At 53.2% G+C, this 115,343-nt stretch carries 100 protein-coding genes and 1 tRNA gene (2 of these 101 cut by a window edge); 45 read left to right on the top strand and 56 right to left on the bottom strand.

Annotated elements, in window-relative coordinates; all coding sequences use genetic code 11:
* Positions 1-558, top strand: partial view of a valine--tRNA ligase gene (locus tag ACVL1J_RS10535; protein WP_341236333.1) — the final stretch only. The gene continues 2,292 nt to the left of window position 1, outside the view; the window shows 558 of its 2,850 coding nt (coding positions 2,293-2,850); the start codon falls outside the window, past its left edge; the stop codon is at positions 556-558.
* An 80-nt stretch (positions 559-638) separates the two neighbouring features.
* Here the strand turns inward: ACVL1J_RS10535 and ACVL1J_RS10530 are convergent, their stop codons facing one another.
* The 7 genes from ACVL1J_RS10530 to ACVL1J_RS10500 all read right to left on the bottom strand — a co-directional run bounded on the left by ACVL1J_RS10530 (position 639) and on the right by ACVL1J_RS10500 (position 7,037).
* Positions 639-1,562 (bottom strand): MBL fold metallo-hydrolase, encoded by a 924-nt coding sequence (locus ACVL1J_RS10530; RefSeq protein ID WP_491665336.1) that lies wholly within the window; start codon positions 1,560-1,562, stop codon positions 639-641.
* A 65-nt stretch (positions 1,563-1,627) separates the two neighbouring features.
* On the bottom strand, positions 1,628-2,101 hold the full coding sequence (locus tag ACVL1J_RS10525; RefSeq protein ID WP_341236334.1) for a BLUF domain-containing protein: 474 nt from the start codon (positions 2,099-2,101) through the stop codon (positions 1,628-1,630).
* Between the two features lie 72 nt (positions 2,102-2,173).
* Positions 2,174-2,827: a PIN domain-containing protein gene (locus ACVL1J_RS10520; RefSeq protein ID WP_341236335.1), complete on the bottom strand. Its 654-nt coding sequence runs from the start codon at positions 2,825-2,827 to the stop codon at positions 2,174-2,176.
* 15 nt (positions 2,828-2,842) lie between these two features.
* Positions 2,843-3,070 (bottom strand): sulfurtransferase TusA family protein, encoded by a 228-nt coding sequence (locus tag ACVL1J_RS10515; RefSeq protein WP_138518800.1) that lies wholly within the window; start codon positions 3,068-3,070, stop codon positions 2,843-2,845.
* Positions 3,071-3,097: 27 nt separating this feature from the next.
* Positions 3,098-3,610, bottom strand: coding sequence for an NUDIX domain-containing protein (locus ACVL1J_RS10510; RefSeq protein WP_341236336.1), 513 nt, complete (start codon positions 3,608-3,610; stop codon positions 3,098-3,100).
* Positions 3,611-3,632: 22 nt separating this feature from the next.
* Entirely contained in the window at positions 3,633-6,269 is a 2,637-nt protein-coding gene (gene alaS / locus ACVL1J_RS10505) for an alanine--tRNA ligase (RefSeq protein ID WP_341236337.1), read from the bottom strand.
* Positions 6,270-6,323: 54 nt separating this feature from the next.
* The gene (locus ACVL1J_RS10500; RefSeq protein ID WP_341236338.1) at positions 6,324-7,037 is read right to left on the bottom strand and encodes a glycerophosphodiester phosphodiesterase family protein; all 714 of its coding nucleotides are present in this window, start codon (positions 7,035-7,037) and stop codon (positions 6,324-6,326) included.
* A 158-nt stretch (positions 7,038-7,195) separates the two neighbouring features.
* On the opposite strand from ACVL1J_RS10500, the gene doeB2 reads away from it, so the two are divergent.
* Genes doeB2 through ACVL1J_RS10475 form a run of 5 tightly spaced genes read left to right on the top strand, consistent with a single transcriptional unit; the run spans position 7,196 to position 12,626 of the window.
* Complete coding sequence (gene doeB2, locus ACVL1J_RS10495; RefSeq protein ID WP_491665335.1) at positions 7,196-8,383, top strand: N(2)-acetyl-L-2,4-diaminobutanoate deacetylase DoeB2; 1,188 nt, start codon at positions 7,196-7,198, stop codon at positions 8,381-8,383.
* Complete coding sequence (locus ACVL1J_RS10490; RefSeq protein ID WP_341236340.1) at positions 8,384-9,661, top strand: aspartate aminotransferase family protein; 1,278 nt, start codon at positions 8,384-8,386, stop codon at positions 9,659-9,661.
* A complete protein-coding gene (doeA, locus tag ACVL1J_RS10485; protein ID WP_159572797.1) occupies positions 9,658-10,914 on the top strand; it encodes an ectoine hydrolase in 1,257 nt (418 codons plus the stop codon). The genes ACVL1J_RS10490 and doeA overlap by 4 nt, the downstream gene beginning before the upstream one ends.
* Positions 10,911-12,284 (top strand): NAD-dependent succinate-semialdehyde dehydrogenase, encoded by a 1,374-nt coding sequence (locus ACVL1J_RS10480; protein WP_159572795.1) that lies wholly within the window; start codon positions 10,911-10,913, stop codon positions 12,282-12,284. The genes doeA and ACVL1J_RS10480 overlap by 4 nt, the downstream gene beginning before the upstream one ends.
* 24 nt (positions 12,285-12,308) lie before the next feature.
* Positions 12,309-12,626 carry an EthD family reductase gene (locus tag ACVL1J_RS10475; RefSeq protein WP_341236341.1) on the top strand — a complete coding sequence of 106 codons (318 nt, stop codon included), beginning with the start codon at positions 12,309-12,311 and terminating at the stop codon, positions 12,624-12,626.
* Here the strand turns inward: ACVL1J_RS10475 and ACVL1J_RS10470 are convergent.
* A complete protein-coding gene (locus ACVL1J_RS10470; protein ID WP_159572791.1) occupies positions 12,623-13,078 on the bottom strand; it encodes a YaiI/YqxD family protein in 456 nt (151 codons plus the stop codon). The genes ACVL1J_RS10475 and ACVL1J_RS10470 overlap by 4 nt on opposite strands.
* Positions 13,079-13,209: 131 nt before the next feature.
* Between ACVL1J_RS10470 and ACVL1J_RS10465 the strand changes: the two genes are divergently transcribed.
* The 4 genes from ACVL1J_RS10465 to ACVL1J_RS10450 all read left to right on the top strand — a co-directional run bounded on the left by ACVL1J_RS10465 (position 13,210) and on the right by ACVL1J_RS10450 (position 16,260).
* A complete protein-coding gene (locus tag ACVL1J_RS10465; RefSeq protein ID WP_159572789.1) occupies positions 13,210-14,073 on the top strand; it encodes an NAD(P)-dependent oxidoreductase in 864 nt (287 codons plus the stop codon).
* A gap of 36 nt (positions 14,074-14,109) precedes the next feature.
* A complete protein-coding gene (locus ACVL1J_RS10460) occupies positions 14,110-15,030 on the top strand; it encodes a DMT family transporter (RefSeq protein WP_159572787.1) in 921 nt (306 codons plus the stop codon).
* On the top strand, positions 15,027-16,013 hold the full coding sequence (locus tag ACVL1J_RS10455) for a quinone oxidoreductase family protein (protein ID WP_394673567.1): 987 nt from the start codon (positions 15,027-15,029) through the stop codon (positions 16,011-16,013). Before ACVL1J_RS10460 ends, ACVL1J_RS10455 begins: the two co-directional genes overlap by 4 nt.
* Before the next feature lie 88 nt (positions 16,014-16,101).
* The gene (locus ACVL1J_RS10450; RefSeq protein WP_491665334.1) at positions 16,102-16,260 is read left to right on the top strand and encodes a hypothetical protein; all 159 of its coding nucleotides are present in this window, start codon (positions 16,102-16,104) and stop codon (positions 16,258-16,260) included.
* 291 nt (positions 16,261-16,551) lie between these two features.
* Here the strand turns inward: ACVL1J_RS10450 and ACVL1J_RS10445 are convergent, their stop codons facing one another.
* Positions 16,552-17,598 carry an HD domain-containing phosphohydrolase gene (locus tag ACVL1J_RS10445; RefSeq protein WP_341237486.1) on the bottom strand — a complete coding sequence of 349 codons (1,047 nt, stop codon included), beginning with the start codon at positions 17,596-17,598 and terminating at the stop codon, positions 16,552-16,554.
* Between the two features lie 182 nt (positions 17,599-17,780).
* Between ACVL1J_RS10445 and ACVL1J_RS10440 the strand changes: the two genes are divergently transcribed.
* The 4 genes from ACVL1J_RS10440 (at position 17,781) to ACVL1J_RS10425 (ending at position 23,149) form a co-directional block, all read left to right on the top strand.
* Positions 17,781-19,976 carry a peptidase M19 gene (locus ACVL1J_RS10440; RefSeq protein ID WP_341237487.1) on the top strand — a complete coding sequence of 732 codons (2,196 nt, stop codon included), beginning with the start codon at positions 17,781-17,783 and terminating at the stop codon, positions 19,974-19,976.
* Positions 19,973-20,365, top strand: coding sequence for a hypothetical protein (locus ACVL1J_RS10435; protein WP_341237488.1), 393 nt, complete (start codon positions 19,973-19,975; stop codon positions 20,363-20,365). Before ACVL1J_RS10440 ends, ACVL1J_RS10435 begins: the two co-directional genes overlap by 4 nt.
* Positions 20,362-21,099, top strand: a complete 738-nt coding sequence (locus ACVL1J_RS10430) for a sulfite exporter TauE/SafE family protein (RefSeq protein WP_159572777.1) — start codon at positions 20,362-20,364, stop codon at positions 21,097-21,099. The genes ACVL1J_RS10435 and ACVL1J_RS10430 overlap by 4 nt, the downstream gene beginning before the upstream one ends.
* A 94-nt stretch (positions 21,100-21,193) precedes the next feature.
* A complete protein-coding gene (locus ACVL1J_RS10425; RefSeq protein WP_341237489.1) occupies positions 21,194-23,149 on the top strand; it encodes a methyl-accepting chemotaxis protein in 1,956 nt (651 codons plus the stop codon).
* A gap of 3 nt (positions 23,150-23,152) precedes the next feature.
* Here the strand turns inward: ACVL1J_RS10425 and ACVL1J_RS10420 are convergent, their stop codons facing one another.
* Positions 23,153-23,515 carry a phage holin family protein gene (locus tag ACVL1J_RS10420; RefSeq protein ID WP_201301518.1) on the bottom strand — a complete coding sequence of 121 codons (363 nt, stop codon included), beginning with the start codon at positions 23,513-23,515 and terminating at the stop codon, positions 23,153-23,155.
* Positions 23,516-23,634: 119 nt separating this feature from the next.
* Here ACVL1J_RS10420 and ACVL1J_RS10415 point away from each other — a divergent pair, with 119 nt between their 5' ends.
* Positions 23,635-24,453, top strand: a complete 819-nt coding sequence (locus tag ACVL1J_RS10415; protein WP_159572771.1) for a class I SAM-dependent methyltransferase — start codon at positions 23,635-23,637, stop codon at positions 24,451-24,453.
* Positions 24,454-24,462: 9 nt separating this feature from the next.
* Here the strand turns inward: ACVL1J_RS10415 and ACVL1J_RS10410 are convergent, their stop codons facing one another.
* From ACVL1J_RS10410 to ACVL1J_RS10390, 5 genes are all read right to left on the bottom strand, one after another.
* On the bottom strand, positions 24,463-26,736 hold the full coding sequence (locus tag ACVL1J_RS10410) for an ATP-binding protein (RefSeq protein ID WP_341237490.1): 2,274 nt from the start codon (positions 26,734-26,736) through the stop codon (positions 24,463-24,465).
* Positions 26,737-26,748: 12 nt separating this feature from the next.
* Positions 26,749-27,708 (bottom strand): ABC transporter substrate-binding protein, encoded by a 960-nt coding sequence (locus tag ACVL1J_RS10405; protein WP_341237491.1) that lies wholly within the window; start codon positions 27,706-27,708, stop codon positions 26,749-26,751.
* Positions 27,709-27,891: 183 nt separating this feature from the next.
* On the bottom strand, positions 27,892-28,407 hold the full coding sequence (locus tag ACVL1J_RS10400; RefSeq protein ID WP_159572765.1) for a porin family protein: 516 nt from the start codon (positions 28,405-28,407) through the stop codon (positions 27,892-27,894).
* Positions 28,408-28,516: 109 nt separating this feature from the next.
* Positions 28,517-29,608, bottom strand: a complete 1,092-nt coding sequence (locus tag ACVL1J_RS10395) for a fatty acid desaturase family protein (protein ID WP_341237492.1) — start codon at positions 29,606-29,608, stop codon at positions 28,517-28,519.
* Between the two features lie 30 nt (positions 29,609-29,638).
* On the bottom strand, positions 29,639-30,751 hold the full coding sequence (locus ACVL1J_RS10390; RefSeq protein ID WP_341237493.1) for a ferredoxin reductase: 1,113 nt from the start codon (positions 30,749-30,751) through the stop codon (positions 29,639-29,641).
* A 402-nt stretch (positions 30,752-31,153) separates the two neighbouring features.
* Here ACVL1J_RS10390 and ACVL1J_RS10385 point away from each other — a divergent pair, with 402 nt between their 5' ends.
* Entirely contained in the window at positions 31,154-32,275 is a 1,122-nt protein-coding gene (locus tag ACVL1J_RS10385; protein ID WP_341237494.1) for a Fic family protein, read from the top strand.
* 19 nt (positions 32,276-32,294) lie between these two features.
* Here ACVL1J_RS10385 and ACVL1J_RS10380 read toward each other — a convergent pair whose 3' ends face one another.
* Positions 32,295-32,600 (bottom strand): flagellar biosynthesis anti-sigma factor FlgM, encoded by a 306-nt coding sequence (locus ACVL1J_RS10380; protein ID WP_394673556.1) that lies wholly within the window; start codon positions 32,598-32,600, stop codon positions 32,295-32,297.
* Positions 32,601-32,853: 253 nt separating this feature from the next.
* Here ACVL1J_RS10380 and ACVL1J_RS10375 point away from each other — a divergent pair, with 253 nt between their 5' ends.
* Positions 32,854-33,258 (top strand): BLUF domain-containing protein, encoded by a 405-nt coding sequence (locus ACVL1J_RS10375; RefSeq protein ID WP_341237496.1) that lies wholly within the window; start codon positions 32,854-32,856, stop codon positions 33,256-33,258.
* An 80-nt stretch (positions 33,259-33,338) separates the two neighbouring features.
* Positions 33,339-34,301, top strand: coding sequence for a magnesium/cobalt transporter CorA (gene corA / locus ACVL1J_RS10370; RefSeq protein ID WP_341237497.1), 963 nt, complete (start codon positions 33,339-33,341; stop codon positions 34,299-34,301).
* 124 nt (positions 34,302-34,425) lie between these two features.
* Here the strand turns inward: corA and ACVL1J_RS10365 are convergent.
* The 11 genes from ACVL1J_RS10365 to ACVL1J_RS10315 all read right to left on the bottom strand — a co-directional run bounded on the left by ACVL1J_RS10365 (position 34,426) and on the right by ACVL1J_RS10315 (position 50,173).
* Positions 34,426-34,501 (bottom strand) — tRNA-Ile (locus ACVL1J_RS10365).
* Between the two features lie 20 nt (positions 34,502-34,521).
* Complete coding sequence (gene rpoD / locus ACVL1J_RS10360; protein ID WP_236550919.1) at positions 34,522-36,951, bottom strand: RNA polymerase sigma factor RpoD; 2,430 nt, start codon at positions 36,949-36,951, stop codon at positions 34,522-34,524.
* Positions 36,952-37,225: 274 nt separating this feature from the next.
* Positions 37,226-39,106 (bottom strand): DNA primase, encoded by a 1,881-nt coding sequence (gene dnaG / locus ACVL1J_RS10355; RefSeq protein ID WP_341237498.1) that lies wholly within the window; start codon positions 39,104-39,106, stop codon positions 37,226-37,228.
* A gap of 133 nt (positions 39,107-39,239) precedes the next feature.
* Positions 39,240-39,686, bottom strand: coding sequence for a GatB/YqeY domain-containing protein (locus ACVL1J_RS10350; protein ID WP_159572723.1), 447 nt, complete (start codon positions 39,684-39,686; stop codon positions 39,240-39,242).
* 10 nt (positions 39,687-39,696) lie between these two features.
* Positions 39,697-39,909, bottom strand: a complete 213-nt coding sequence (gene rpsU, locus ACVL1J_RS10345; protein ID WP_105027193.1) for a 30S ribosomal protein S21 — start codon at positions 39,907-39,909, stop codon at positions 39,697-39,699.
* A gap of 165 nt (positions 39,910-40,074) precedes the next feature.
* Positions 40,075-41,304, bottom strand: coding sequence for a BaiN/RdsA family NAD(P)/FAD-dependent oxidoreductase (locus tag ACVL1J_RS10340; protein ID WP_341237503.1), 1,230 nt, complete (start codon positions 41,302-41,304; stop codon positions 40,075-40,077).
* On the bottom strand, positions 41,291-42,277 hold the full coding sequence (gene ybiB / locus ACVL1J_RS10335; protein WP_159572721.1) for a DNA-binding protein YbiB: 987 nt from the start codon (positions 42,275-42,277) through the stop codon (positions 41,291-41,293). The genes ACVL1J_RS10340 and ybiB overlap by 14 nt, the downstream gene beginning before the upstream one ends.
* Positions 42,278-42,304: 27 nt before the next feature.
* Positions 42,305-45,142 (bottom strand): nitrate reductase, encoded by a 2,838-nt coding sequence (locus tag ACVL1J_RS10330; protein ID WP_341237499.1) that lies wholly within the window; start codon positions 45,140-45,142, stop codon positions 42,305-42,307.
* Between the two features lie 14 nt (positions 45,143-45,156).
* Complete coding sequence (nirD, locus tag ACVL1J_RS10325; protein WP_159572719.1) at positions 45,157-45,528, bottom strand: nitrite reductase small subunit NirD; 372 nt, start codon at positions 45,526-45,528, stop codon at positions 45,157-45,159.
* Positions 45,528-47,984, bottom strand: a complete 2,457-nt coding sequence (gene nirB / locus ACVL1J_RS10320) for a nitrite reductase large subunit NirB (RefSeq protein ID WP_341237500.1) — start codon at positions 47,982-47,984, stop codon at positions 45,528-45,530. The genes nirD and nirB overlap by 1 nt, the downstream gene beginning before the upstream one ends.
* 296 nt (positions 47,985-48,280) lie before the next feature.
* Positions 48,281-50,173: an alpha/beta hydrolase gene (locus ACVL1J_RS10315; protein WP_341237501.1), complete on the bottom strand. Its 1,893-nt coding sequence runs from the start codon at positions 50,171-50,173 to the stop codon at positions 48,281-48,283.
* Between the two features lie 116 nt (positions 50,174-50,289).
* Here ACVL1J_RS10315 and tsaD point away from each other — a divergent pair, with 116 nt between their 5' ends.
* The 5 genes from tsaD (at position 50,290) to ACVL1J_RS10290 (ending at position 56,411) form a co-directional block, all read left to right on the top strand.
* Positions 50,290-51,366 carry a tRNA (adenosine(37)-N6)-threonylcarbamoyltransferase complex transferase subunit TsaD gene (gene tsaD, locus ACVL1J_RS10310; RefSeq protein WP_341237502.1) on the top strand — a complete coding sequence of 359 codons (1,077 nt, stop codon included), beginning with the start codon at positions 50,290-50,292 and terminating at the stop codon, positions 51,364-51,366.
* Between the two features lie 675 nt (positions 51,367-52,041).
* Positions 52,042-53,532 carry an FAD-linked oxidase C-terminal domain-containing protein gene (locus tag ACVL1J_RS10305; RefSeq protein ID WP_341236516.1) on the top strand — a complete coding sequence of 497 codons (1,491 nt, stop codon included), beginning with the start codon at positions 52,042-52,044 and terminating at the stop codon, positions 53,530-53,532.
* A 12-nt stretch (positions 53,533-53,544) separates the two neighbouring features.
* A complete protein-coding gene (gene glcE, locus ACVL1J_RS10300) occupies positions 53,545-54,621 on the top strand; it encodes a glycolate oxidase subunit GlcE (RefSeq protein ID WP_341236517.1) in 1,077 nt (358 codons plus the stop codon).
* A gap of 9 nt (positions 54,622-54,630) precedes the next feature.
* A complete protein-coding gene (gene glcF, locus ACVL1J_RS10295; RefSeq protein ID WP_341236518.1) occupies positions 54,631-55,881 on the top strand; it encodes a glycolate oxidase subunit GlcF in 1,251 nt (416 codons plus the stop codon).
* A 77-nt stretch (positions 55,882-55,958) separates the two neighbouring features.
* Positions 55,959-56,411, top strand: coding sequence for a hypothetical protein (locus ACVL1J_RS10290; RefSeq protein WP_341236519.1), 453 nt, complete (start codon positions 55,959-55,961; stop codon positions 56,409-56,411).
* Positions 56,412-56,425: 14 nt separating this feature from the next.
* On the opposite strand, the gene ACVL1J_RS10285 is transcribed toward ACVL1J_RS10290, so the two are convergent.
* Genes ACVL1J_RS10285 through pdxH form a run of 4 tightly spaced genes read right to left on the bottom strand, consistent with a single transcriptional unit; the run spans position 56,426 to position 59,296 of the window.
* Complete coding sequence (locus tag ACVL1J_RS10285) at positions 56,426-57,004, bottom strand: M48 family metalloprotease (protein WP_491665333.1); 579 nt, start codon at positions 57,002-57,004, stop codon at positions 56,426-56,428.
* A 28-nt stretch (positions 57,005-57,032) separates the two neighbouring features.
* A complete protein-coding gene (locus tag ACVL1J_RS10280; RefSeq protein ID WP_341236521.1) occupies positions 57,033-58,019 on the bottom strand; it encodes a CmpA/NrtA family ABC transporter substrate-binding protein in 987 nt (328 codons plus the stop codon).
* Positions 58,019-58,642: an ANTAR domain-containing response regulator gene (locus ACVL1J_RS10275; protein WP_159572703.1), complete on the bottom strand. Its 624-nt coding sequence runs from the start codon at positions 58,640-58,642 to the stop codon at positions 58,019-58,021. The genes ACVL1J_RS10280 and ACVL1J_RS10275 overlap by 1 nt, the downstream gene beginning before the upstream one ends.
* A gap of 18 nt (positions 58,643-58,660) precedes the next feature.
* Positions 58,661-59,296, bottom strand: coding sequence for a pyridoxamine 5'-phosphate oxidase (pdxH, locus tag ACVL1J_RS10270; RefSeq protein ID WP_341236522.1), 636 nt, complete (start codon positions 59,294-59,296; stop codon positions 58,661-58,663).
* Positions 59,297-59,363: 67 nt separating this feature from the next.
* On the opposite strand from pdxH, the gene xerD reads away from it, so the two are divergent.
* Positions 59,364-60,263, top strand: a complete 900-nt coding sequence (gene xerD, locus ACVL1J_RS10265) for a site-specific tyrosine recombinase XerD (protein ID WP_159572699.1) — start codon at positions 59,364-59,366, stop codon at positions 60,261-60,263.
* Positions 60,264-60,298: 35 nt separating this feature from the next.
* Positions 60,299-60,907, top strand: coding sequence for a glycerol-3-phosphate 1-O-acyltransferase PlsY (plsY, locus tag ACVL1J_RS10260; RefSeq protein WP_159572697.1), 609 nt, complete (start codon positions 60,299-60,301; stop codon positions 60,905-60,907).
* Positions 60,908-60,937: 30 nt separating this feature from the next.
* On the opposite strand, the gene ACVL1J_RS10255 is transcribed toward plsY, so the two are convergent.
* The 7 genes from ACVL1J_RS10255 to ACVL1J_RS10225 all read right to left on the bottom strand — a co-directional run bounded on the left by ACVL1J_RS10255 (position 60,938) and on the right by ACVL1J_RS10225 (position 78,681).
* Entirely contained in the window at positions 60,938-64,618 is a 3,681-nt protein-coding gene (locus ACVL1J_RS10255) for a hypothetical protein (protein WP_341236523.1), read from the bottom strand.
* Between the two features lie 24 nt (positions 64,619-64,642).
* Positions 64,643-65,146: a hypothetical protein gene (locus ACVL1J_RS10250; protein WP_341236524.1), complete on the bottom strand. Its 504-nt coding sequence runs from the start codon at positions 65,144-65,146 to the stop codon at positions 64,643-64,645.
* 47 nt (positions 65,147-65,193) lie between these two features.
* The gene (gene uvrA / locus ACVL1J_RS10245) at positions 65,194-70,824 is read right to left on the bottom strand and encodes an excinuclease ABC subunit UvrA (RefSeq protein ID WP_341236525.1); all 5,631 of its coding nucleotides are present in this window, start codon (positions 70,822-70,824) and stop codon (positions 65,194-65,196) included.
* Positions 70,825-71,003: 179 nt separating this feature from the next.
* Positions 71,004-72,068, bottom strand: a complete 1,065-nt coding sequence (gene aroG / locus ACVL1J_RS10240) for a 3-deoxy-7-phosphoheptulonate synthase AroG (RefSeq protein WP_341236526.1) — start codon at positions 72,066-72,068, stop codon at positions 71,004-71,006.
* A gap of 305 nt (positions 72,069-72,373) precedes the next feature.
* Positions 72,374-73,843, bottom strand: coding sequence for a metalloprotease TldD (gene tldD / locus ACVL1J_RS10235; protein ID WP_341236527.1), 1,470 nt, complete (start codon positions 73,841-73,843; stop codon positions 72,374-72,376).
* A 10-nt stretch (positions 73,844-73,853) separates the two neighbouring features.
* Positions 73,854-74,660, bottom strand: coding sequence for a carbon-nitrogen hydrolase family protein (locus ACVL1J_RS10230; RefSeq protein ID WP_371717406.1), 807 nt, complete (start codon positions 74,658-74,660; stop codon positions 73,854-73,856).
* A 1-nt stretch (position 74,661) separates the two neighbouring features.
* Positions 74,662-78,681, bottom strand: coding sequence for a YhdP family protein (locus ACVL1J_RS10225; RefSeq protein ID WP_491665332.1), 4,020 nt, complete (start codon positions 78,679-78,681; stop codon positions 74,662-74,664).
* Positions 78,682-78,783: 102 nt separating this feature from the next.
* Between ACVL1J_RS10225 and glnE the strand changes: the two genes are divergently transcribed.
* On the top strand, positions 78,784-81,498 hold the full coding sequence (gene glnE, locus ACVL1J_RS10220; RefSeq protein WP_341236529.1) for a bifunctional [glutamate--ammonia ligase]-adenylyl-L-tyrosine phosphorylase/[glutamate--ammonia-ligase] adenylyltransferase: 2,715 nt from the start codon (positions 78,784-78,786) through the stop codon (positions 81,496-81,498).
* A 12-nt stretch (positions 81,499-81,510) separates the two neighbouring features.
* Here glnE and mtgA read toward each other — a convergent pair whose 3' ends face one another.
* The 7 genes from mtgA to mpl are packed head-to-tail and all read right to left on the bottom strand — an operon-like array spanning position 81,511 to position 88,617.
* Positions 81,511-82,260 carry a monofunctional biosynthetic peptidoglycan transglycosylase gene (mtgA, locus tag ACVL1J_RS10215; RefSeq protein ID WP_159572671.1) on the bottom strand — a complete coding sequence of 250 codons (750 nt, stop codon included), beginning with the start codon at positions 82,258-82,260 and terminating at the stop codon, positions 81,511-81,513.
* Positions 82,257-83,153 carry a shikimate dehydrogenase gene (gene aroE / locus ACVL1J_RS10210; RefSeq protein WP_341236530.1) on the bottom strand — a complete coding sequence of 299 codons (897 nt, stop codon included), beginning with the start codon at positions 83,151-83,153 and terminating at the stop codon, positions 82,257-82,259. Before aroE ends, mtgA begins: the two co-directional genes overlap by 4 nt.
* Positions 83,154-83,170: 17 nt before the next feature.
* On the bottom strand, positions 83,171-84,004 hold the full coding sequence (locus ACVL1J_RS10205) for an energy transducer TonB (RefSeq protein ID WP_159572669.1): 834 nt from the start codon (positions 84,002-84,004) through the stop codon (positions 83,171-83,173).
* Positions 84,001-86,016 carry a ribonuclease catalytic domain-containing protein gene (locus tag ACVL1J_RS10200; protein WP_159572667.1) on the bottom strand — a complete coding sequence of 672 codons (2,016 nt, stop codon included), beginning with the start codon at positions 86,014-86,016 and terminating at the stop codon, positions 84,001-84,003. Before ACVL1J_RS10200 ends, ACVL1J_RS10205 begins: the two co-directional genes overlap by 4 nt.
* Positions 86,017-86,024: 8 nt before the next feature.
* On the bottom strand, positions 86,025-86,588 hold the full coding sequence (locus tag ACVL1J_RS10195) for a chorismate--pyruvate lyase family protein (RefSeq protein WP_159572665.1): 564 nt from the start codon (positions 86,586-86,588) through the stop codon (positions 86,025-86,027).
* Complete coding sequence (locus ACVL1J_RS10190; protein ID WP_341236531.1) at positions 86,585-87,229, bottom strand: YqiA/YcfP family alpha/beta fold hydrolase; 645 nt, start codon at positions 87,227-87,229, stop codon at positions 86,585-86,587. Before ACVL1J_RS10190 ends, ACVL1J_RS10195 begins: the two co-directional genes overlap by 4 nt.
* Positions 87,226-88,617: a UDP-N-acetylmuramate:L-alanyl-gamma-D-glutamyl-meso-diaminopimelate ligase gene (mpl, locus tag ACVL1J_RS10185; RefSeq protein WP_341236532.1), complete on the bottom strand. Its 1,392-nt coding sequence runs from the start codon at positions 88,615-88,617 to the stop codon at positions 87,226-87,228. Before mpl ends, ACVL1J_RS10190 begins: the two co-directional genes overlap by 4 nt.
* 62 nt (positions 88,618-88,679) lie before the next feature.
* On the opposite strand from mpl, the gene ACVL1J_RS10180 reads away from it, so the two are divergent.
* From ACVL1J_RS10180 to ACVL1J_RS10145, 8 genes are all read left to right on the top strand, one after another.
* Positions 88,680-89,282, top strand: a complete 603-nt coding sequence (locus tag ACVL1J_RS10180) for a hypothetical protein (protein ID WP_159572661.1) — start codon at positions 88,680-88,682, stop codon at positions 89,280-89,282.
* Positions 89,279-89,776, top strand: a complete 498-nt coding sequence (locus ACVL1J_RS10175) for a TlpA disulfide reductase family protein (protein ID WP_159572659.1) — start codon at positions 89,279-89,281, stop codon at positions 89,774-89,776. The genes ACVL1J_RS10180 and ACVL1J_RS10175 overlap by 4 nt, the downstream gene beginning before the upstream one ends.
* A gap of 179 nt (positions 89,777-89,955) precedes the next feature.
* Entirely contained in the window at positions 89,956-90,411 is a 456-nt protein-coding gene (accB, locus tag ACVL1J_RS10170) for an acetyl-CoA carboxylase biotin carboxyl carrier protein (RefSeq protein WP_159572657.1), read from the top strand.
* 16 nt (positions 90,412-90,427) lie between these two features.
* Positions 90,428-91,777, top strand: coding sequence for an acetyl-CoA carboxylase biotin carboxylase subunit (gene accC / locus ACVL1J_RS10165; protein WP_159572655.1), 1,350 nt, complete (start codon positions 90,428-90,430; stop codon positions 91,775-91,777).
* A gap of 6 nt (positions 91,778-91,783) precedes the next feature.
* On the top strand, positions 91,784-92,698 hold the full coding sequence (prmA, locus tag ACVL1J_RS10160; RefSeq protein WP_341236533.1) for a 50S ribosomal protein L11 methyltransferase: 915 nt from the start codon (positions 91,784-91,786) through the stop codon (positions 92,696-92,698).
* A 37-nt stretch (positions 92,699-92,735) separates the two neighbouring features.
* Entirely contained in the window at positions 92,736-93,536 is an 801-nt protein-coding gene (locus ACVL1J_RS10155) for a zinc-ribbon and DUF3426 domain-containing protein (RefSeq protein WP_341236534.1), read from the top strand.
* Positions 93,537-93,572: 36 nt separating this feature from the next.
* Positions 93,573-94,529, top strand: a complete 957-nt coding sequence (locus ACVL1J_RS10150) for a carbohydrate kinase family protein (RefSeq protein WP_159572649.1) — start codon at positions 93,573-93,575, stop codon at positions 94,527-94,529.
* A 20-nt stretch (positions 94,530-94,549) separates the two neighbouring features.
* Entirely contained in the window at positions 94,550-95,029 is a 480-nt protein-coding gene (locus tag ACVL1J_RS10145) for an outer membrane lipoprotein (protein WP_105027234.1), read from the top strand.
* 69 nt (positions 95,030-95,098) lie between these two features.
* On the opposite strand, the gene ACVL1J_RS10140 is transcribed toward ACVL1J_RS10145, so the two are convergent.
* Together ACVL1J_RS10140 and ACVL1J_RS10135 are read right to left on the bottom strand one after the other, a co-directional pair.
* Complete coding sequence (locus tag ACVL1J_RS10140; protein WP_159572645.1) at positions 95,099-95,668, bottom strand: YggT family protein; 570 nt, start codon at positions 95,666-95,668, stop codon at positions 95,099-95,101.
* Positions 95,669-95,686: 18 nt separating this feature from the next.
* Complete coding sequence (locus ACVL1J_RS10135) at positions 95,687-95,968, bottom strand: hypothetical protein (protein WP_159572643.1); 282 nt, start codon at positions 95,966-95,968, stop codon at positions 95,687-95,689.
* 99 nt (positions 95,969-96,067) lie between these two features.
* Between ACVL1J_RS10135 and ACVL1J_RS10130 the strand changes: the two genes are divergently transcribed.
* On the top strand, positions 96,068-96,316 hold the full coding sequence (locus ACVL1J_RS10130) for a DUF1653 domain-containing protein (RefSeq protein WP_159572641.1): 249 nt from the start codon (positions 96,068-96,070) through the stop codon (positions 96,314-96,316).
* A 2-nt stretch (positions 96,317-96,318) separates the two neighbouring features.
* Here ACVL1J_RS10130 and ACVL1J_RS10125 read toward each other — a convergent pair whose 3' ends face one another.
* Positions 96,319-97,821, bottom strand: coding sequence for a flavin-containing monooxygenase (locus tag ACVL1J_RS10125; RefSeq protein ID WP_341236535.1), 1,503 nt, complete (start codon positions 97,819-97,821; stop codon positions 96,319-96,321).
* Between the two features lie 178 nt (positions 97,822-97,999).
* On the opposite strand from ACVL1J_RS10125, the gene ACVL1J_RS10120 reads away from it, so the two are divergent.
* Positions 98,000-98,899 carry an alpha/beta hydrolase gene (locus ACVL1J_RS10120; protein ID WP_341236536.1) on the top strand — a complete coding sequence of 300 codons (900 nt, stop codon included), beginning with the start codon at positions 98,000-98,002 and terminating at the stop codon, positions 98,897-98,899.
* Between the two features lie 53 nt (positions 98,900-98,952).
* Positions 98,953-100,176 (top strand): MBL fold metallo-hydrolase, encoded by a 1,224-nt coding sequence (locus ACVL1J_RS10115; RefSeq protein ID WP_159572635.1) that lies wholly within the window; start codon positions 98,953-98,955, stop codon positions 100,174-100,176.
* 21 nt (positions 100,177-100,197) lie between these two features.
* On the opposite strand, the gene ACVL1J_RS10110 is transcribed toward ACVL1J_RS10115, so the two are convergent.
* The 3 genes from ACVL1J_RS10110 to ACVL1J_RS10100 are packed head-to-tail and all read right to left on the bottom strand — an operon-like array spanning position 100,198 to position 102,138.
* On the bottom strand, positions 100,198-101,016 hold the full coding sequence (locus ACVL1J_RS10110) for an Lnb N-terminal periplasmic domain-containing protein (RefSeq protein WP_341236537.1): 819 nt from the start codon (positions 101,014-101,016) through the stop codon (positions 100,198-100,200).
* A 22-nt stretch (positions 101,017-101,038) separates the two neighbouring features.
* Positions 101,039-101,368, bottom strand: coding sequence for a YnfA family protein (locus ACVL1J_RS10105; RefSeq protein ID WP_159572631.1), 330 nt, complete (start codon positions 101,366-101,368; stop codon positions 101,039-101,041).
* Positions 101,365-102,138: an MmyB family transcriptional regulator gene (locus ACVL1J_RS10100; RefSeq protein WP_341236538.1), complete on the bottom strand. Its 774-nt coding sequence runs from the start codon at positions 102,136-102,138 to the stop codon at positions 101,365-101,367. Before ACVL1J_RS10100 ends, ACVL1J_RS10105 begins: the two co-directional genes overlap by 4 nt.
* 122 nt (positions 102,139-102,260) lie before the next feature.
* On the opposite strand from ACVL1J_RS10100, the gene ACVL1J_RS10095 reads away from it, so the two are divergent.
* From ACVL1J_RS10095 to ACVL1J_RS10085, 3 genes are all read left to right on the top strand, one after another.
* On the top strand, positions 102,261-102,716 hold the full coding sequence (locus ACVL1J_RS10095) for a hypothetical protein (RefSeq protein WP_341236539.1): 456 nt from the start codon (positions 102,261-102,263) through the stop codon (positions 102,714-102,716).
* 97 nt (positions 102,717-102,813) lie between these two features.
* Positions 102,814-103,389 (top strand): nucleotidyltransferase domain-containing protein, encoded by a 576-nt coding sequence (locus ACVL1J_RS10090; RefSeq protein ID WP_341236540.1) that lies wholly within the window; start codon positions 102,814-102,816, stop codon positions 103,387-103,389.
* Positions 103,373-103,684: a hypothetical protein gene (locus tag ACVL1J_RS10085; RefSeq protein ID WP_341236541.1), complete on the top strand. Its 312-nt coding sequence runs from the start codon at positions 103,373-103,375 to the stop codon at positions 103,682-103,684. The genes ACVL1J_RS10090 and ACVL1J_RS10085 overlap by 17 nt, the downstream gene beginning before the upstream one ends.
* Here the strand turns inward: ACVL1J_RS10085 and ACVL1J_RS10080 are convergent.
* Both ACVL1J_RS10080 and ACVL1J_RS10075 read right to left on the bottom strand, forming a co-directional pair.
* Positions 103,658-104,458, bottom strand: coding sequence for an alpha/beta fold hydrolase (locus ACVL1J_RS10080; RefSeq protein ID WP_341236542.1), 801 nt, complete (start codon positions 104,456-104,458; stop codon positions 103,658-103,660). The two genes, ACVL1J_RS10085 and ACVL1J_RS10080, sit on opposite strands and share 27 nt — an antisense overlap.
* Positions 104,459-104,492: 34 nt before the next feature.
* The gene (locus ACVL1J_RS10075; protein WP_159572619.1) at positions 104,493-105,020 is read right to left on the bottom strand and encodes an OsmC family protein; all 528 of its coding nucleotides are present in this window, start codon (positions 105,018-105,020) and stop codon (positions 104,493-104,495) included.
* Positions 105,021-105,151: 131 nt separating this feature from the next.
* On the opposite strand from ACVL1J_RS10075, the gene ACVL1J_RS10070 reads away from it, so the two are divergent.
* Together ACVL1J_RS10070 and ACVL1J_RS10065 are read left to right on the top strand one after the other, a co-directional pair.
* A complete protein-coding gene (locus tag ACVL1J_RS10070; RefSeq protein ID WP_341236543.1) occupies positions 105,152-106,657 on the top strand; it encodes a winged helix-turn-helix domain-containing protein in 1,506 nt (501 codons plus the stop codon).
* Positions 106,658-106,702: 45 nt separating this feature from the next.
* Complete coding sequence (locus tag ACVL1J_RS10065; protein WP_341236576.1) at positions 106,703-108,325, top strand: NAD(P)/FAD-dependent oxidoreductase; 1,623 nt, start codon at positions 106,703-106,705, stop codon at positions 108,323-108,325.
* Here the strand turns inward: ACVL1J_RS10065 and ACVL1J_RS10060 are convergent.
* Together ACVL1J_RS10060 and ACVL1J_RS10055 are read right to left on the bottom strand one after the other, a co-directional pair.
* Positions 108,322-108,624 (bottom strand): helix-turn-helix domain-containing protein, encoded by a 303-nt coding sequence (locus tag ACVL1J_RS10060; RefSeq protein WP_341236544.1) that lies wholly within the window; start codon positions 108,622-108,624, stop codon positions 108,322-108,324. The genes ACVL1J_RS10065 and ACVL1J_RS10060 overlap by 4 nt on opposite strands.
* On the bottom strand, positions 108,621-109,046 hold the full coding sequence (locus ACVL1J_RS10055; protein WP_491665331.1) for a type II toxin-antitoxin system RelE/ParE family toxin: 426 nt from the start codon (positions 109,044-109,046) through the stop codon (positions 108,621-108,623). Before ACVL1J_RS10055 ends, ACVL1J_RS10060 begins: the two co-directional genes overlap by 4 nt.
* A gap of 177 nt (positions 109,047-109,223) precedes the next feature.
* On the opposite strand from ACVL1J_RS10055, the gene ACVL1J_RS10050 reads away from it, so the two are divergent.
* Both ACVL1J_RS10050 and ACVL1J_RS10045 read left to right on the top strand, forming a co-directional pair.
* On the top strand, positions 109,224-111,602 hold the full coding sequence (locus tag ACVL1J_RS10050; RefSeq protein ID WP_341236546.1) for a DNA/RNA helicase domain-containing protein: 2,379 nt from the start codon (positions 109,224-109,226) through the stop codon (positions 111,600-111,602).
* Between the two features lie 315 nt (positions 111,603-111,917).
* Entirely contained in the window at positions 111,918-112,532 is a 615-nt protein-coding gene (locus ACVL1J_RS10045; protein ID WP_341236547.1) for a DsbA family protein, read from the top strand.
* A gap of 180 nt (positions 112,533-112,712) precedes the next feature.
* Here ACVL1J_RS10045 and ACVL1J_RS10040 read toward each other — a convergent pair whose 3' ends face one another.
* Positions 112,713-114,386 (bottom strand): class I SAM-dependent methyltransferase, encoded by a 1,674-nt coding sequence (locus ACVL1J_RS10040; RefSeq protein WP_341236548.1) that lies wholly within the window; start codon positions 114,384-114,386, stop codon positions 112,713-112,715.
* Between the two features lie 165 nt (positions 114,387-114,551).
* Between ACVL1J_RS10040 and ACVL1J_RS10035 the strand changes: the two genes are divergently transcribed.
* A protein-coding gene (locus ACVL1J_RS10035; RefSeq protein ID WP_341236549.1) for a hypothetical protein crosses the window boundary here: on the top strand, positions 114,552-115,343 show its 5' portion. It continues 252 nt past the right edge of the window; 792 of the gene's 1,044 nt are visible here — the first part of the coding sequence; the start codon lies at positions 114,552-114,554; its stop codon lies off the right edge, out of view.

Below are 115,343 nucleotides of genomic sequence, written 5' to 3'. Positions count from 1 at the left end.
GTGGCAGGCCGTCGCGAAGAAGGGCAAGCCGCCAACCTGATGACCCAGGATTACCCGGTCAGCGTACCCAGTCGTATTGACGACAAGGCCGAGGCCTATGTGGCCCAGCTAAAAACCACCGTAGACGCCATTCGTGCCCTGCGCGGTGAAATGGGTTTAAGCCCGGCTGAAAAAGCCCCGCTGATTGCCAGTTGCGAGGGCAATGCCGAGCAACGCGCCTTCCTGGAAAAAACAGGCCCGGTGCTGGCCGCTTTGGCCAAACTCAGCAAAGTGGATGTTGTTGATTCACTGCCTGCTGATTCCATGGCACCCGTGCAAATTGTGGGTGAACTGAAGCTGATGCTGCACATTGAAATTGATGTGGAAGCGGAGAAAATTCGGATTGGCAAAGAAGCGGAAAAAATTCGAATTGAAATAGCGAAGTGCAACGGCAAACTGGGCAATGCCAGCTTTGTAGACCGCGCGCCAGCGGCTGTGGTTGATCAGGAAAAAGCGCGCTTGGCCGAGTTCAGTGCCTTGCTTGAAAAGCTGGAAAGTCAGCTTGGTAAGTTGAAATAAATAAGCGAAGTTGATTAAGTTCTTGAGCTAAAAAAAGAGCACCAATCGGTGCTCTTTTTTTATTCATCACCACGGTAGGATTAGCAACCCGCCGTGCACTTTCCTTTGCCGTCAAAGCTCATGGTTTTTCCACTCAAAGGCACATGCACTGGCACCTTGCTGGCTTTCATGAATTGCTCGGTTTTGGTACCTGCAATTACCTTGCCGTTTTCAGTGGCCACTTCGTTGGCATGTGAAGCAATCACGGCCTTGGGTTCTACCAGTTTGTTCACCACATAGGCCGCTTCACGCGGGCCAGTGGTAAAGGTGTCGCCAATGTTCACCACCGCCAACTGGGGTTTGTAGTACTCGCCCACCACTTCTTTTTGCTCACCTGTAATGCCGGTATCGCCGCTCAGGTACACCGACAAACCGTTGCTGAATTTCACCACATAACCTGTGGGTGGCCCTGCGTAGGCGGTAATGCCGGTTTCTTTCAGCAACTCACCCAAACGTTGCCCGACAAAATCGCCGGCAATGCCATTGCTGTGTGCAGCAGGTACCGTGGTAATGCCGACACCATTGATGGTTTGCATGGCACCGAAACGAACCAGCACCGAGTTCTTCTCGTCACCACCGGCCTGTTTCAGCTTCGCGGCAAAGAAGGATGGCATTTCACTGCCGGTCACAATTTTTGCACCTGTTTTTACTGCGATGTTCACACTGTTGGAATTGGGCACGGCACTGACTGAAATGTCGGGCTTGTCGCAACTGCCGGCGTTGGGCGCCGGGTTGTGCCGATCGCCCAAGTGGTCACCGTGCATGTGGCTGACCAACACCACATCAATTTTGCCCAAACGCGGGTCTTCGGCACCGGCAACGGTGCGGCCCGCATCGTACAAAATTCGGGTGCCATTGGGGTCCTCGAAAATCATGGCGCGGTCAAACCGGCAAAATTCGCCCTCTTGACCGCCCAAAGGGGTCACTTTAACCAAGCCTTGGGCCTGAACTGCAAGGGGGAACATTAACGCGAGGGGAATTGTGTGAAGAAAAGAACGAATTGTCATACTGCGACCTGTTTGCTTCTGGGTTAATACACATCAAATACTTTGCCCAGCAGACCCATTTCACCTGCTTTCTCGAGCTCGGCTTTGACTTTGGCGTATTCATAAATCAAATCGGCCGCACCCAAACCCAAAGAACGCCAAGGCCGGTACAGGCGATGATCAAGCAGTGTATACGCGATAGACTCTCCGCTCAACTCGGATTGTGGCTTGGTGCCCAGGCCCACCATGGACCATTTTTCAAACATCAACTCGTTCGTAACCTCGGAAACCAGTAAGCGAATGTCGGAATGTCTGGGGTCTTTCACTATTTTTGTATAGACTGCCGCCACCGACTCCCGTGGACCTTCCAGGCACTGCATAAATTCCACCCCGTTGCACAGCAGCAGGCCTTCAATACCCAGTCGCCTGTTGTTTCGGGCGGCTTGATCACACAAGTGCTCAAAGGCCTGACGGTCAAAACCAGGCACCTGAACAGACGTGTAAATTAGTCGCAGCATACAATTCCAAGGATATGTGTCAGACAATCATATGACGCCCGTGGCTTAATCTAACTAACCAGAACGGGGTAGTCAATGTGGACGGGAAAGGCGCCTGGCAGTTTTGTGCATGCGGTTTCGGGCAAGGAAAGCAAACCATTCATTGTCGTTTTGCGGCAATGGCATGGCTTTTGTTTGATAGTTTGTCGGGTTTTGAGGTGGACGAAGTGCAAAACTGTTTTGCATCAACTCCAGGGCATGCAGCAGGATTGCTTGAGTTTCTGCCTTGGTTTTTACGAGTTCAATGCACAATTCATCTGGACAAAGGCGAACCAAACCCAGCTTTAACAAGGGCTTTCTCGGGAAGTCTCTCAAGTTCCAGGTCAGAAGGCCCACCGGTTGCTGAACTTTGTGGCGCAGGGCCAGGGCTGAAGCGGCCACATGCCGGTCTTTTTCGTCCACCTGCCGAACATCTGCCAAGTACGGTTCATGCGCCTGCGGCAACAATGTCGCGTTCAAGCGAGCCGGCAATTCTGCCCGCTCAATGTCAGCATCTTGCGGGTGTAAGCGACCCAGGCGCACCAGGTTTCGGTAACACTCACTTTCGATGTGGGGGGTCCAATACAGCGTCGCGTTGTGATGTTCAGCCAGGGCCACCAAAAGCCAGCGCGTCCATTCGGAGAAAATAACATTGGCATCCAGTAGCCAATGCTTGGGCACCTCGGGCTTGCCGAGAAGGACGCTCACGAGGTACCAACCAATTTAACGACGTTTCATGTAAAAGATGAATGAGCCTGACTGGTCGGCCTGCTCCACCAGCTCATTGCCGGTTTGCTTGGCGAACATCGCGAAATCGCGCACAGAACCTGGGTCGGTGGAAGTCACTTTGAGCACTTGCCCGCTTTGCATTTCTGCCAGGGCTTTTTTGGTTCTCAAGATGGGCAGGGGGCAGTTCAAGCCGCTTGCATCCACTTCACGGTCAAAATTCATGTCTCTTCACTCCTTGGTTTACTACGCTTATTTTAATTCAATCCAGTTGACAGGCAGCTGACGTGCACTTAACCAATCTGCCATGGCCAGCCCTGTGCCCATGCGCCAAGGGCGCAGCTCGGCAGGCTCGACCAGTTTGTAATCGGCCAGTTCTTCCGACAAATTGATTTGCCCCACCGCCTTGATGTGATAACAAATGATCACTTCATTTTTCATGGGAAAAGGGTAAACGCCAATCAAGCTGCTTTCCACGGCGTCCAGATTGGTTTCCTCCTTCAATTCACGAATGGCACCTTGCTCTGGTGTTTCATCGCGTTCCAAAAAGCCGGTAATCAGCGCGTAAAAATGCGTGGGCCAGGCCACATTGCGGGCCAACAGCACTTTGTCTTCGTATTCCACCAAAGCGGCCACCACAGGCACCGGGTTGCCCCACTGCACAAAACCACACGCACCACAGGCCATTCTCGATTGGCCGGAATGCTGCAATTCGTGCAGCTTGGTGGCGCACATGGGGCAGTACTGATAAATGGCTTTGCTCATTGATTCGCTTCTTATTTGCCTCTTATTTGCCCTTCACCCATTCAACAACGCTGGCCAGCGCGGAATCGAGGTGCTCAGGCTGTGTTCCACCTGCTTGTGCCATGTCGGGGCGCCCACCGCCTTTGCCGCCCACCTGCTGGGCCACAAAGTTGACCAAGTCACCCGCCTTCACTTTCGCGGTGGCGTCTTTGCTGACCGAGGCGATCAAGCTGACCTTACCGTCCAGCACAGTGGCCAGCACCAATGCAGCATTGCCCAGTTTGTCGCGCAGTTTGTCGGCCGCTTCACGCAGCTGTTTGACATCTGCGCCTTCCAGCTTGGCAGCCAGCACTTTCACGCCGTCTACATCCACGGCCTGCCCGGCCAGGTCGTCGCCCTGGCTGGCTGCCAGCTTGCTTTTCAAACGGTCCAGTTCTTTTTCCAGGTTTTTCACCTGGTCCATGATCTGGCCAATTTTTGCGGTGGCTTCAGTTGCAGGCACGCGCAGGCTTTGCGCAATGGCATCCACCTGAGCCTGTGCTTTCTGGGCAAATTCCATGGCACCCAAACCGGTGGTGGCTTCCACGCGGCGAATGCCCGCTGCCACGCCGCTTTCGCTGGTAATTTTAAACAGGCCAATGTCACCCGTGCGCTGCACGTGGGTTCCGCCGCACAATTCGCGCGAGGAACCAATGTCGAGCACACGCACGGTGTCGCCGTACTTCTCGCCAAACAACATCATGGCACCCGCGCTTTTTGCGCTTTCAATGTCCATGACGCGGGCCTGCGTTTGGGCATTGGCCAGAATTTCTTCGTTCACAATGCGCTCTACCTGCGCAATTTGCTCGGGGGTCATGGCGCTGTGGTGCGCAAAGTCAAAGCGGGTTTTGTCGGCGTCCACCAGCGAGCCTTTCTGGCTAACGTGTTCACCCAATACCTCGCGCAAGGCTTTGTGCATAAGGTGTGTGGCGCTGTGGTTGCGAATGGTGCGGTTGCGCTGGTAGTGATCAACCTGCGCGCCCACGGCGTCGCCCACTTTCAGTTCGCCGGTCACCAATTCACCGTGGTGGCCAAACACGCTGGCTTGAATTTTTTGGGTGTCCGCAACGCGGAACAAATTCAGGCAGGCTGAACCACTGGAAATTTCGCCCTGATCGCCCACCTGGCCACCGCTTTCTGCATAGAAAGGTGTTTGGTCCAGCACGATGATGCCTTGCTGACCAGCGGCAATGCTGCTCACCGAAGTGCCATTCACATAAATTGCGGTGATACGGGCATTGGCCACTTCAAGCTGCTCATAACCTTTGAATTCGGTGGACACACCGCTGTAGGCCAAATCGGCGTCCATCTTGAACTTGCCAGCGGCACGGGCCTGCTGTTTTTGCTTGTTCATTGCCGTATCAAACGCAGCTTCGTCCACGCTCATTTCACGCTCGCGACACACATCGGCGGTAAGGTCCAGCGGAAAGCCGTAGGTGTCGTGCAGTTTGAATGCAGTTTCACCGTCTAGCATGCCGCCCTTTTGCAAGGCGCCCAACGCAGAATCCAAAATCGCCATGCCGTTTTCAATGGTCTCGAAGAAGCGCTCTTCTTCGGCCTTCAAAATGCTTTGAACCTGCGCAGCAGCCTTGGCCAGTTCGGGATAGGCTTCGCCCATTTCAGAAACCAGATCGGGCACCATTGCATTGAAGAATGGCTTGCGGCAACCCAGCTTGTAACCGTGGCGAATGGCGCGGCGAATGATTCGGCGCAACACATAGCCACGGCCTTCGTTGCCGGGAATCACACCGTCGACCACCAGGAATGAACAGGCACGAATGTGGTCAGCGATTACACGCAGGGAATTGTTGGTCAACTCCACTGCATGGCCTTGTGCTGTCACTTCTCGCGCAGCCGCTTTGATCAGGGTTTGGAACAGGTCAATTTCATAGTTGCTGTGCACATGCTGCAACACGGCCGCAATGCGTTCCAGGCCCATGCCTGTGTCTACACAGGGCTTGGGTAGCGGGTGCAGCACGCCGTCGGCGCTGCGATCGAACTGCATGAACACCAGGTTCCACACTTCGATGTAGCGGTCACCGTCTTCTTCAGGGCTTCCGGGTGGGCCACCCCACACTTCGGGGCCGTGGTCATAAAAAATTTCAGTACAGGGGCCGCAAGGGCCGGTGTCAGCCATTTGCCAGAAGTTATCCGATGCATAGCGCGCGCCCTTGTTGTCACCAATGCGGATAATTCGCTCGGCGGGCACACCCACTTGCTTGTTCCAAATGTTGTAGGCCTCGTCGTCTTCTTGGTACACGGTCACGTACAAACGCTCGGCAGGCAGCTTGTACACCGTGGTCAGCAATTCCCAGGCGTACTGAATGGCGTTTTCCTTGAAGTAATCGCCAAAGCTGAAATTACCCAGCATTTCAAAGAAGGTGTGGTGGCGCGCGGTGTAGCCCACGTTTTCCAGGTCGTTGTGCTTGCCACCTGCGCGAACAGAGCGCTGGCTGGACGTGGCACGGGTGTAGGGGCGCTTGTCTTTGCCAGTGAATACGTCTTTGAACTGCACCATGCCGCTGTTGGTAAACAACAGGGTGGGGTCGTTGCCCGGCACCAGGCTGCTGGAAGGCACTTTGGCGTGACCTTTGCTGGCAAAGAAATCAAGAAACTTTTCGCGGATATCAGCGACTTTCATGTTGGAGCTACCTTCCTGAATAAAGCGGCGTGCGGTTTTTGGTTTAACCCTCGATTATAAGGTCATTCGATCGGTAAAAAGCCCTTTGATACCCAAGGCTTGCAGCGTTTTCGCCTGTTCCGGATCGTTCACGGTGTAAACCCGAACCACCCGCCCGGTGGTGTGTATGCGGCGCAAGGCCGTTGGGTCAGCCCCGCTCCAGTGCAGGTGAATGGCAGTTGCACCCAGCGCATCGGCATGCAGCGCCCAATTGTCGGGCAGCTGTTCGTACAGCAAGGCAATGTCGAACCCCTGCAAAGGCAGCAGGCTGGCGTGGTAAAAACTGGAGAACACCCAGTGCCGGGCAACGTGCTGTTGTTGCTCAAGCGGCAAGGCCTCAATGGCCGCCCGCACTGCCTTGCCCAAGGCAATTGCATTGGCGGGGTGGGTGGCTTTCAATTCCACATTGGCGCGCATGCCGTGGGTTAAACAAAACTCGATGGTTTGCGCAAGGCTGGGTATGGGTTCGCCTTGCACGGCGTAATGCCGAAGGTCGCGGGCCCGAAGGCTGTTGAAACGGGTCAGTGAATCGGTGGCGGCCATGGCCGGGTCAACAGACCGCGCGCATCGACCCATTACCCAGTCGTGGTGAATCATGGGGGCCCCGTCGGCGGTCAACATCACGTCAAATTCAACAGCTTTGAATCCTGCATTTCGTGCAATATCAAAACCTTTCAAGGTGTTTTCAAGTTCACCTTTTCCGCTACCGCGGTGTGCCCACAATTCCATTTTATAGATATCCAAAGGTATCAAGGCCTTGACCTAGACTCAGCTTGGTCAAAGCAATTTAATTCACTTTATAAAGGGTAATCCCGGAACTTCAACGGTTTAAGCAAAGTCCCTACTTATGTTACGGTAAAGAGCTACCCAATAGCACAGGGAGGGCAATGTCCGCGTTCTGGCAAAACACGATTCGCCAGGCCATCGATTTCAGGCGAGAGCTACACAGCGAGCCTGAGTTGAGCTGGCAGGAAACACGCACTGCGCAGAAAATTCGCACAGCGCTAAGCGACATGAACATTGAATGGACGCCCTGCGCGGGTACCGGGACACTGGCGCGCCTTAATATTGGCGCCAGTTCTTCGAGCCGCCCACACATTGCCTTGCGCGGCGACATTGACGCGCTACCCATCCATGAGCAAACCGGTAAAACCTGGGCTTCCCGACAAATGGGCTGCATGCATGCCTGTGGGCATGACGGGCACACCGCGGTGCTAGTAGCCGCCGCCCGGTATCTGAAAAGCGTTGAATACGCGCTGCCAGGGCCTGTCACCCTGATATTTCAACCCGCCGAGGAAGGTGGTCACGGTGCCTTGCGCATGATTGAAGATGGCGCACTGGAAGGCATTGACGAAATTTACGGCTGGCACAACTGGCCAGCCATCCCGTACGGAAAAATGGTGTGCCCAGACGGCATCGTGATGTGTGGAAATGGCACATTCGAAATAACTGTCACCGGCCAGGGCGGACACGCCAGCCAACCGGAATTGTGCCGAGACCCTGTGCTTGCAGGCAGCGCCATGGTGCAGGCACTGCAACAGGTGGTTGCACGCAGGCTTGCACCCCAGCAGGCAGCCGTGCTCAGCGTCACTTCATTCGACGCACCCAGTGGATTCACGGTGATTCCGCAGCAGGCTGTGCTGGGTGGCAGCATTCGCGTGCCCGACAATGCCACGCGTGACGCGATCAATGCCTTGATTGTCGAGGTGGTCGAGCACACTGCGCGTGCCCATGGCGTAAGCGCCGAAGTAGCGATACAACCGAGATACAACGCGACTGTGAACCATGCCAAACAGGCCAGCTATTTGCGGGAAACGTGGTGCAAACAAAATGGCGACGATTCGCTCGACACGCAGATTCCCATACCGATCATGGCCTCTGAGGATTTCAGCTACTACCTGCAAGAAATACCGGGCGCGTTTGCATTGATCGGGGCTGGCGTGCCTGAGCAACGTGCCCACCCCTGCCACAGCCCGTTCTACGATTTTAATGATGATCTGATTGAGCCAGTCACCCGTCTGTATGCGCGGTTGGTAGGCGCACCCCAATCAACACAACAAGAAGGAGTGATGTAAATGACCATGCAAACTTTCGAGAGACGAGAAAGCGATGTACGCGGCTACAGCCGCACCTACCCCGTGGTGTTTGACAAGGCATTGAATGCCCGCCAGACCGATGAAAGCGGCAAGGAATACATCGACTTTTTTGCAGGTGCCGGTGTGCTGAATTTTGGTCACAACAATGAGCGCATGCAAAAGGCCGTGGTTGAGTACATTCAATCCAATGGCGTAACCCACAGCCTGGACATGGCCACGGTGGCCAAACGCGCATTCATAGAGAAGTTTGAAGACGTGGTGCTCAAACCGCGCAACATGCCGCACAAAATGCAGTTCATGGGCCCCACTGGCACCAACTCGGTTGAGGCGGCTTTGAAAATTGCACGCCGTGTTACTGGCCGCCAACAAATTGTGTCGTTTTCGCATGGCTTTCACGGCATGACACTGGGTTCGCTGGCCTGCACCGCCAACGCCTACTTTCGCGGCGCTGCTGGTGTGCCACTTCAACACGTTACCCACCAGGCCTTTGGTTGTGAAACTTTGTGCAAAGGCTGCACCTTGGGCTGTGGCGACGAAAGCATTGAGCGCATGCGCGCGCTGTATGCCGACACCTCCAGCGGTGTGGCGCCACCTGCTGCATTCTTGATTGAAACCATTCAGGCAGAAGGCGGTGTGAAAGTGGCCAGCGCCAAGTGGTTGCAGCAATTGCAGGCCCTTGCCAAAGAAGTGGGAGCCCTGCTGATTATTGATGACATTCAGGTGGGCTGTGGCCGCACCGGCACGTACTTCAGCTTCGATGAATTGGGTCTTGATCCCGACATTGTGTGCCTGGCCAAAGGCGTTGGCGGCTGGGGCACACCCATGGCGCTGAACCTGGTGAAACCAGAAATTGACAAACACTGGGCACCGGGCGAACACACAGGCACATTCCGGGGGCAAAACCTGTCATTCGTCGCCGGGCGGGAAGCGCTGACTTACTTCGAGAACAATGCGTTGATGAACGAGGTAAAACGCAAAGCCAAGGTGATGCACGCTGCCATGAAAGGCCTGGTAGACCGCCACCCTGCGCTTGAGTTGACAGGCAAAGGCATGATTCTGGGCTTGAATGTGGGCAGTACAGAAGTGTCCAAAGCCATTGTGAACCAGTGTTTTGAAGATGGGCTCATGATTGCCAGCTGCGGCACCGGCGGGCGGGTGATCAAACTGATTCCGCCCTTGACCATTCCGGATGCAGATCTTGAAGAAGGCCTGAACACCCTGATCAAAGCGGTGAACCGCGCCATGGAGGCTGCATGAGAAAACGCGATGACATGACCTTTCCTTTCGAGGAATACGAGCGCCGCATCTCGGAATTGCGCACACGAATTGCGCAGCGCAGGCTGGATGCGGTGGTCATTACCGACCCGGAAAACATCATGTACCTGACGGATTACCAAACCACCGGGTACTCGTTTTTTCAGGCACTGGTGGTGCCGCTTGAAGATGAACCCTTCATGATCACGCGTGCGCTGGAAGAATCGAATGTGTTTGCGCGCACCTGGGTGGAACAATCACGACCCTACCCGGACACCGGTGATGCGATTCAAATGCTGCTGGATGCACTGCGCGAATTCAAACTGATTGACAAACGAATTGGCTACGAGCGCAACAGCTACTTTTTCCCGGCGTATCAACAAGATTTCGTACACACCCGTTTGAACAAGGGCAAGCTGCTGGACTGTTTCGGAATTGTAGAGCAAGGCCGCCTGCGCAAGTCACCCGTTGAAATTGAGCTGATGCGCAAAGCCGCACATGCCACTGAAGCTGGCATGAAGGCTGGCCTTGAAGCGTGCGCTGCGGGTGTGACCGAAAACGACATTGGTGCAGCCATTTCTTCAGCCATGTTCAAAGCCGGGGGCGAACCCCCCTCTGTGATGCCCTATGTCACCAGCGGGCCACGTACCATGATAGGCCACGCCACCTGGGAAGGCCGCGTGGTGAAACCCGGCGAGCATGTGTTTCTTGAGGTAGGTGGCTGCTATCGACGCTACCACACCGCCATGATGCGCACTGTGGTGCTGGGCGAGCTCAGCGATTCGATGTTCAAGGCCCAAGAAACCATGAAAGAAGCGTTGAATGCGGTGCATGAATTTGTGCAACCTGGCATGACGGTTTCTGATGCCGACAACATGATTCGCAACATCATCACCCACAACGATGTGGGGGCACGGCTGATTACCCGCTCAGGTTATTCAATCGGCATTGCTTTCCCGCCCAGTTGGGATGAAGGCTACATCATGAGCCTGAAACAAGGCGAATCATCCATTCTGGAAGAAGGCATGACCTTCCACATCATTCCGTGGATGTGGGGTGTCGATGGGGACAAAACCTGCGGCATTTCCGACAGCATCATCATCACCCAAAACGGCTGTGAATCCTTCTTCTCGCTGGATCGGGATTTCACCGTAAAGCCTGAGAAAAACCTGCACACACTGAGTGCAGTGAACTCAACACCCACCAAGAAAAAAGCCGCCACTGACACCAACACGCAGGAGGACCAAGCTGTATGACCACTGCCATGCTTACTTCAACCAACCCGTTCACAGGCGAAAAAATCGCCGAACACGCCGCCTTGCAAAGCGAACAAATCACAGCGCAAATCAGCCTGGCCGCAGCCGCTTTCCCGGCATGGTCGGCGAAGTCGCATGCTGAGCGTGGAAAGGTACTCCACGCAGTGGCCGCGCAACTGCGCAAACACAAAAGCAAGCTGGCCGAATTAATGGCGCTGGAAATGGGCAAGCCGATTAAAGAGGGTGGGCCAGAAGTAGAGAAGGCCGCCACCTGTTGCGAATACTACGCCGAACACGCCGGCAAGCATTTGGCCGATGAATGGATCGCATCCGATGCATCTGAAAGCTATGTGAAATACCAGCCCTTGGGCACCTTGTTGGGCATATTGCCGTGGAATGCACCTGCCTGGCTGGCCTTTCGCTACCTGGCCCCAGCCTTGATGGCGGGCAACACCTGCGTGATGAAACACGACCCCAATGTACCTGCCACAGCCCAGGCGCTTGCCGACATTTTCAAAGAGGCGGGCGCACCAGCTGGTGTGGTTGTGAATTTGCCGGTTAGAACCGAGCATGTGGAGCAGGCCATTCGGGATTCCCGAATTATGGCTGTCAGCTTTACCGGTTCCAGCGCAGCGGGCAGAAAAGTGGCAGCCACTGCGGCATCGGAACTCAAACCAGCGGTGCTTGAATTGGGTGGGTCGGACCCGTGTATTGTGCTGGCCGATGCCGACCTTGAGCGTGCAGCCGATATTGTGGTGTTGTCGCGCATTATCAATGCGGGGCAAAGTTGTATTGCGGCCAAACGTATTTTGATTGAAGCCAAGGTGTATGAAGAATTTACCACTTTGCTGAAAGTGCGCCTTGCAAAACTGAAAATGGGTAACCCGCTGGATGCAACAACCGACATTGGACCGATTGCCCGAAAAGACCTGCGCGACAACCTGCACCGGCAAGTTCAGCAAACGATCGGGGAAGGCGCGAAGTGCTTGTTGGGCGGAGAAATGCCCGATGCGCCCGGCTACCACTACCCGCCCACCTTGCTGGCCGGGGTGAAACCGGGCATGTGTGCGTTTGAAGAAGAAACCTTCGGCCCGGTGATGGCAGTAATGGCAGTTGAAAATTTAGACGAAGCCTTGGCGATTGCCAACAACACAAACTATGGTTTGGGATCTAGTATATGGACTGCCAGCACCAGCAAAGCCATGCGCGCAGTCAATGAATTACAGGCCGGGCAAGTTGCAGTGAATGGCATTGTAAAAACCGACCCCCGTTTGCCCAGTGGTGGCATTAAGCAATCGGGCTATGGACGCGAGCTTGGGCCACACGGCATCCGCGAGTTTGTTAACGCCAAGCAGGTCTGGATCAAATAGAGGCAGTCGAGGAGACAAATTAAAATGATTAAAGTCAGTGTGATGTACCCCAATGCGCAAGGCGTCAGCTTTGACCACGAGTATTACAAAACCACACACATGCCCTTGGTAAAAAGCAAAATGGGCAAGGCCCTGCACCACTACACCGTGGACAAAGGGTTGGCAGGCGGCGCGGGCGACGCACCTGCCTTTGTGGCCATGGGCCATTTATTGGTTGATTCGGTGGAAGCATTCCAGGCCGCATTCGGCCCACATTCGAAGGAAATCATGGGCGACATTCCCAACTACACCAATGCAAGCCCGGTGATTATGATCAGTGAAGTGACCGTTGAAAAAGGCTAAATGTTTTTGGGAAACTTCGCGATGATTCGGTCAAACTGACTCGCGAATGTTTTCCGGTCTGCTTGGCTGTAGGCTGGCGGGCCGCCGGTGTCCACCCCGCTTGCGCGCATGGTGTCCATGAAATCGCGCATGGTGTGCAAAGCCTTGATGTTCTCGGCAGTAAACATTTCACCACGCGGGCTTAACACCTGCGCACCTTTGTCCACCAGTTGGGCCGCCAGCGGTATGTCACTGGTGATCACCAAATTGCCAGCCTCTACGCGGCGCACAATCTCGTCATCGGCCTCATCGAACCCTCGTGGCACTTGCAGCATTTTGATGAATTTCGAGGGTGGCGTGCGAATGTACTGATTGGCCACCAAGGTGGTTTCAATCCCAGCTCGATCTGCTGCACGAAAAATAATTTCCTTCACCGCAACAGGGCAAGCATCGGCGTCGACCCAGATTTTCATTGTTTAACCACGCAAAAATGCAATAAGTCCCGATCGTATCAAATCGCAAAACCTAGGGATGATCCGAAGCGCAATACCGGTTCTATTCCGATACAGTTCAATCAAGAATTAAAACTTTTCAGGTGGGTAATATGGGTTTCAAAGTAGCTTTTCTGGGTTTGGGTGTAATGGGATACCCCATGGCAGGTCATTTGGCCAAGGCAGGTCATGAAGTCACTGTGTACAACCGAAGCTCGGCCAAAGCCGAGAAATGGGTGGCACAGCACGGCGGAAAAATGGCGACCACACCCGAAAAAGCCGCAGCCAACCAGGATTTCGTATTCGCCTGCGTGGGCAACGACGATGACTTGCGCCAAATTTGCACCGGCATCAACGGTGCCTTCCACGGCATGAAGCCAGGTTCCGTGTTCATCGACCACACCACCGCCAGCGCTAAAATTGCCCGTGAATTATTCGACCAAGCCAAAGATGCCGGCTTTGGATTTATCGATGCCCCGGTGTCTGGTGGCCAGGCTGGCGCTGAAAATGGTCAACTTACTGTCATGTGTGGCGGAACTCACGGCGACTTCGAACAGTCCAAAGACGTAATTGCTGCATTTGCCAAAGCAGTCACTTTAATGGGCGAATCAGGCAGTGGGCAGCTCACCAAAATGGTGAACCAAGTGTGTATCGCCGGTTTGCTGCAAGGTTTGTCCGAGGCCTTGAAATTCGGCATGAACGCCGGGCTCGATGTAAATAAAGCACTGGAAGTAATCGGAAAAGGCGCAGCACAAAGCTGGCAAATGGACAACCGTGGAAAAACCATGGTGGAGGGCAAATTTGATTTTGGTTTCGCAGTGGACTGGATGCGCAAAGACTTAAGCCTGGTGTTGGAGGAAGCGCGACGCAATGGCTCGCAACTTCCAGTGACAGCCTTGGTGGACCAGTTCTATGCTGAAGTCCAGGGCATGGGCGGTCAGCGTTGGGACACCTCCAGCCTGATTAAACGTTTGTAAACGCACGCGTTAGCTTTGAGCCGAACGCGCGCTTTATTGGAACGATCACCCACGGCTTGGGGCGTGGGTTTGGCGCTTTTGGGCGCCATCTTTTTTTCTGGCAAGGCAATCGTCGTCAAACTGGCTTATGCCTACCCGGTTGACGCATCCACACTGCTGGCCATGCGCATGCTGTTGTCACTACCCCTGTTTTTGGGCGCACTCGTTTTCACGATACTGCGCGAAAAAAACGCAGTGAAAATGACAGGCAAAGACTATGGTTTGATTACCCTTGCAGGCTTGTTGGGATACTACCTGGCCAGCCTGTTCGATTTCATGGGCTTGCAATACATTACCGCCGGGCTCGAGCGGCTTATTTTGTTTACCTACCCATCCATCGTGTTGCTGATCGCCTGCATAGTGAAACAGCAGTGGCCACAGCCCTGGCAACTCATGTGCATGGCGCTCAGCTATGTGGGGTTGGCCGTGGTGTACGGTCACGAAACGGTGCTGGTGGGCGACAACACGGCGCTTGGCGTGGTGCTGGTGTTTGTTTCGGCCATTTGTTACGCCAGTTATTTGATTGTGGGTGAAAGGCTGCTAAAACGCCTGGGCACCATTCGGGTTACAGCCATGGCCACTTTGGTGTCGGCTGCGGCCATACTGATACAAATCAATGTTCAGCAACCGCTGAGCATCATCATTGAACAACCACTGCCAGTGTGGGGTTGGTCGCTGGTCAATGCGGTTTTTTGTACATTTGTACCCGTGTTTGCCGTGATGACCGCCATCAGCTTGATTGGCGCACCACGTGTGTCGCAACTGGGCATGATTGGCCCAATCGCCACGCTTGCACTGGGCACCTGGATATTAAAAGAACCATTTACTGTTTGGCATGCTGTGGGAACCGCACTTGTAATTTTGGGTGTGGCGCTACTGAGCATGAAGAAAGTCGCAAAAAAAGGAGTAACAACATGAGTACAACACCCGCAAAAATTGTCCGTTTTCACAACCCTGGCGCACCCGATGTGCTGAAAATGGAGGACATCGAGGTTGGCCCGCCCAAAGCTGGCGAGGTTCAAATTGAACACAAGGCAATTGGGCTGAATTACATCGAAGTGTATTGGCGTACCGGTGTTTACCCACAACCCCTGCCGTGCTGCCCCGGCACCGAAGGCGCTGGCATTGTGCGCGCGGTTGGCGAAGGCGTGACTGACCTGAAAGTGGGCGACCGCGTGGCCTATGGCTCGGGCCCTGTGGGTTCGTATTGCACCGTGCGCAACATGCCCGCACACCCATTGATGAAAATTCCAGACAGCATTGATTTTGAAACCGCAGCGGCCATGATGCTGAAAGGCTTCACCGCCCAATACCTGCTGCGCCGCGTGTACAAAGTGCAAGCTGACGAAACCATTCTGTTTCATGCCGCCGCAGGTGGCGTGGGTACGATTGCAACACAATGGGCAAAATCACTTGGAGTCCGTGTAATCGGTACCGTGTCCACGCGCGAAAAAGCAGAGTTGGCCAAGGCCAATGGTTGCGCAGAAGTGATTGTTACAAGCGAAGAAAATATTGTTGATCGCGTGAAGGAACTGACCGACGGAAAAGGCGTTCCCGTGGTGTACGACAGCGTGGGCAAAGCCACGTTTATGGATTCCCTGAATTGCCTGAAACCGCGCGGCATGATGATCAGCTTTGGCAATGCCAGCGGCAAGGTTGACCCGGTGCCATTGCAATGGCTGGCCGAGCGTGGTTCATTGGTGCTAACCCGCCCCACGGTTGCCTCTTTCACCGTGGACAAGGCTGAAATGCTGGAAAGTGCGGCTGAAATGTTTGGTGTGGTGGCCAGTGGTGCGGTGAAGATTCAAATCAACCAGCGATTTGCGCTGGCCGATGTAGTGAAGGCGCACACCGAGCTTGAAGGACGACGCACGACAGGTTGCACGGTGCTGATTCCTTGATTGGACTGTTGGCTTGCTGGAATACTGGTTTAGATATCCCGATCGGCTTGGGTTTCAATCTCTCGCCTGAAAACCTGTACTTCCCTTTTTGAAATTCACCCTGACTCACCTCGCTCGGCAAAAAGGCGGGCCGAGTCTCGGTGCCGGCCAATGGCCGACCGTGGCGGGTGAATTCAAACGGGCAGGTTTTCTTGAAGGCGAGGCGATCGAAACACCGCCGCCGATTGGGCTTTTGAGCCAGCGGTGACTCGGAGCTGAACTTGCAAGTGGTCGCACGATGACCAGTCAGAAAACTTGCCGGCTTGGCGCGCCGAGATAAACGATCGCGCCCTGGCGCGAAAGCCAAGACCCGACCGTTACTTTTGGAGGGCTTGGCTTAGTGCAGGCTCAAGCTGACAAGCCGATATGCCAAGTTTTCGGGCAGCGGTGACCCTTCAAGTTCAGATCAAAAGTCACCAATGACATGTGGCTCAGATAACTCATGCCGAGTGGGCTAAACACAACAGCGGTGACCCTTCGAGTTCAGCGAAAAAGTCAACTACAGCGCCACATGCCCTGTCTGCTGCGCAGGCTGCAGTGGCGCGTCTTTACTGGAAGGCGCATTGCGGGCACCCGCAGTTTTCACCGTGTAGATTTTCAGTTCCACACCATGCTGATGTTCCGCCTCCCGAACCCGTCCAATGAAATGGCGGGACACCACCTGCCCTTTGGACAGCCACATAAACCCGTCTGGCCCCTCAAAATCACGCGCCAACACCAAGCCTTCGTAAAGGTCTTCGCCATGCAAAATTTTCTCGTTGGCTTTCTCCGCAGCCTTCAATTTCACCAAGGCGATGGGCAGCACCTCGATCACCTTGGGGTCGTAGCGCTTGCCAGCAGCGCCCACCAAAAACGTTTGGGCCTGTAATTCATCAAACGCCTTGGAAGCAAGCCACCCTTGCTGCAACTCATCGTAATCCTCAGCCACCGCCAAAATGCGCGCTCCCAGTGGAATGCCGTCTGCCGCCAAACCATCTGGAAAACCCTGACCATCGTAGCGCTCATGGTGGTGTCGGATGATCTCGGACACATGCACCATTTCTGACAAACCATGAAATGCTGCCTGGGCCTTCATTGGGTGTTTCATCAAAGCCACACGCGCATCGCCTTTCAGCTCTACCACCGGTTTGAACAAGGTTTCATCACTCAAGCCCAATTTACCAATGTCATGCAGCAGCGCTGCCACGTAAATATCTTGTAATGCCGACTCACTGGCGTGAAGTTCTTTGGCAATCAATCGGGCCAGTTCAGCCACACGCAAACCATGCGCTGCAAGTTGGGGGGACCGCAATTCCATCAGATTGGAAAAAGACTTCACAGCGGCCAGGTACTGCATGCGCATCTCGCGCTGAATCTGCTCCAGCATCAACTGCATTTGATGGGTTTCAGCACGCTGCGATTCCAGTTGTTGATTCAGGGTTGAATTCGCCCCCGTCAAGCTTTCGACCTCTTTGCTCAAGGAATTGGCATTGCTCTGAACCTCCGCCAGCTGGCGCTCTAGTTCCTTGATCAACTGCTGGTTATCGGTGGCTTGTTCAACTGACATGATTCTGTTTCCCCTGCGAATGCGGCGCATTCTCCTTGAATGGAATAACGGCAAGCTTTGAAGAAATCTGAAACCCTTTTCCCCTCTAAATGGGGGGTGCCATTTGCTGAATCTGAAATGACAAATTGTCAGTATCAATTTGTATAAACAATCGAGTCACAAAGACCCCGGGAAGACGAGACATGAGACACGCCCTATTTGGCATATTGGCGCTGTGCGCGGCTTTGGCTGCCTGCAGTTCCGAGTCAGACACCGCTGCGACCACCACCGACAGCCGCACCACCCCCACAGAAGTTGAAGTAACGCCCACTGCATTCAATATTGCAAACCAGTGTGTCGCAATCCAATCGCTGGCCAACAACAAGTTTGTGGCCCTGAGCAGCGACGGCAGCTATGGCGTCACGGAATCTACGGCGGTGAACGCAGCCCCCTTCTTCCTCAAGCCCACGGCCTTGGGCAAGTACATGATTTACAACCGCAACGACGCCATGATGCAGGCTGTCGGCAACTCCGCAGGTACTCCGGTGGGCAGCAGCACTGCGTTCTCGGATTCAATCGAATGGGCTGTTCAGGAAGATGAAAAGGGTCGCGGCGGTTTCTCGCTGACCAACTCGGGAAACACCATGAAACTGGCCCTGCTCGGATTCAGCAACGGCTTAGGCACTGTAGAAAGTGCCGGCAACAGTGAAGAAACGCTGTTTCAGTTTATAAAAGCCACCGGGTGTGCCGAGTTTCCTGAAATTGCAACCAATACCGAAGGCCGTACCTTTGCCGGTGCGGGTCTGAACCGCGCAGTCAAGGGTTTTGCCGACGTTCACAACCACATCACTGCCACCACCTTTCTGGGCGGCGCACACCACGGAACGCCGCATCACCGGTTTGGCGTCACCCAGGCTTTGGGCAGTTGCGAGGCAAACCATGGCCCCATGGGCAGGCTTGACCTGGTCGACAACCTGTTCAAGTTTTCACCCCAAGCAAGCCACGACACGCAGGGTTGGCCTACTTTCCGCAGCTGGCCTGCAGCCGATGCGCTTACGCACGAAGGCTTGTATTACAAGTGGCTGGAACGCGCATGGAAAGCCGGCTTGCGTATTTTTGTTACCAACCTGGTTGAAAACGAAACGCTTTGCAACCTGGTTCGCAACACAAAAGGCAAACCATTGGCCAACTGCAATGAAATGGAAAGTGCTGTGACCCAAATTGAATACGCCAAACAGCTTGAAAGCTACATTGACGCGCAGGAAGGCGGCCCCGGCAAAGGGTGGTTCCGCATTGTGACCAGCCCGGCAGAGGCGCGACGAGTCATCAACGACGGCAAGCTGGCCGTGGTTCTGGGCATTGAAATTTCGCACCTGTTCAACTGTGGAATCAAGTTTGGCCAAAACCTGTGTGATGAAGCCGAGATCGACAAACAACTCGACCGCCTGCATGCGCTCGGCGTGCGCCAAATGTTCCCCATTCATGAATTTGACAACGCATTTGGCGGCAACGGCATTTTTGATGGTGCCGTGCTGAACGTGGGTAATTTTGTTGACACTGGCGCCTTCTGGCAAACCTACGATTGCCCCGGCGGTGAAAACAACTACGCCGACTACATTTTGCGTCAGCCCGGCGCAGTCATGACATCACTCCCGGGCTTGGGCAACGATCCTGTAACCCAGGCATTGATCGCCAACAACCCAGGTGTGGCCCCCATTTACCCCACGGGTGAGGACCAGCGCCAGTGTAATCGCCGCGGACTCACCGAGCTTGGCAAGTACGCCTTCAAGCGATTGATGGAAAAAGGCATCATCATTGAAGTGGATCACATGGAACTGAGCATCAAGGGTGACTTGATCGAGATGGCAGACCGCCAGCAGCCCAAGTACCCACTGGTGTCCACGCACGGCGCGCATGGTGGCATTACCCGCGAACAGGGCCGAAAAATTCTGGCTGCGGGCGGCATTATTTATCCCTATCAAGGCAACGCACAAAGCTGGGCCGAAGACCTGAAAGTGATTGCCCCGCTAAAAAGCCAGCAACATGATTTCGCCATGGGTTTTGGTGCCGACACCAATGGTCTGGGTGCCCAAGCGGGCCCACGGGCTGCAGATCGACCACAAATCACCTACCCCTTCACCCTGTTCCAGGGGCCCGACTGGGCAGGCGTATTCAACACCAACGTGAGCCCGGTGAAGTTTGAGAAACAAACCAGTGGCGAGCGCGCATTCGATGCCAACACCGAAGGGCAGGCGCACTATGGCCTGAAGGCCGACTGGGTTGAAGAATTGAGACTTGAGGGTGGCAACGAGGCCTTGAAGGCACTCTACAATTCTGCCGAGGTGTATATTCAAATGTGGGAACGAACAACGGCAAAGCGAACTCGAATCAATCCATGAACAAACGAGCACTTGTGTATCTTGGCCTGGCCAGCGCCACGCTGGCTGGGGCATACCTCTACGTACAATCATTGCCCCCCGACGCCCCCACTGGCAACCCGACTCAGACTCAAGGTGGTGCCGCGCAGGCACTTGAGTCACTCTCGATTGTGAATGGAAGCCTGACCACCGGCACATTCAACACCACGGTTCGCAAGGGGCAGCCCATCCAGTTTTTGGTGCACAGCAACCAAACTGACTCACTGATTGTTGAGGGGCTTGATGCTCGGGTCGCGCTGCCCGGCAATCAAACCACGCTGGTCAGCATTGCAGCCAATACGTTGGGCACCCACGCCATCGAGCTTGATCTTTCCGGCACCACAATCGGCAGCATCGAAGTCACACCATGACCCTGGCCCTGGTGGTGCTGATTAGCCTTGCCGCATTCATCACCTCCAGCATCACAGCCGCCATGGGCATTGGTGGCGGGGTGGTTTTGTTGGCGCTTATGGCACAGCTGGTGCCCCCCGCCCTGCTCATACCCTTGCACGGCGCGGCTCAACTCATGTCCAATACCAACCGAGTGTTGGTACAACGCAAATTCATCAACTGGGCTTATATCAAACCATTCTTGCTGGGCTCAATCGTTGGCGGCGCATTGATCACTCCGCTTGCACTGTACATGCCTGTTGCGCTGGGCCAGGTAATACTGGGTGCGTTCATTGTGCTGGCCACCTGGAAAAGCGCATGGTTGCGGCTGGCAAACTGGCCTGCCGCTGTATCTGGAGGCATTACCACGGGCCTTAGTTTGGTGTTGGGTGCCACAGGGCCCCTGGTGATGTCGGTACTTCCGAAGTCTGCCTGGGAACGGCAAGTCATTGTGGGCACGCACGGCATGGCCATGGTCATTCAACATGGCATCAAGGTCATTGCGTTTTCCAGCCTGAATATAAGTTTGGTGCAGTACTGGCCATTGTTACTGGGCATTGGCATGGCAACGCTGGCAGGCAACCTGGTGGGGGCCAGGTTACTGGCCCGCGTACCGGAAGAAAAATTCACCGTTATGCTGAACTGGCTGCTCACCGCATTGGCAATTCGTTTGATGTGGCAAGGCATCAGCACCCTTCTGGCAAGCGGCACCTAACCATTTCGGGTTCCCATTCAACAGGGATATCAAGCGGCTCGTTGTGTTTCACACTAAAGGCTGAACACGATTCACCGCCCCTGAAGGTTGCCCCATGGTATTCAAAACTATTCTTGACTCGCTGACCCTGCCCAAAAAATGCGCCATCATCGCGCTGCCACTGTTGCTGGCATTCGGCTTTTTGTTTCAGCAAATGTACGCCCAAATCAACACACTGATCAGTTCTTCCGAGAACGAGCTACGGGGCACGGTTTTTCTGGAAAAGATGAATCCCCTGATGCAAAAAATTCTGCTGGATCGTGCGCAAAGCCAATCCGGGGCAGCGGGCGAACTAAGCGCATCGATCAAAGCTGCAAAAGCAGAATTGCCCGGCAACTGGCCAATCACAGCCAGCAACCTGGATCAGGTTGCAACTCTGTTGCCACAGGCCTTGAACCAGAACGCCAGCGAGGCCCAATCGGAAGAACTGGGCAATCAAATGGTCACCCTGGTGCGTCAACTGGCCGATGAAAGCGAACTGACGCTAGACCCTTTCCTGCCAAGCTACTACATGATGAGCCCCATGGCATTCCAACTGCCACGTGTCATCGAGTACCTGTCCGAGTTGCAGGGCCGCTTGCGCAACCCCGGCACCGACCCGGCAGCCAGCTTGAGCTTTGTTCAATCCCGGCTTGGCACCTTGGGCCGGGCCATGGATGAAATTCGCGAAGCCACCGAAAAATCAGCTGCTGCAGGTGGCGCAATCACCAGCGAGACACGCGCACAGATCGACACCATTGATCAGCGCATCGACACCATCTCGGGCTGGGCCAAAGAGCAATCTGCCAAAGACCTGAACTACGACAGCATAACTGGCCAGGCCGACACGGTTCGCTTGCTTGGCGAAGCGGTCAACACTGGCTTTCAGCTCAGCCAAAGCCTGAACAAAACCTTGCAGGCCGATTTGACTGACCGGATCTCAGGCATGCAAGGCGCCTTGATTAACGCGGGTGCGGGTTCACTGGCTGTGCTGTTGTTGGCATTCGCGCTGGGGTATGTGGTGTTCAAAGACACCAACACCGAAATTGCCCAAATTCTTGCGCATGCAAAAATCATCGGCATGGGCGATCTGTCCAAATCCATTGAAAGCCATGGCAGCAATGAAATCAGCAAAATTCGCACTGCACTCGAGAACATTCGTCAAAAACAAACGAGTCTTGTGGGCGAGGTGAAAGACGCCTCAACCCGGATGGCCGACACCATCAATACCTTGGTGACCGCTGCGTCGCAAGTCAAAATCAGTGTGCAGGAACAAACCGATTCCGCCTCGGCTGTTGCCGCCTCGGTGGAGGAACTCACGGTTTCAATTGGTCAGGTACATACCCACGCCAGTCAGGCGCTTGGCCTGTCCAATCAGGCAGGTCAATCGTCAATCAGTGGTCGGGAAAGTGTTAAACAAGCCCGCGAGGCCATGGAAAAAATTGGCACCGCCTCGGGCACCCTGGCACAAAGCATCAACAACCTGGGCAATCAGTCTGACAACATCTCCAGCATTATTCAGGTGATTCATGCAATTGCCGATCAAACCAATTTACTTGCACTGAATGCGGCCATTGAAGCGGCACGTGCTGGCGAACAAGGGCGTGGCTTTGCGGTAGTGGCCGATGAAGTACGCAAGCTGGCTGAGAAAACAGCCGCGTCGACAAAAAGCATTTCGTCTTTGATCTCGGACATTCAAAATGAAACGCGCTCAGCGGTTGACCAGGTCACAGGGTGGGCCGAGATGATCAGTTCAGGCCAACAGTCTTCGATGGGGGCAGATCAGCAAATGGAGTCCATCAACCACCACACCTGCGATGCAGAACGTGCGGTTACCGAAATTACTGAGGCGTTGAAAGAGCAAAGCGCCGCCTCCACGCTGATCGCTCAGCAAGTGGAGCGCATTGCCCGCATGACGGAGGAAAGCCAAGGGGTAGCCCATGAGGTGAACCTGGTGATCACAGAGCTGCAAAGCCTGTCGAATCAAATGGACACCGTCATGGGCAAATTCAAACTGGCCCAACAGGCCTGATTCTTAAATGCGCTCGATTCTGACTTTTTCCTGAAACAGGATCGAGCTTAAAAACGTTGCAAAAAGCGAGTACAACAGTGCTGCAAGCACCGCCCACCAGAAACCGTTTACCTGGAAACCTTCAAGAATGGAGCCGACCCAGTAAAACATCAATCCATTCAAAATGAAGTAAAACAACCCCAGTGTCAGCACAGTCAAAGGCAAGGTCAAAATTAACAACACCGGTTTCACAATGGTGTTGACCAAACCAAGAATCAGTGCGGCCCACAATGCAGCCCAAACCCCCTCAACAACCACACCAGGCAACAGGTAAGCCACACCCATCAGTGCCACCGCGTGCAAAACCCAGCTCAGCAAGAGTTTCAAATCCATTCCTCCAAGTTCAGAAAACAAGTGATGTACAATCAATTTGCTTGGCTGCCAAGCTAACACATTTCAAGAAACCGGATTCAACAACAACTTTAAGCAACAACGAGAATTTCAGAATGGATGTCAGTCAACGCCTAGTTTCACGCAGCTGCCCCTTTTGCCAGAACAGCGCAGAAGACTCAACAACCCTGAGTTACGGCAACAGCGAATGGCCCATGATTGAGTGCAACAAATGCCATTTTGTGTATCTGAAACGCGCGCCGGTCTACGAGCGGCTCAGCGAAGAGTTTGCCTGGGAAAAAACATCGGAAACAGAGCGGCAGGTTCGCGAAGAACGCGAACCGGTCAAGCAAGGCTTGAGCCGCGCTTTCAAACACTTTCGTCAAAAAGTACTCAAACGCAACAAATTGCCTGAATTGATCGAGAAGTACATTCCCGGCGGGCGTGTGCTGGACATAGGCTGCGCCGCTGGCGGGTTACTCGCCACCTTGCCGGCCAAGTACCAGCCGCACGGCATCGAAGTGTCTAAAGCTTTGGCACAAGCTGCCAGCGAGGTAGTGGAGCCCCGAGGCGGTAGCATCATGCATGACAACGCGCTCAATGGCATCCAAAAACTACCCGAGAATCACTTTGCTGGCGTGCTGATGAGTGCGTTTCTCGAGCATGAAGTTGAACCCAATGGCCTGTTGCAAGGCGTGGCCAAAGTGCTTCAACCCGGCGGGGTGGTCATTATTAAAGTACCCAACTACGGCTCATGGAACCGCAAAATCCGGGCTGAAAAGTGGTGTGGTTTTCGCCTGCCCGATCATGTGAATTACTTTACCCCTGACAACTTGGAGGCGCTGATCGTGCGGCAAGGCATGAAAGTGGTTCAGTTTGGTTTGGCCGACCGGCAACCCACCAGCGACAATATGTGGATTGTTGCTGCGAAATAAGGTGGCTTGTCAGCTTGTAGCCAACTTTACCAGTTTGTTGAGTACATATATCAGGTCTTCGGGCTGAAGCGGTTTGTGCAGCACTGCGTTCATGCCTGCTGCCAATGCGCGCTTTTCATCTTCCGGGCCCACCTCACCGGTTAGTCCAATCACGGGCAAGTCAGCATTAAACGGTTGCTTTCGCAATTCACGGGTGGCCTCAAGGCCATCCATCAACGGCATTTGCACATCCATCACCACCGCATCAAAACCATGGCCGTATTGCAATAAATAGGACAATGCCTCCAGCCCGTTGTTGGCTTTGGTAATGTTCGCCTGCCTGCGCACCAAAATACCTTCCAGCACTTTCAAATTCAAATCGCTGTCATCGACGATCAACAAATTCATCTTGGTGCGAATCGTGGCCACCGAATTCGTTTGAGCAGTCAAACCGGAGGGGGTGTTTTTAAATGCATTTTGAAGTTGCAGTGGTGTCAGCGGCTTCACATAAATGGCACTGAATGCTTCACTAATCCCGTTGTCCAGCAAACGCCGCGTGTCGTCACTGCCCAGCAGCACTGCACACGGAACACCCATCAAGCCCATCGTCTTCACAAACTCAAGCCAGGCCAAACGATCAATTTGCCGCTTTGGGAAATCCATCACAATCCCGGCAACCCCTGCCGCAGCGTGCATAAAATGGCGCGCCTCTTCAAGGCTACCCACAGTAATCAGTTTGCGCCCAATCAATTCACAAGAATGCAGCAAAGCCTGGGTTTGAAACTCACTCTCTGACACCAACAACAATGTATCGTCTGCATGGATCAACTCGCTTGCAGGCTCCTGAGGCAGCGCAAACTCAAGCTCTGCCCAGAAGGTGCTTCCGTGCCCCAGCTCGCTGGTGAAACCCAGGCTGCCATTCATCAATTCCACCAACTTTTTAACCAGACTCAGACCAAGCCCCGAGCCACCGAACTCCCGTGCAACAGAAGTATTTGCTTGGTGAAATTGCCTGAACAAATTGGCTTGACCTTGCGGAGAAATACCCACCCCGGTGTCGCGCACCTCTAAGCGCAGGCGGCAAACACTGCCTTGATTGGAGAGCACCTGCAGCGACAAATGCACATGCCCCACCTGCGTAAACTTGATCGCATTGCCAACCAGGTTCACCGCAATTTGACGCAAGCGCAACTCATCGCCCATCAATTCTCGCGGCAAATCTTTTGAAGGATCAATGATCAACTCAATGGGCTTGTTGGCCGCAGCACCTGTCATGATGCCCGACACCTTGTCGATAAAATCAAGCGTAGAAAACTGTTTGGACTCCAGCTCCATGCTGCCCGCTTCAATTTTCGAAATATCCAGAACGTCGCTCACCAAATCAATGAGATTGCGCGATGTTTTCTCCAGACTCTCCAAAAGCAGCTTTTGATTGCTCGAGGCCGAAGTGTCCTTCAACAAATAAGTCAGCCCCACAATACCGTTCAGTGGCGTTCGAATCTCGTGACTCATGTTCGACAAAAACTCTGTCTTCGCCTGACTGGCCATTTCCACCCGGGCGTTGGCTTCGCGCAAACGCCTGTTTTTGTGGGCCAGATTGTGGGCCATCTGGTTCACTGCCTTGGACACGTCGCCCAACTCATCGTTGGTATTAACCGCGCACACCGCATCTTCATCGCCATTGCGAATGTCATCGGCTGTGCGTTTCAGCTTGGCCAATGGGTTCAATACGCCTGTGCGCATTAACACCACCAGCAAGGCAATAACCACCACAAAACTGCCCAGCCCGACCGATTCCAGCAGGGTAAGGCCCTTCAGGTTTCTGGCTTGTGCGTCATTGACCTGTGTAGACCATTGGTAACCCAGCTCTGAAATGACCTGGGTTTCGGCAATCAGGCGCTCAACAATCAAACTTTCACGACGTTCCAGAAATGCTGCATTGTTGTTACCGGGCACCGATCCTTTGGTGAGTTCGTAGAAGATGGGTTTAAGCTCAGCAAGACTTACCTGAATATCCGAAAGCTCTTGTGGGGCCACCGACGAACTCACGGTTGTCGTGATTAAGCGCTCCAGTTCTTCCTGAGTGCGCAACCAGGCGTCGGCCACAGAGGGCGATTTGAACAGCACATACTCTTGCGTCAACACCAGCAAACTAGACGACAGGCGCGTAAGATTTTGTGCCTTTTGGGATTGCTCCAAACCTTTGAAATGCTCACTCAGAATGAACAGATTGCCCAACACCAACAGCACCGCGCAAACAATGGTGCTGAGAATAGCAAGGTTAATTTTGGTGGCAACGCGCACTAAGACTTCCCTTTACTGAAGCGACACTGCGCCAGGGTCTACAGTTTTCAAAAAAGCGGGGTAGAAAAACCCGGTGAAGTTCGGCTGATGAGAGTTACCAGGCACATGCCCTTCACGAATTGCCCACCTCGCCTGCCCTTCCATTGTGCGCGGTAACGAGCGATTCAAACTCAAACGGAAACGATAGTTGTCAAAAATTCGATCGACTAGCACCACAGGAATTTTCAAACGCTTCGCAGCGAGCGCCTTGGCTTTGTCGGGATGCATTTGTATGAACTGGGTGCTGTCCTTTAAGGCCCGAACAATGCGCTCGATTTCCTTGGGTTTGCTTTTGATCACATCTTGCATGGCAATCAGGTTGAATGTTGCGGTGTACAACTTGGGAATGGGTACCAACATCACCTCGGCGCCCAGCTCCAGTTCAATGCGCGAAGCGAAAGGCTCCCAGATGCACAGCGCATCGACCTCTTTGTTGGCCAGTGCCATTAGTGCAGTTTCCGGAGTAATTGCTTTTAACTTCACCGTGTCGGGATCGATACCGTTGTACACCAGCACAGAGTCCAACACATACTGGCTTGCACTGCCCTTTACATACCCCAGTGTTTTGTTTCGAAGTTGGCCAGGCTGATTAATTTTCGCCTCTGTGCGCGCCACCACTTTCAAGTCGTTCGAACCGCTGACAAAGCTGGTCAAGATCGCAAAATCGTTGCGAGTAAAACTACTGAACACCACTGGCAACTCAGTGGCTGTAGAAAGGTCGGTTTGGCCATTCAGCATGTTTTTTATACAGCGATTGCCGCCCACGCAATTCATGAACTCGACGCTGACACCATGCTTTTGGAAAAACCCCTCTTCCTCGGCCACATACAAAGGCAAGGAGAGCACAGTTTCTGACACACCGATACGCAACGGTTCAGCCTGCGCACCAAGCGTTGACAAAAGAAAGCAGAAAAAAAGTACGGCACGGATCATTCAAACTCTCTGATGACAGTGGACCCCTAAAAAGTGTAGGGGCATTGTTACATCAGAAAACTACCAAGAAGAAACACAAAAAGCCCTCTCTTCCGGACATTGAATGATCAAACACTCAAGGAGTGTCGCGGGGGATAAACAAAGGGTTACGCCTTTTACTGCGTAACCCTGATTGACTTGAATTTAGAATGCAAAAGTGGCAGTCAGGTTCAAGCCATCCGCCTCAATGTTGTCTTTGTCGTACAGCATTTCGTAGCCTGCGCGAATGTTCACATTGCCTGCGGTGTACATCACACCGCCGCCGTAGTTCAGACCACCGTCGTCATCGCTGGTGTTAAAGCCCGGGCCGCTGATATTGGCGTCCAGAAAACCATAACCCAATGTGCCATACAGTGAGAACTGGTTGTTCAAAGGCAATTTACCCAGCAAGTTGGCACCAATGTAAGAGTCTACTTTGGCGCGGAACGCACCAGAATTTTCCTCGTCTACCCCAGTGAGCAAACGACCCTCAACAGCCAGGTTGGGGCTTAGTTCATAGCCACCCACCACGCCAAGTGTGTCCACATCGAGTTCCACACCACCCATTCGGCTGTCGGTAATACCCAAGCTGTTGTAAGTGGCACCCAAGTAAGGGCCTTCAGCAAAGGCTGGGCTGGCTGCAGCGGCAGACAATACGGCAACAGAAATTAATTTTTTCATGGCTGACTTCCTATGGTTGTTTTAGATACTGCGCCCCCCTTGGGAGGGGGCACGATGTCTAACGCAGGAAATTCGCCTTCGGGTTACAAAAACCCGTGATACGCAGTAATCAGGCCGCCAAAGGTGCCTGGCCCTTGCGCTTCAAGCTTGGCAAGCTGTACTTGAATGCGCGGCCCACCACAGTGGAGAACTGCTTGAACAAGGAGGCCTTGTTGTAATGCTGGCCATAGCGTTTGCAAATTTCCTGCACTTCAACCGACATTTCCGCGTAGCGGTGCGCAGGCACCTCCGGGAACAGGTGGTGCTCGATCTGGTGGCTCAGGTTGCCCGACATGATGTGGAACAACTTGCCGCCTGTCAGGTTTGAAGATCCCTTCAACTGACGCAGATACCAGTGCGCCTGCGACTCGCCTTCAATAATCGACTTGTCGAACACTTCGGAATCGGCTGTAAAGTGACCACAGAAAATAATCACAAAGGTCCAGTAATTGCGAATGATGTTGGCAATGAAGTTACCTGCCAACACGGGCAAGAAAAACGGACCGGCCAAGAGCGGGAAAAACACATAGTCTTTCGCAATCTGGCGACCTGCCTTTTTGAAGGTGGGAATGGCGCGGTCTTTGGTTTCCTTCAGGGTTTTCTCGCCGTTGATTACTTTTTCAAGCTCAAGGGTTTGCAAAGCCAGCAGGTTTTCAAAGAAGGTGGCCAAAATCACCATCAAAGGCACGTTCGCCAAGAAACGTGGTTCCCACTTTTGTTCAGGGAACAGGCGCAGTACACCGTAACCGATGTCGTGGTCCTCGCCCAGCACGTTGGTGTAGGTGTGGTGGCGGTAGTTGTGGCTGTAGCGCCAGTTGTCGGCGGTACACCAGGTGTCCCACTCGTAGGTTTGACCCATCAGGCGCTTGTTCTGCATAAAGTCGTACTGGCCGTGCATCACATTGTGGCCCAACTCCATGTTTTCCAGAATTTTCGACACACCCAAAGTTAACGTACCCAGAATGAATGCTGGCGGAAAAATGCCAGCCATCAACATGCCTCGGCCCGCAATTTCAGTGTAGCGAACAGCTTTTTCAATCTTGGTGATGTACTTGGCATCGCGTTCGCCTACATCCGCCAAATGCTTTTGGCGAATCGCTTCAATTTCAGCACCGAACTGTTCCAGTTCAGCGGGGCTCAATTTGCGGTCAACTTTTCTCATGATTTGCTCCAGTATTTTTAAGTTTTGCTTTTACAGGTCCAGTGAAACCGGGCCTTGGGCGGCGTTAATACACAAACGCAGCGCCGTGTTGTTGGTGCCGCACACCGATTTGTTTTGCATGTTTTGCGTAGTGCCTGTCAGCTTTTCGCATGAACAGGTGTTGCAAATGCCCATGCCACAACCGTGCGGTGGGTTAATGCCCTGCTCTTGCAGCGCTTTCAACAGTGGCTTGTTGTTGCTCACTTCAAGAATGCGATTGCTTTTGGTCAGGGTCACAGTGAATGTTTTCACCTCGGCGTTTTCATCCACGCCGAGCGCCATGGGCGTGAACGACTCGGCATGGAAACTCTTGGGCGTATCGCCCAGAATGCCGCGCAGTGCGCTCATAAAACCATCGGGGCCGCAGGCATACACATCGGTGTTGTCCAAAGTGCACGCCACAGCAGCAAACTGCTCTGCGCTTGGGCGACCGGCCAAATCACCTTCGGCCAAGTTGGCGCCGCTTTCCAGCAAACGCACATATTTGAAGTGTTCGTTGGATTTTGCTTTCAGTGTGGCGTCAAACAACACGTCTTCGGGGTTGCGGGCCCAGCTCATCAGCGTTACATCGGCTGGCCAGCCTTGGGCTTCCAGTGTTTCAATCAGGCTGATCATGGGTGTAATGCCGCTACCGGCTGCAAGCAACAGCATGGTGGGGCGCTCGGTGTCCAGATTCGGCTGCGTATGTGAAAGAGTCATGTCACCGAACACATCGCCAAGTTCAACAACCGCACCCACTTCCATTTGGTTCACCGCGAAGCGCGACACCAAACCGGTTGGGGTTTGCTTAATTGTTAAGCGCACCAGGCCGCTTTCAGTGGGGGCATTGCTGAAGCTGTATGAGCGGGTGTGCACCACACCATCAATCGTGACGCTCAGGTTCACGTGCTGGCCGGCTTCAAAACCCTTGAACAAGGCATTGGGGCGCAACCACAGGCTGACTGCATCGGCTGTTTCACGGTCAATGCGCACCACCTCGGCCAGGCAACGGTCAGCAGAATGGGTGCTGCCAGCTTGCTCAAGCCAGAAAGTCACGAATTCCTGACCCAGAATTTTGGAGAGTCCGCGGACTACTTTGTTGGACAGTTGGCTGTTGGTTCTCATTGCGTTTTCCACGTTAGTGAACAGATGTGCACTAATGTACATAAAAACGCCTGTTTTTCGCAAGAAATTTTGATGAAAAAACTAGAACAAAGTGTCAGAAGAGTACAACTGTACACCCAATTATTTTTATATGCTATTGATTTTATGCATTTTTTTAAAAAAAGGGAAGAAATTAATATTCAGTGAACATTTTTTAGTTTTCTTCAATTTTTGCTGTCTTTTTGACTTGAAAATAGAAAACCCAAGCGCATTTGTATATCATTTTCTTATAAAAATGATAGACAACGTGATTTGATGGAACTAAATTAACGTCTAACCATTTTGAGTATCATTTCTTTGAAAATTTGACACTCAAACTAATTTACCTATCCTTGCAATTCAGTATCAACCCACAAATTAACCATGAATCTGAATTTAAGTAACGCAGTGCACTATCACTACGATCAATTCCCACCGGGCCCGCTGAACTACGGGAACATGATCGATGCGCTGCTTAGGGCCACCAGTGCATTGGCTCGATACGATCAAATGCTTAAAAACATGCACAACAGCGAAATACTGTTGGCCCCCCTGAGGAATCAGGAAGCTGTGATTTCATCACGCATGGAAGGTACCGTCAGCACCATGGATGAAATTTTACGCTACGAGGCGGACCACGCCGGCGACAGCGAAAATGCAAGCAATGTGCGGTCTGAAGTGATAGAAACCATCCTTTACCAAAGGGCGCTTAAAGCGGCGCAATCTGCACTGAACGACGGCTATCCGATTTCGCAATCCTTGATCAAGGGAATTCACCAGCGTTTGCTTTCGTTTGGGCGGGGTGCCACCAAATCACCTGGCGAATTCAAAACAGAGCAAAATTACCTCGCCGACAAAAGTCAGCGAAAAATTCTTTTCGTACCCGTAAGCCCTGAAAGGCTTCACGAGGGGCTCGACACACTGTTCGACTACATCAACAACAACCAAGATCCGGTTTTAATCAAAACCGCACTGACTCATGTCGAGTTCGAATCACTGCACCCATTCAAAGACGGAAACGGAAGAATCGGGCGCATGCTCATTACCCTCATGCTGTGGAAATCGGGAATTATTTCAGCACCCCATTTCTACATCAGCGGCTATTTTGAAGACCACAAAGACGAGTACATCGACACCATGCGCCAGGTGTCAGCGAAAGGTGAATGGACCCAATGGTGTGTGTTTTTCCTCTCGGCTGTGGAGTCTCAAGCAATACGTAACCTAACCATTGCAGAAAACATCAGAACACTTTACGAAGAAATGAAACAGGTTTTTGCCGACACCCTGTCTTTAAAGTGGAGCATGAATGCACTGGACTTTGTTTTCTCCAATCCAATCTTCAGAAACAACAGGTTCACAAGCAATGCCGGCATTCCGGTTCCCACCGCTGCACGCTTTACCAGGGCCCTGCTAGACAACAAAATCATTCATACACTTGAGGAAGCATCGGGCCGCAGACCTGCTCTTTACTCATTCGAACCACTCATGAATTTGCTGCGCGTTTAAAGGCTCGAACTTGTCAGCTTCAACCCAGCAACGCTTTTTGATCATTGATCATGCGGTCGGCCACAATGTTGGCATCTATTTTTAACCCACCCTCGCTGAGCTGGCGGCGAATCATTTCCACCTTGTCTGCATCAAACGGGGTGGTGCTGTCCAACAACATGGTGCCCCTGGGCCGTGAAACAGACACCACCACACTGGCACCGTCTCGATCCGCTGCTATCTTCACCTCGGGCGGACGAGATGCCGCCAAAGCATCGGCCTTTTTGGGATCGGGCATAGTAAAGGCTATTGGGGGTTTGTCGCTGGAAATCATACTGTTGACCATGGTTGAGTTATTGACACAAACAAGCGGAACAATACTTAAAGCAGCTACAAAGATAAAGTGAACATTGCAGAACGAAGCAGCAAGAAATAATCCGACCCCTTGTCAGACAATTAGACGACCTCAATCCGACCATATCCGAACAAGAAAAAACCTTCGTAGATCAACTACCATTCCATACACCCCACCAACACGTTTACCCACTATCATGGTTGCATCAAGCCAATAAACACCTCGCCAACCTGGACCGCAGATCATGATCCGTCTTCTTTATTGCAGCCAAGCCAAACCAGATTTCACCAAAGAAACCTTGGATGAAATCCTGTTAATTTCCAGAAAAAATAACAGCACAGCAGGAATTACCGGAGTGCTTGTTCACGGAGGCGGTATGTTCATGCAGGTTCTGGAAGGGCCAGAACAGCAGGTACTTCGAACCTACATGAAAATTCTGGATGACAAGCGGCACACCGACAGTCGAATCATTCATATCTCGCCAGTGAAAGAGCGCTTGTTTGACAATTGGACAATGGGTGTCATCGAGGCTGAACCGCTTACCTTCGAGCACGTGGCCAAATTACGGGCACGCCGCTTGGAGTCAGTTACTGCAGACGCCTTTTACCAAGTCATGCGCGAATTCAACGCAATGTTGGTGAAAACCTAAAGTATCACCCCAAGTGTTCGAACCCAGAGGTCGGGCAATATTAAAAACACCTGAAACAAAACCTCTAATGGACGCCTAATATGCTGCATATTTTTTCGACTCAAAAAGGACGCTTGATCAAGCAAACCTCTTTGCGAGACCTCGCCTTGGGCAATGGCTTGATCTGGATTGATGCGGTCAGCCCGACCGATGAGGAACGCGAGGCGATTGCTGCGCTGTTCAAGATTGGGCTTGAACTGGCCGAAGACGACGCTGACATTGAAACCAGTGCCCGCATTTTTCTTGACCGCTCTGATTACCTGAATGTTCGTGCCGACTTTCTGGTGGAAATTGCCGGTCGCATTACCACTGAGCCTGTTCGCTTTGTGATCGCAGAGCAGTTTCTCTTCAGCATTCATGAAGAAGATCTACCAATTATTCGTTTGATGCGAATGAGATCCAAGGCAGACCGCCGGTCGTGGACTTCCGCGTTGCAAATCGTGACTGAACTCTTCGCGCTCGACGTTGAACAGTCTGCAGACGTGCTGGAGGACGTGTATCAATCACTCAAATTGATCAATGATCGGGTTCTGGCCGAGAAAAAAGGCAGCAATGAAGAAGCCGAGGAATACATTCAACTGATCGCCAAAGAAGAAGAAATTAACGGAACCGTGCGACGCAATTTGATGGACACCCGTTTGGTGTTGTCCTACCTGTTTCGCGAGCAACAGTTACCAAAAGAACTTGTTGCGCAAGTCAAAATTATTCAACGAGACATCGAATCACTGGACGGTCACACCTCGTTCATTTTTGACAAGATCAACTTTTTGATGGATGCCGTCATGGGCTTCATCAACATCAAACAAAACAAGATCATCAAAATCTTTTCAGTGGCCTCAGTGGCCATGCTGCCGCCCACGCTGATCGCCAGCATCTACGGCATGAACTTTGAATACATGCCAGAACTGGCGCAAAAATGGGGCTATCCCTTCTCGCTGGCCCTGATGGCCACCAGCGTGCTGATTCCGTTCTACTACTTCAAACGGAAAGGCTGGATGAAATAGTTCGCGTGCTTTCAGAACACAGTGCCGTGGCGACAAATACCTGAATATTGCGAATGTCTTTAATTAACCTTGCTTAAAACAAAAAGGACCTAGAAGCATTCCGCCTCTAAGTCCTTTTTTTTACTGGTAGGGCCACCCGGATTTGAACCGGGGACCAAAGGATTATGAGTCCTCTGCTCTAACCGCTGAGCTATAGCCCCACTTTAACTTTCAAAAGCTTTTATTCGCCTTCCAGGAAGCTTTTCAGCTTGTCTGAACGGCTGGGGTGACGCAGCTTGCGAAGTGCCTTGGCTTCAATTTGACGAATCCGCTCACGGGTTACGTCAAACTGCTTGCCCACTTCTTCCAGCGTGTGGTCGGTGCTCATTTCAATACCAAAACGCATGCGCAACACTTTGGCTTCGCGTGGGGTGAGGGAATCAAGCACATCTTTGGTCACAAAACGCAGGCTGCTGTATTGCGCTGCATCTTGCGGAGCCAAGGTGTGGTTGTCCTCGATAAAATCGCCCAAGTGAGAATCGTCGTCGTCGCCAATCGGTGTTTCCATCGAAATAGGCTCTTTCGCGATTTTCAAAATCTTGCGAATTTTTTCCTCAGGCATTTCCATGCGCTCGGCCAGCGTGGCTGGATCGGGCTCAATGCCGGTTTCTTGCAAAATTTGGCGGCTGATACGATTCATCTTGTTGATGGTTTCGATCATGTGCACCGGAATACGAATGGTACGTGCCTGGTCTGCAATAGAACGGGTAATGGCCTGGCGAATCCACCAAGTGGCGTACGTTGAAAACTTGTAGCCACGGCGGTATTCAAACTTGTCCACCGCTTTCATCAAGCCCACGTTGCCTTCCTGAATCAAATCCAGGAACTGCAAGCCACGGTTGGTGTACTTCTTGGCAATGGAAATTACCAAACGCAAGTTGGCTTCGATCATTTCGCGCTTGGCCAAACGGGCGCGGTTTTCACCAGACACCATTTGCTTGTTGATTGCACGCAGATCGTTCAAGGGCAGCGACACTGTGTCTTGAATTCCAACCAGCTTTTGTTGCAGTTCGTTGATCGCGGGTACATTTCGCGCCCAGGTTTCTGCCCAAGCTGCATTCGATGCACTGAAGGTGTCAACCCAAGCTGCCTCAACTTCATGACCACGGAACTTGCCGAGAAACTGCTCGCGGGGTACGCCCACGCGGTTCACTGCGATGTCATATATTTCACGTTCAATTTTCCGCACGCCATCGACTTGCTCACGCAAAATGCTGCACAAGCGTTCAACTTGCTTGGCCGTGAAGCGAATCTTCATGAACTGCTCGGCGATCGCTTCCTTGGCCTTTTTATAAGCTGGTGTGTTGTAACCGCCGTCGGCGCGAACCTTGTTCAATTTGGCGAACTGCTTTTGAATTTCACCAAACACAACCAATGAATTGCGCTTCAACTCCTCGAGCTGACGAGCTGACATACCGGAGGTGGTGCCACCGTCGTTGCCCTCTTCTTCGTCTTCATTGTCGTCGTCATCGTTGGTTTCTTCGGGCGCAGCGGCTTCGACCATTTCTTCGGTAATTGAATCATCAATGATTCCATCAACCACTTCATCCACGGTCGACACGCCTTCAGCAATGCGCTGACCCAAACCAACCACGTCTTCAACAATGGCAGGGCAAGCCGAAATGGCCTGAACCATGTCTTTCAAACCGGCTTCAATTCGCTTGGCAATTTCAATTTCGCCTTCGCGGGTCAGCAGTTCAACCGTGCCCATTTCACGCATGTACATGCGAACCGGGTCGGTGGTACGGCCAAATTCAGAGTCCACGTTGCTCAACGCCGCCTCGGCTTCTTCTTCCGCGTCTTCAGCAGAAGTGCCCACAGGTGCGTTGTCGTTCATCAACAAGGCTTCAGCGTCAGGGGCCTGTTCGTAAACAGTAATGCCCATGTCGTGGAAGGTGCTGACCATGGCTTCAATCACTTCGCCATCAGTTACATCGTCTGGCAAGTGGTCGTTAATTTCTGCAAAGGTCAGGTAGCCGCGCTCTTTACCCATCTTGATCAGGGTTTTCAGCTGATTGCGGCGCAACTCCAATTCTTCAACAGTGGCATTGGCCGAACTCAGGTAAGCCGAGTTGATCAGCGCTTTGTCTTTGGCTTTGGAGCCGCGACCACGCTTGGGCATGATCACCAGATCGGCCTTCTTGGCATCTGAATCGTCGTCTTCGGGCACGTCGTCGGAGTCAAGCGAGGCATCGGAACCGGAATCGATGTCGTCATCGTCCTCTTCTTCTGCCTTGGGCTTGCCCGCTTTGGGTGGGCGACCACGCCCCTTAGGTGCTTCGGCGGCCACAGGCGCAGCCTGCTCGACCACCTTGGGCTTGCGACCCCGCTTCTTGGGCTGTGCTTCCTCAACGGCGACTGGCTCGGCTGCTTTGGCGGGCTTGGCCGCTTTTGCAACAGGCTCGACAACCGCTTCAACCACTTTGGGTTTGCGGCCGCGTTTCGGCTTTTCTTCGGCCACAACAGGTGCGGGTGCAGGCGCAGCGGCTTTCTTGCTCACAGGCTTTTCAGCAACAGGTGCTGTTTTCTTGGATTCTGTCTTCTTAACCACGGTGTTTACTTTCGCTTCTTTTACAGTTGCCTTTTGAGGAGAAACCTTCTTCCCTGCCATTGACGACGCTCCCTTGCGTTTGGATGCCTTAGTGGAGGATTCCTTCTCCGGCTTTTGGCCACCAGGAATCTGTGTGTGTGTATCGGTTTGCTGTGAACTCACGCTTTGTGACTTCGCAGACTTGGTTTTGTGGCCGGATTTGGCTTTCTGTTCCTGTGTTTTTGAAAAAATGTTGAGTATTTTGAACATTCATTCCCTGAACAACTCAATAACAGCCACCCAGTGCGCAAAAACGCACTACAAAAAGATGCAAAATTTGCACCGTAACCCTTAATTATAACTGATTAACTCGCTTTTGTTTTAATTCTTGGAAGCGTTGCATGCACTCGTGATACCAACGGAGTTGTTCCCCTTGTGTCGGCATCTCGGCGGTCAACCGCTCCAGCTCGGCTTTAAACCAAAGCTCGCTACATTGATACACGCCAGAACGCAACTCGGTTTCAAAATCGAGGGAATCATCCAAACTACGTGCTTCTTTTAGCACCGAGTTAACCCAATTTTGATGAACTTCATCATTAAATGCGTGCTGAAGTCTCGCTTCCAACAAGTTGGGGTCACTTCTTATTTTTTCAAGTAAATGAACGAAACTGTGTACCTCGGCAGCCGGGTTTTGCTCACGTTCGTACAACTCCAGCAGGGAATTGCACAACTCAACATGCTCTGGTGCTCGAATAACCCGCGCAGCCAGGCTTAACAATGGCGATTTTGCCGTGGGCCGGGGCCCCCAGTTGTTTTGCAGGGGCTCATCGTTAAACTTTCCAAACCGCTTGCCAAACTTTTTACCCGAAGAACTGCCCTGCTGCCCGCTTTGCTGGCCACCTTGAAACTGCCCTTTGTTTTTCGGTGAAAAATAATCACCCCCGCCTTCGCGGCTTTTCAAACCCAGGTGGCGACTAAGCTCCATGGGCGTGGCACCCAGCAAATTGGCCAAAGCACGCAACAGGGAAGACCGGTAAACGGTTGGCTGCATTTGCACAATCAGCGGCTTTAGAAAAGAAATGGCTGCGGCGCTACCCTCAATTTGCTGCAAGGGGTAGTTGCGCTCCAGGTAACGCGTCAAAAATTCAGACAAAGGCGCGGCTTGCGCCACCATGGCCTCAAAGCCATCAGGCCCTTCGGTTCGAATGAAGGAATCTGGATCGTGCTCGGCAGGCAGAAAAATAAAATCTGCACGCTTGTTCTCGCTAACGTGCGGCAAGCAAGCTTGCAGGGCACGCCAGGCTGCTTTTTGCCCAGCCCCGTCACCATCAAATGCAAACACAAGCCGATCCGTCTGCTTGAACAACTTCAGCACGTGGTCGGGTGTTACTGCGGTGCCCAGCGTGGCCACTGCATTTTCGAACCCCCATTGCGCCAGGGCCACAACGTCCATGTAGCCTTCGGTCACCAGGGCGTATCCCATTTTGTGAATGGCCTGGCGTGCTTCGAACAGGCCATACACTTCATGCCCCTTGGAAAACACAGGCGTTTCCGGGCTGTTCAGGTATTTTGGCTTTTCGTCACCCAACACCCGCCCACCAAAGCCGATCACCTGGCCTTTGGCATTGCGAATGGGAAACATGATGCGGCCGCGAAATGCATCGTAGCGCCGGTTGCTGTCACTGATTTTGCTCAAGCCAGCCAAATCCAGTTGGGTGTTGCTGGTGTAGTTGTCTACCACCGCCTCCAGGTTTTGATACCCATCGGGCGCATAGCCCATGCCGTAACGGGCGGCCACTTGCCCGGTCAAGCCGCGGTTTTTCAAATAATCAATGGCCACAGGCGCTTTTTTTAGCTGTGCCTTGTAATAATTGGCGGCGCGCGTTAGCAACTCCACCAACTCTTCCCGTTCGGAACGCACCTCAGCGGGCACATCCATGCCCTTTTCATGAGGCACGTCGATACCCAAATTGCCTGCCAGGCTTTCAACGGCTTCGGGAAAGGTCAAGCCCAAATGCTCCATCACAAAACCCACGGCATTGCCATGCGCACCACAACCAAAACAGTGATAAAACTGCTTGGACGGGCTTACGGTAAAGGAAGGGGATTTCTCGTTGTGGAACGGGCACAAGCCCTGCAAGTTGGCGCCCGCCGCTTTTAATTGCACATAGCGCCCCACCACGTCCGTGATGTCCAGGCGGTACAGCAAATCATCAATAAAGCTTTGAGGAATCATGCAGTTTGGGTGAATTCACGCGCAGAATAATCAGAACCGAAGGTTCGACTTCTAGAATAACAAACCCAAAGGGGAGGAAACAAAAGCGAACAGCCAAAGCGCGCATGCACGCTTGATTGTTTTAATGCTTATTTTATTTGGACAGCGCTGCCTTCACCAAACCCGACACCTTGCTCATGTCGGCTTTGCCAGCCAGCTTGCCTTTTACAGCGCCCATGACCTTGCCCATGTCTTGTGGGCCAGTAGCGCCTAGCGCTTGAACAATGGCTTGTATTTCTGCCACAACTTCGGATTCTGAGAGTTGTGCGGGAAGGTAAAACGCCAAAACAGCAGCCTCGGCCTTTTCAGCCTCAGCCGACTCTGGCCGACCACCCTGTTCAAACTGGATGGCGGCTTCGTTTCGCTGCTTGATTTGCTTTTCGATGATGGCGAGAACCGCCGCATCGTCGAGTTCGACGCGTTCGTCGACCTCTTTTTGTTTGATTGCCGCTGAGAGCATTCGAAGCGTGGTGAGCTTTGCTTGCTCACGGGCCTTCATGGCCAGCTTGATGTCTTCAAGAATTTGCGCTTTCAGTGACATACCAAACGAATCAATACATTTTCTTGGGCAACATTTGGCTGCGCAGGCGCTTGTAATGACGCTTTACGGCAGCAGCCTTCAGGCGCTTGCGTTCTGCAGTTGGCTTTTCATAGAACTCGCGTGAGCGCAGTTCAGTCAACAGACCTGTTTTTTCAATGGTGCGCTTGAAGCGACGCAGGGCAACTTCAAATGGCTCGTTTTCTTTAACGCGAACGTTTGGCATAAGGCTCCAATCGGGTATTCGTAAGTTGTTTTTTAGTTTTCAACCCATTGATTTTGCGTATATTTTTTGCAAAACCCAATGTGCTGAAGCAAAGAGTTACCGCCAAGAATCTGGCAAAGACCGAGATAGTACCATGTGAAAGAAGATTTTCTCAAGGATTTTCAACTATTTTTGGCTCAATATTGCATGGGCTGCAGTGTAGCCGCTGGCCCAGGCCCACTGAAAGTTATAACCGCCCAACCAGCCTGTTACATCAACCACCTCGCCAATGAAGTACAGGCCCGAAATTTTGCGCGATTCCAGTGTTTTGGGCTGTAAATCGGCAGTGCTAACCCCGCCGCGCATCACTTCAGCTTTTTTGTAACCTTCAGTGCCATTGGGCACCAATTGCCAGGCGGCAATTAACTGCGCCAAAGGGCCCAATTGTTTTTTGCCCAACTCAGCCACCTTGCGCCCGGCAATGGCCTGCAATTCCGGTTTGTTCAACCAGGCCTGCACCAAACGCTTGGGCCAGTGAGCAACCTGAGCAGCAAACCAATTGTCAGCATTGGCTTTTACGCCAAGCGTGGCCTGTAGCAAACCGGTTTGCAGTGCGGCTGCATCCGTTTCCTTGCCCGATAAATTCAGGGTAATTGGTTTGCCCGGGTTCCAGTACGTGGAGGCCTGCAACACGGCCGGTCCGCTTAAACCCCGGTGGGTAAACAGCAGGTCTTCATCAAACCAGGGGGCGTTGGCGTCGCTACCGCGACTCAACACGGGCAGCGCAACGCCAGCCAGTTCAACAAAAGGCTCCCACATGCCAGAGTCAAAAGTAAGCGGCACCAGTGCGGGCCGCTGATCGACCAGTGCATGGCCAAACTGTTTGGCCAGTTTCAAACCAAAGTCGGTTGCGCCAATTTTTGGCACGGGCAAACCACCTGTGGCGACCACCACATTGCGCGCTTGCAACTGGCCTGCACTGGTACTTAGTTTGAAGAGGCTGCCATCGTGCTCAACCCCGTTCACGCTGTGGGGGCGAAACCACTTTACTTTGCCTGCATTGCATTCGGCAGCCAGCATGTCGATGATGTCGTCGCTTTTGCGATCGCAAAACAACTGGCCTTTGTGCTTTTCGTGAAATGCAATGTTGTAACGCTTTACCAAGGCAATGAAGTCCGCCGGGGTATAGCGGCCAAGGGCTGAGCGCGCAAAACGGGGGTTTTCAGAAATGAAGTTGTCCTCTGACACATTCACATTGGTGAAGTTACAACGCCCACCGCCACTGATTCGAATTTTTTCGGCCAGTTTTTCACTGTGATCCAGCAAAGCCACATTCAGGCCACCCTGCCCGGCTTGTGCGGCACACATCAGGCCAGCCGCGCCGGCACCAATCACAATGACATCAAACTGCTGCATGATTTGCTGCTTGGTGTACCGCGTCGATTGCATCAAGCTGGCGAGCAAATCCATGCGGCATTTCCTGAGGATTGTTCAACCACATCTCGATAAGCCGTGCAGTGGATTCTGCATCAATATCCGGGTGGGGATCCGGTTGCTCGGTGAACAGGTTCTCGGGTTCGGCAATGCGCCAGGTTTTCCCGGCGGTCACGCCATCCATGCGCGGGCTGCGATACGGCGCAGCCACTGGCTCGCCTTCGTGGCCACGCAACACCAACGCCGTGTGGCCGGTGGCGCACAGCACTTCGCGTTGCAGGTTCCAGAACTCGGGGTGGGTGTAGCTGGTTACCAGCATGGCGTTACCAAACGCACTGGGCACCATTAATTTGACCAGGGTGTGGGTGCAACTGCGAACACCGAGTAATTTGCGGGTTTGCAACAGGGCTTCAATTCTTGGATAAATTTGCGCCATGGGCATGTACACAGGCGCAGGGTTGGGCATGTCCACGGCCTGCCAATTCAGGTGCGAAAATACTTCTGCACTGCTTACGCGGCCGGTGAAGTCTTTCTCTAGACCATGCACCAGCACCGGGTAACCACGCTGCGCGAGCAAACCGGCCAGCAAGGGCGTGAAGTTGGGTTTGCGCCGCGCACCGTTGTAACTGGGGATCACCACCACGGGTTTGCCGCTGCAAGAAGACTGCTCGTTCAAGGCATTCAGTGTTTGCACATGTGGCAGGTCTTCATCGGCGGGCCAGTGGCTTGCAATGGCATCGAGAAACCCAATGAGTTCGTCGTGGCTTTCGCCCTTCACGCGCAGGGCAATGAGCACGGCACCCAATTCGAAATCTGACACCTCGCCACGCAGAATGGCTGAATACAGCGCCATGGCCTGTTCGCGAGACAGGCCGCGAGCACCGTCTTTGCCGCGACCAATTTCTTTGATGAATGGCGCGCAAGAAAATTGGGCAGTGTGAACTGGATTGGGCATGACGCTGAAGCTGTGCCTAAGTAAAGACTAAGGCGCCATTGTAGCAAGGCTGGCTTGTGTGCGAATGAGTTTACGAATTTCAGGCACACACGAACCGCATTGCGTGCCGCATTTAAGGCTGCCTTGTAAACCCGACAGCAATTCATTCTCGCCTGCATTCGGGTTCTTGGCGCAGGCAATGGCAATACCCGCCTCAATCGCTTGCTGGGAAACCCCCACGCAGTTGCACACCATGCGCACGGCCTCGGTTTGCACACCTGGCGGTTGGCTGGCCGGGGCCAGAAGAAAACTGCGCAAAGGCATGACATTGAGTTGTTGGTCGAAGTAGTTGCGCAACCAGCCTTCGGATTCAATATTGCCAGCCAAAAATACTTTGCTGAGTGTGGCGGTTTGCCCTTCGCCCGCGGCGTGTACGTTCACACCAATGCGGCGGCGCGCATCGGTTTTCGGGTCGGAGTACACCATGACATCACCACCCTCACATTCAAACAAGGCTTGAAGGCGATCAATAATTTCTTTCGCAGGTGCTTGCGCACTGGCTGCGCGGAACAACACACCAGTTTGCTCACGGCCCACGGGCACGCACAAGGCTGCATCAAATTCAGCGTACAAGGCACGGGCTTGTTGCCAAATGCTCAGCCAGTGCTCGCTGTGAACAAACACAACCACCTGCCAGGGCAAGTGCACCTGTTGAATGTTCACAGCAGAATGCTTCAGTTCAGGTTGCTTGGAATACGGGTCGAATGCTTCGATGGTGAGTGCGTTGACTCCACCCACACCCGCTTTACCACCAAAAAATTCAGGGCCCCAGTGCATGGGCAAGGCGGCCTGGTTGCGGGCAACCGATTCATCCGCTTTCGCACGCAAGGTGATGGTGGCGCGGCGCGATTTAACCGACACCCAACTATCGGGCTTCAAGTTCAGTCGCTTGAAATCGGCAGGGTGCATGGCAATCACGGGCTCGGCTTCATGCGAGAAAAATTCGGCCAGGGTACCGGTGCGGCTGGCACCGTGCCACTGGTCACGCAAACGCCCGGTGTTCAAGCGCCATGGGAAACGCGCATCCGCTTCCTCGGCCACGGGCTCGTAATTTGCAAACACAAACTTCGCCTTGCCTGTGGCTGTGGGGTAAAGCCCATCTTCGTACAGGCGGGCTTTGCCTTGGGGCTGCCCTTCCGGCATGGGCCATTGCTGCGGGCCGTTGGCTTCCAACACCGCATAACTTAAACCGGTAATGTCCAGGTCGCGGCCCCGCGTGGTTTCGCGATGCTCGTTGAAAATTTCTTCAGTGCTGCTGTAAGGCATGAACGCATTGGAAGTGTTGCCAAGGCGCGGGCTTTCAACACCCAGTTTTTGCAATTCAACTTCAAGGCGCTTTGCAAATTCCACCACAATTTGCCAGTCGTTTTTCGAATCTGCATAAGCAGGCATGGCGGGCCGCACGCGGCTGATGCGCCGTTCGCTGTTGGTGACCGTGCCTTCCTTTTCGCCCCAGGTGGTGGCTGGCAACAACACATCGGCGTATTGCACGGTGGCGGGTGTTAAGTAGGCATCTTGCACCACCACCAGTTCGGCGTTTTGCAAGGCGCGGGCCACTTTTTGCGAATTGGGCAGCGAATGCGCCGGGTTGGTACAAGCCACCCACACTGCTTTGATTTTGCCCTGTTCCAGCTGATCGAACATTTCAACCGCGCTGGCACCCGGCGTTGCACTAATTTGTTTTACACCCCAAAAGGCGGCCACTTCTGCCACATGCGCGGGGTTATTCAATTCGCGGTGCGCTGGCAACAATGTAGACAAGCCACCCACCTCGCGACCACCCATGGCATTGGGTTGGCCCGTGAGCGAAAACGGGCCTGAACCTTCTTTGCCAATTTGGCCTGTCGCCAAATGCAGGGCAATCAACGCTGTATTTTTGTCGGTTCCGGTGGTGGCCTGGTTCAACCCTTGGCAATACAGGGAGAGTGTCCTGTTGCTTTGGGCGAACCAGGTGGCGGCTGTAACAATGTCGCCTTCCGGAACTCCACACACACTGGCTGCAAGCTTGGGCGTGTAATCGACCAAGCCTTTGGCCACTGCGTCGAAGCCTTCTGTGTATTTGTTGATGTAGGCCATGTCCAGCCAACCGTTTTGCATCATGACGTGCAGCATGGCGTTGAACAGCATCACATCGGTGCCGGGCTGAATTTTCAAATGCAAATCAGCCATCAGCGCGGTGTCGGTTGCGCGGGGGTCTACAACAATCAGTTTGTGGCCAGGCTTGGCAGCGCGCGCGGCTTCAAGCCTGCGATAAGCCACCGGGTGTGCATAGGCCATGTTGGAGCCAGCAATGAACACGCAATCGGCCAAAGCCAGATCATCGTAATTGCAAGGTGGTGCATCTGCACCCAAGGTGCGTTTGTAGCCGCTCACCGCGCTGCTCATGCACAGGCGGGAATTGGTGTCGATGTTGTTGGTGCCAATCAAACCTTTAGCGAGTTTGTTGAACACGTAATAGTCTTCAGTCAGCAATTGCCCGCTGATGTAAAAGCCGACACTGTTCGGCCCGTAGGTTGAAATCAACCGTGCAAATTCACGCGCGGTGAAATCAAGTGCTGTGTCCCAGCTTGCCGGGGCCACTTGCTGATCACGCTGAATGCGCAACAGGGGTTGGCTTGCGCGCACTTGGCCATACACGTTCACGGTGGCGGTTTCAGCCAGCTTGCTGCCTTTGCTGCACAACTTGCCCAAATTGGCCGGGTGGGTTTCATCACCTTTCACATCGATGATTTTTCCGCCTTGTGTGCGCACCACGACACCACAACCCACGCCGCAGTACGGGCATGTTGTCTTGGTGTTCTGGATGGGTGCAAGCAGTTCGGTCATGAGTGAGATCGCTTTTAAATACCGTGGTTCTTCACTTCACTGGCTTTCAAGTGCACGCGGCCATCCACCACTTGTACTGTGAACTTGGCAGTGCAACCTTCATCGGGTTCACGCGCGCAGCCATCGGCCAAACCAATTTGCCAGTTGTGCAAGGGGCAAGTAACAGTAGTGCCATGCACGATGCCCTGGCTAAGCGGGCCTTTTTTGTGCGGGCATTCATCCAGCAGTGCAAACACCTGTTCTTCGCTGTTGCGGAATACTGCAATGTCTTGCCCGGTGGGGCGGCGCACAATGCGTGATCCCAACACGGGGATGTCTTCCACCGCGCAAATGTCGATCCATTCCATTTGAGTTTCCTTTCGTTCGATCAGTTCTGAAGCCGACATTAGACCACCTCCGCCAGTTGGATTGGAATGAACTGACGCAAATCAACCTGTGCTTCCCTGGGCTTGTGCCATGGGTCTTCTTCAATGGCCAGTGCAGCCTGTAGCTCGGCCCACAGGGCATCGCGGTTGGCGAGGTCATCAATTACTTTTGCTTTCACATGTTCCAGACCAACGCGTTCCAGGTAGTGCACCGTGCGCTCCAGGTACCAACCTTCTTTTCTGTACAACTGCAAGAAAGCGCCACTGACTGACATCACCTCGTCGGAGGTTTTAACGCGACACAGAAACTGGGCCACTTCGGTTTTAATGCCGCCGTTGCCACCCACATAAATTTCCCAACCGGAATCGACACCAATCACACCGACATCTTTAATGCCACTTTCTGCGCAATTGCGCGGGCAACCCGATACGGCCAGCTTTACTTTGTGGGGTGCGTACATTTTGAATAAACCACGCTCCAGGTCTTTGCCCATCTGGGTGCTGTCTTGTGTACCAAAACGGCACCATTCGCTGCCCACACAGGTTTTTACCGTGCGCAAACCTTTGGCATAAGCATGGCCACTGGGCATGTCGAGGTCTTTCCACACATCTTGCAAGTCTTCTTTTTTCACGCCCAGCAAATCGATGCGTTGGCCACCGGTTACTTTCACGGTGGGAATGTTGTATTTGTCGACCACATCGGCAATGCGACGCAATTCAGCGGCAGTGGTTTCGCCACCCCACATGCGCGGCACCACTGAATAGGTTTTGTCTTTCTGAATATTGGCGTGTGCACGTTCGTTAATAAAACGGCTTTGTGGATCATCCACCGCTTCGCCAGGCCAGGAACTGATGAGGTAATAATTCACAGCCGGGCGGCAAGTTGCGCAACCGTTGGGCGTGCGCCAGTTCATGGTGGCGAACACCTCTTCTTTGGTGGTCAGGTGGTGCTTGAAAATTGCATCGCGAACAACCTGGTGACCATGATCGGTACAGCCACACATGGGTTTGGTTTTTGGCGTGGCGGAATAATCGGCACCTGCGGTGCTCATCAAAATCTGTTCACACAAACCGGTGCAAGAACCACAACTTGCACTGGCCTTGGTGTGCTTGCGCACTTCTTCAATCGTGAACAAACCCTTGGTTTTAATGGCCTGCACAATGGTGCCTTTGCACACACCATTGCAACCACACACTTCATCGGTGTCTGCCATTTTGCTGGCCTGGCTTTGACCTTCATGACCAGTGTCGCCAATGTTGTTCTGGCCAAACATCAGCTTTTCGCGAATTTCCTTGATGGCCTTGCCTTCGCGCATCAGCTTGAAATACCAAGAGCCATCGATCGTGTCGCCATACAGGCAAGCGCCCACCAGCTTGTCTTCCTTGATCACCAGTTTTTTGTAAACGCCACCAATGGGGTCGGAGAGCAATAATTCTTCGCAGCCTTCGCCCCCCATGAAATTACCGGCAGAGAACAAATCAACACCGGTTACTTTCAACTTGGTGGAGGTTACCGAACCTTCGTAACGACCAATGCCGAACTGGGCCAGGTGGTTGGCACACACCTTGGCCTGATCGAACAGTGGCGCCACCAGGCCATAGGCTACACCACGGTGGCTGGCACATTCGCCCACCGAGTAAATTTTGGGATCAGTGATGGTTTGCATGGTGTCGTTGACCACAACACCCCGGTTACACAGCAAGCCACTTGTGGCGGCCAGTTTGTCGTTCGGCCGAATACCCACCGCCATCACAACCAGGTCAGCGTCGTGAATATCGCCGTCGGCAAACTCAATTTTGGCAACACGGCCATCGGGGCCCGCATGCAAGGCCTTGGTGTTTTTGGCCAGCAAGAATTTCAGGCCTTTGGCTTCAAGGCTTTTCTGCAACAGGCCGGCCGCGGTGGGGTCTAGCTGGCGCTCCATGAGCCAGGTGGGCAAATGCACCACGCTGACATCCATGCCTTGAATGGCCAAGCCGTTGGCGGCTTCAAGCCCCAGCAAACCACCACCAATGACCACAGCCTTTTTGTAATGCTTGGTTGCGTCCAGCATGGTCTCGGTGTCTGCAATGTCGCGATACCCGATCACGCCCGGCAAGGTAGAACCTGGCACAGGAAGGATGAATGAATTGGAGCCAGTGGCCAGCAGCAAACGATCGTAAGGCGCAACCGTGCCATCGGCACATTTGACCACACGTTTTATGCGATCAATTTCAGTGACTTCACGACCCACATGCAAGGTAATGTTGTTGCTGGTGTACCAGTCCCAGTCGTTGAGTATGGTTTCTTCGAACTTCTGCTCTCCAGCCAATACTGGCGAAAGCATGATCCGGTTGTAATTGGGATGCGGCTCTGCGCCAAACACGGTGATTTCATACAATTCAGGGGCAAGCTTGATCAGCTCTTCAACCACCCGGATACCGGCCATGCCGTTACCAATTACCACCAGCTTCTGTTTTTTGACGGACATCAGCATACTATTTATCCCAATTTACCCAAAAAAAAACGGCCCCCGGCTGCACGAAGCAGCACGGACGCCGTTGTCCAACTCCCTTGGCCACTTGCGCAACCGTGGGAGACCTGTCAATCCACCTGCAGATCGCCGCCGTTGACGACCTACACCCGTATCAATGCAAGGGTCGTGCCAGCCATTTCGACATGGTTTTGCACCACAAAGAGGCTGTTTTTATTGAAATGGGATGAAATTGGGCTGGGCGGCTGGCACCCAACTAGTGCAGCGCACCATTCTGCGTAGAACGGTGCGCTGTTTGATTACAGGGCGCAGAAGCCTGTAGGATCTTGAACCCGATTGGGCAAGGCCACGCTGGCGCTGACGGTAACGGGTACTGGCAAGCGGTTAAAGCTGCTGACAAACACTGGGTTGTAGCCCTGAATAGTCAGGGTGAGTGAATCCCCTTCCTTGAGCTGAACAGAAATGCCGGGCAGATCAATGGCTTTCTCGCCATACCCCTTCAAGGGCGTGACCTGATCGTGCAACACGGTTTGCGTGCCATCGGCGCGTTTCAGTCCAAGCCCCACGTAAACAATGGGAGACTCGGGCGAAGCTGGGCCAACAGGCTCCACTTTCACGGTGGCTTTGGGCGTGCCTACAAAACAGCCTTTCTCGTTGGCATTGTTCAGTTCCACATAAACAGGCTGCGCAAGTTGAGCCGCCTGTGTTGAGGTTAAACCTGTAAACAGGCCCGCCACACCCGCGATCACTTGCGTGGGCGTACTGAACGCTGAAGCTGCACGCACACCTTCTAGCTTGGGTCGGTTCGATGAATTGGACTTCACTTCAATTGCAGTGGGATCGTTTCTGCTGTCTTCAAGCACCGATGCGATTTCAGGCAATGGTATTGGGTCGAAACCCAGATAATTCTGCGAACGGGCTTGCCTGCTGCCCACCAAATGTTGGGCCAGAAACTGGAACATCATGTTTTTTAGCGGAAGAACACAGCGGCCTGTTGGCGCATCCCAATTGGCTGCGGGGCATGAGTTTTGTGCGGTCTTCAGCCAGATCAGGCTTTCATTGAAGGCGTATTTGGCACCGGTGCCTTCCAGCGCCGCGTTGGGGTCTTGCTGAACGCCCAAGGCATTGAGCAGGTGCCCGTATTTGACGAACAACAATTTTGCGTCTGCATTCACCTTGCGATAACACTCAAAGTTTTGAATCGCTTCATTCAGGTTGAACAACACATCGGTAGCACCTTGAATAAAAAACGCGGGCACATCGGTTTTCAGCGTCATGCCCCTGGGCAGGTTGGCCGACAAATCGCAATAGGAGATAGAACCTTGCGAGCCCAATCGTTTCACAATTTCGTCGGAAACCACGCCCGTGGTATTGGCCTCGACAAGCCCCTGAAACAGGAAGGGGTCGTAACGCCCGCGGTTGCTTTCCAAGCCCCCCGCCACCAATCCGTTCAGGTAGGTGGTTTTGGGCACGCCGCCGGGGTTCAGGCTGTAACGCAGGTCGTACCAGGTGCCATTGGGCACCATGGCATCAATGCGGGAATCAAGCCCGGTGCCAATTAATTGAAACGCCCCACCATAGCTGCGGCCAATGGTGCCCACCACTGGGTTCAATGCACCGGCTTTGCTGCGGTAGCCCAGGTTGGGCAAATTGGCTTCTGCCCAGTCAAGGATGGTTTTGAAGTCTTTGCCTTCGAAATCAGGATCAAGAATCGTGACATTGCCACCGGTTTCGCCGTGGCCGCGCTGATCATAGGAAATTACATACCAACCGGCCCGGCCTGCCACTGGCTGTTTCTCGTTATAAGCCACCTGCAGGGTATCAACACCAATTTCAGATGTTTGCGCGGCTTCGTCAAAATCAAGTGTGGCGGCACGGGTGCCTCCAAAGCCATGGGAGTGCAACAACAAAGGGGTCGCCTCACCGGCATCCAATTCAGGAAAATAGACAGTCAACGCCAAGTCAGTGCCATCAAAAGCGGGAATGACCACCTGCTCAACACGCGCCGCGTGGCCCGTGGCCGTTTGCTGGTTTTTCACCCGCAGTGGCATTTCGGTTTCAGATGGACCAACGCCACCGCCGCCGCTGGAGCCCGAATTGCCGACCATTGTCGGGTCGGTTTCCGACAGACAACCCGCAAGCCCAACCGCCAACAGCAGGGGTCCCAGTACTCTGGTGACTCCGATCAACATGAAATGTCTCCGATTTGAAATGTTTTGACTATTACTCGCACTTGAAGCCTTTCAGATTCAATTACTTAACGAAGCCACGCTAAAATGGGGCGTTAATTTTGTTCTGGCTGCCTGAAGTGACTTCCGTTGCAAACCCTCCCAAAATTGTGCTTGGTTTTGAAAGTTCCTGTGACGAAACCGGTGTGGCACTGTGCACCACCGAGGGGCGCATTCTAGGGCAAGCCTTGTATTCTCAAATTGCAATGCACACCGATTACGGCGGCGTGGTGCCAGAACTGGCCTCTCGAGATCACATTCGTCGTTTGATTCCCTTGATGGACGAAACCTTTGCCCAGGCTGGCATTACCCTGCAAGAAGTGGACGCAATTGCCGTAACCACTGGCCCCGGGTTGCCGGGCGCCCTGATGGCGGGTTGCGCATTTGCATACAGCCTTGCGATGGGTCTCAGTTTGCCTGTAATTCCCGTGCACCACCTGGAAGGGCATTTGCTATCGCCTTTGCTTTCTGCCAACCCACCAGCCTTCCCCTTTACTGCTTTGCTTGTTAGTGGCGGGCACACTCAGTTAATGGGTGTTGAAGGGTTGGGCCGTTATTCCCTGCTTGGCGAGACATTGGATGATGCCGCTGGCGAAGCCTTTGACAAAACCGCAAAAATGATCGGCCTGCCCTACCCTGGCGGCCCAGCCTTGTCGAAACTGGCAGAAAACGGCAATCCCGAGCGATTCAAGTTGCCCCGCCCCATGTTGCACAGCGGCGATTACATGTTCAGCTTTTCCGGTTTGAAAACAGCTGTCCTCACCACCGCCATGAAATTGGCAGGTGTGAAGCAACCTTCTGAAACCATGGTGATCAGCGACACGGACAAAGCCGATCTGGCTGCCAGTTTTCAAGCTGCGATTGTTGAAACGCTGGTCAAGAAAGCATTGGCGGCCTGCTTACAGCAAGATCACAAACGATTGGTTGTTGCCGGTGGTGTGGGCGCAAACAAATTGTTGCGAGAACAGTTGGTGAAAGCAGCGCGCAAGCGTGGAGTGGAAGTTTACTTCCCCGAGCTGAGCCTTTGCACCGACAACGGGGCAATGATTGCCTTTGCAGGCGCCATGCAATTGGCTGAGAACCCCGCACTGCTGGAAAAGCGGGAGTACGGCATGGTGACGCGGCCGCGATGCGAATTGGCAACGTCCGCCAGCTAGGACTAGGCAGGCTTTTGCTCATTTGCTGGTGTAGATAACTCAGTTAGCTTGTTCACAGCCCGATCGGCTTGGGTTCCAATCTCTCGCCTGCCGGTTAACTGCCCGATCGGCTTGGGTTTCAATCTCTCGCCTGAAAACCTGTATATCCCTTTTTGAGATTCACCCTGACTCACCTCGCTCGGCAAAAGGGCGGGCCGAGTCTCGGTGCCGGCCCATGGCCGACCGTGGCGGGTGAATTCAAACGGGCAGGTTTTCTTGAAGGCGAGGCGATCGAAACACCGCCGCCGATTGGGCTACAGACCCGGCCGACGGTGACGCGGAGCTGAACTTGCAAGTGGTCGCACGATGACCGGTCAGAAAACTTGCCGGCTTGGTGCGCCGAGACAAACGATCGCGCCATGGCGCGAAAGCCAAGACCCGACCGTTACTTTTGGAGGGCTTGGCTTAGTGCAGGCTCAAGCAGACAAGACGATATGCCAAGTTTTCGGGCAGCGGCGACCCTTCAAGTTCAGATCAAAAGTCGCCATTCAAGTGCTGCACAAGTAACCCATGCCGAGTTGGCAAAACAAACCGGCAATTCACTTTTGACTAACAAGCAAAACTGCTTCGGGCAAGCACCAATTACCATTCATACAATAATTGAGTATGCTTGAAAGCTGTCAAAGAGGTACCCCTATGAATGCGCCCACTGAAGACTTTGTACTGAATGCCGCCCAACGCGCGGAAGTGATCGCGGGCTTGAACCAGATTCTGCCCGCCCACGCTGTGTTGCACGAGGTAGAAGACACCAAACCCTATGAATGCGACGGCTTAAGCCTGTTTCGCCAGTTGCCCATGGTGGTGGCCTTGCCCGACACCGAAGAACAGGTTATCGAAATCCTGAAGCTGGCCAACAGACTAAACGTACCTGTTGTGGCACGCGGTGCGGGCACCGGTTTGTCCGGCGGTGCACAGCCCCACAAGCACGGCATTTTGCTGGGTATGGCCAAGTTCAACAAAATTCTAAAAGTAGATGTGCAATCTCGTAGTGCAGTGGTGCAACCCGGCGTGCGTAACCTGGCTATTTCCGAGGCCGTGGCCCAGCACCAGTTGTACTATGCGCCCGACCCTTCCAGCCAAATTGCCTGCACCATTGGCGGCAATGTGGCCGAAAACAGCGGTGGCGTGCACTGCCTGAAGTACGGCCTCACGGTGCACAACGTGCTGAAAGTTCGCGCCATTACCATTGAAGGTGAAGTGGTTGAATTCGGCTCCGAGGCACCCGATGCCCCCGGACTTGAGTTGATGAACCTGGTGATCGGCTCCGAAGGCATGCTGGCTGTGGTTACAGAAGTGACCGTGAAGCTGGTACCCAAGCCCGCTTTGGCGCAGGTGATTATGGCCAGCTTCGACGACGTGGCCAATGCAGGCAATGCAGTGGCAGCCGTGATCGCCGCGGGCATTATCCCGGCCGGGCTTGAAATGATGGACAAGCGCGCCAGCCAAATGGTGGAGCCCTTTGTAAAAGCTGGTTACGACACCGAAGCAGAGGCCATTTTGTTGCTGGAAAGCGATGGCACACCCGAAGAAGTGGCCGAAGAAATTGCGGAAATGACCCGCGTGCTGAACGGCTGCGGTGCCACCGCCATCAAGGTGTCGCAAAGCGAAGCCGAACGCCTGAAATTCTGGGCTGGCCGCAAGAATGCATTTCCGGCTGCTGGCCGCGTGTCGCCCGACTACTACTGCATGGACGGCACCATTCCCCGCCGCAGTTTGGCCAAAGTCTTGAACGCCATCACCGAAATGGAAAAGAAATACGACATGCGCTGCGCCAACGTATTTCATGCAGGCGACGGCAATTTGCACCCACTGATTTTATTCGATGCGAACAAGCCTGAAGAAATTAAACGTGCTGAAGATTTCGGCGCAGAAATTCTGGAACTGTGCGTGGAAGTGGGTGGCACAGTGACCGGTGAACATGGCGTGGGCATCGAGAAAATCAACCAGATGTGCGTGCAGTTTTCGCGTGCTGAACTGGATGCATTTTTCGCGGTGAAGAAAGCCTTCGACGAACCCGGTTTGCTCAACCCCGGCAAAGCCATTCCAACGCTGCACCGTTGCGCGGAATATGGTCGCATGCATGTGCATGGCGGCCAGGTGCCTTTCGCAGACCTTCCCCGCTTTTAAAAGAACGAGATCATGAGCGACTTTATCGATGACCTGTGCAAACAGGTTGAACTGGCTGCCCGCAACAAGACACAACTTCGCCCGTTGGGCGGCGGCACCAAGAATTTTTACGGTGGCCCCCTGCAAGGCGAGGAAGTGGACATGCGCCAATGGGCCGGCATTGTGGAATATGAACCCACGGAACTGGTGATCACGGTGAAGCCGGGCACTGCCTTGGCTGAAGTGGAAGCTGCCCTTGCTGCTGAAAAGCAGGAACTGGCATTTGAACCACCCAGGCTGGGTGCCAAGGGCACCATTGGCGGCGCGATTGTCAGCGGCCTTGCCGGACCCGCACGCCTGAGTAAAGGTGGCGTGAAAGATTATGTGCTGGGTTGCACCCTGCTCGATGGCAAAGGTCAACTGCTACACTTTGGCGGTGTGGTCATGAAAAACGTGGCGGGCTATGACGTGGCCCGGGTAATTCCTGGCAGCATGGGCACGCTTGGTATTGCAACCGAATTGTCGATCAAAGTCATGCCGGTTGCGCCCGCCGAAGCCACACTGCAGTTCGACATGGATGTGAACAAAGCGATTGCTCAAAGCAATGAATGGCTATCGAAACCCCTTCCAATTTCTGCCACGTTTTTCGACAACGGCAAGCTGACAGTTCGCCTGCGCGGTGCCAGCGCAGCAGTACAGGCTGCCACCAAAAACATGGGCGGGCAGGAAATGGAAAGCCAGCAGGCGCAAGCCTTCTGGACCAGCGTGCGCGACCAGCAACATGCATTCTTCAAAGCCGAAGGCGATTTGTGGCGCATGGCAGTGCCGCCCACCACCGTTGATTTGGCCATGCATGGTCAAAGTGTACACGAATGGGGCAGCGGGCTGCGCTGGCTTCGTGCCGATGCTGGCGTAACGGCCGAGCAAATTCGCGCCACCGCCAAACGCGTGGGTGGCCACGCCACCCTGTACCGCACAGGCAACGACGCCGCGCGCGTGCACGCATTCCAGCAACCTGATGCGGTCATGCTGAAACTGCAACGCCGCCTGAAAGAACAATTCGACCCGGCTGGTGTGTTCAGCATCAACCGCCTGTCACCCATTTTGTAAGTAGAACGCATGGATACCCAACTCGCCGACTGGATCAAAGACACCCCCGATGGCAAAGCCGCCGATGCAATTCTGCGCAAATGCGTACATTGCGGTTTTTGCACGGCCACCTGCCCCACCTACCAAATTCTGGGCGATGAACTGGACAGCCCGCGTGGCCGCATTTACTTGATCAAACAGGTCTTGGAAGGCAAGCAAGTGACGCGCAAAACCCAGCAACACCTGGACCGCTGCTTAACCTGCCGCAATTGCGAAACCACCTGTCCTTCCGGTGTGAAGTACGGCCAGTTGATCGACATTGGCCGCAAAATTGTGGATGAGCGTGTTGAGCGCCCCATGGCTGAAAAGCTGACACGTGAAAGCCTGAAAATGCTGATGACCAACCGCCCCATGTTTACAGCGGGCATGGCCATGGGCAAAGCGGTGCGTGGCATGCTGCCGGAAAGCATCAAGAAAAAAGTGCCGGCCAAACGCCCCACCCTGCCCTTTGCCAACACAGCACACACACGCAAAGTGATCTTGCTGAAAGGCTGTGTACAGCCTGCCATGATGCCGTCGATTGATTCTGCAACATCCGTGATTCTCGATGCATTGGACATTCAAAGCATGGTGATACAGGAATCGGGTTGTTGTGGCGCCGTGAAGTTTCACTTGAACGACCACCTTGGCGGTTTGGTTCAAATGAAAACCAACATCGACGCTTGGTACAACTTGCTGCAAAGCGGCGAGGCCGAGGCGTTGGTGATGAATGCATCAGGCTGCGGCGTCACAGTTCGTGAATACGCCCACTATTTTGAAAACGATCCAGAGTACGCGGAAAAGGCCAAACTGGTCAGCGAGAAAACCCTGGACATTGGCGAGTTCATCACCCAACAAAATGCAGACGGGCTAGCGCGCTTGGGCACCAAGGTGAAAGCCGCCATCGAGCAGCAGCGCATCCCTGGCAGCATTGCCTTTCATCCACCTTGTACCTTGCAGCATGGCCAACAAATCAAGGGTGTGATTGAAAACGTGCTGACCACCCTGGGCTTTAAATTAACACCTGTGGCCGATTCACACCTGTGTTGTGGCTCAGCCGGTACTTATTCGGTGCTGCAACCTGAGTTGTCGAAAGAATTGAAAAAGCGCAAGCTGGCCAACCTGATGGCGGGCAAGCCGCAGGCCATTGCATCAGCCAACATTGGTTGTTTGGGCCATTTGGAAAGCGATGCAACAGTGGATGTTCGCCACTGGGTAGAGTGGGTTGCGCAAGCGGTTTAAGTAATTTGTCAAGGCATGGAACTGAAAGGGCCACATATTCACTAAGTGGTCCTTTTCATTTCAACGCATCCAAAGCCATGACTATCGACACCACCACCCCCGCTGGCGCAACCCGCCCAACCAGTTCATTAACCAGGGCATTAAGCCAGGTCAGCCTTGAAGAACAAGCCCGGCCTGCAAAAAAAGCCACGCTGGCAATCGCGAGCGATACACTAAGAAACGAACAGGCTCGGGAAATTATTTTCCGCTGCAATGCAATCGACCGAGACATCCCGATGATTCGGGTCGAGACACGGAAAGCGCTGTCCACTTACCTGGTCAATCAGCAAATTCAAAACCCAGGGCTTTTGAATAACAGGCAACAAGGCTTGTGTGCATGGACCTTGCTGGAACATGTAGCGCGTGGGGACCGCGGCTTTCAGAACGTCGATTCAAACATGGTTGGCAGCTACATTCGCCCAGAAGACAAATCACAGTTTGAAGCCATTGCGAAATCATTGAATCTAGATCCCGGCAAGTTCATCTCTTAAGCAAGCGCTCTGCATTACTTTCGACAAATGACCTGTCTGCGACTGTAATAACCGGGGTGTGAAGGCACCACCGGCATCATCATGTCGGCACCGTCGATACTGCGCAGCACATCCTCGGTGCAGGCAACAATGTTCAAGCTGGCCAGCCATTTGGTGGCTGCCTCGTCAGCATCCAATTCAAACTGGCGATTCATGGCGTGCAGCTTTTCCATGGTGGCCGGGTTGCGCTCAATCGCATCAAAGGCCATGTCGGGAGTTGGCATACCAGCCAATTCCATGGCTTTCATGCCCAGCTTTTTCTGATGCTCCAAGTGCACATGCGCGTACTCATGGGCAATCACGAACAACACACCATCGGGCGTTAAGCGATTCAAAAAATCGGGGTCCATGGTCAGCAAGGCACCCTCGATGCGATCCGACACATAGGCCCGGCTCCATGTTTTCGTCAGCTCAACTTCAAGTTTCATATTGGGCACTGCTTTGCCCAACTGCACAATTGCATGATCGATGTCAGTGCGTGTGGCCGCCTGCACGCCAGAATGAAAAAGCAGAAAACCCAAATGTGCAATCCAGGCGAATCGCAAAAGTCTCACATGTGCGCCCCACATACTTCTCTCCGAACTAAAAACCGAAGGGTCTCAAGCCACTGTCGAACTGAATAGCGTCCGAAGGACGAGCGTTTGTTAATGCAAGGGTTTCAACCACGAGCGACTCGAACATCGGGCGCTGGTCTTCGGTCAACTCGGCACCGTCAAACTGAATAAACGGATCGGCTCCGCCTTTGATGGTGGCCAACAAAGCCATTTCAAGCACAGAGCCGGGTAAATTCACGTAATCCGAAGTAGACAGCCAACCCGCTGCTTTGCTTCGATTCTCGACCCCGCCTTCAAGCCAATTGCAGGCGTGCCGAAGCGCCTTGATCAAGCCACTCAGGGCAACAGGGTTCTCAGACGCCCAGGCGCGCGTGCAGCCCAATACTTTTTCAGGGGCTTTGGGCCACAAACTGTTGGAGGTAGCCACAATGGTGCCAAGCCCCTCATTCACCGCCAGGGAGTTATAGGGCTCGCCCACACAAAATGCATCGATCAAACCAGCTTGAAGCGAGGCCACCATGCGAACCGGCGGGACCACTTCAAAACGTACATCCTGATCCGGGTCTACATCATTCGAACGCAACCAGCGGCGAAGCTGCAAAGTGTGCATGGAAAACGGAAACACCGTGCCAAACACCATGGAACGTTCCTCCCGGGATTTTGCTGCACGCAATTTTGAACCCAGCGTTTCACCTTCAACAAGCCCGGCAATCAACGCGGCCAAAGGCTTGCTAACCGTGATGGCATTGCCGCTTCGATTCAATACCAGCGGTGCCAATACGTCTTTTTTGGGAGAGCCCCCCAAACCCAGCTGCAAGGCGATCGCCATGGGCGAGAGCATGTGAGCGGCTTCAATTTCGCCATAAGCCAGCTTGTCGCGCAGCGTGGCCCAGGATGGCTGCCTGACCAGATCTACAGACAAATGTTCAGCCTCGAAAAAACCCATTTTCTGGGCCACCACGAATGGAGCGGAGTCGGTGAGTGCGATGACGCCAATGCGAATTTCCTGTTGCATTACAAACCACCTCCGCCCAACATTTCAAACACCTCAATCACATTGCGGGCTGTGTCTACCAGGCGCTGGTTGCGCTCCATGGCAAGCTTTCGCATGGCGTGGTAGGCCTCGTCTTCATTGAATTTTCGGTGCTTCATCAACAGGCCTTTGGCTTTGTCAATCAGCTTGCGGTCCGCCAGCTGATCACGGGTTTTCTGCAACTCGTTTCTCAACGCCTGAAATTCACGAAAACGCGCCACGGCCACCTGCACAATGGGGCGAACCCGATCCGGGTTCATGCCGTCGGCCACGTAGGCACTTACACCAGCCTTGATCGCACTGGCGATCGTGTCCTCATTGTCTTCATCAGAAAACATGATCACAGGCTTGGGATTGCTTCGCGACAAAACCGCCATGTTTTCCAGGCAATCGCGATCGGGTGAGTCGATGTCCACAATCACGATGTCGGGTTGAGACACCGCCACGTGTTCAGCCAACCGATCAGCTGAACTAAGACGGGACACCAACACATAACCAGCATCTAGCAAGGCGCGTTCCAGTATGGCGGCACGGCCTGGTTCCTCGTCAACCAGCAGTACTTTCAGTGGCGGTGTGGCGGCTTTGCCGGGTTTACTCTTTTCCATGAATGGGTGTACTCATCCTCAAGGGGCCAATCGGGACATTGCCCAAGAATCACCTTGCAAGGTGTAAGCCAGGCGATCGTGAAGTCGCGACGGCCGCCCTTGCCAGAACTCAAAAAAATCGGGTACGAGACGGTAACCGCCCCAAAATGGAGGCCGGGTCTGCGGGTCGCCCTGTTGTTCTTCCTGGGCCTGCTTGACTCGCGCTTCAAGCACTTCTCGAGAGTTGATTACCTGGCTTTGAGGCGAAGCCCACGCACCCAGGCGACTACCCGCTGGTCGCGAGAGATAATACGCATCAGACTCTTCTGGGCTACACTTCTCAATCCGGCCCTCGATTCGCACTTGCCGCTCCAGCTCAGTCCAGTGAAACAGAATTGCGGCATGTGGATTCTGCGCCAACTCCTGGCCTTTTCGGCTTTCGTAATTGGTGAAAAAAGTAATGCCACGCGCATCCAGCCCCTTGATCAACACGATACGCGCCGATGGCCTTCCCTTGGCATTCACTGTGGCCAGTGTCATGGCGTTGGGCTCGGGCAAATCTGCATTCAATGCTTGATCAAACCAAAGCTTGAAGAAGTCGAATGGATCGGCCAAGGCATCGGCCTCATTCAGCGTGGCTTGGGTGTAATCTTTTCGAAGATCTGCGATTGACATAAAACGGAACTCCTTGGTGCTGCTAAAGGTATGATGACCTTTATTTTCACATGCTGCCAGCACCACAATGAAGAGCAATGCCGATCTGATTGACGAATTCTGCACCACTTTGTGGCTTGAAGAAGGATTGGCCAAAGCCACGCTACAGGCCTACCGCAGCGACTTGCAGCAACTGGGCAACTGGCTTGAAGAACAATTTGCTGAAAACCTGCTGCAGGTCAGCAGCGAACACATCCGAAACCATGTACACGATTTGCTGGAATTGAAGCCCAGCAGCCTGAACCGAAAACTAAGCAGCTACAAACGTTTTTACCTGTGGCTAATCACCAGCAAACAACGCGAGGACAACCCGTGCGCGCAGTTACAAAGCGCGAAACGTGGCCTGCGCATACCAAAAACATTGAGCGAACAACAAGTACTGAACCTGCTGGCTGCACCCGATTTAAGCCATGCCGCAGGGCAGCGCGACAAAGCCATGCTTGAATTCATGTACGCCAGCGGCCTGCGCGTGAGTGAACTGGTGAACATGCCCCTGCGAGCCGTTGACCTGAATGTTGGCGCGGTGAAGGTGCTGGGCAAAGGCAACAAGGAACGCTTGGTACCCATGGGCGAACCCGCAAGGTTGGCGATTCAGCTTTACCTGCAGCAGGCTCGCGGTGAATTGTTGAAGGGCAAAACCAGTGATTTTTTGTTTGTAACCCATTTTGGCACCCCCATGACCCGCCAAGGTTTCTGGAAAAATATCAAGCGGCTCGCCTTGCAGGCAGGCATTGAAACCCCGGTAAGCCCGCATGTGTTGCGCCATGCCTTTGCCACGCATTTGATTAACCATGGCGCGGACTTGCGAGTGGTGCAACTGCTCTTGGGGCATGCCGACATTGGAACGACGCAAATTTATACCCATGTGGCCAAAGAACACCTGCACACCTTGCTGAATCAAAGCCACCCACGCTCAAAAAGTCGCTAAAATCGACGCCAAAGCCCAATAACAAGGAGACACCTTTGCTTAATTTCGCCGCAGGCCTGCTAATCGCCTACCTGATTGGTTCTATTTCGTTCGCAGTGGTTGTTTCCAAATTCGTTGGCTTGGCCGACCCCCGCACTTATGGCTCCAAAAACCCCGGCGCCACCAACGTGCTGCGCAGTGGCAACAAAAAAGCTGCTGTTCTTACTTTGCTTGGGGATGCACTAAAAGGCACTGCGGCCGTTGCACTGGCCTTTCACTTTCAAGACCAGTTGGGCTACAGCCGCACCGACATTGCCTGGATAGGCCTGGCCGCTTTCATCGGCCATTTGTACCCGATTTTCTTCAAGTTTGAAGGCGGCAAAGGCGTTGCCACCGCACTGGGTGTACTGCTTGGCCTGAACTGGATACTGGGTCTGGCCACCGCAGTGACCTGGGTCGTGATTGCTTACTTTTTCCGTTATTCATCGCTGGCTGCGCTCATTGCCGCGCTGTTTGCCGTGTTTTACAACGTGCTGCTGTTCGGTATTAACGGACAAGCGGCAGCAATTACCATTATGTCGGCACTGCTGATTTACCGGCACAAACAGAATATTGCAAACTTGATTGCAGGCAAAGAAAGCAAAATTGGTCAAAAGAAAAGTTAAGCGCCAATGTTGCTTTCTTGATCAGAATGCTTAAGCCACGGCTGCTTTCTCGTAAAACTGCCAGTGGCCTTTATCGCCTGTCCCATCGTATCGCAAGGTAGGCCAAGTATCCGGGTGACCGTGTTGCTCCACTTTGTAATTGTCCGGCAAATACAAATCTGGCACCGTGTCACTTCCATTGTGAATGATCAATGGAAGTTTCAAGGCCTTGAAAAACAGAACCCCGAAATCACCCTCTGTTTGCGGATTTTCACCGTTCTTCAGTTGATTCAGCGTTGCCAGCGTATTGCCCTTCTTCCAGCTGCCATCTGCCCGATCCATTAATGAAATCATCAGGGCTCGCTGCTTGTACTCGAGATCTGGTTTGGTCTGTAAACCGTTTAGTGGATCCGCCTTGATTTGGTCGTAGATTTGCCCAATTTCAGTGGAAGTTAAATTGCGCGAACCCAACTCATCGTTCATGGACTGAGCCACCAACCCAACCCTTGCCATGAATTCGTCTTTGGGGAGCGCATTTACAGCAGCCCCCCACGACGACCGAAGCCAGCACCTTGCTTTGTCACCAGAAACATTTTGAATTGTGCGTGCGCCAAGCGGTGTAAGTTGGTTTTGTAATGCAGCGCCTCTTCTAATATTCAGTAAAGTCGGCGCTAGCTCCTTCATCTTCTCCAAGATCCGCGCTGGAATGTCGTTGACATTCCGATTTACAAATACAGCGATTTCATTCAATGACTCAAGATCTTTAAAATAAGCCTTTACCTGTTGATCCGAGAAAGCGGGACTTCCTTCTGGATAATTGACTTGAAAAGCTTCTTGATACTCAGTCTTCAACCTGGCCAGTTGCTGCTTCGGGTTTGAGCCCTCGTTAAGAACACCGCCCCACAGATTAGAAATCCATTGATTGCTCGACGCTACTGGCGGCGCACCCACTGGGGGTACTGAAGCGGTGCGAACCAAAGGTGCCGAGGAAGACGCCACAGGTTTAAGCGGTGCTTCAGCAGACGTGTTCACCGCAAATTTACTCAAGTGTGTTGTTGCGTAATTCGGAATGCTGTTGGTCTGGACCGAAGACAGCCCAATCACATTCGGCATTGATCGTCCCTTGGAAAGGGGTTCCCAGGCCGTGTTCAAGAAGTCACCTGTAGAAACAAGAATTCTCTTGAGCTGAGGGCTCAATTCTCCCTTCATTTCAACAGTCAAACTTTTGCCACCCAGGTATTTGATCAGGGCCTGCGCATTACTCACATCGGTCATGTTTTTCGACTGGGTCAGTGGCTGCAACTGACGCTTCAAATCCGCAATAAGTACAAGGTTTTCTGGTCGATCAAACTGCTGACGCAGGAGCTCCTTCTGACTAATGTTCGACAAATAATTTTGCAGTGACGACCAACCCTCTCGAATTGCAGTACCACCAGCGAGATTAATAAAATGCCCCACAGAGGTTGAAGCCCTGCGGAAGATACCTTTGCGTCCATTCGCTGCAATTTCCGCTGAGTTATTCCTTGCCACCGAAATCGATTTGTCAGCACCTCCAGCTTCTCTTCTCGCAACCCACGAAGCCGCGTTGTTGTGAAACTCAATCAACACCTGTTTGAATAAAAGTTGCTTCTCGGCACTGACTGGCTGTTCGTTTTTTTCTGAGCGCTGAATCTCGCCTTCAAATTGTTTCAGCGATTTCATGAAACGAGTCACCTCAACATGGTTGCCGACCAACAAATCATTGGGTAATGCGGCAAGAATCAATGAAGAGGCCTCAACCGCATGCTGGGGCGTAATAACGACATGCTCGAGGGTTACTGGCTGTCCTTCCCTGAATATCTCTTTCTGCAGGATGGTCGACAAATGACTTAAAAATGACAAGCGCTTACCCACATATTCCCCGGGGTCTCGCGCATACACTCCGGCACGGCCAACCATGAACTTCTTGAGTGGGCTGAATCCAGATTCAACCTTGTAGGCCAAAGACGGCGCATCAAGCTGCAAGGTTTCTGCATTAAAACCTGCGGCTGTTACATTACAAGCCGACAGTCGATGAATGTATTTTCTGCCTTCTTTGGTGCTGAGAAAATCGAGCATCTTGTTTGTACGCTCACTACCCGCCGCACGCAAAGTACCCCCCAGTTCACTGAGGAATGAACGTCGGTCGCCACGCACCGTGTCGACTGCCGGATCTTTTGAGTGTTCATACGCATTAAAGTCGGAACCAAACTCTGCCAGGTGAGTTCGCACAGCAACCGACCTGGAAATCACGTCATTGCTCCTTCCGGAACGCCCATATTCCAAAGCCTGATTCAAGCTGAATCCATCGTTGACCGATGGCGACTCAACTCCGTTTCCAAGCATGTCTAGATTAAAAGGCAGTACGTTGGCTTTATTACGCGCAATTCCAAACTGAAAATTCAATTCCCGGATGGCGATCAAGTCAACACCTGCCGCCGATACCGTGCGCTGAAGTTGAGCAATTTTCAGTTTCTGGTTTTCAATCGTCTTGATATTCTTTTCGCATGCTGTGGTTTGGCCTAGCAGTGATTCGAGTTCTTTAACATCACCTGTTTTTTTTGCATCGTTTCGCTTTGACTCCAGATCTGGCAGTTTTTCCTTCTCCAGCTTCTCAAACGCATTCACCCTTTCAGCAAGGGCATTCAGCTTGGCGGCGTTCAGCTCGGCCTGGGGCTCCAGTACAGGTATCACGATGTTGTTTACTGATGCAGCCAATTGAGACTGTAGTTTTTTGAAACCGGGAACAGCAGCCTCATGCTTGGCTTTCTGATCCCGCACCCTGTTCGACCAGTGGGTTTCAATTTTTCGCACCGATGACTTTTCGGGGTGCACAGATGCTTCAGTGGAAGACTCAGGCTTTCTGCCAGCGGCAAAAGCCTCAATGGTTGAGTGCTGAATGCGTCGGTCTGCGACGGATTTATCCTGCTCCCGATTGGTCAGGTCAGTTTTTCGCAGGTTATCAACAAGACTTTTCTTTTCCGACGATGCTATTTTCACCAGCACTTTGACACTGGACTCTGTATGAACCAGTGCATTCTGAAGTGTATCCAGATCGGGCAGCGATTCAATATTGGCGGTTGCTTCACCAATTTGTTGTTCCAACAATGCTTGGCGCTTTGTCGACTCTAGTTCTTTTTTGTATTGAATGAGTTTTTCCGGCACCCCTTCATGAACCGCAACTTGTTGCAAGCTGTTGAGAATCTTAGTTTCTTTGGAGGGGCCACCAAACAAATTCCCCAATAGCCCCCACAGACCGGTGGCCTTGGGTGATGCCTTGGGCGATTCCGTGGGTGTCACAGACGATGAAGTTGCTGAAGCGGTCGAAGTTGTGGTGGAGGTTGGTGTTGCTGATGGGGATGCAGTGCCGCGCGTGGCTACATACGTTTTCTTGAGTGCCTGAACGACCAATGATTTAATTTCATCGGCATGCTGCCCACCACCTGCTTCTACTTTTCTGGCCAAGTTATCAATCAATAAGTTCAAGGCATCACTGATCTCTTCCGTACCATTCACCAAGTAGCAATCTTTCATCAAATCGATGACGTGGGGTTGCTCAACTGGCGCTTTTCCAAAATCGGCATTGCGCTGAGTTGCAGCCAAACCTGACGTAATAACGGGTGAAATTGAAGTGTCTTTGTGGGGTGTCGCGGAAGAACCTGAGCCAGTACCTCGAGTGGTCACAGGTGTGGATATAGTCGTTGAATTGGTCATGACGAAGTACTCCGATGGTTCAGTTCAAGTTAATTCGGTTGGAGTTTTGAGGCTTTGGAGTTTTCGGAGATCCTCAGAATCAGTGACGATATTGAGCTTCAATACCAAAAGCCTGTTCTTGATGTAGGAGACGGGGTCTGGGTGATCATCAGTGGGCATAATTTTCAGGCCACTCAAGGTTTGCTCAAGTAATTTGAAATTGCCGAGCAAATCTGCTTGCAAATCTGCAGCAAGGTCTTGGCCGCAAACAGAGCGTGCAAGTTCTTCGGCCGTACTCAGTGCTTGATTCCAGTTTGCCTCAGGATTTTTTACAAGATCTGCACTGAGCTTGTTCCAAATGGCCAGTGCAGCTTTCGAGATGCCAGCATCGCTCGCAGACCTGCCGCTTACAGGCAGACCAGCAGCGCTTTGCGCAACAATATCTTGAGGAGTGAAGGATTCTGAACTCCCAACTCCGGAGAGACTGTCCGGCATATATTCCCCTTGCTCAACTCTTAGCAAAACGACAGGGGAAAAATCCCCTTTCATTTAAGGAACAAATGCGGCCAGAAAGTTCCTCCGGCAATTGGTGAAATTCAGGTTCTATTGGTATAAAACTGCGCCAGGGCTACGGTAGTGTGGCCAGCCTTCTTTCCCTTGGCTTTGGCCATGTCCTGTGGGCTGCCCTGTGCCACAAGCTGCCCACCGCCGATACCCGCTTCCGGGCCCATGTCGATTACCCAATCCGCTTGTGCAATCAAATCCAGGTCGTGTTCAATCACCACCACGGTGTGGCCTGCATCTACCAAACGGTGCAACACAGCGATCAGCTTTTCCACATCGTTCATGTGCAAACCAACCGTGGGCTCATCCAGCACATACAAAGTGGGTGGGCTCATTTGCACACCCGCCTTGTTTTCGCGCACCTTCACCAGTTCGGTTACCAGTTTGATACGCTGTGCCTCGCCGCCACTCAAGGTTGGGCTGGGTTGGCCAATGGTCAAGTAACCCAAACCCACATCGTTCAACAAATTCAGCGCCTGCGCTATGGCCGGGTGAGCCTCAAAAAACGGTGCAGCCTCTGAACAACTCATATTCAAAATTTCAGCAGCGGTTTTGTCGCGCCAGGTAACCTGCAGTGTTTCGGGGTTGAATCGTTTGCCGCGGCAGGCTTCGCACACCACTTTCACATCAGGCAGGAAGTTCATTTCAATGGTTTGCATGCCTTGCCCATCACACACCGGGCAGCGGCCTGGCCCGGCATTGAAGCTGAAGCGGTTGGCTGCAAAGCCACGCATGCGCGCTTCAATGGTGTCGGCGAGCACATTGCGAATTCGGTTCCAAAAGCCAATGTACGTGGCTGGGCAACTGCGCGGTGTTTTGCCAATCGGGGTTTGGTCCACTTCAAGCACCCGTGCTACCTGCTGCGCACCCTCAATCGATTCGCAAGCGAACCAGTTGTGAACCGGCTTGCCTTTCTTGTTTTGATTCGCGACATATTGGCGCATATTGGCCAGCAGAATATCGCGGGCCAAAGTGGATTTGCCACTGCCGGAAACACCGGTAATGGCTACCAAACGGCCCAGTGGAATGTCCACATTCAAGCCGGTGATGTTGTGAAGTTTCGCGCCCTTGATTTTTAGCCGTGCAGTGTCTTGATCAACGGGTCGCTTCGGGTTTGCAAGATGCGGAATCGGGCTTTTCAAATAGCGCCCTGTCAGCGAATTCTTATCGGCAGTCACTTCAGCCACGGTGCCCTGGGAAATAATTTCACCACCCAGCTTGCCTGCGCCGGGGCCAATGTCCACCAAGCGGTCTGCACGGTTCATGGTGTCAATGTCGTGTTCAACAATGACCAAAGTATTGCCCTTGGCGCGCAGTTCTTCTAGCGCGTCCAGCAGGCGGTGATTGTCACGGGTGTGCAGGCCAATGGTGGGTTCATCCAGCACGTAACACACACCGCGCAGGTTGGTACCCAGTTGCGAAGCCAAACGAATGCGCTGCGCCTCGCCGCCACTCAAGGTGGGTGCACTGCGGTTCAGGTGCAGGTAATCCAGCCCAACCTGTTTCAGAAACTTCAAACGACCCGCCATTTCAATGCGAATGTCTTTCGCAATTGCGGTTTCACGTTCGTCCAGCTCAAGTTGATCCACCCACTTCAAGGCATCGCTTACGGTTTGGTCGGCCAATTCGGCAATATTGCTGTTCTTGAATTTCACGGCCAATGCGGTGGGGTTTAGGCGTTGGCCATTGCATGAGCCACACACCATGCTTTCGCGAAGGTAAGTTCCCTCATCATTCTCCTCCGCACTTTTGTCTTGTTCGGAAAGCCACTTGCCTTCTTCGCCGGTGGTTTCCGCATCGAAGCCTTCCACTTCCTCGCCCACACCGAAGCAGCTAGAACACCAGCCGTGTTTGCTGTTGTAGCTGAACAGGCGTGGGTCCAGTTCCGGGAAGCTGCGCGCGCAACTTGGGCAGGCACGCTTGGTTGAATAAAAGCGTATGGAAGGTGTTTCGCCCTTCTTGCCCTGCGCCTCCACCATCACCGTGCCTTTGCCGTATTCAAGGGCAAGTGCCAACACCTCACGCAATTCTTTCTCGCCCTTGGCTTGAATGCTCAAGATTTTTACTGGCAATTCAATGTGGTGTTCCTGATAACGGGCCAGCTTGGGCCATGGGTTGGTGGGCACATATTCCCCGTCCACCCGCAGGCGCTCATAGCCGCGATCAACTGCCCATTTTGCAATTTCGTTGTAAATACCCTTGCGCCCCTGCACCAGCGGTGCAAGCAAAGTAATTTCCTGCCCTTTGTAGTGCTGCATGATTTGCGCCAACATGCTGTCCATGCTTTGCGGGGCAATGGGCACTTCGCAAGTGGGGCAATGCTGAATACCCAGCTTCACAAACATAAGGCGCAGGAAGTGATACACCTCGGTTACTGTAGCCACCGTACTTTTTCGACCACCCCGGCTGGTGCGCTGCTCAATGGCCACTGTGGGTGGAATGCCAAAAATAGCGTCTACATCGGGCTTGGCAGCAGGCTGCACAAACTGGCGCGCGTAAGCATTCAAACTTTCAAGGTAGCGGCGCTGCCCTTCAGAAAACAAAATGTCGAAAGCCAGCGTGGATTTTCCGCTGCCGGAAGGCCCGGTGATCACGGTCATTTTTTCGCGCGGAATGGTCAAGCTGACATTTTTCAGGTTGTGCTCACGCGCATGCAGAATTTCAATGCCGTCGGTCTGCCCGCGCCTGCTGACTGCCGTTTTCAAACCATACAGTGCCGCTGCTTCAGCCACCAAATGATCGTTACTGCCTTTATTCAAATCAGCTGCATGCAGCAAATTTGTTTGCGCAAGGTACTGCTTGATTGCAATACCCGTGTGGCTAACCTTGTTTTTTGCAAGTTGCTCTGGCGTGCCTTGGGCCACCAGTTCACCACCGTATTCACCCGCTTCGGGGCCCAGGTCAATCAGCCAGTCGGCTGCACAAATTACGTCCAGGTTGTGCTCCACAATCAGCACGCTGTGCCCGGCTTCTTGTAACAAACGCAGTGAACGCATCAACTTGGCCACGTCATCAAAATGCAGGCCCGTGGTGGGTTCATCAAACACAAACAAGTCGCCGCGCGTGGCCACTTTCTGGCCACGCGCGGTGGGTTTCAAATTGGCCAGAAAACCGGCCAGTTTCAGGCGTTGTGCTTCGCCACCACTGAGGGTGGGCACAGGTTGGCCAAGGCGTAAATAATTCAAACCCACTTGGGCAAGGGGTTGCAGTGCCTTCATCAAGGCAGCGTCTTTGTCGAACAAGTCCAGTGCTTGGTCTACCGTTAATTCCAGCACTTGCGCCATGTTCAACACCTGGCCTTTGCGCTCCAGTGTTACTTCCAGTGCTTCCGGGCGATAGCGTGTGCCATTGCATTCACCGCAACGCAAATACACATCGCTGAGAAACTGCATTTCAACGTGTTCAAAGCCATTGCCACCGCACATCGGGCAGCGGCCATCGCCACTGTTGAAACTGAAAAAACCCGGCTTGTAATCGCGTTCTACTGCAATTTTTGTTTTGGAAAACAGTTTGCGCAGTTCATCAAATGCGCCCACATAACTGGCCGGGTTGCTTCGCGTGGTTTTGCCAATCGGGCTTTGATCCACAAAGGCCAGTTGCGCAATGTGCTCAACACCGTCCAAAGAATCAAACTCACCGGGTGCTTCAGTGGGCTCACCCTTGATTTTTTTAATCGCAGGAACCAGCACGTCTTGCACCAAAGTGCTTTTGCCTGAACCAGACACACCCGTGAGCACCACCAGCCTGTTCAATGGCAATTTGAAATCAATGTTCTGCAGATTGTTGGCGCGCACACCGGTCAGCACAATGTGTTCTTTCGAGTCACCGAGCGGTTTGATTTTGTCCACCACTTTCAGCTCGCCTTTCAGGTAGCGCGCTGTGAGCGAGTTTGATTTATCGATTGTTGCAGGCGCACCATCAAACACAATGTTGCCCCCCGCCTCGCCAGGGCCTGGGCCAATGTCCACCAGCCGGTCCGCCTGATTCATCAACTGCGGGTCGTGTTCAACAACAACCAAAGTATTGCCCGCGTCTTTCAAGCGCTGCATGGCTTGGGCCACGCGTGCAATGTCGCGGGGGTGCAGGCCAACCGAGGGCTCATCCAGCACAAACAAGGTGTTCACCAATGAACTGCCCAGCGCAGTGGTCAAGTTGATTCGCTGTACTTCACCGCCACTGAGCGTTCTGCTTTGCCGGTCCAAAGTTAAATAACCCAAACCCACTTGAATCAAGAAGCCCAAGCGCGTGCGAATTTCTTGCAACACCAAATCGCTGGCTTCGTCCAACGCGCCGGGCAGTTGCAGGTTTTTAAACAGCTGCGCCACTTTCAGCAGCGGCATTTGCATGATTTCATGAATGCTGTACTTTGCTGTTTCGCTGGGCAATTTCCACAACAGGGAATCGGGTTTTAAACGTGCGCCATTGCAATCGCCGCAGGGTGTGTAACTGCGGTATTTGGAAAGCATGACCCGCACGTGCATTTTGTAGGTGCGGCTTTCAAGCCATTCAAAATAACGGGCCACGCCATAGAACAAGTGGCCGTCCCAATTGCCGTCAAAATTTGCATCACCTTCTATTACCCACAACTTGTGTTCTTCGGGCAGGTGCTTGTAGGCAATGTCGGTGGCTATGCCGCGCTTCTTGGCAAACTTCACCAAATCTTTCTGGCAGCTTTTGAAGCTTTCCGTGGTCCAGGGTTTTACGGCGCCCTCTTCCAGCGATTTGTTTTCATCGGGGATCACCAAGCCGTAATCAATACCAATCACCCTTCCAAATCCACGGCAGGTGTCGCAGGCTCCCAGGGGGGAGTTGAAGCTGAAATGGCTGGGCAGTGGGCTTGAATAATCCAGGTCGCAGGTGGCGCAATGCAGGCCTTCGGAGTAGCGCCAAGGCTCCTGTTCCGCACCGTCTTCTTCATGCAGGGTAAACACATTCACCTTGCCCTTGCCCCGGTGCAAAGCACTTGCCACAGCGTCGCTAAAACGGCTTTCCTCAACCCCAGCCACACGGAAGCGGTCTTGCACCACATCCAGCAGTTTTTCCACCACGCTGCGGCCTTTTTTAATCGGCGTTTCACGGTGAATTCGGGTGTAGCCCTGCGCGCTTAAAAAGTCTTCAATTTCTTGGGCGGTGAATTTTGCAGGCACACGCACCGGGAAGGTAACCACCAGGCGCTGGTCGTTTTGGGCAGCCGCTTTGTCCAGTATCGATTGCTTGATGGTGGCCACGGTGTCTTCACGCACCCACTGGCCACACTGGCGGCAATGCAGGTGAGCGGCGCGGGCATAAATCAACTTCAAGTGGTCGTTGATTTCAGTCATCGTGCCCACGGTGCTGCGGGAGGTGCGCACGGGGTTGGCCTGATCAATTGCAATGGCAGGCAGCACGCCTTCAATGCTGTCTACATCGGGTTTGTCCATGCGGTCCAGAAACTGACGCGCGTAAGGCGAGAAGGTTTCAACGTAGCGGCGCTGACCCTCGGCGTACAGGGTGTCGAACACCAGCGAACTTTTACCGCTACCCGACACACCGGTGAACACTGTGATTTCACCAGTTTTAATGTCGATGTCGACATTTTTCAGGTTGTGCTGGCGGGCACCCTTGATGCGAATTACGTTACCTAGGTATTGAGAATTTTGATCTTTTTTTGATTTGCTAGTCATGGGGTGCCTGCAGGTAAACCAGTTGCTACATGACTTTGATTGTACTGGGGGAGGCGCACCTTGATCTGCTTGCCCACCACCAAGCTTCGATTACCTTTAGAAAAAATCCCGCTCGGGGTTTTAAACCCGGCGGGATTATTTGTTCTTAACCAACAGTTGTCGGCAGCTAAACCCTGATATCAGGCAACCTGAGCCAACCTGCGTTTGCGCACACCTTGGGCCAATGTCTCCAGCACTTGCAGGCTGTCGTCCCAGCCAATGCAACCATCGGTAATACTTTGACCGTAGGTTAATGGCTTGCCGGGCTCCAAATCCTGGCGACCTTCCACCAAATGGCTTTCAACCATGACACCCATAATGCGTGCGTCGCCTGCAGCCAATTGCTCGGCGATGTTTTCACACACGCCAACCTGGTTTTTGGGCACTTTGCTGCTGTTACCGTGGCTTGCATCAATCATGATACGGGCAGCCAGGCCTGCTTTGCCGATGTCTGCAGAGGCGGCTTCAACAGAAGCTGCGTCGTAGTTGGGGCCTTTGCCCCCACGCAGAATGATGTGGCAGTCTTCGTTGCCAGAGGTACTGACAATTGCACTTCGACCTTCTTTGGTGACACTCAGGAAGTGGTGTGGGTGCTGCGCAGCCTTGATCGCATCCACGGCAATTTTCACATTGCCGTCGGTACCGTTCTTGAAACCGACCGGGCAGCTAAGGCCAGAAGACAACTCACGGTGAATTTGACTTTCAGTGGTGCGGGCGCCAATGGCACCCCAACTGACCAAATCAGCAATGTACTGGGGAGTGATCATGTCGAGAAACTCGGTACCCGCTGGCAAACCAAGGCCGTTGATGTTCAACAGCACTTCACGGGCCATGCGCAACCCTTTGTTGATCTCGAAGCTACCGTCCAGATTGGGGTCGTTGATCAGCCCTTTCCAGCCCACAGTGGTGCGTGGCTTCTCGAAATACACGCGCATCACAATTTCCAGGTCTTCCGCGTATTTTTCGCGATACACCTTCAGCTTGTTGGCATATTCCATGGCGGCTTTCACATCGTGAATTGAGCATGGGCCCATCACGACGATCAAGCGATCGTCGCCACCATGCAAAATTTTGTGCATGGCATTGCGAGAACCCGCCACTGTGTCTGCAATTGCAGGGGTAACGGGCACGTCTGCGATCAAGGCCGCAGGGGTGATCAGTTCTTTAATTTCTTTGATTCTCAAGTCGTCTGTTACCGTGTTCATGCCAATTCTCCTGAATGCTGGCGCGCTTTTTGTTCAAAGTGTCGGTTCAAAAAAAAACCGCCAGGGGTTTAGGGCCTGGCGGTTTTGGGATTCATTTGAACTATGTGTTTTTACGCACAACCCTCTTCCGCCGCTTGCCCGTACCAGGCAAAGAAGCCAAAAAAAGCATAAAAAGAGTGCGCGAAAATCGTGTTCATCTTTTAAATGTAATCAATTCATGGCCGCTGTGCAAGCGCGCTGAACGGAATTCTAGCAAGTCACAGGTGGATGTGGTTGGCATCCCACTGAAAAATCAAGGAATTTCATTACTGCGTACCGCCCATGACCAAGCCGTCGATGCGCAAGGTGGGCTGACCAACGCCCACGGGTACACTTTGACCTTCTTTGCCACAGGTACCCACGCCGTCGTCAAGCGCCATGTCATTACCAACCATGCTGATTTTCGTGAGCGAGTCGGGGCCATTGCCGATCAGGGTCGCACCCTTAAGCGGATAGGTGATTTTGCCGTTTTCAATTTTGTAGGCCAGCGAAGCCGAGAACACAAATTTGCCGCTGGTAATGTCTACCTGGCCACCGCCAAAGTTCACGGCATACACACCATCTTTGACACTGGCAATAATTTCCTCAGGGGTTTTATCGCCGTTCAGCATGTAGGTGTTGGTCATGCGGGGCATGGGCAAATGAGCAAAACTTTCGCGGCGACCATTGCCAGTCACCGGCATTTTCATCAGGCGCGCATTGGTAATGTCTTGAATGTAGCCCTTCAAAATACCGTCTTCAATCAAGGTTGTGCACTGGGTTTTGTTGCCTTCATCGTCGATATTCAGCGAACCACGGCGGCTGGCCAGGGTGCCATCGTCCACAATGGTGACGCCTTTGGCCGCCACACGCTGACCAATCATGCCGGAGAATGCACTGCTGCCCTTGCGGTTGAAATCGCCTTCCAGGCCGTGGCCAATCGCTTCATGCAGCAAAATGCCGGGCCAGCCAGAACCCAGCACCACGGTTTGGGTACCCGCCGGGGCAGGGCGAGCCTCCAGATTGATCAAAGCCTGATCAACCGCGGTGTGCGCATGGTGCATTAAAAATGCGTCGTTGAAATGGCCAAAGTCATAACGACCACCTGCGCCCGATGATCCGGTCTCGCGACGACCTTTTTGCTCAACCACCACGCTCACATTCACACGCACCAAGGGGCGTACATCCGCGGCCAGAACACCGTCGCTTCGGGCGACCAGCACCACATCGTACGCACCCACAATATTGGCCATGACCTGCTTTACGCGTTTGTCGCGTTTGCGGGCGAATTGTTCAAGGCGCTTGAGCAGGTCCACTTTTTCAGTGGAGGTTAGCGTTGGAATGGGGTTCAAGGGGCTGTACAGCGCCCTGCTTTCAGCACCCGCAAAACCTTTGCCTGTTTTCAGGTTGCGGTTGGCGGTTTTTCCCAGGCTTGCAATTTCACGCACCGATTTGGCAGCTGCCAAAATGGGTTTGAATGCGATGTCGTCGGAATAGGCAAAAGCAGTTTTGTCGCCGCTTACGGCACGCACGCCCACACCTTGTTCAATGTTGTAGCTGCCCGATTTCACAATGCCTTCGTCGAGCGACCAGCCTTCGATGCAGCCGTACTGGAAGTACAAATCGGCGAAATCTACCTTGTGTGAGAAAATTTCACCAAAGGCCTTTTGAATGTGGCCCTCATCGATACCGTAGGGGGTCCACAACAGGCTTTGAGCGGTGGCCAGGTTGGAAATGGCGGGGTCTACTACTTTCATTTTGAATCCTTTAAAGCACGCGGTGCGTAAGCGCGGGCAAGCTGTTTCGCACATCAACTATCTTAGCAGGGTCAAGCTGACCCAGCACAACCCCCTCGCCTTCTTCCAGCACATTCTCAACCTCGCCCCACGGGTTCACCAACATGGAATGGCCCCAGGTGCGGCGTCCGTTCTCGTGCAGGCCGCCTTGGCCACAAGCCAGCACATAACACTGGTTTTCAATGGCGCGGGCACGCATGAGCACCTCCCAGTGCGCCCGGCCGGTGGTGTAGGTGAATGCAGCGGGCATCACGATTAGGTCAACTTTGCCCATGGCGCGGTAAAGCTCGGGAAATCGCAGGTCGTAACACACTGAAAGACCGATTTTGAAGCCATCCACATCCGCCACCACTGGCGTGTTCCCCGGCAGCAACACACGGGCCTCATCGTAACTTTCCTGCCCTTTGGTGAAGCAAAAAAGGTGAATTTTGTCGTAGCGTGCTGTGCATTCGCCCTGCGGGTTGAACACCAGGCTGGTGTTGTACACACGGCCATCCACCGGGCTGGAAATTGGCAAGGTGCCCGCCACAATGTGCAAATTTCGAACTGCGGCCTGATCAGCCAGGAACTGCTGAATGGGGCCACTGCCGAAGGGCTCGGCGATCGCGAGCTTGTCCGTGTCTTTGTGACCCATCAGGCAAAAATACTCAGGCAACAACACCATGCGTGCGCCCTGCTTTGCCGCCTGCCCGATCAGGCGTTGCGCAATATCCAGATTGCGCTCAAGGTCGGGGGTGGCAATCATTTGCAGGCTGGCAACCATCATGGGCTTGCTCATGCTAATTCCTTGTGTTGGAGTCATTGGTGGGCGGCGTTACAGGGTCGCCCTTTCGAACCCGTTCAATGACCGGGGCCACCCATGGGCCGCTTACTTTGTACTGAAACGAGAAAATCTTTGACAGTGGGTCTTTCAGTACAAAATCGGCAATCAATGACGCAATACCCACCGCGGGGTTGGCCGCGATCACGGAATAAATCAGCGAACCACCCGTTGGATTCAGATCAGGCAACACAACCACATTCAGGTTTTGGGTTTCACTTTCAAGGTCCAGCTTGCCGTCCATCAACACGGTGGCGCTGGGCCCGGTCATTTTGAAGTTCTGGGTGCTGGCAATGCCCTCTTTCAGGGTCACATCAGCTTCCATGGTGTCGTACGCAAAACCTTCTGAAAACACGTCTTTGAAATCAAGTGCAAAACGGCGCGGGATACTTTGCAGTGAAAGCACGCCCAGCAATTTGGCAACACCGGGATCCGCCTTCAAAAATTGCCCTTTGCTGCTTTTCAGCTTGAATTGACCGCTCAAACTGCCGTAATCAATGTTCGTGGGGGCATCATCCCAGCGCAATCGCCCAACCAGCGTACCCTCTCCACCTTGAAAAACCCCAGCCATGCCAAGTCGGGTTAACAACCCACCCGCATTTTTCACGGTTTGGTCAACGTCAATGTCGGTGCGCTGATTCTTCAGGTTTTCGCCATACTGCCAAACCCCTTTTGCCCGAATAATCGATTCGGGGTTTTCTATGCGGAGTTCTTCCAGCTTCCATTCTTTTGGGCGTTGCCCCAGCACCGCACGCGCCTGTTCCTCACGGCTTTGATTCACCGCGATCAATTTAAGGCTACCCAAAACCAGGTCATTCAAACTGAAATTGTCCACCTGCACATCCAGGGCTGGAATACTGGAAGCCGGTTCTTCGACCAAATCACGGATATCGCTGTCCAGCGTTTTCGGAATAACCAGGGTTTTAAATCTCGCCAACACAGCGCCATCCGGGCGTTGTTTGTCTGAAATCCAGGAAAGATAACCATCGACACCTTTGGCCTTCACATCAAACTGCCATCGCTTTTCAACAGTGCGCGCGGCCACTGACACGCCTTCGAATGATTTGCTGCCCACATTCAAACGCTCTGTGCGAATTCCAACTTTCAGTTTCACATTGGTTTCGGTGGTGGGGTCACCCATCAGTTCGCCCATCAAGCCCGTGTTGCCAGATGCCGAGGTGATGTCGTTGAAAATGGTGCGCCACGTGTCCAAATCAATAGTCGGCACCCGAATATCGCCCTGTATGCCAGCAGTGGGAGCAGCCAAAGGTGCGCCGATCGCAAACTGCAAGGAATCAATACCAGCTTGACCACCGTCATCAAGAACCGCAGCACGCAGCTGTGCCAGTGGCTTGGTATCCAGACCCAAATCCACTTGCCAACGTTCGCCCTGCGCAGTGGCGGTTTGGTTCAGCTTGAATGGCAAACGGGCATCTGCCTTTTTGGCAAAAGGCGCTGGTAACTTCACCTCCAGCCCCTGCAACTGACTGTTGACATCAACTGCCACACCATTGTCGCGTGTTGCCACCACCACCGTATACGGTGCACTACCGGCCAAATAAGGTTCGCTCAACGGGTTCAAATATTGGGCAAGTCCCTTGGCACGCGCTGTGCCATTGGCCCTGATTTCCATTCGTCCGCTGGCGTCGGTGGTGCCTTTGACCACAACCGGGCCACCCAAGGCCTGGCCTTGAAGTTGGTCGATGAACAAACCCTTGTTGGAAAACTGGATGAGCCCATCCACATTGCTGACCACCGGCATACCCCGCACCACACGTATGGAGTTGCCCTTCAGTTGCAAATCTCCTTTCACCTGGGTTTTCTCGGGAGCTGCAATTGGAATGGACAGGCGCAAATCAAGATTGGCATTGCCCTCAACCTGGGCATTAATCAGTGCTTCGTTCAGAATTTCCCGAACCGGGCTTTGATTCACAAAAGCCACCATTTTGCTCAATTCGCCCTGACCTTGCCCCTTGATTTCCAGCAGTGGTTCCCAGGCATCCAGGTTGTCAATGCTGGCTTGAACAGCTTTCAGACTTACCCCTGAAGTTTCAGCAATATCAGCCTGAATCAACATGCGCTTGCCAATGAAGGTGGCCTTGCCGTCCACCTTTTGAATGCCTGGCCAACCCGGGGCATAGGTCAGCTCACCATTTTCGAAAGGCACTTCGATCTTGAACACACCGGGGTGCTTGGGATCTGCAAAGGGAAAGTCGCTTAATCGGCCAGACAGTTCAAACTGACCATTCTTTGCCATGCCAGCTTTCAAATTCTCGGCCAGCCATTCCCGTGCACTGGCCCCAATCACCAAGGGGAGATAATTGGCCACCCGCTCAATATTGGCCATGGGCAGGGTGCCCTTGATGTCAATGACGTCCGATTCATTCCGGCGAAACTGGTAACTGCCTTCAACTTGCGCCTGCAAATCAGAGTTGCTGACCGTCAGTTGCTCCACTGAAAACTCTGCCGGCTGATTGGCGGTGAACACATCTCGCCAAGCGCCCCGGCCTTCAATGGCGTCGAAAGCGAGTGTTTCTGCTGCAAATATTTCAGGCAATGAAATCTCAGAATTACTTCCCCCCAAGGTCCATTCTCCCTTGGAGTCACTGCCTTTGAATGTGCCGCTGAGGTTTTTAAAACCGGTGATTCTGCCATTTGATTTTGGCGAAGTGTCGCGATACAGCACAGTGAGTTTGCTGAAATCAACATCGGACTTGAACGACACGGATTCCTCATGAGGCTTGTCCCCTGCGGTTCTCCAATCCAAAGCAACCCGGTTGATCATTCCGGCCACTTCAAAAGACTTCAGGGTTTCAAGCCGCTGAAGTTGACCCAAGTGCGGGCCCAATTCCAGCACCACAGCCTGCGCCTGGGCCGCGTCCAGCTGTTGAATTTGTATGCCCCAGTCAACCCCGTCGGCGCTGGCTTGCTTCTTGAGCGACAGGTCGGTGGGGCCGAACTGCTTTTGACCGGCGATCTGCCCCTTCAATTGTCGAATCGAAATGGCATTCGGTTCAAACAATGCATGTTGACCCTGAACTTCAATCAGCGCGCTGGTGTTGGTCATGTCAAAAGGCGCAGCATCCACCTCGGGATTGGAAAAACGCAATTTACCCACCCGCGCATCCAGCAGTGAGCGTTGCACCAAACCATCCTCAAAATCAATCCACAATCTTCCCTGTGGCTGGGTTAAGTCCACATCCAGGCCAAAAGTTTTGAACACCGACTCCAGCGGTTCCGTTTGGTCCACCAGCGTATTGAGATAAAAGCTGCCTTTCCATTTGCTCACATCGCCCAGTTGGCGTTCAAGCAAGGGCGTTTTAAAGTTCAAACGGGCATTGACCGGTGTTTGGGCCAACACAGGCAGCTTGAAAGTAAGGCCAGCCTGGTGGCGACTTATACCATTCTCGATGAGCAGCTCAGTCTCGATGGCTTGCGCCTGGGGAAACTGTCCCATGGCGTCTGTCCAGTTCAAAACGCCATTTGTCAGCAACACGCGTTGTTGTGCCAGCAACCAGTCCAGGCCAGGGTTACCTTCAGTTCCGTCGTCCAGCATGGGAATGCCGGCCACTTCAAAAATGCCTTGGGAATTGCGCACCACACTGAGTTCTGGCGACTGTACTTCCAGGTTTTTCAAGCGGGGGTTGAATGCAAGAATACTGGGCAAAGACCAGGTTAACTGCACTTGTTCGGCAGTAAACCCGGGGGCACCATTGGCTTGGGGCAAACGAACGTTTTGAACCACCAGCAAGGGGCCAAAGCCTCGCCAACTGGCTTGTATCTCGCCAATTTCAATCGGGGTGCCGGTTTGGTTTTGTAAAAACTGCTGAATCTCGGGGCGGTAACGATCCACTTCAGGCAACACCAACCACTTAACTGCCAGCAAAGCCATGCACAGGGGGGTATACACCGCAATCAATACCCAAAACAACACCGCCCCTGCACGCCGAAGCGTGGGGTTGCCCGTGACTTGTTGCACCAGTGCCTGATTTGTTCCTTCCTGCAAGAAATACCGCCCCGATAATCGTCAACACCTGTAGTACGCTATTGTAGAACCAAGCTTCCCTTTATAACGACACGCATGAACGACCCACTGGATTTCTATCATCGGGTTTGGCCCACTCACTCTGAATACGCCAAGCGCTGGTTGAATCGCTTCCCGGAATGGGACAGCACTGAGCAGGATGAAAACCATCTTTTAAACTGCGTTGAAACCTGGCTGGAAAAAGCACGCGAGTTAAACGATGAAAAGGCCTTGATGGCCGAACTTCGATTGGTTCGACAGCGCAGCATGATTGAAATCATGCGCCGCGACCTGCAAGGCAAGGTCGACCTGTTCGAAGTAACCGAGGCCCTGTCGTTTCTGGCCGATGCCGCAGTGCAAATTGCACTGAAATTCAGCCACAAATTGCAAGCGGATCGTTTTGGCGAACCCGCCGATGGCGACTGCATGATGGTGGTGGGCATGGGCAAGCTGGGCGGGCTTGAGCTGAATGCGTCCAGCGACATTGACCTGATTTTTCTGTACAACCAGGACGGGGAAACACTGGGCGGACCCACCGGGAAAACACAGTCGCACGCCGAATTTTTTACACAAGTGGGCAAACGGGTTATCAAGATTATTTCAGAGGTGACCGACGAAGGGTTCGTGTTCCGCGTGGACATGCGCCTTCGCCCCAACGGCGATTCGGGCCCACTGGTGGTAAGCCAGGACATGCTGGAAGAATATTTTGTGGTGCAGGGGCGTGAATGGGAACGCTATGCCTGGATCAAGGCCCGCGTGGTGAACTGGGCCGTCGACCCAGAGCAAGACGCAGCCTTTCAGCAAAACTTGGACAACCTGAACAATATTGTTCGGCCTTTTGTGTTTCGGAAATACTTGGACTTCGGTTCAATACGTGCTTTGCGCGCCTTGCATGTTCAAATCCGCAACGAGGTGAACAAGCGCGAAAGCCAGCACCCAGGCTCGGTACACGTGAAACTTGGGCGTGGCGGCATTCGTGAAATCGAGTTCACTGCGCAGGCTTTCCAGCTGATTCGCGGTGGCCGAGAACCCAAGCTGCAGCTGCGGCGCACAGTCGATGTGCTGGAAGTGTGCGTGGAGTTGGGGCTGATTACCAAAGAAGACCACGACAAAATGGTGGCCGCTTACCGCTTTTTGCGCAACCTGGAGCATCGCCTGCAATATGTAGACGACGCCCAAACCCACCGCCTGCCCGCCAGCCCCACCGAGGTGCTGCGCATTGCAAGATCCATGGGGTTTCAAGATCCGGGCAATTTCATGAAGGCTTTGAACCGCCACATGAATTACGTGGCCAGCCATTTTGACGTGGTGTTTGGCGACAAGCAGGAAGACGAAGAAACACCCAGTCTTGAACTGCCATGGGCTGACACACTCACCCAGGGATTCACCAACCCGCAAGCGGCGCAAGACCGCTACCAACACCTGATTGAATCAAGCCGATACCAGGCTTTGCCCAGCGCACACCGGGAGCGAGTTGACCGCCTGATGCCTACTTTACTGGCCGCCGCGGGAGCCTCTTCCGCGCCAGACTCCTGCTGGCGTTACTGCTGCGACTTGATCGAAACCGTGTCGCGCCGGGGAGCTTACTTAAGCCTTCTGGATGAATACCCGATTGCCCGCATGCGGGTAAGCCGCATGCTTGCCGCAAGCCCATGGGCTGCCAATTTTTTAATCAAGCACCCCTTGCTGCTCGATGAATTGCTGGACAGCCGAACCTTGTTGACGCCCCCCGATTTTGCTCAATGGAAACAGCAATTGCGTGAACTGCTGGACCAAGCCAAGTTGCCCGACGGGCAGCCCGATCTTGAACGGCAAATGGACCTGATTCGTGAACAACACCATGCCCAACTATTCAGGGTACTGACACAAGACCTTGAAAACCTGCTGACAGTGGAGCATGTTTCGGACCTGTTGTCTGAACTGGCCGATTGCACACTTGAAATCATTCTGGAACGAGCCTGGGATCAGCTTCCCAAAAGGCACCGGGCACAACCGCGTTTTGCAGTGGTGGCTTATGGCAAACACGGCGGCAAGGAGTTGGGGTATTCCTCTGACCTTGACCTTATTTTTCTGTTCGAAGACGATGACGACCGTGCGCCCGATTTGTATGCCCAATTGGCCAAGCGCATGAACCGCTGGCTGACCACCCAAACCGCCGCAGGCACTTTGTTTGAAACTGACTTTCGCTTGCGCCCCAATGGCGAGGCGGGTTTGCTCGTGAGCAGTGTGGAATCGTTTGAAGACTACCAGCGCCGTGAAGGTGGCGTGGGTGCTTGGTTTTGGGAACACCAGGCCTTGACCCGAGCGCGTTTCTGCGTGGGCGATCCTGAAATAGGTAAAAAGTTTGAAACGCTGCGGGAAGAAATTTTACAACTGCCCCGCGACTGGAATGACGTGAAAAAAGAAGTGATCACCATGCGCAAAAAAATGCTGGAGGGACACCCCAACAACAGTGAACTGTTTGATGTGAAACACGATTTGGGTGGCATGGTGGACGTGGAGTTTATGGTGCAAGCTTTGGTGCTGGGCTATGCGAACAAGCACCCGGAACTGACAAAAAACAAGGGCAATATTGCGCTGCTGAAGAAGGCAGGAGAACTTGGTTTGTTGCCCGCAGATTTGGCCAACTATGTGGCCGATGCTTACCGGCAGTTGCGCGCAAAGCAACACGCCTTGCGCCTGGCCGGACACGACAAATCGAGAACCAGCGACCCTGCACTGATGATGATGCGCAAACCCATTCGAACGCTTTGGGAAACCTTGCTGAACTGAAACGCCAGGCTTTTACTTGGGCACAGTAACCTGGTACATGCGCTTTTGCAGCGTACCGGTTTTGCGTGCCAGAAACGGTGAGTTTCTGCGTTTGTCAAAATAGCGTGGCGCTGGCAACATGCCCGCCATGCGGGCTGCTTGATAACTGCTTAATTGAGCAGCACTAACGCCATAATGGTGTTTCGCACCGGCTTCTGCTCCGTAAACACCGTTGCCCCATTCCACCACGTTCAAATACACCTCGAGTATTCGACGTTTGTCCCACAAAGCCTCAATCATCAATGCAATGACCAACTCCTGACCCTTGCGAATGTAGCTGCGCTTGCTGGTTAAAAACAGGTTTTTCGCCAACTGCTGGGTAATGGTTGAGCCGCCATGCGTTACCCTGCCCCGCCGCTCGTTGCGCTTGATTGCCAATTGAATGGCTTCCATTTCAACGCCCTTGTGTGTCATGAAGCCACTGTCCTCGGCTGCAATCACGGCGCGTTTCAGGTTCAGGGAAATTTTGTCGTAGGGTACCCACTCGTGCTTCAACTGAAAACCGGGTTCGGTCTTGCGTATTTCAGCCAAACGGGTTTGCATGAAACTGGTGCTGCTGGGATTCACATGCGTCCACACGGCAATTTGTGCAAGGTACCAAAGTTGAAGCAATACCAGCGCACAAAAGCCCCAGAAAAATATCCGCCACATCCACACCAAAGGATTCAGGCTGAACTTGCGCTTGCTACCGCCTTTGGAAGATTTTCTGCGAGCCATGGTCATTGTTGTTTTGCTTTGGCAAGCAAGGCTTGCCGAACTTTGGTCAAAGTTTCCAGTGCATCGGGCGACTGCCCGGTCCACACCTCAAAGGCCAACTGTGCCTGAAAAACCAGCATGCCCAAACCGTCGCTACAGGCCAAATCCTGGTGGTGCAGGGAGCGAATAAACGGTGTGGGTTTTGCAGCGTACATCATGTCGTACACCAACACCGCCCGCGCATACCAATCCGCATGAAGAACGGGAATATCGCCTTTCAGGCTGCTTGACGAGGCATTCACGATAAGCACCGGAGCGCCCGGTATTTCAAAATGCGAGGGCGGCGTGTCCAGCGCCCCACCTGCTGCAGGCAAATCAATTGCTTCGGCACGTTCTGCCAACTCACGCGCTTTGGACACTGTGCGGTTAAGCAAAGTCAGGTGTTGAATGCCAGCCGCTTGAAAGGCAGCCACGCAACCGCTGGCTGCACCGCCAGCACCAACCATCAACACCTGACACTGATCCAGACGCAATCCGAGTGTTTTGAGTTGTCGTGCCAAGTCCCGGCACAAGCCGCCACCATCGGTGTTGTCAGCCAGCACAGTACCGTCAGCATTGAATTTCAGCGTGTTGACAGCCTGTGCAAACATCGCCGCCGTGCTCAGTGTATTGGGCAACTCGCTGGCGATTGAAAAAGCATCAAGCTTGAAAGGCACGGTGACATTTGCGCCCTTCACACCGGCTGCTTGAAGTGCAGCCACGGTTTGCCTGAATCCATTCAGCGGCGCAAGCACGCGCTCATATTGCAAGGGCAAACCAAGCTGTGCGGCAAAATCGGCATGAATGAAAGGCGACATGCTGTGTGCAATCGGATTTCCGATCACCACGTAGCGGTCTGCTTGACGACTCAACGCATTCAACAAAGAATCTCCATGGCTTAATACTCAGTGCTGATGGTGTCACGGCTGAACACCCAGGTGCGGGTAATCGCCAAAATATCTGCTTTCTTTCTCATTTCCGAAGGGAAAGGTGGAAATGGCGTGGACATTCTCAGAATTCGCAAGGCGGCACGATCAAGCACAGCAGACCCCGAAGAACGGTCCACTTCCACATCTTCAAGCGTACCATCCGCACGCACATAGGCGGTTAGCCTCAGCTTGCCGTAAATGCGCCCTTTGAGCTCATCGGGATAATTTTGATTGCCCACTTGCTCCACCTTGGCACGCCACGCTTCTTCGTAAATGGCAAAGGCATAGGGCGAGGTGCGCGGCGAGAAAAAATGTTTTCTGGGCCGCTCGTTGTAGCTTTTGATGTTGTCGGCAATTTGCGCCTGCAACCTTTTGATTTCAAGTGCACGTTGGCTTTTTGGGTCGTTGCCAGGGCGTGTGTCCAGCACTTCGTTTTGCGGTGTGGTGCGCAATTCTGCACCCGCCAAATTACGCTGCAAAGCCTCCAGCTCTTTCAAGCGATCCTGGCTGGCAATCAACTCGCGCTGGTTGACTTTGTCTTCGGCTTGACCGGGCAAAGTGGTCGCCCTGCCCTTGTCAGCCTGCCCACCACCATCAAGCGCCACCTGCGCCAGCACCTTTGCGTCGTTGGGCGTTTTCTGCGATTGCGCATTCACCAGAATCACTTCCAACGGACGACTGAATGCGGTGTCTGCCTGTGGTTTTGAAAAGTGCACCAGCAACAACAAAGCATGAAGGAGCACCGACAACACCAGTGCCTTCTTCAAGTTAATGTCGCCGAGAGGTGCACGCAGGGTATTCACGCCTGGGGGCCTCCCGCTGCACTGGCACCCTCGGATTCCCCGGCTTCGATGACATCGACTGGCGCTTCTGGCATTTCGGGTGTTTCTACACCCTCCTCTTCTTCCTCATCGTCCAGCAAACGAGTGGGCGTGCCTTTCTTCAATGCCAAAAGCTTGCATGAAACTGTCAGGGTCAGTTCGTCCACCTGATCCAGTTCAACCTCCACCTGCACACCACGACCCGGCGAAGTGACACCCACCAAACGAACAAACAGGGGAATGTCGTCCAGACGGACCAGTTCGTCTTTTACCACCACACCATCAAACTGCTTGCGCCCTTTTTGCTGAATCCAGCGCAAGCACCAGTAGCGTTCCATGTTTTGCTGAAATTCGGCATAGGCTTTGTAGGTGACATCGAAGCTGTTCACCGCAGAAAGCAATTCAGCGTCGGTTGCGGTGTAAACGGGCGGATCTTGGCGCAGCAGTGAAATCAATTGCTGCTGGTTCACCAAATCCACATACCTGCGCAAGGGCGAAGTACTCCATGCGTACTGGGGCACGCCCAAACCCACATGCGGCGCTGCATGGGTAGACATGCGCACACGGCCCATGGGTGGTTGCACCCTGTAAATGCCGGTGACCTTGCATTCATCAAGCATGCCGCCCCACTCACGGTTTACATAGATCATCCACTCCGCGACCAACAAATCAAGTGGCGCATCCCGGCGGCGAGGCTGAATTTCAACCGTGCCGTCGTCACTCACATAAAAATTGAAATCAATGCGCGTGTGTTTCTCAGGCTGGCCGCGAACAATTTCACGTTCCATTCGCAACACACACGAACTTTTCCACAACATTTTCAACGCTGGAAAAAACTCTCCCACCGCGTCAAGTTCATTCAACTCAGGGTCTTCCAGAACTTCTTTGGACAAGGCTGCGTCCAGGTGATTGTGGCGCAGGTTTGCAGCCATGGGCACTTGTTCGATGGCGCTGTAGGGCTCACTGATCAGCTCGCCAGTCTCAGTGCTCACTTCAACGTAAATACTGACCGACGGTACAGTGCGACCTTCGGCCAGCGTGGCCAATTCCACAACCTGATCAGGCAGCATGGTGATTTTATCGCCCGGAGCATACACGGTCGAAAGGCGCTCACGGGCCACGCGGTCGTAAGGGCTTCCGCGAGAAATCAGCAGCGCAGGTGCGGCAATGTGCACGCCAATGCGCGCACGTTTTTCATCCAGCCAAACCACGCTAAAGGCATCGTCAATTTCCGTGGTTGAAATGTCATCCACGGAAAAAGCACGCACATTGGCGACAGGCAGATCTGCCAAATCGGCGGGCATTTCCGGCGGTGGCAAATCAATTTCTGGCCCTTTGGGAAAGTAAATGGCGGCAAAGCGGGCTCGCATCATGTCGTGCACTGATTTGAATGCGCCGCACTCAATCAGCAACACATCGGGCGATCGACCCGCCTCGGTACACGCCAACATCAACGCTTTGTATTCAGCGCTGTTTTTATCAGGACGAACCAGCAAGGTTGCAGCTTGTTTGGCAAAGCCATCGGGCAATTCGCGACGCACCAAGGCATCTGCCCACGCCTGCTGTTGCTCGGCGGCCAGGCGTTTTTTCTCGAGGCCTGCCAATGCGGCCTGCAAAATTTCGGGCGGGGCGGCACGGTACATGCCCTTGCCTTTGCGGTGAAAGTGAATAGGTGCCGCGTGCAAGGCCGCCAACGTGGCTGCTTGTTGCACCACGGTCGGTTTTTCACCGAAATACTCCAGGGCCATTGCCATGAAATCAAACTCACCTTCAGGCGAACATTCCCACAAAAACTCGGTGTCCACCTCTTTGGCCAAAGCCTCTACCTGCGCGTGGAATTCTGCACATTCCAGCGCATCAAATTTCAGCATCACACTGTTGGATTTCACCTTGGTGCGTTTGCCATGCAAGGTTTCCACCTGATAGGCATTGCCCTGCTCTTGAAGCACTCGGCCCACTTTAAAGGCTCCGGCCTCTTCGTAATACAAATTCATCAACAGTCCTAAAGATAGTATTCAAGTTGGGGCAGGAAAACCTCCATGACCCACAACGGTGTTCGATTCGGTTTGCGCGAAAAGCGCGCACAACGGGCATACCACACACGGCCGGAACCATGCCGGTTCATTTCGACTTTCATGGCTGGGGTCAGCAGCCGCTGCACCCACGGCTGCCGCAAAGGCAACCGCGCAAAAAAAAGTTCACCGCGTTTAACCTGTGGGTCGGAAAAAAGCACCGTGCCCAATGAACGGGTGCCCAAACCCCGCCAAAAATGCCAGTCGTTCACAGGGCCATCGGTTTCAACCAATGTTTGCGCCAACACCACAGGCGCATTGTCCACATGCAGGCGAACCAGCCGCTGCCGCATCATTTGGCCCGTTACACTGCGTCCCCTTGAGCCCGGCCCGTGTTTAATCAACACCTTGCCCTGCACAACAGGCTCTACTTTAAACCCCTTGTTCAGGCGCACCAAACGCTGGGTGAGCGAACCCGGGGTGCTCGCCCAGTTTCGGGCCCACACCGGCCAACTTGGCGGGCAATGCCTTGTCCAAGCACCAACACCGCTCATGGCAAACCCACGGCCAATTTCACAAAGGGCAAAATTTCATCGAAATCGCTCAAGGCATGGTCAGAACCCAACAAGTGCAATTGGTGCGCTCCACGGTAACGCGCCAGCATGGTGTCACAGTTCAGCACCTCGTCGTCGCGGGCTGCGACCAAAAAGTAACGCTGCGGATCGGTCAGCCTGGTTTGCTCCATGGCTTTTAAATCGCCCAGGTAAGCGGGTACAAACTCAATTTCTTCGTCTGAAAAATAAACTTTCTTTTTACCAATTTGATCTTGCAAATCGTCATAGGGTTTGATGGCCGGGTTCAGCAAAACAACAGAGGCCTGGGTGTGCAATTCGGCCAGCACCGTGGCGTAATAGCCCCCCAGTGAGCTACCAATGAAGGTCAGCGACAAATGGGGCTGGCTTTGCAAGCGGGCATCCAGGTGCTGCTCAATCAAGGCCAACGCCTGCGCAGGCGACGCGGGCAGATCTGGCACCCACAAATGACTACTCAAACCCGCTTGGTCGAAGGCATCGATCATTTTTTGTGCCTTCACTGACTTGGACGACGAGCGAAACCCGTGCAGATACACCACCAGATCGGCCACCCCACCCGTGCGCGCAAAGTCACCGGGGCTGCTGAAAACGAAAGGCGTCAAGCCCGTACTCCCAAGGCCAAGGCGTCGATCAACTTTTGGTGAATACCACCAAAAGAACCATTGCTCATGGCAACCACCCAATCACCGGGCTGTGCTTGCGCCACGACATGATCAATGACCTCGCTCAACTCATCGCTGGTGAAAAGGCGCGAGCCCAAACTGCCCAGGGTGTCGCGCACATTCCACTGAATGCCCGCGGTGTAGCACACCACAAATTTCGCTTCGTCGAAAGAAGCTGGCAAAGCCTGTGCAAGGGTTCCCATTTTCATGGTGTTGGACCGCGGTTCAAACAAGGCAATCAGGCGGCCCACAGGTTTGCCTTCCGCTGCAGCAATTTCTGCCATTCGAGCTTTCGCGCCTTCCAGCGTGGTAGCGATGGCCGTGGGGTGGTGTGCAAAATCGTCGTACACCTTCACGCCCGCTGCTTCACCGCGCAATTCCATGCGGCGCTTCACGCCGGGAAATTCACTCAAGGCCTTGCAGGCATCAGCGACCTTCACACCCATGGCATGGGCAGCAGCGATCACCGCCAGTGCATTGTTCACATTGTGCAAACCTGACCAGCCCCATTCCACAAGGCCCTTCAGTTCGCCATTTTTTAGCACCTCAAATTTAGAGGCACCTAAAACCCTGGCTTGCCACGGCGCGTCAGCCCCCTCTGCGGAAAAACGCTCCACGGGAGTCCAGCAACCGCGTTTCAACACGCGCTCGAGCGATTCTGTGTTGGCCGGGCACACCACCCGCCCCTCAGAAGGCACAGTGCGCACCAAATGGTGAAATTGAGTTTCGATCGCAGCCAGATCGGGGAAGATATCAGCATGATCGAACTCCAGGTTGTTCAGCACGGCCACCACGGGCCGGTAGTGAACAAATTTCGAACGCTTGTCGAAAAACGCGGTGTCGTATTCGTCGGCTTCAATCACAAAGCAGTCGCCCTGCCCAAAGGTCGCGGACACACCAAAACCGCCGGGTACGCCGCCAATCAAAAAACCCGGGTTCAAACCAGCCTGTTGCAACACCCAGGCCAACATGGAACTGGTGCTGGTTTTGCCATGTGTACCCGCCACGGCCAACACCTTTCGGCCGCGCAAAATATGCTCGCCAATCCACTGGGGACCACTGGTGTAGGGCAAGCCTGTGTTCAAAATGGCTTCCATCAACGGATTACCGCGCGACACCACATTGCCCACCACCCACAAATCGGGCTTGATGGCCAGTTGCTCCACACCAAAACCTTCGGTCAACTCGATCCCCGCCTGGGTAAGCTGAGTGCTCATGGGTGGATATACATTGGCATCGCAGCCCGTTACGGTGTGGCCCAAGGCCTTGGCCAACTGGGCAACACCGCCCATGAAGGTGCCACAAATCCCGAGGATGTGGATGTGCATTCTTTCTTCCTTTCAGAACAAGCCCATATTGTAGTGCCTGTGAATTTGGATACACTGCCGGTATGGAAGAATTCTTCGCCCCGCAAGACGAACTTCGCATTGAAATTGCGATGACTGCAGCCCGACTGATCGCCGAGGAGGGCCTCGACTACCCCACCGCACGCAATCAGGCGATCAAAGCCCTGCTTGGAAAACAAAGGGTTCCCCGCGAACGCCTTCCCTCAGATCAAGACATTCAAGACGAACTACGCGCCTACCAGGCCCTGTTTCAAGCCGACAGCCAGCCTGGCGAACTGAACGAATTGCGCGAAGTTGCCCTCCAATTCATGCAAGGTATTCAGCAATTCGAGCCCATTGTGTATGGCGCAGCGGTGAACGGCACAGGCAGCGCCCATTCGGATGTGCACATTATTGCGTTTGCCGACGATGAAAAAGAAGTGGACTATTGGTTGTTAAACCAGAACATCAACTTCGACGCCTGTGAAGATGCCTTGCTGGCTGGCAAGTCCTTCCCCGCTGTGGCTTTTCGCTGGAAACAGCGCTGGTTCCAGCTGGGCGTGGCCAGCCCAATACAGCGCCGCGGCTTGCTGAACAGGCAAGCACCCGACGACACCCCTTTTCAAACCGACATTGCGGGCTTGACCCGCCTGATAGAAGCACCATGAAAAACAAACTAATCCCGATTGTGACCGCAGTTCTCGCCCTGGCCATTGGCCTGTATTTTGGTCTGAAGCCACAAAACGGTCCCGACTACCCACTGACTGGCTACACATTTGACACCCCACAGGGCGGCTCACTCGACCTGGGCGCCTTGAAAGGCAAGGTTGTGGTGCTTAACTTCTGGGCGACCTGGTGCCCACCCTGCGTGGAAGAAATGCCCGAACTTGACGAGTTGTACCCACAACTGCAGGCGCAGAATATCGAGTTGATTGGTATTGCAATCGATTCCCCCTCTAACGTCGATCAATTTCTCCAAAAAACCCCAGTAAATTACCCGATCGTGCTTGCAGGGATGGCAGGCACAGAATTGGGGAAAGCACTTGGCAATCAACAAGGAGGATTACCATTTACCGTCATTTTGGACGAAAATGGTAATAAAATACTCACAGAAGCCGGCAGGATACAGATGAGTACTATCACTAACGCACTGCAACGCTAAAATCGGGTATGCTCACGCAACGCCAAATCTGGGCGAACCATGAAGCAAGGTTCACCAATGCCCGCCACGGTGGAAAATAATTGATTTTCAGTGCACACTAAGCGAAGTTAGGCTCAATTCACCTCGCGCTTGGTTGGGTACTGCCATATAAAACCAACCTCCCTAGATGGAGCAAGTAAATGGACCTCAGAAAGTTAAAAACATTGATCGACCTGGTTGCTGAATCAGATATTTCCGAACTGGAAGTGACTGAAGGCGAAGGCAAGGTACGTATCGTCAAAAGCCAGCCTCAATACACCATGGCCATGCCGCAGCAAATGATGCAGCAGGCGCCAGCAGCCATGGCGCCCCCCGCAGCAGCACCTGCCGCGGAAACGCCCGCCGCCGCCCCCGTTGACGCTGGTCACAAAGTGACCTCGCCCATGGTCGGCACCTTCTACCGTGCGCCCAGCCCGGGCGCGTCCAATTTTGTTGAAATTGGCAGCACGGTGAAAGAAGGCCAAACCATTTGTATTATTGAAGCCATGAAGCTGCTCAATGAAATTGAGTGCGACAAGTCTGGTGTTGTGAAGGCCATTCTGGTCGAGAACGGACAACCTGTGGAGTTTGGTCAAGCTCTATTCGTGATTGAATAGAACAGGAGCTGCCACCATGTTTGGAAAAATACTGATCGCCAATCGCGGCGAAATAGCCCTGCGCATTCTGCGCGCCTGCAAGGAAATGGGCATTAAAACCGTGGCGGTGTATTCCACCGCCGACGTGGATGCCAAGTATGTAAAACTGGCCGACGAATCTGTTTGTATCGGCCCACCCAGCTCCAAAGAAAGCTACCTGAACATTCCAGCCATCATTAGCGCGGCTGAAGTCACTGATTCAGAAGCGATTCACCCGGGCTACGGTTTTCTCTCCGAGAACGCCAGTTTTGCCGATCGGGTAGAGAAAAGCGGCTTCGTATTTATCGGCCCACGTTCGGAATCCATTTTGCTGATGGGCGACAAGGTGTCCGCCAAGCGTGCCATGATCGCTGCTGGCGTGCCCTGCGTGCCCGGCTCGGAAGGCGAATTGCCCGATGATCCCCGCGAAATCGTGAAAATTGCACGCCAGGTTGGCTACCCGGTCATCATCAAGGCTGCCGGCGGTGGTGGTGGTCGCGGCATGCGCGTGGTGCACACGGAAGCGGCACTGTTGAATGCGGTCACCATGACCAAAACCGAAGCAGGTTCAGCGTTCAACAACCCAGCGGTTTACATGGAAAAATTCCTTGAAAACCCCCGCCACATTGAAATTCAAATCCTGGCTGACGAGCACAAAAATGCCGTGTGGCTGGGTGAGCGCGATTGCTCCATGCAACGCCGCCACCAAAAAGTAATTGAAGAAGCACCGGCACCGAACATTCCCCGCCGCCTGATCGAGCGCATTGGTGAACGCTGCGCAGAAGCCTGCCGCAAAATTGCTTACCGTGGCGCAGGCACGTTCGAGTTTCTGTATGAAAACGGCGAGTTCTACTTCATTGAAATGAACACCCGTGTTCAGGTTGAGCACCCAGTGACAGAAATGATCACGGGTGTTGACATTGTGCAGGAACAAATTCGCATTGCCGCTGGCCAGAAATTGCGATTCCGCCAGCGCGACATTGAATTCCGTGGCCACGCCATGGAATGCCGAATCAACGCCGAAGACCCGTTCAAGTTTGTGCCCTCACCCGGCCCAATCAAGAACTGGCACGCACCGGGAGGCCCCGGTGTGCGCGTCGATTCACACGTGTACAGCGGCTACAACGTTCCACCCCATTACGATTCCATGATCGCCAAAGTGATCACCTATGGCGAAGACCGCAAGCAGGCCATGGCCCGCATGCGCCAAGCCCTGGCAGAACTGGTGGTCGACGGCATTAAAACCAACACCGCGTTGCACCGTGAATTGATGGAAGACGCCCGCTTTGTTGAGGGCGGCACCAGCATTCACTACCTTGAGCACAAACTCGAAGCGCGCTTTAAGTAAATCAATATGACTGCACAGGCCACACCACTGATACAAGCCAAACTCACCCTGCCCTTTGAGCAAGCCGACGAAGTGTCGGACCTGCTCATGGAGTTGGGGGCCTTGGCCGTCAGCCTTGAAGACGCCAATGCCGACAGCGAAGACGAGCAACCCTTGTTTGGCGAGCCCGGCATGGAACCTGAATCAGCGGCGTGGAACCTGAACAATGTGGTGGCCCTGTTTCGCAACAAGGCCGAAGGTGAACAAATTTTCGGCGAAATCCCCGCCAATTTGCTGGGAAAAGCAGAAATTGAGTACACCGAAGTGCCTCAGGAAGACTGGGTTCGTTTAACGCAATCCCAATTCGACCCCATTCCAATTTCCGCGCGCCTGTGGATCGTGCCTTCCTGGCATGAACCCCAAAACATTGACGACCGAATCAATTTGGTACTCGACCCCGGCCTTGCTTTTGGCACGGGTTCACACCCCACCACTGCCCTGTGTTTGCGCTGGCTCAGCGAGTTTCCGCTGAAAGGCCAAAACGTGCTGGACTACGGTTGCGGTTCCGGCATTTTGGGCATTGCTGCGCTCAAATTGGGTGCATCCGAAGCCATTGGTGTGGATATCGATCCCCAAGCTGTGGACAGCACCGCCTACAACGCCAGCAACAACGGTGTTGAAATGCCCTGTGGTTTGCCCGATTTCCCCTTGGCCAAGCGCCAGTTCCCGGTGGTCGTGGCCAATATTCTGTCCAACCCGCTGAAAGTACTGGCACCTTCGCTGTGCAACCATGTTGAAGCGGGCGGGCAACTGGTGCTTTCAGGCGTGTTGGCGCGGCAAGCCGAGGAAGTAATTGAACACTACCGCCAATGGATCAATCTGGCGGTGTGGGCTGAACGCGATGGTTGGGTGTGCCTGCATGGCCAAAAAGCCGCCGACTGAAGACAAACCCTTCGTCCGGCAAGGTTAAACTAGCGCCATGAGCCTTGCCACACGCTGCCCCAACTGCAACACGCTGTTCAAAGTCACCTCTGGCCAACTGCAACTGCATGAAGGCAAGGTGCGCTGTGGGCAGTGCCAAACCGTGTTTTCGGGTATTGAACACCTCACCTCGGCTGACACTGAGGCATGGCAAAAACTTGATTTGAGTCCCCGGCAAGGCAACAGCGGCTACACCAGCGATCACAACCTGACCGGTGGAGACGGCACCGGCTCTGAAGAATTGTTTGCCAACACCGCCCCAAAAAAACCATTGCTGAATTTCAAGCACAGCAGCCCGGCCCTGAAAGTCGCCTGCGTGGCGTTGCTTGTCATGCTTGGTCTTCAGGCTTTGTGGTGGCAACGGGTGCCCTTGCTGCAAAAGGCACCAGAATTGGCTGCGTACATTAACACCGCCGCACCAGGCATGCAGCGCCTGTTTGCAAGCCCGGCTACTCAAGCCTTACAGGTAGAGGGCAGCGGCTTGCAAGCGCTCGATGAACACAATTTGCGGGTTGACCTGACACTGCACAACCCGCTCCCCTTGCCAGCCCGGTGGCCGCACCTGAAAGTAGAGCTACTCGACCCACAAGGCCTGGTACTGGCCAGCAAATCGCTAAGCCCGAGCGACTATCAGCTGAGGGATGAAAGCGCAGCCAGCCAAGCCCCGTTAATTGCTGGTAAAAAAACAGTGGAAGTGCTGGCATACTTGAACCTGAGCACGCTGAACACCCAACTGCCCGAAAGCGCCGCAACCGGTTTTCGGCTTGAATTATTCGACCAAGGCCCAAGCGAACAATAAACGCCAAGCCAATTTTTAACTACTGGACTGTTTCACATGAATTCCCCCACCAACACCAAGCGCGTTTTAATTTGCGGCTCCATTGCATTCGACACCATCATGGTTTTTGAAGGCCGTTTCAAAGATCAAATTCTGCCTGACCAGGTACATATTCTGAACGTGGCGTTTCTGGTACCCAGCATGCGTAAAGACTGGGGAGGCTGCGCCGGCAACATTGCCTACAGCCTGAATATGCTGGGCGGCAAACCTGTGCCCATGGCCACCATTGGGCACGATGCCGGTGGTTACTTTCAACGCTTGCAAACTTTGGGCATTGAAACCAGCTGCCTGAAGCAGATTGGCGAAGAATTTACCGCACAGGCTTTCATCACCACCGACCTGGACGACAATCAAATTACCGCTTTTCACCCCGGTGCCATGAGCCACTCGCACTTGAACCAGGTTGCCGATGCGGGAGACATCGCTTTGGGTATTATTGCCCCCGATGGTCGGGACGGCATGATGCAACACGCCGAGCAATTCGCGGCAGCGGGTATTCCGTTCTTGTTTGATCCTGGCCAGGGCCTGCCCATGTTCGGTAAACCTGAACTTGACCGGTTTTTGGAACTTGCCACGTACGCAGCGGTCAATGACTATGAAGCCAAGATGTTGTGCGACCGTACCGGCCTGAGTCTGGAACAAATCGCAGAGAAGCTGGAAGCACTGGTAGTCACACGCGGCGCGGAAGGCAGCTGGGTATTTACACAGGGTCAACGACACAACATACAATGCGTTAAAGCAGAACAGATCGCCGACCCCACTGGCTGCGGCGATGCTTACCGCGGCGGCTTGCTCTATGGCCTTACAGAAGGCATGGGCGTAGTCAATGCGGCCAAACTGGCAAGCTTGATGGGTTCTTTGAAGATTGCAGCCAAAGGCCCACAAACTTACCAATACAGCCGGGAAGAAATCGCATCCAGGTTTGCAGCCGCTTTCGGCCAACAACCCTGGTAACTTGAAAGGAAAAACTAGTCATGGCCAAGTCAATTCAGTTCAGTTTTAGAAGTACCGGCGCAGTGGCCCTGATTGCGCTTTCAGCGCTTGCAGGTTGTGCCACCCAAAGCAGTTCGGGTCAGGTGTACCGCGAAGGTGAAACACGTCGCGCCCAAATTATCGAACAAGGCACAGTAGAAAGCGTACGCACAGTGACCATTCAAGGCGACACCAACGGTGTGGGCACAGCGGCAGGCGGCATCATCGGTGGTATTGCCGGCAGCAATGTCGGTGGTGGTAGCGGCCGTGCAGTGGGTGCCATTGTGGGTGCAGTGGCTGGTGGCGTAGCAGGCCAAGCCATTGAACGCAATGCGTCCACGCGCCAAGGTCTTGAAATCACCGTTCGAATGGACAACGGCACCTTGCGCGCCTATGTTCAGGATGCCGCTGGCGAAGATTTCCGCCCAGGTGACCGGGTTCGAATTGTAAGTGGCGGTGGCACTTCTCGGGTAACTCGCTGATTCACAACCAGCACTTGAAACAAAAAAAGCACCCCGTGGGGTGCTTTTTTTATTGACTGCGCAGCGCGATCAGAATCCGGGCATCAAACTTTGCAGCACCATCATCACGATTTGCAAAATCAGCAAAAACGCCAAAGGTGACAAATCCACGTTACCAATTGTGGGCAGAACCCGGCGCAATGGCTCCAAAAACGGGCGGGAAAGCTCGTTCAGGATAGAGGCGATCGGCGAGAACGGATTCACCCAGCTCAAAATGACCTGAATCAGCACAATACCCATGAGCAGGTAAGCGACATTGCGAAGCACCCAGAAAATGGCAATGGGTATGGTCAGCGTTATCAATGAGCCCACACCCGGCCCACCACTGGACAGCCCCACCGTGAGCAGCACCAATACTATGTGCAACACAAACGAGACCACAAAAGCACCGAAAATGGACGCCCAGTCAATGCCGCCATAACCGGGCACACCCTTGCGCAGCGGTTTCACCAACCAATCGGTCATCGAAAAAATAAAAGGCGACAAGGGATTACTGGGGTGAATACGCACCCACTGCATCAACGCGCGCAGTAACAGACAAAAGGTCAGCAGGCTGGCGGCTGTTTCCAGCAGTAAGCGCAAAATATCGATTAGAAGCATAGTGAAGCGTTCAGCAGGTTAAGGCCGTGAGCCTGTTGGAAATGGCCAAGTGGTTGTGGCACCCTTGAGTTTTCTGGGCTTGGCAGCACCCGACCTGCGGCGACGCGCAGGCTTGCTGGGCGTAAGCAGGGCCAACGGCGTTACCTCGGAGGGTGAAAGCGCAGTTTTGGATGGTTTACGGGTTGTAGCTACAGGGCGTGCCGCTTTACTTTCAGACGGCTCTGCTTTGGCAACGGGCTTGCTCACGGTTTTGCTCACCGGCTTGCTGGTTTCCTCGGTTGCTCGCTTGCTTGCAGGCATTCAGGAACTCCTTTCAATTCTTCAAGGACAGCCGTACAGTTTAACGATATGACCTTGAATATTCAAGAAATATGACTTTGAACCACAAAGGAGACACCCATGAGTCACGTGCCAGAACAAACACACAGCGTGAAAACCGGCGAACGTTACCGCCACTACAAAGGCGGGCTGTATGAAATCATCTGCCAGGCCATTCAGGAAAGCGATTTGAGCCCAGTGGTGGTTTACCGCCCCCTGAGCGGCGACGCACACACCGCCTGGACTCGCCCCATGAACGTGTTTTTTGAAATGGTACAGGTGGGTGAGCGCATGACCCAGCGCTTCACCCTGGTCGACAGCGACAATTAAATTTAAGCCACCGCCTTCAACTTTGGTTTGGCTTTTTCAACCTTCGCGGGTTCGAAGATCATGCCCGGTTCATCCACCGGGTCTTCCAGCAAAGTTTTGGTGTCATGGTAAAAGTCTTGCCGGTTGTGCCACGGGTGGGTTTCACCCTGGCGCGGCAACTGGTCTGCCACTCGCTTCAAGTAGCCCGAATTCAAACCGCCCAGTACCGTGAAACCTTCAACAGGCTGCACATCCGCAGTTTTGGCCACCGCCACTGCATGGCCTTTTTTGTCCATGTGGTTCAGCAGGCGGCATACAAAGCCGCTGACCAGGTCGGATTTCAAAGTCCATGAGGCATGCGTGTAACCCAGCACCACAGCGGCATTGGGCAGGTCTTGCAACATGGCGCTTTTGTAGAACATTTTTTCACTGAGGTTGACTGGCTCGTCATCCAGCGAAATTTTCATGCCGCCCACCATTTGCACATTCAAACCAGTGGCGGTCACGACAATGTCCGCTTCCAGCACTTCACCCGAATTCAATTCAATGCCATTGGCTACAAATTGCTTGATCGTGTCCGTGGCAACACTGGCTTTGCCGCCGCGCAGGGCTTTGAAAAAGTCGCCATCGGGCACCAAGCACAGGCGCTGATCCCAGGGCATGTAGTTGGGTGTGAAGTGCTTGATGTCTACACTGGAGCCCTTCAGTTGCCTGCGCATCATCGCGATCAAAAAGCGGCGCACCACCTCGGGCTTGCTTTTGCTGGCCTTGAACATGAAGTGCGCCAAGCCAATGGTGCGCGTGCGGTTCAGCTTGTACGCCAATTTGGAAGGCAAGGTTTTTTGCAACACCTTGGTGAGTGCATCCACCGAGGGCAGCGAGAAAATATACGAAGGCGAGCGCTGCAACATGGTGATGTGCTCGACCTTGTCAGCCATGCTCGGTATCAAGGTAACCGCCGTGGCACCACTGCCAATCACCACCACTTTCTTGCCGGTGTAGTCCAGGTTTTCTGGCCAGTGCTGGGGGTGAACAATCAAACCCTTGAAGTTTTTCTCGCCCGGGAAATCGGGGCGGTAGCCTTGGTCGTAGTTGTAATAACCTGCACAGGCCATCATGAATTTGGCACGGTATTGCTCGGGCTCGCCAGTGGCTTCATTCACGGCATTGATTACCCAGCGTTGGGCCTCACTGTCCCAATTGGCATCGCTCACTTTGCGCTGAAAACGAATGTGATCGAACACCTTATTCTCTGTGGCAGCTTCGTGCACATAACTGCGAATGTCATTGCCCTGCGAGAAAAAGTGCGCATTTTTCCAAGGCTTGAACTTGAAGCCGAAACTGAACATGTCAGAGTCGGATCGGATACCCGGATAACGGAACAAGTCCCAAGTGCCGCCAATGGTGGTACGGCGCTCAAGGATGGTGAACTTTCGGTTGGGGCATTCCTTTTTCAAATGGCATGCGGCACTAATGCCTGACAAACCTGCGCCAATGATCAAAATGTCTTCGTCGAATATCGCCATGGTGTCTCCGTTTGGTTTTTCTCTTTTTTTATTGTGCCGATTTTTTCAGCCCTGAAAATAGCGTTTGTGGATCGACTCCGGATTTGTCCGAATTTATCAAGTGCATTGAAAACTCAAGGTAAACTGATCAGCGCTGGCAGTGCTATAAATACTCACCCCACCTTCGAAAAGGAAAACCATGCCCTCGATTCAAGCCAAAGTGATGAACAAAATTGCAAGCATTGCCCTGAAAAGTTACCGGGGAAATGGTGCTGGTTTTGTACGCAGGTTTCGCATGGTGACCGCCGCATCCAACTTGCTGGCGCCCGTGCCCAAAGGCTTGAAACACATCAAAGGGCAACTGGGCGGTGTACCCGGCGAGTGGCTGATTCCGGTTAATCCAAAGGGCGCATTGCTCTACGTTCACGGCGGCGGCTTTGTGGCTGGGCACCCACCCATGTACCGCCCCTTCTGCGGCGCCTTGGCCAATGCCTTGGGATTTCGAGTGTTCATGGTGGACTACCGCCTTGCACCGGAAAACCCTTTTCCTGCGCCGCTGGACGACTGTATTGCAGCCTTTGAAGCCTTGGTGGCTGACACACCCGCTGGCGAACCCCTTTTCGTGGCCGGCGATTCTGCTGGCGGTAACCTAAGCTTGGCGGTACTGCAACATGCGGTTAAAAACAAACTGCCTGCCCATGGCGGCCTGTTGATTTCTCCTGCCACCGACATGCGTCGCCTGTCACCTTCAATTGAAGGCAATGACAAAACCGACAGCATGTTGTCTGCCCACATGATCGAGCATGCGGCCAATTTGTACATGTGCGGCCATGACCCGGCCGACGAGCGGGCCTCGCCCCTGTTGGGCAAACTGAAAGGCCTACCACCACTGATGGTAACCGCCAGTGAAAACGAATGCCTGCTGGATGATTCCGTGCTGCTGCGCGACGCGGTGGACAAAGTGGGCGGACAGATCACCCTGCTGACTCGCCCTGGCATGCCTCACATTTGGCCCACCATGAACATTGCTTTGCCCGAGGCCAAAGAAGACTTGGTCAAAATCATTCGCTTTTTCTCACCCTTGGTGAAGGGCATCTAAAACAACGTTGTTGGCAGTACAAGGTGTTGGAGACACATTCAACACCCACAACAATGACACCTTCTATTTCACGTGCAGGCCTGTGGGCCTGTGCCCTGCTTTTTGCACCACTTTTGTCAGCCTGCTTGGGCGGTGACTCCGGTTCAGAGACCACAGCCACGGGCCGAACCTCGCCCAGCGAAACCCGCCCCAATGTATTTGAAGCAAGTAACTTCAAACCCCTGCCTGCTGCCCGCGCACCCAGCGCTGAACTGCAAGCCACACGCGAACGCATTCTTGGCGCGAATGCCATGGACCCAGAGCAAGTGAAATTTTGGTGGGTGGGCGTATCGAGCTTTATTGTCAGCATGAAAGGCCATTTGTTCTTGATGGACGCTTGGGAAATTGTCGGCCTGCACGCTGACTATGTGCCCATTGGCCGAGAAGAACTGGCGGCCATTCAGCCCGAAGCCATATTCATCGGCCATGGGCACTTTGACCATGCCGCCGATGCTGGCTATGTGGCGGGCCTTAGCAATGCACTGTTGGTGGCGGGCAGCACAGTGTGCGACATTGCCCGCGAACGTGCGGCCAGTGAAGGCATTGCCAACAACTTTCCCTGCCTGAACCTGGGTGACCAAACCAACCCTGGTGCCGGCAACACACGCGCCATTCAGATTTGGGAAGATGTGGCCCCGGTGCATGTGGTGCAACACACCCACTCGGCCGCCGAACCTACCGACTTGCTCAGTGGTGGCATGCCGCTGGTGTACATTCCTGACGTATTGACCTTTCCCACTTACCTGAATACCAGCATGGCCGAGGCACTGCGCTTTGTCGGCACCCTGCGTGATGATGGCGGCGTGGGTCAACCTGCCGGTGGCACTTGGGCTTACCACTTCCGCGCGGGCGACTTTGCGTGGTTCTGGCACGACTCCACCGGCATCATGAAAGCAGGCAATGCGGAAAGCGAAGCGGTAGCGAATGCCCTTTCAAAACTTCCGGAATGTGTGGATGTGCAGTTAAATGCAATTGTGGGTTTTGGCCTGGTGACCAGCGCCTACCGCGATGCCTTGGCTTATGTGGCCCTGACCAAACCCAAGGTGGCCTTGCCCACGCACCACGACGCCTGGACACCCGGCATTGGTGGTGGTGCTTCAGCCTATGAAACCACCTGGCTTGACGCAGTTGCCAAACTACCGAAGCCACCTGAAGTGGACTACCTGCGCGACCCAGTGGACTACATGAAACCGCGCAGCTACAGCATTAAAGACCCACGCTGGGCAGGTGGTTGCTGATTAATCGGATTGCGCGCTTTGCTACATTCCGGGCACGCCACGGCGAATCACTTCCGAGAAGTTTTCGCCGGGCTGCATGGATTTGGCACGCGGCACAATGTAGCCTTTTTCCTGAAGTTCGGCGTAGCCAAACCCTTCCACCAAACCATCTTGCTCATGCGCGTATTCGGCAAAGTAACCGCTAAGCAACAAGCGATAATCCATCGGCAAATCGGGCACAATCCGCTTGGCAATGTCAAACACCACCGTGGTGCAGTTGCTGGTCAAGGTGTTGTAAAACTCTGGTGTTTTTTCAAGTGATTTGGCGTGGTCGATATAGGCCAAAAACAAGGTTTTCAGTTGCTCAGGCGGAATCGCCATGCGGTAAATGTAAACATCTTCGCCACGCGCATTGCTCCGGGTGCGAATAATATCCGCTTCATCAGCCGCCACCAGAATGGCTTCGTACTGCCGAAAAAAACCTTTCCATGCGGAGAATTTCTCGCCGATTTCTTTTCGAATTTCCAGCGAGAAAGTCAGGTACTTCCCATCCGCAAAACCGAACGACACCAAGGTGTGGGCGATCTTCGGCCCCATCCAGTACGACAGCACCAAGTCGGCTGTTTGCAACTGGCTTAAATCATATTCCCGTGTTTCCCAACGCGGCGTGTAATCCGTTTCTGTGCGCCATTCAAAATTGCGCACATTCTTCAGCACGACCTTGTCGCCATTCACATCGGCCTGCAGCATGTGGGCAACATCGTCAGCCCATTGCCGACTGTGGCTGGGCGTTTGCGAAAACCACCAAATGGCAAACACAGCCAAGGCCAGGAAAACTGGCACTAGAAAAAATCGGATCATAAGGTACTCATCGCCCATTTTTTTACGCAATATGACGTGGGCCAGCCACAATAATGGCCATGCCCAGCAAAGTGACCGCTCCGCCTGCAAGGTCCCATGCTGTGGGCTTCACGCCATCCACAGCCCAAAGCCAGACCAAGGCCATGGCCACATACACACCGCCATAAGCGGCATAAACCCGGCCCGACGCGGTGGGGTGCAAGGTAAGCAACCACGCAAACAAGGCGAGACTGATTGCAGCCGGCAGCAACAACCACACTGACTTGTTTTCTTTCAAAACAAGGTAAGGCAAATAACAACCCAATATTTCAAAGAATGCAGTGACCGCAAAAAGCAGAAATGTTTTGATCATGAAAACACCTTGCGGGTGGCATCATCAGCCGGGAACAAATGCTCAATTCTTAACGACGCGGCGGTGATGTCCAAGGGAGCCCCAAAGCTGGTGAAGGTTGAGATGAATCGCAGTTCGCCCGCAGTGCTTTTGAATCGCGTTACCAAAGTGGGGTTGTTAAAACTCTGCGGCTGCTTTGTATCGAACATGGACTGCGGAATGTGTTGCAGCATGGCTTGAAGGGAGGGCACATGCAATGCTTCACGTTGCGCCCTGCGAAGCACGTCGCCCAATACCTCTGCGGGGTTGAGCAAGCGCGTGGCCAAACCACCCGGTGCCGTCAATGCCAGCAGCACATTGGGCGTGGCTTGCAAAGCAGCCATATCAAACTCGAGCAATTGCAACAGGCGCACAAAGCTGGGGTTGAATTTCACCAAATTCCATTGACTGTCCAACACCATGGCGGGCGCGGCATGTTGCGCCGTCAGCATTAAATCAATCACCTCGTTGATGGTGTGCATGTCGCGGTGATCGATCGGCCTGTTGCCAAACACCGGCGCATAACCCGCGGCCACCAAAGTTTCGTTCCGTTCGCTAAGTGGCGCATCCAAACCTTCAAGCAAGGCCAGCAACATGTCTTTGCTGGCACTGGCCTTGCCGGTTTCAATGCAACTTAAATGTCGCTGAGACACGCCCACACGCAAAGCCAAATCGAGTTGACTCACCTTCTGCCTTGAACGCAAATCGCGAAGGCAAATTCCGGCATGTTTGGTAGGGGCGTGTGCGTGCATGTGCCAATACTGCCACGGAAAATTACTGGAATCTATGACCTGGCAGGTTATTGATGCAATGACCCTTCCTGTTGAAACTGGCGTTGAACCCGACCACTTTCAACCACGCAAGGAGATTCGACATGCAAACCACGACCATGCCCCACACACCGACCAGCACTCCAACCTTCTGGATCAAATGGCTAACCTACACCACTGAATTCACTGTACTGTTTGGCCTTCTCATGGTGCTCGCGCCCGGGCTTACCCAGCAGGCATTCGGATTGTTGGTATTTCAAAACCCTGCACAATTTGCTGCCTTTGACCCTCAGGCCTCTGCCTACATTGAACTGGCCCACGCCGTGATGGGCTCGGTGATGGTGGGCTGGGGTGCGCTTATGTTCATGCTGGTACGCAGGCTTTCAGCCAAAGACGCCAAGTCAACATGCAACATGATTGCGATATCCGTGTTGGCTTGGTATGTGCCCGACACCGCGTTTTCACTGTACAGCGGCTTTTGGCAAAACGCGGTTATGAATACAGGCTTTGCGGTGTTGTATGCCATACCGCTGCTGGCTTTGCGCAAGCATTGCCGGTAAGTCGCTTTAAGCCACAAACTATGGATTTAACGCCATAGTTTGTGGATTTTCTTAAAAATCCATATAATGTGGATATTAATCCCTAATATATGGATATATGAGTTCGATCGACTTCATGTTTACACCCACAGTGCAGAGAGTGCTTCGAGCCACACTGCTGAATCCAGAACGCAAATATTCATTGGGTGCACTGCTAGACATTGCAAACACAGGGCGAGGAAGCACACAAAAACAAATCGAACGTTTGTTGGCGGCAGGTATTCTGAAGGAGAACAGAGAATACGGACGCCTTCGTCAAATTTATGCGAACAAAGATCACTTCCTTTATTCCGAGTTGACCTCGATTGCTAAAAAAACATTTGGCATCACAGAACCAATTCGCGATGTGCTTGCACCTTTTTCAAAATTAATCGACGAAGCATATGTGTTCGGCTCGATCGCAACAGAAAAAGACTCTAGCTCGAGTGATATAGATCTGATGATCATCGGCAAGTTAAGTGTTTTGGATATTGCCGAACCGATTCATACAATGGAAGGCTCACTTGGCAGACCTATCAACTTCACTATTTACAAACCCAGTGAATGGAAAAGGTTGATTCAAAACGATCCAATCTGCCGACAAATTAATGAAGCTCCAAAACTAATGGTATTGCCTGATGCCAAGACCGGCTGAATATGAAAACCTGATCAAGATCAAAGCGTTTGAGGAAGTATTGCCCACAACAGGAGCAGTTAAGGGCTTTTTGGACAATGCAAAGAATTACCTCGAAGCATGTGAATTACTCCCTGAAGAAAAAACCCTTCAGATATTCACGATGGCTTACGAGGGCTATTTTCAAATCGTTCAGGCCATCCTTGAACACCATGGAGTACGCACCAAAGACGCAGATGCACAAGCCATGGTCAGCATTCTCAAAAAATATCTTCCTGTAGCAATGGTGTTAACCGGACTTTTTCACAAAACGTGAAATGACTTCATTGACCACATCTGGATGCGTCACTGGGCCCATGTGGCCCAACTCCTGAAACTCCACCAACTCTACCCTCGGCAAGGTCGCAACCAATCTGTTGGCAACTGAATGTGCAGACAATTGCGACTTGCCACCGACCATGCACAGCACCGGGGCTTGTATGCCCCGAAATGCTTCCAGGGTGGTTGGTTCGCTGAACAAAGCGTGCTCCCAGCGGCGCACGTTGCGCACCGAGGCCGCCACCGTTGGCTTGCGCTCTTCTGGTGTTTTTGCCCAGCTGCCCTGCCCCATCCAAAAATCAATGAAGTGCTGCGCAGCCAGGTTTGAATCACCACAATCCAAAGCCGCGCTGGCATTGGCCACTGCATGGCGAATACCGTCCACCTCGTTTGGCGAGGGGCTTTCATGTTCAACCACAGAGAAAAAAGTGGGCTCAAACAACGCAAGGGCACGCACTCGAGGAGGAAACATCAGCGCAATTTTCAGGGCAATCGCGCCACCGTAAGAATGTCCCACCAATGTGAATTGCTCACCAGCCTGTTCAAGCACGGGCGCCAATAATTCAACCTCATCAAGAAGGGAAATGACGCGATCGGAACGCCAGTCAGGTGTTTGTCCCGAGCCATAAGAATCGGCCGCGATCACCTTGAACTCTGGCGAAAGCAAATGCATCAAACCTTTCCACTGGCCAGAATGGGAGGCATTGGCATGCAAACACAGCACAGCGGGGCCGGAGCCGGCCTCTTTGAAATAGGGCTGAACAGAGGCCATGGCGATCCTGAAATAGATGAAGGATGAATCGAGTTTAGTTGAGCTGAAAGCTGGTTTCAACTTGGGGTGGATTTTTCAGCGTTTGTTGCACCACACAACAACGCTTGGCCGCGAAGGTGAGCGCTTTGACCATATCAGGATGAGTGCCCTCCGTGACTTTGAACTGGACCGCACACCGCATCCGCTGAAAGCCAACCGGCACATCGGGCGACATGTTCAACGCACCACGCACATCCACATCAGCAGTCACGCGAACTTCCAAAAACTCCAGTTCAACCCCCAGCACATTTGCGACCATGCGCATGGAAGAATCCTGACAGGCAGCAAGCGCAGCACACAACATGTCGCCCGGAGTGGGCGCATCGTGCAAACCACCCAAGGCGCGGTGTACACCAATTGGCACTGCCACCCCACAGCCATCCATGGGTTCAACAACAGAATGAAAAGGATCGGAAGGATCGACTCCGCGGGTCACCGCATGGTCTGTCACCATTGCAGCACCGGGATCTTCCTTGTAAAGGGCGCGCACTTCACGCTGGGCATTGGGTACAGAAACAGACATGGCAAGCTCCGGTGGTGTAAAAACAATGAACGACTCAATGCCTTCACTGTGCAGCACCACCTGGTTTTTAATCCCTAGGAATTCCTAAATGTTTGCTATATTTTACTAACAGCCCACCGCAGGAATGTCACTTGAGCCCTTCCTATTTTTTCAGTCACTTTGAATTGCGCACAGGCGAACGAATTCTGTTGCGTCAAGGTGAAATCGTTCATTTGGGCCCACGCACCTTCGATTTCTTGTTGTGCTTGGTGAGCAACCACCAACGGGTGCTTAGCAAAGATGAAATTCTTCAGACCGTGTGGCCGGGTGTGGTGGTTGAAGAAAATAATTTGACGGTACAAACATCGGCTTTGCGCAAGGTGCTGGGTAGCCAAGCCATTGCCACGTTGACTGGGCGTGGTTACCAGTTCAGCCTTCCGGTCAAATCCACCGCCGACGTGCAAGTCGCCTCGCAAAGCAAACACCCCACAATTGCTGTCATGCCTTTCAAAATTCTGGGCGAACAATTTGATTTGCGATTTTTGGCTGAAGGTTTGCTTGAAGACGTGATTGCATTGCTGGCCAGAGTGCCCGGCTTTTTGATCATTTCACAAGCATCCACACAAATGTTTCAGCATTCTGAAGCCAGTCTGGGCGAAATCGCGGAACAACTTCAAGTGCAATACGCAGTTCTGGGCAGCATTCGGCCCGTGGGCAATTTGATACGTGTGAATGTACAACTGGCAAACGCACACACTGGGCAGGTGTTCTGGAGTGGTCGTTTCGAGAGTTCTCCCCAAGACGGCCACGACCTGCAGGAAGACATTGCAAGAGGGGTACTCAGCGAGCTTGAGCCCGAACTGATCAAAGCGGAGATTGCACACATTCGCCGGCAACGCCCGCACAACCTCGACGCCTGGGCACACTACCAAGAAGCCATGGGCGCACTGGGCCAGCACGGCTGGAGCGAAACCGGCTTGCGCAATGCGCGGCATCAACTCGAAAACAGTTTGGAAATAGACCGTGACTTTGGGCTGGCTCAGGCACATTTCGCCTTGCTCACAGCACTGTCACGAAACATTGGCCTGCTTCCCCACTCTGACGAAGTTCAGGCCAACGCCCTGAATGCCGCACAAAAAGCGATTGAACTGGACTCAGGAAATTCCGAAGTCATGGGTTACGCAGGCTGCGCGCTGTGCGACCTGGGACAAACCCGGCAAGGACTAACCACCTTGCAGGCGGCCTTGCGTTTGAACCCAAGCAACGCACAAGCACAGGTGGCCCACGGTGCGGCTTTGGCAATGATGAACGAGCTTGAAAAGGGCATCGCCCAAATGCGGCTCGGCATGCGCATTAGCCCAAAAGACAGGCGACTCGGCTTCTGGTTGTGGATATTAAGCTGCTTCCTGCTGCGTGCAGACCGCCCCGACGAGGCCCTGGAAGAAGCCCAAAAAGCTGTTCAGCATGACACGCGCTTTCATCTGGCTCATGTGGCCCAAGCTGCCGCGTTCGACACATTGGGTAACGCAGAATGTGCCCAACATGCTTTAACGCAAGCGCGCACTGTTCGCCCCGAACTAACCATTGAAGAAATTGCACAGTCACACGGCAAAAAAATAGCCGCGCGAATCAGTGCACTTTGGCAGGCAAAAGCATAAAATACGCCCTTGATCCGAAAAACAGATCCACAAGGTACACACGCCATGATCCGCCTGTCCGAGCTGAAGCTTCCACTCGACCACACCGAAGACGCCCTGCCCGCCTTAATTTGCAGCACGCTTAAAATTTCTGCCGACCAGCTTCAAGGCTTCAGCATTTACAAGCGCAGCTACGACGCCCGCAAGCAAAAGCTGCTGCTGGTGTACATCGTGGACGTGAAACTGAATAGTGCACGGCTTGAAGCCCAACTTCTTGACAAGTTCAGCACCAACTCGCACATTCGGCCTGCGCCCGACATGGTTTACCAGTTGCCGGTGAAATTGAATGAAGCCCCTGCCATTCGACCCGTGGTAATCGGCTTTGGCCCCTGCGGTATTTTCGCCGCCATGATGCTGGCACAAATGGGCTTCAAACCCATTGTGATTGAACGCGGCAAACCAGTGCGCGAACGCACGAAAGACACCTGGGGCCTGTGGCGCAAGCGCGTGCTGCACACCGAATCGAACGTGCAGTTTGGTGAAGGCGGAGCGGGTACGTTTTCGGACGGAAAATTGTGGAGTCAAATCAAAGACCCGCGCTTCCTGGGCCGCAAGGTGATGACCGAATTTGTGAAAGCCGGCGCACCCGAAGAAATTTTGCTAGTGAGCAAGCCGCACATTGGCACCTTCCGTTTGGTCAAGGTTGTTGAGAACATGCGCGAGCAAATTATCGCCATGGGTGGCGAAATTCGCTTTGAGCAACGGGTCAGCGACTTCCACATTGAAGACGGCCATATTCGTGGTCTGACCATCGAGAACTTTCAAGACGGCAAGCACTACGAACTGCGCGCCGACCATGTGGTGCTGGCGCTGGGCCACAGTTCACGCGACACCTTTGCCAAGCTGCACGAACGCGGCGTGTACATGGAAGCCAAACCATTTTCCGTGGGCTTTCGAATTGAACACCCACAAGGCTTGATCGACCGCGCCCGCCTGGGCCAACATGCAGGTCACCCGCTGCTCGGCGCAGCCGATTACAAACTGGTGCACCATGCTGCCAATGGCCGTTCGGTGTACAGCTTTTGCATGTGCCCCGGCGGCACGGTAGTGGCGGCCACCTCGGAGGAAAACCGCGTGGTCACCAACGGCATGAGCCAGTACTCCCGCAACGAACGCAACGCCAACGCGGGCATTGTGGTGGGCATCAGCCCAACCGACTACCCCGGCGGCCCGCTGGCAGGCATTGCCTTTCAGCGCAAGCTGGAATCGAATGCCTTTGTGATGGGCGGCAGCACCTATGAAGCGCCTGGCCAACTGGTGGGCGACTTTATTGCAGGCAAACCATCGACAGAACTTGGCAGCGTAGAACCTTCCTACAAACCCGGGGTTCACCTGACTGATTTGGCGCAAGCCCTGCCTGAATATGCCATTACCGCCATGCGCGAAGCACTGCCCGCGTTTGGCAAAAAAATTAAAGGCTTCGACATGCACGACGCGGTGTTGACCGGTGTTGAAACCCGCACATCGTCGCCCTTGCGCATTACACGCGGCGACAATTTCCAAAGCCTGAATGTGAAAGGCCTGTACCCGGCCGGTGAAGGGGCCAGCTACGCCGGTGGAATTTTGTCTGCTGGTGTAGATGGCATTGAAGTGGCCGAGGCAGTGGCGAAAAGTTTGGTGGAAGGTTAGGCAACTACGGCTTGTGGATCATCCTCAAAAGTGATCACCATTTTTTTTCCGATCGCTGCTGTCGATTTGACAAGCGTTGCCAAAGTGACTGATGTATTTTCAGGATCAAGAAGTCGGTCCAACTGACTTCGGCTTGTTCCGATTTTCCGCGCCATTTCAGTTTTTGGTATCGACCTGGAAATCATTTCTTGCTCAATCATGCAAGCAATCACTTTCTTAATAGCCAAAGCTTCCGTTTCTTCGAAAATACCTTCTTCTTTCAAGAAGTCTTCAAAATTTGAGCCCACGTGTTTGTTCATTTACAGCCCCTTAACTTACTCAGCCTATCCTTAGCGATCTCTAATTCTTGCACTGGTGTTTTCTGAACCTTTTTGATAAAACCGTGAAGCAAAATCATTGCGCCGTCTTCAGTCACAAACAACACCCTGGCAATTCGATTGCGTAACTTTGATCGAACCTCCCAAATACCACCGCCCAAATTATCGACCAGCGGCAAACCCAACGGCCACCCGTACTGAACAGCCAAAATATCAGCGCCTACGATTTTCCTATCAGCATCGGGTTTCAAGGCCTTTAGCCACGCTCTAACTGGCTCATCACCTGAGGCCTGACGATAAAAAACGCAATTCAATTTGAATTGCTTAATGGAAAAATCACTTTCGCTTGATTGTACCTTTTTTGGTACGTAAGTCAAACTCTCTGTGCTTTTGTTACGAACCACCAACAACCACCCATTTCAATAAGGTCAAGCTTCTTCTGTAACAATTACTGGCATTCAGTTCTAAAGCTTTGCTTGCCCTCCCCACCCATTTGTAGCCCCCAATTACCCCACCTCAAATAGTTCATTCAACGAAGGTTTCCTGATACATTCAAAGCACAAGAACAAACCACTCCCGCGATGATCGTTTACACCGCCAGCAAATCGAAATTCCTCGACGACGTGTTGGACGATCAAATTCACGAAGTCATTCACCGCGAATTTCAGCGCAAGCTGTTCCGCAGAGCGGGGGACTCAGAAGTAAATTCTTGGCGCAACTCGATGAAAGAAATGCGCCAAGTGTTGAACGATCCTGACATTCCCGGCGACTCGCTGGTTTCAATCGAATACAACATTCCGCTAACGGGCAAACGCATCGACTTTATTTTGACTGGCCGCAACGCCCAGCTTGAAGAATGCGCCGTAATTATTGAATTGAAGCAGTGGAGTGATGTGCAAGCCACCAAGCAAGACGCCTTAGTGAACACCTGGCTAGGTAAGGGCAACATCAACACGCCCCACCCTTCTTACCAAGCGTGGACTTATGCCGCGCTGATCGAAGATTATTCCGAGGTAGTGCAAAACGAACAGGTACGCCTAAGTGCCTGCGCGTATTTGCACAATTTGAACAATGCCCAAGTAATCAACGATCCGTTTTACAAAGCACACACCGACCGTGCGCCTGTCTTCATTTCAAAAGACGCACGCAAGCTTTCCGAGTTTTTAAAAAAGCATGTGAAGTACGGCGACCAGAGCGACTTGATGTACCGCATTGAGCACGGAAAAATTCGCCCTTCCAAAAACCTCGCAGACAGCTTAGCCAATATGCTGTTGGGCAACCGCGAGTTTTTGATGATCGACGACCAAAAGCTAGTGTATGAAATGGCATTGGACATGGCCCATGCACGCGATGATGAGAAAAAACGCGTGTTGATTGTGGAGGGTGGCCCTGGCACGGGCAAGTCGGTGGTAGCCATTAACTTACTGAGTGAATTTACGCAACGTGGCAAGGTGTGCCAATACGTATCGAAAAACGCAGCACCCCGCGCCGTGTTTGAAGCCAAGCTGACCGGCACATTCAAAAAAACACGTATCGCGAATTTATTTCGTGGATCGGGCGGGTATGTAGACAACCAAGCCAATCAGTTTGATGTGTTACTGGTGGATGAAGCTCACCGCTTGAATGAAAAAAGCGGGCTATACGGCAATTTGGGCGAGAACCAAATTAAGGAACTGATCCACGCCAGCAAGCTGTGCATTTTCTTCTTGGACGAAGATCAGCGCGTTACCTTCAAAGACATTGGCAGCAAAGCGGAAATTCGCAAATGGGCGAAGGCCTTGGGCACCGAAGTAATTGAACAAGAACTACGTTCGCAATTTCGCTGCAATGGCAGCGATGGCTACATTGCGTGGCTAAACCACCACCTGCACATCAAATCCACCGCCAACCTGAACATGGACGGGTTGGACTTTGATTTCAAAGTATTCGATTCACCCACCGCCCTGCACAATGCCATACGCCAGAAAAACGAAGTGAACAACAAAGCCCGCGTGGTGGCTGGTTACTGCTGGGACTGGAAAAGCAAAAAGACCCCCAAAGCCTTCGACATTGAATTTCCTGAATACGGCTACAAAGCCCAATGGAACCTGGACGACGATGGCAGCACCTGGATAATCAAGCCCAACAGCGTGGAACAAGTGGGCTGCATACACACCTGCCAAGGGCTAGAGCTGGACTATGTGGGTGTCATTGTTGGCCCCGATTTTGTAGTGCGTAATGGCGAAGTGATCACCGACGCATTCAAGCGCAGCAACATGGACCAGAGCATCAAAGGGTTTAAAGGAGGACTGAAAACAAACCGAGCCAATAATTTGGCCTTGGCCGACGCAGTGATCAAGAATACCTACAAAACCCTGATGACCCGCGGCATGAAAGGGTGTTACGTTTACTTTACCGACGAGGAAACACGCGCACATTTTAAAGCGCTGTTGACTGAACTGAACAAAGTGGAGGTAGCGCCAATGTTGAACAAATACGAAGGGCTGGACTTACCCATTGTGCAAGCAGGCCAGGAAGCCGCCAACAGCGTACCCATTTTCGATTTGAAATTTGCCGCTGGGCAGTTTAGCGAATACCAGGAAGCCGACACGTTTGACCATGTTGTGTTGCCCACCCACCTGCACGCCAGCGAAGGCTATTTTGTAGCGCGCGTGGAAGGCGACTCAATGAACAAACGCATACATCCCGGCGCGTGGTGCCTGTTTCACTTCAACCCGCAGGGCACACGCAACGGAAAAATTGTGGTGGTACAACACCGCCGTATTTCAGACCCTGAACTGGGTGGGCAATACACCATTAAACGCTACAAAAGCGAAAAGCATTATGGTGAAGATGGCGTTGTGACCAGCGTGATTGTGTTGAAACCGGAATCAACGAATGACCAACACGAAGCGATTGTACTGAGTGCCGAGGATGCAGAAGAAATGGTTGTGGTGGCGGAGTTTTTGACGGTGGTTTGAGGGACAGCTTATCGGCCGGAGCGGATATTGGGACTGACCGCTGAAACATCTGAGTTATTGGCGAACGCAGACTTCGAAACTTAGGCGGCAGTCGATCATGACGCTGATCTTAGGAATCGAGTTCCAGGCTCACAATTTGGTGGCGAATGACCAGGATTAATTTTCATCCCGTTCATGCAATGCTTAGCAACCATTTGAAATAATTCAGTTAAAGAAATAATTCGCGATATTCGGATGAATAGATATTGCTGCTATCGTTCGATAAGTCAAGTTATGTGCCAGAGTCCCCCGTTCTACGGAGTAGATGGAGAGAGTATGCGATTTTTATACGTAATGGATCCTATGTGTGCTTGGTGTTATGGGTTTCAGCCGGAGTTAGATCGATTTCTAGAACAGTATCCTTTAGCGGAAGTGGACTGGATCATGGGGGGGTTAGCTCCTGATACAACAGAACCCATGAACGAAAACCTAAAAGAAGCGATCTCTTCTTATTGGCATAAAATAGAAATGGTTTCTCAGGTAACGTTTAATCACAGTTATTGGGATCGAAATACACCTTATCGTTCAACCTACCAAGCTTGTAGGGCAGTGATATCAGCTGAAAAGTTAGCCGTAAAGAACTCTCAAAATATGGTGAGAGCTATTCAATCTGCTTATTACCGTGAAGCCAGGAACCCTTCTTTAGATAAAACGCTGATTGATTGTGCTGGGACAATAGGTTTATGCGAGGAGCAGTTTTTAGGTGTCCTTCACTCCAAGGAAACTGAACTTCAGTTTCAGGAACATTTAGCAATTACGCGTCGTTTTCAAGTTAGTGGGTTTCCCGCCCTCTTTTACATCAATGAAGAGAAAAAGGTTTATCCCCTAACTCATGGTTTTTGCAAAGCTGAAGAGCTTTTTGAACGTTTCTGTCCAATTGCAGAAGCGTAAGCGCATCACAGCGACTCCGCAACGTGCTGGTTTCGCTTCGCTCAAGTTTGGCACACATTACTCCCGCCTTATTAACGCGGCGTTATCCCACGTCGGCTCAAGACCACTTTGGAGACGGTCCAAGTCGAAAGTCTCACGGCCGCTTCGGCCGAAAAGTAGAAGTCCAGCCGCCACATTTCACTACCGCCACTCTTCCAATCTTTGATTCTTCCTCAACACCGCACGCTGCAAACACATCGCATCGAAAAGTCCGTCCACTTCACTTAGCTGCTCGCTGAAAGGCAAAGCTGCCTTGGCCTGCACCCAAAAACTCTCGCTCAACGGCGATTGCAAATATCCCTCCTGCCACCAGCGGGTAATAGCAGGTTTGCTGCTTTCCATCCGGGGTGCTGAAGGCAATTTGTCTGACTTGCTGTTGTTGGCTTTGTCAGTGGCTGGCAACAAGTTCCACAAGTCGTTGTTACGCCAGCGTGCCCACGGAAAACAGTGGTCTATTGCTAGGTTGGTATCGTTCAACTTTCCGGCAGTCCACACGCAGCGCAAATCGGCATTCGATTCAATCAGCGCAATGGCAAGTTTGCGGGCTTCGGTAACGCAACGCTTCGGCGGGTTCAATTCAAGGGCATCGCGAATGGTGCTAACGGCTACTCCCTTGTTCCAGCTTTTGCTTACCAGTGCCCATTCGTTCACCAAAGCGGGGTCGATCCAGCAGGCGTATTGGCTGCAACAGTCCCAAATTGAAGTGGGTACATTGAATTCACCAAAGCTACTCAAATATTCTTTATCAAGGCACAAGTTCGAGCCGGTTGTTCGGGTTCGAAATGTTTGTCCAGAAAACACAGGGGAATCTGTTCCAGGCCAAGTGGTGTACTTGGTGGGCATTTTTAAAATATTCGCAGCGGCATCTTTTAACGCCTGATGCACCCAAGCAGCCTTGCCATCCTCAAACCTGCCACCCATTTGCAAATCAAAACCTGACAGTTTTCCAAGTTCAAAAAACGCGGTCTTCGCAAAGCCATAGGTGCCCTGCGGGTTTTGATGAATATTTTTGCGCGCCAGTAAAGGCAAATAAAGTTGCAGCCACACCAATGCCAGCGCACCGAGGGGTAGAGTCACTTCTGTGTCATTGCGGCGTATCACCAAGCCAGGCAATGTCTCGGCAATGACGGTAATACAACGTAACAAACCCAGTTTGTACGTAGCCGATTTGCTGTCATTCACAATGATGTGGCGAACTATTGGCAGCGCACCTGTACCATCGTCGTGCAACTGAAACACCACGGTTTCCCAATTCACCTTTTTGCGTTGCATGGCATCACTGGTTCTGGAAACACGCCTTGGCTTTAAGGCCTGCTGCTTGGCAAACTGCTCAAGCTCGGCAACCGATACCTTGTGGAATATTCGCTGATCTTGACTTGGACCGTGCCGCAAACTGATCACCAACAAACCGCCGGGTGCCAACAAATTTGCCAGTATGCGAAAGGCCCTTTCGCGCGTACTTTCAGGCAAGTGCATCCAGACAGCCGACACCAAGATCAAATCGAATGTTTGACTAAGGGCGCGCACCTTTCCCAATTCGGGCAAAGTGTCCGCAAGCCAATGCACGGGCATGCCTTGCGAGTGGGATTTGCCAAACGCTAACAACTCACTGGCCGGTTCAACTGCCACCACGTCCCAACCTTTCGCGGCCAAAGCTGCTGCATCGCGACCACTGCCGGCTCCAACGTCCAGCGCCATACCAGCCTTGCCAGGCAGAAGATCTAGCCAATCCCTGTGCACTTGCTCGAAGCTGAGCGCTTGGTACTGCGCAAAGCATTCTTCCGCTTTCAGGTTGTAGAAGTTAAATGCGCTCAACCAATAACCTCGCTCAACTGTTCATTTTTGATCGGTCCGCAATTGCACTGTAAATCGCGATGCTGACAATCTATCACCCTTCCCCTTCAGACAAAACCTTACATTTCTACCCCTTCCCACCTTTCCCGCATACTGCCGCCTGCCTCGTTTTTATTTTGCTGCCGCATGAACGCCCAAGCCCGCACATTTCACGAAGATCACCTTCAGCGCAAAGCCCAGTCTTTGCAACTGGCCTACACCCGCGCGCTGAATAGCCACGACGGTTCCGCCCCGCTTTACCTGCATCAAGAAATGGATTTTCTGGGGCACTTTGAGCCCGATGTTCAAGTAAGCCTGGCGATGGTGCCCGAGGTAATGCAGCAAGACCCCATGGCAGGCATCATGTTGATGACAGCCCAACTGAATACACAGCAAACCAGCGCCTTAGTCACAGCCTTTGAAAAAGGTACATTCAACGCCGCCTTGCTGGGTCAGTTGTTTGGTGCAACCAACTTGCCCGGTAATCTGGCCAATTTGATTGAAGCTGCTGCCAAAGCGCGCTTTACTTCAAAAATGAAAACCGAGTTGCGATCTGTGCTTGCGAGTGGGAAATCGCGCACCGTGAAACTGGGCAATGGTGTTGAACTGAAAGCTGTTGGCTTGAAAGGCCCCAACCAGTTTGGCAAACACGCTGATGTGCTTATACGTGTTCGTCAAACCAACGCAAAACAAATTACATTGCTGGAGAAAAACCAGTTTCAGCAAATCAGTACAAACATGAGCACCAAGTCCATAGGACCAACGGCATTCAAACATGACAAAGTTCTTAGCTTGAGTAGACAAGCGGCTGATGAAATGTGGGAGCTTCGCAGGCTGACGGGGGCACCGTGGCTAAGCTCAATCAAAGTGGGCGGTGTTCTAAGCTTCGGCCCAACGTTAATCAGCGATGTCATCAACAACTACAACCACAATGCCCGG

Source organism: Limnobacter sp. G6BE5S, from assembly GCF_058448965.1.
The sequence above is the reverse complement of the archived record's forward strand: the minus strand, read 5'-3'. Positions and strand labels throughout refer to the sequence as shown.

Bases quoted from the DNA above. Each gene is read 5' to 3' on its own strand.
- ACVL1J_RS10530 (WP_491665336.1), bottom strand. From the start codon at position 1,562: ATGTTCCCCCTTGCAGTTCAGGCCCAAGGCTTGGTTAAAGTGACCCCT.
- ACVL1J_RS10525 (WP_341236334.1), bottom strand. From the start codon at position 2,101: ATGCTGCGACTAATTTACACGTCTGTTCAGGTGCCTGGTTTTGACCGT.
- ACVL1J_RS10515 (WP_138518800.1), bottom strand. From the start codon at position 3,070: ATGAATTTTGACCGTGAAGTGGATGCAAGCGGCTTGAACTGCCCCCTG.
- ACVL1J_RS10510 (WP_341236336.1), bottom strand. From the start codon at position 3,610: ATGAGCAAAGCCATTTATCAGTACTGCCCCATGTGCGCCACCAAGCTG.
- alaS (WP_341236337.1), bottom strand. From the start codon at position 6,269: ATGAAAGTCGCTGATATCCGCGAAAAGTTTCTTGATTTCTTTGCCAGC.
- ACVL1J_RS10500 (WP_341236338.1), bottom strand. From the start codon at position 7,037: ATGGAATTGTGGGCACACCGCGGTAGCGGAAAAGGTGAACTTGAAAAC.
- doeB2 (WP_491665335.1), top strand. From the start codon at position 7,196: ATGTCCGCGTTCTGGCAAAACACGATTCGCCAGGCCATCGATTTCAGG.
- ACVL1J_RS10490 (WP_341236340.1), top strand. From the start codon at position 8,384: ATGACCATGCAAACTTTCGAGAGACGAGAAAGCGATGTACGCGGCTAC.
- doeA (WP_159572797.1), top strand. From the start codon at position 9,658: ATGAGAAAACGCGATGACATGACCTTTCCTTTCGAGGAATACGAGCGC.
- ACVL1J_RS10480 (WP_159572795.1), top strand. From the start codon at position 10,911: ATGACCACTGCCATGCTTACTTCAACCAACCCGTTCACAGGCGAAAAA.
- ACVL1J_RS10475 (WP_341236341.1), top strand. From the start codon at position 12,309: ATGATTAAAGTCAGTGTGATGTACCCCAATGCGCAAGGCGTCAGCTTT.
- ACVL1J_RS10470 (WP_159572791.1), bottom strand. From the start codon at position 13,078: ATGAAAATCTGGGTCGACGCCGATGCTTGCCCTGTTGCGGTGAAGGAA.
- ACVL1J_RS10465 (WP_159572789.1), top strand. From the start codon at position 13,210: ATGGGTTTCAAAGTAGCTTTTCTGGGTTTGGGTGTAATGGGATACCCC.
- ACVL1J_RS10455 (WP_394673567.1), top strand. From the start codon at position 15,027: ATGAGTACAACACCCGCAAAAATTGTCCGTTTTCACAACCCTGGCGCA.
- ACVL1J_RS10445 (WP_341237486.1), bottom strand. From the start codon at position 17,598: ATGTCAGTTGAACAAGCCACCGATAACCAGCAGTTGATCAAGGAACTA.
- ACVL1J_RS10440 (WP_341237487.1), top strand. From the start codon at position 17,781: ATGAGACACGCCCTATTTGGCATATTGGCGCTGTGCGCGGCTTTGGCT.
- ACVL1J_RS10435 (WP_341237488.1), top strand. From the start codon at position 19,973: ATGAACAAACGAGCACTTGTGTATCTTGGCCTGGCCAGCGCCACGCTG.
- ACVL1J_RS10430 (WP_159572777.1), top strand. From the start codon at position 20,362: ATGACCCTGGCCCTGGTGGTGCTGATTAGCCTTGCCGCATTCATCACC.
- ACVL1J_RS10425 (WP_341237489.1), top strand. From the start codon at position 21,194: ATGGTATTCAAAACTATTCTTGACTCGCTGACCCTGCCCAAAAAATGC.
- ACVL1J_RS10415 (WP_159572771.1), top strand. From the start codon at position 23,635: ATGGATGTCAGTCAACGCCTAGTTTCACGCAGCTGCCCCTTTTGCCAG.
- ACVL1J_RS10405 (WP_341237491.1), bottom strand. From the start codon at position 27,708: ATGATCCGTGCCGTACTTTTTTTCTGCTTTCTTTTGTCAACGCTTGGT.
- ACVL1J_RS10400 (WP_159572765.1), bottom strand. From the start codon at position 28,407: ATGAAAAAATTAATTTCTGTTGCCGTATTGTCTGCCGCTGCAGCCAGC.
- ACVL1J_RS10395 (WP_341237492.1), bottom strand. From the start codon at position 29,608: ATGAGAAAAGTTGACCGCAAATTGAGCCCCGCTGAACTGGAACAGTTC.
- ACVL1J_RS10390 (WP_341237493.1), bottom strand. From the start codon at position 30,751: ATGAGAACCAACAGCCAACTGTCCAACAAAGTAGTCCGCGGACTCTCC.
- ACVL1J_RS10385 (WP_341237494.1), top strand. From the start codon at position 31,154: ATGAATCTGAATTTAAGTAACGCAGTGCACTATCACTACGATCAATTC.
- ACVL1J_RS10380 (WP_394673556.1), bottom strand. From the start codon at position 32,600: ATGGTCAACAGTATGATTTCCAGCGACAAACCCCCAATAGCCTTTACT.
- ACVL1J_RS10375 (WP_341237496.1), top strand. From the start codon at position 32,854: ATGATCCGTCTTCTTTATTGCAGCCAAGCCAAACCAGATTTCACCAAA.
- corA (WP_341237497.1), top strand. From the start codon at position 33,339: ATGCTGCATATTTTTTCGACTCAAAAAGGACGCTTGATCAAGCAAACC.
- rpoD (WP_236550919.1), bottom strand. From the start codon at position 36,951: ATGGCAGGGAAGAAGGTTTCTCCTCAAAAGGCAACTGTAAAAGAAGCG.
- dnaG (WP_341237498.1), bottom strand. From the start codon at position 39,106: ATGATTCCTCAAAGCTTTATTGATGATTTGCTGTACCGCCTGGACATC.
- ACVL1J_RS10350 (WP_159572723.1), bottom strand. From the start codon at position 39,686: ATGTCACTGAAAGCGCAAATTCTTGAAGACATCAAGCTGGCCATGAAG.
- rpsU (WP_105027193.1), bottom strand. From the start codon at position 39,909: ATGCCAAACGTTCGCGTTAAAGAAAACGAGCCATTTGAAGTTGCCCTG.
- ACVL1J_RS10340 (WP_341237503.1), bottom strand. From the start codon at position 41,304: ATGCAGCAGTTTGATGTCATTGTGATTGGTGCCGGCGCGGCTGGCCTG.
- ybiB (WP_159572721.1), bottom strand. From the start codon at position 42,277: ATGCCCAATCCAGTTCACACTGCCCAATTTTCTTGCGCGCCATTCATC.
- ACVL1J_RS10330 (WP_341237499.1), bottom strand. From the start codon at position 45,142: ATGACCGAACTGCTTGCACCCATCCAGAACACCAAGACAACATGCCCG.
- nirD (WP_159572719.1), bottom strand. From the start codon at position 45,528: ATGTCGGCTTCAGAACTGATCGAACGAAAGGAAACTCAAATGGAATGG.
- nirB (WP_341237500.1), bottom strand. From the start codon at position 47,984: ATGCTGATGTCCGTCAAAAAACAGAAGCTGGTGGTAATTGGTAACGGC.
- ACVL1J_RS10315 (WP_341237501.1), bottom strand. From the start codon at position 50,173: ATGTTGATCGGAGTCACCAGAGTACTGGGACCCCTGCTGTTGGCGGTT.
- ACVL1J_RS10305 (WP_341236516.1), top strand. From the start codon at position 52,042: ATGAATGCGCCCACTGAAGACTTTGTACTGAATGCCGCCCAACGCGCG.
- glcE (WP_341236517.1), top strand. From the start codon at position 53,545: ATGAGCGACTTTATCGATGACCTGTGCAAACAGGTTGAACTGGCTGCC.
- glcF (WP_341236518.1), top strand. From the start codon at position 54,631: ATGGATACCCAACTCGCCGACTGGATCAAAGACACCCCCGATGGCAAA.
- ACVL1J_RS10290 (WP_341236519.1), top strand. From the start codon at position 55,959: ATGACTATCGACACCACCACCCCCGCTGGCGCAACCCGCCCAACCAGT.
- ACVL1J_RS10280 (WP_341236521.1), bottom strand. From the start codon at position 58,019: ATGCAACAGGAAATTCGCATTGGCGTCATCGCACTCACCGACTCCGCT.
- ACVL1J_RS10275 (WP_159572703.1), bottom strand. From the start codon at position 58,642: ATGGAAAAGAGTAAACCCGGCAAAGCCGCCACACCGCCACTGAAAGTA.
- pdxH (WP_341236522.1), bottom strand. From the start codon at position 59,296: ATGTCAATCGCAGATCTTCGAAAAGATTACACCCAAGCCACGCTGAAT.
- xerD (WP_159572699.1), top strand. From the start codon at position 59,364: ATGAAGAGCAATGCCGATCTGATTGACGAATTCTGCACCACTTTGTGG.
- ACVL1J_RS10255 (WP_341236523.1), bottom strand. From the start codon at position 64,618: ATGACCAATTCAACGACTATATCCACACCTGTGACCACTCGAGGTACT.
- ACVL1J_RS10250 (WP_341236524.1), bottom strand. From the start codon at position 65,146: ATGAAAGGGGATTTTTCCCCTGTCGTTTTGCTAAGAGTTGAGCAAGGG.
- uvrA (WP_341236525.1), bottom strand. From the start codon at position 70,824: ATGACTAGCAAATCAAAAAAAGATCAAAATTCTCAATACCTAGGTAAC.
- aroG (WP_341236526.1), bottom strand. From the start codon at position 72,068: ATGAACACGGTAACAGACGACTTGAGAATCAAAGAAATTAAAGAACTG.
- tldD (WP_341236527.1), bottom strand. From the start codon at position 73,843: ATGAAAGTAGTAGACCCCGCCATTTCCAACCTGGCCACCGCTCAAAGC.
- ACVL1J_RS10230 (WP_371717406.1), bottom strand. From the start codon at position 74,660: ATGAGCAAGCCCATGATGGTTGCCAGCCTGCAAATGATTGCCACCCCC.
- glnE (WP_341236529.1), top strand. From the start codon at position 78,784: ATGAACGACCCACTGGATTTCTATCATCGGGTTTGGCCCACTCACTCT.
- mtgA (WP_159572671.1), bottom strand. From the start codon at position 82,260: ATGACCATGGCTCGCAGAAAATCTTCCAAAGGCGGTAGCAAGCGCAAG.
- ACVL1J_RS10200 (WP_159572667.1), bottom strand. From the start codon at position 86,016: ATGAATTTGTATTACGAAGAGGCCGGAGCCTTTAAAGTGGGCCGAGTG.
- ACVL1J_RS10195 (WP_159572665.1), bottom strand. From the start codon at position 86,588: ATGAGCGGTGTTGGTGCTTGGACAAGGCATTGCCCGCCAAGTTGGCCG.
- mpl (WP_341236532.1), bottom strand. From the start codon at position 88,617: ATGCACATCCACATCCTCGGGATTTGTGGCACCTTCATGGGCGGTGTT.
- ACVL1J_RS10180 (WP_159572661.1), top strand. From the start codon at position 88,680: ATGGAAGAATTCTTCGCCCCGCAAGACGAACTTCGCATTGAAATTGCG.
- ACVL1J_RS10175 (WP_159572659.1), top strand. From the start codon at position 89,279: ATGAAAAACAAACTAATCCCGATTGTGACCGCAGTTCTCGCCCTGGCC.
- accB (WP_159572657.1), top strand. From the start codon at position 89,956: ATGGACCTCAGAAAGTTAAAAACATTGATCGACCTGGTTGCTGAATCA.
- accC (WP_159572655.1), top strand. From the start codon at position 90,428: ATGTTTGGAAAAATACTGATCGCCAATCGCGGCGAAATAGCCCTGCGC.
- prmA (WP_341236533.1), top strand. From the start codon at position 91,784: ATGACTGCACAGGCCACACCACTGATACAAGCCAAACTCACCCTGCCC.
- ACVL1J_RS10155 (WP_341236534.1), top strand. From the start codon at position 92,736: ATGAGCCTTGCCACACGCTGCCCCAACTGCAACACGCTGTTCAAAGTC.
- ACVL1J_RS10150 (WP_159572649.1), top strand. From the start codon at position 93,573: ATGAATTCCCCCACCAACACCAAGCGCGTTTTAATTTGCGGCTCCATT.
- ACVL1J_RS10145 (WP_105027234.1), top strand. From the start codon at position 94,550: ATGGCCAAGTCAATTCAGTTCAGTTTTAGAAGTACCGGCGCAGTGGCC.
- ACVL1J_RS10140 (WP_159572645.1), bottom strand. From the start codon at position 95,668: ATGCTTCTAATCGATATTTTGCGCTTACTGCTGGAAACAGCCGCCAGC.
- ACVL1J_RS10135 (WP_159572643.1), bottom strand. From the start codon at position 95,968: ATGCCTGCAAGCAAGCGAGCAACCGAGGAAACCAGCAAGCCGGTGAGC.
- ACVL1J_RS10130 (WP_159572641.1), top strand. From the start codon at position 96,068: ATGAGTCACGTGCCAGAACAAACACACAGCGTGAAAACCGGCGAACGT.
- ACVL1J_RS10125 (WP_341236535.1), bottom strand. From the start codon at position 97,821: ATGGCGATATTCGACGAAGACATTTTGATCATTGGCGCAGGTTTGTCA.
- ACVL1J_RS10120 (WP_341236536.1), top strand. From the start codon at position 98,000: ATGCCCTCGATTCAAGCCAAAGTGATGAACAAAATTGCAAGCATTGCC.
- ACVL1J_RS10115 (WP_159572635.1), top strand. From the start codon at position 98,953: ATGACACCTTCTATTTCACGTGCAGGCCTGTGGGCCTGTGCCCTGCTT.
- ACVL1J_RS10110 (WP_341236537.1), bottom strand. From the start codon at position 101,016: ATGATCCGATTTTTTCTAGTGCCAGTTTTCCTGGCCTTGGCTGTGTTT.
- ACVL1J_RS10105 (WP_159572631.1), bottom strand. From the start codon at position 101,368: ATGATCAAAACATTTCTGCTTTTTGCGGTCACTGCATTCTTTGAAATA.
- ACVL1J_RS10100 (WP_341236538.1), bottom strand. From the start codon at position 102,138: ATGCACGCACACGCCCCTACCAAACATGCCGGAATTTGCCTTCGCGAT.
- ACVL1J_RS10095 (WP_341236539.1), top strand. From the start codon at position 102,261: ATGCAAACCACGACCATGCCCCACACACCGACCAGCACTCCAACCTTC.
- ACVL1J_RS10090 (WP_341236540.1), top strand. From the start codon at position 102,814: ATGAGTTCGATCGACTTCATGTTTACACCCACAGTGCAGAGAGTGCTT.
- ACVL1J_RS10085 (WP_341236541.1), top strand. From the start codon at position 103,373: ATGCCAAGACCGGCTGAATATGAAAACCTGATCAAGATCAAAGCGTTT.
- ACVL1J_RS10080 (WP_341236542.1), bottom strand. From the start codon at position 104,458: ATGGCCTCTGTTCAGCCCTATTTCAAAGAGGCCGGCTCCGGCCCCGCT.
- ACVL1J_RS10075 (WP_159572619.1), bottom strand. From the start codon at position 105,020: ATGTCTGTTTCTGTACCCAATGCCCAGCGTGAAGTGCGCGCCCTTTAC.
- ACVL1J_RS10065 (WP_341236576.1), top strand. From the start codon at position 106,703: ATGATCCGCCTGTCCGAGCTGAAGCTTCCACTCGACCACACCGAAGAC.
- ACVL1J_RS10060 (WP_341236544.1), bottom strand. From the start codon at position 108,624: ATGAACAAACACGTGGGCTCAAATTTTGAAGACTTCTTGAAAGAAGAA.
- ACVL1J_RS10050 (WP_341236546.1), top strand. From the start codon at position 109,224: ATGATCGTTTACACCGCCAGCAAATCGAAATTCCTCGACGACGTGTTG.
- ACVL1J_RS10045 (WP_341236547.1), top strand. From the start codon at position 111,918: ATGCGATTTTTATACGTAATGGATCCTATGTGTGCTTGGTGTTATGGG.